The sequence below is a fragment of the Pseudonocardia ailaonensis genome, from assembly GCF_039531635.1.
In the GTDB taxonomy this organism is placed as follows: Bacteria; Actinomycetota; Actinomycetes; order Mycobacteriales; family Pseudonocardiaceae; genus Pseudonocardia; species Pseudonocardia ailaonensis.
In genome coordinates, this window is record NZ_BAAAQK010000004.1 from 241,359 (window position 1) to 354,484 (window position 113,126).

116 protein-coding genes (1 of these 116 only partly in view) are annotated in these 113,126 nt (G+C 73.7%); 74 read left to right on the forward strand and 42 right to left on the reverse strand.

Translation table 11 applies throughout. The annotated features are described in order from the left end of the window. Positions 1-64: 64 nt before the first annotated feature. The 8 genes from pgeF to ABD324_RS07600 all read left to right on the forward strand — a co-directional run bounded on the left by pgeF (position 65) and on the right by ABD324_RS07600 (position 10,092). Complete coding sequence (pgeF, locus tag ABD324_RS07565) at positions 65-805, forward strand: peptidoglycan editing factor PgeF (protein ID WP_425565752.1); 741 nt, start codon at positions 65-67, stop codon at positions 803-805. 345 nt (positions 806-1,150) lie between these two features. Next, complete coding sequence (locus ABD324_RS07570) at positions 1,151-1,876, forward strand: YggS family pyridoxal phosphate-dependent enzyme (protein WP_344413889.1); 726 nt, start codon at positions 1,151-1,153, stop codon at positions 1,874-1,876. A gap of 54 nt (positions 1,877-1,930) precedes the next feature. Then, positions 1,931-2,695, forward strand: a complete 765-nt coding sequence (locus ABD324_RS07575) for a cell division protein SepF (RefSeq protein WP_344413891.1) — start codon at positions 1,931-1,933, stop codon at positions 2,693-2,695. Positions 2,696-2,699: 4 nt separating this feature from the next. Then, positions 2,700-2,987 (forward strand): YggT family protein, encoded by a 288-nt coding sequence (locus tag ABD324_RS07580; protein ID WP_344413893.1) that lies wholly within the window; start codon positions 2,700-2,702, stop codon positions 2,985-2,987. Positions 2,988-3,034: 47 nt separating this feature from the next. Continuing rightward, complete coding sequence (wag31, locus tag ABD324_RS07585; RefSeq protein WP_344413895.1) at positions 3,035-3,904, forward strand: DivIVA-like cell division protein Wag31; 870 nt, start codon at positions 3,035-3,037, stop codon at positions 3,902-3,904. Between the two features lie 117 nt (positions 3,905-4,021). Continuing rightward, entirely contained in the window at positions 4,022-5,689 is a 1,668-nt protein-coding gene (locus ABD324_RS07590; protein WP_344413897.1) for a hypothetical protein, read from the forward strand. 322 nt (positions 5,690-6,011) lie between these two features. Then, positions 6,012-9,176 carry an isoleucine--tRNA ligase gene (gene ileS, locus ABD324_RS07595; RefSeq protein WP_344413899.1) on the forward strand — a complete coding sequence of 1,055 codons (3,165 nt, stop codon included), beginning with the start codon at positions 6,012-6,014 and terminating at the stop codon, positions 9,174-9,176. 157 nt (positions 9,177-9,333) lie between these two features. After that, entirely contained in the window at positions 9,334-10,092 is a 759-nt protein-coding gene (locus ABD324_RS07600; protein WP_344413901.1) for a class I SAM-dependent methyltransferase, read from the forward strand. A 56-nt stretch (positions 10,093-10,148) separates the two neighbouring features. On the opposite strand, the gene ABD324_RS07605 is transcribed toward ABD324_RS07600, so the two are convergent. From ABD324_RS07605 to ABD324_RS07620, 4 genes are all read right to left on the reverse strand, one after another. After that, entirely contained in the window at positions 10,149-10,919 is a 771-nt protein-coding gene (locus ABD324_RS07605) for a DUF4097 family beta strand repeat-containing protein (protein WP_344413903.1), read from the reverse strand. Beyond that, on the reverse strand, positions 10,916-11,575 hold the full coding sequence (locus tag ABD324_RS07610) for a response regulator (protein WP_344413905.1): 660 nt from the start codon (positions 11,573-11,575) through the stop codon (positions 10,916-10,918). Before ABD324_RS07610 ends, ABD324_RS07605 begins: the two co-directional genes overlap by 4 nt. A gap of 37 nt (positions 11,576-11,612) precedes the next feature. Then, positions 11,613-12,851, reverse strand: a complete 1,239-nt coding sequence (locus ABD324_RS07615; RefSeq protein ID WP_344413907.1) for a sensor histidine kinase — start codon at positions 12,849-12,851, stop codon at positions 11,613-11,615. A 162-nt stretch (positions 12,852-13,013) separates the two neighbouring features. Continuing rightward, a complete protein-coding gene (locus tag ABD324_RS07620) occupies positions 13,014-13,682 on the reverse strand; it encodes a CPBP family glutamic-type intramembrane protease (protein WP_344413909.1) in 669 nt (222 codons plus the stop codon). 83 nt (positions 13,683-13,765) lie between these two features. Here ABD324_RS07620 and ABD324_RS07625 point away from each other — a divergent pair, with 83 nt between their 5' ends. The 8 genes from ABD324_RS07625 (at position 13,766) to dnaE (ending at position 25,267) form a co-directional block, all read left to right on the forward strand. Next, positions 13,766-15,274: a potassium/proton antiporter gene (locus ABD324_RS07625; RefSeq protein ID WP_344413911.1), complete on the forward strand. Its 1,509-nt coding sequence runs from the start codon at positions 13,766-13,768 to the stop codon at positions 15,272-15,274. Between the two features lie 8 nt (positions 15,275-15,282). Then, positions 15,283-15,837: a signal peptidase II gene (lspA, locus tag ABD324_RS07630; protein WP_344413913.1), complete on the forward strand. Its 555-nt coding sequence runs from the start codon at positions 15,283-15,285 to the stop codon at positions 15,835-15,837. Next, positions 15,830-16,774, forward strand: a complete 945-nt coding sequence (locus ABD324_RS07635; protein WP_344413915.1) for an RluA family pseudouridine synthase — start codon at positions 15,830-15,832, stop codon at positions 16,772-16,774. The genes lspA and ABD324_RS07635 overlap by 8 nt, the downstream gene beginning before the upstream one ends. 33 nt (positions 16,775-16,807) lie before the next feature. Beyond that, on the forward strand, positions 16,808-17,506 hold the full coding sequence (locus tag ABD324_RS07640; protein WP_344413917.1) for a hypothetical protein: 699 nt from the start codon (positions 16,808-16,810) through the stop codon (positions 17,504-17,506). Positions 17,507-18,071: 565 nt separating this feature from the next. Beyond that, positions 18,072-18,905, forward strand: a complete 834-nt coding sequence (locus ABD324_RS07645) for a DUF998 domain-containing protein (RefSeq protein WP_344413918.1) — start codon at positions 18,072-18,074, stop codon at positions 18,903-18,905. Between the two features lie 332 nt (positions 18,906-19,237). After that, a complete protein-coding gene (locus ABD324_RS07650; protein WP_344413920.1) occupies positions 19,238-20,128 on the forward strand; it encodes a hypothetical protein in 891 nt (296 codons plus the stop codon). Then, complete coding sequence (locus tag ABD324_RS07655; RefSeq protein WP_344413922.1) at positions 20,125-21,279, forward strand: glycosyltransferase; 1,155 nt, start codon at positions 20,125-20,127, stop codon at positions 21,277-21,279. The genes ABD324_RS07650 and ABD324_RS07655 overlap by 4 nt, the downstream gene beginning before the upstream one ends. A gap of 433 nt (positions 21,280-21,712) precedes the next feature. Next, positions 21,713-25,267 carry a DNA polymerase III subunit alpha gene (dnaE, locus tag ABD324_RS07660; RefSeq protein WP_344413924.1) on the forward strand — a complete coding sequence of 1,185 codons (3,555 nt, stop codon included), beginning with the start codon at positions 21,713-21,715 and terminating at the stop codon, positions 25,265-25,267. A gap of 57 nt (positions 25,268-25,324) precedes the next feature. Here the strand turns inward: dnaE and ABD324_RS07665 are convergent, their stop codons facing one another. The 3 genes from ABD324_RS07665 to ABD324_RS07675 form a co-directional block, all read right to left on the reverse strand. Further along, positions 25,325-25,507, reverse strand: coding sequence for a DUF397 domain-containing protein (locus tag ABD324_RS07665; RefSeq protein WP_344413926.1), 183 nt, complete (start codon positions 25,505-25,507; stop codon positions 25,325-25,327). Positions 25,508-25,614: 107 nt separating this feature from the next. Further along, positions 25,615-25,848, reverse strand: coding sequence for a DUF397 domain-containing protein (locus tag ABD324_RS07670; RefSeq protein WP_344413928.1), 234 nt, complete (start codon positions 25,846-25,848; stop codon positions 25,615-25,617). A 12-nt stretch (positions 25,849-25,860) separates the two neighbouring features. Next, positions 25,861-26,733 (reverse strand): helix-turn-helix domain-containing protein, encoded by an 873-nt coding sequence (locus ABD324_RS07675; protein ID WP_344413930.1) that lies wholly within the window; start codon positions 26,731-26,733, stop codon positions 25,861-25,863. Positions 26,734-26,946: 213 nt separating this feature from the next. On the opposite strand from ABD324_RS07675, the gene ABD324_RS07680 reads away from it, so the two are divergent. Beyond that, a complete protein-coding gene (locus ABD324_RS07680) occupies positions 26,947-28,131 on the forward strand; it encodes an OmpA family protein (RefSeq protein WP_344413932.1) in 1,185 nt (394 codons plus the stop codon). After that, positions 28,128-29,462 carry a hypothetical protein gene (locus ABD324_RS07685; RefSeq protein WP_344413934.1) on the forward strand — a complete coding sequence of 445 codons (1,335 nt, stop codon included), beginning with the start codon at positions 28,128-28,130 and terminating at the stop codon, positions 29,460-29,462. Before ABD324_RS07680 ends, ABD324_RS07685 begins: the two co-directional genes overlap by 4 nt. A gap of 138 nt (positions 29,463-29,600) precedes the next feature. On the opposite strand, the gene ABD324_RS07690 is transcribed toward ABD324_RS07685, so the two are convergent. Further along, on the reverse strand, positions 29,601-30,503 hold the full coding sequence (locus ABD324_RS07690; protein WP_344413936.1) for a PaaX family transcriptional regulator: 903 nt from the start codon (positions 30,501-30,503) through the stop codon (positions 29,601-29,603). Between the two features lie 477 nt (positions 30,504-30,980). Here ABD324_RS07690 and ABD324_RS07695 point away from each other — a divergent pair, with 477 nt between their 5' ends. Further along, positions 30,981-32,786: a SulP family inorganic anion transporter gene (locus ABD324_RS07695; protein WP_344413938.1), complete on the forward strand. Its 1,806-nt coding sequence runs from the start codon at positions 30,981-30,983 to the stop codon at positions 32,784-32,786. Between the two features lie 7 nt (positions 32,787-32,793). After that, positions 32,794-33,168, forward strand: a complete 375-nt coding sequence (trxA, locus tag ABD324_RS07700) for a thioredoxin (protein WP_344413940.1) — start codon at positions 32,794-32,796, stop codon at positions 33,166-33,168. 39 nt (positions 33,169-33,207) lie between these two features. Here trxA and ABD324_RS07705 read toward each other — a convergent pair whose 3' ends face one another. Together ABD324_RS07705 and ABD324_RS07710 are read right to left on the reverse strand one after the other, a co-directional pair. Then, complete coding sequence (locus tag ABD324_RS07705; protein WP_344413942.1) at positions 33,208-34,098, reverse strand: RNA polymerase subunit sigma-70; 891 nt, start codon at positions 34,096-34,098, stop codon at positions 33,208-33,210. Next, the gene (locus ABD324_RS07710) at positions 34,098-34,517 is read right to left on the reverse strand and encodes a VOC family protein (protein WP_344413944.1); all 420 of its coding nucleotides are present in this window, start codon (positions 34,515-34,517) and stop codon (positions 34,098-34,100) included. The genes ABD324_RS07705 and ABD324_RS07710 overlap by 1 nt, the downstream gene beginning before the upstream one ends. 91 nt (positions 34,518-34,608) lie before the next feature. Here ABD324_RS07710 and ABD324_RS07715 point away from each other — a divergent pair, with 91 nt between their 5' ends. Beyond that, entirely contained in the window at positions 34,609-35,106 is a 498-nt protein-coding gene (locus ABD324_RS07715; protein ID WP_344413946.1) for a type II toxin-antitoxin system PemK/MazF family toxin, read from the forward strand. Between the two features lie 130 nt (positions 35,107-35,236). On the opposite strand, the gene ABD324_RS07720 is transcribed toward ABD324_RS07715, so the two are convergent. After that, positions 35,237-35,923, reverse strand: coding sequence for an LON peptidase substrate-binding domain-containing protein (locus tag ABD324_RS07720; protein WP_344413948.1), 687 nt, complete (start codon positions 35,921-35,923; stop codon positions 35,237-35,239). A gap of 4 nt (positions 35,924-35,927) precedes the next feature. Beyond that, positions 35,928-36,650 carry an NUDIX hydrolase gene (locus tag ABD324_RS07725; RefSeq protein ID WP_344413950.1) on the reverse strand — a complete coding sequence of 241 codons (723 nt, stop codon included), beginning with the start codon at positions 36,648-36,650 and terminating at the stop codon, positions 35,928-35,930. A 151-nt stretch (positions 36,651-36,801) separates the two neighbouring features. Between ABD324_RS07725 and nadA the strand changes: the two genes are divergently transcribed. From nadA to ABD324_RS07745, 4 genes are all read left to right on the forward strand, one after another. Continuing rightward, positions 36,802-37,803, forward strand: coding sequence for a quinolinate synthase NadA (nadA, locus tag ABD324_RS07730; protein WP_344413952.1), 1,002 nt, complete (start codon positions 36,802-36,804; stop codon positions 37,801-37,803). Between the two features lie 11 nt (positions 37,804-37,814). Beyond that, positions 37,815-39,449, forward strand: coding sequence for an L-aspartate oxidase (locus tag ABD324_RS07735; protein WP_344413954.1), 1,635 nt, complete (start codon positions 37,815-37,817; stop codon positions 39,447-39,449). A gap of 26 nt (positions 39,450-39,475) precedes the next feature. Beyond that, a complete protein-coding gene (gene nadC, locus ABD324_RS07740) occupies positions 39,476-40,354 on the forward strand; it encodes a carboxylating nicotinate-nucleotide diphosphorylase (RefSeq protein WP_425565763.1) in 879 nt (292 codons plus the stop codon). Positions 40,355-40,443: 89 nt separating this feature from the next. Then, on the forward strand, positions 40,444-41,574 hold the full coding sequence (locus tag ABD324_RS07745; protein WP_344413956.1) for a glycosyltransferase: 1,131 nt from the start codon (positions 40,444-40,446) through the stop codon (positions 41,572-41,574). Here the strand turns inward: ABD324_RS07745 and ABD324_RS07750 are convergent. The 3 genes from ABD324_RS07750 to ABD324_RS07760 are packed head-to-tail and all read right to left on the reverse strand — an operon-like array spanning position 41,530 to position 44,270. Beyond that, a complete protein-coding gene (locus tag ABD324_RS07750) occupies positions 41,530-41,928 on the reverse strand; it encodes a hypothetical protein (protein WP_344413958.1) in 399 nt (132 codons plus the stop codon). The two genes, ABD324_RS07745 and ABD324_RS07750, sit on opposite strands and share 45 nt — an antisense overlap. Beyond that, positions 41,925-43,073: a winged helix DNA-binding domain-containing protein gene (locus tag ABD324_RS07755; RefSeq protein WP_344413960.1), complete on the reverse strand. Its 1,149-nt coding sequence runs from the start codon at positions 43,071-43,073 to the stop codon at positions 41,925-41,927. The genes ABD324_RS07750 and ABD324_RS07755 overlap by 4 nt, the downstream gene beginning before the upstream one ends. Before the next feature lie 12 nt (positions 43,074-43,085). Continuing rightward, entirely contained in the window at positions 43,086-44,270 is a 1,185-nt protein-coding gene (locus tag ABD324_RS07760) for an MFS transporter (RefSeq protein WP_344413962.1), read from the reverse strand. 54 nt (positions 44,271-44,324) lie between these two features. Here ABD324_RS07760 and ABD324_RS07765 point away from each other — a divergent pair, with 54 nt between their 5' ends. The 11 genes from ABD324_RS07765 (at position 44,325) to hisI (ending at position 51,583) form a co-directional block, all read left to right on the forward strand. Further along, entirely contained in the window at positions 44,325-44,660 is a 336-nt protein-coding gene (locus tag ABD324_RS07765) for an ArsR/SmtB family transcription factor (RefSeq protein WP_344413964.1), read from the forward strand. A 60-nt stretch (positions 44,661-44,720) separates the two neighbouring features. Then, positions 44,721-46,037 (forward strand): histidinol dehydrogenase, encoded by a 1,317-nt coding sequence (gene hisD / locus ABD324_RS07770; RefSeq protein ID WP_344414257.1) that lies wholly within the window; start codon positions 44,721-44,723, stop codon positions 46,035-46,037. After that, positions 46,034-47,200: a histidinol-phosphate transaminase gene (locus ABD324_RS07775; protein ID WP_344413966.1), complete on the forward strand. Its 1,167-nt coding sequence runs from the start codon at positions 46,034-46,036 to the stop codon at positions 47,198-47,200. The genes hisD and ABD324_RS07775 overlap by 4 nt, the downstream gene beginning before the upstream one ends. Then, entirely contained in the window at positions 47,197-47,796 is a 600-nt protein-coding gene (gene hisB, locus ABD324_RS07780) for an imidazoleglycerol-phosphate dehydratase HisB (protein WP_344413968.1), read from the forward strand. Before ABD324_RS07775 ends, hisB begins: the two co-directional genes overlap by 4 nt. Positions 47,797-47,834: 38 nt before the next feature. Further along, positions 47,835-48,179: a hypothetical protein gene (locus tag ABD324_RS07785; protein WP_344413970.1), complete on the forward strand. Its 345-nt coding sequence runs from the start codon at positions 47,835-47,837 to the stop codon at positions 48,177-48,179. Between the two features lie 29 nt (positions 48,180-48,208). Further along, positions 48,209-48,844, forward strand: a complete 636-nt coding sequence (hisH, locus tag ABD324_RS07790; RefSeq protein WP_344413972.1) for an imidazole glycerol phosphate synthase subunit HisH — start codon at positions 48,209-48,211, stop codon at positions 48,842-48,844. Beyond that, on the forward strand, positions 48,841-49,218 hold the full coding sequence (locus ABD324_RS07795) for a hypothetical protein (protein ID WP_344413973.1): 378 nt from the start codon (positions 48,841-48,843) through the stop codon (positions 49,216-49,218). Before hisH ends, ABD324_RS07795 begins: the two co-directional genes overlap by 4 nt. A gap of 156 nt (positions 49,219-49,374) precedes the next feature. Then, a complete protein-coding gene (locus ABD324_RS07800) occupies positions 49,375-49,683 on the forward strand; it encodes a hypothetical protein (RefSeq protein ID WP_344413974.1) in 309 nt (102 codons plus the stop codon). 24 nt (positions 49,684-49,707) lie between these two features. Then, on the forward strand, positions 49,708-50,433 hold the full coding sequence (priA, locus tag ABD324_RS07805; RefSeq protein ID WP_344413976.1) for a bifunctional 1-(5-phosphoribosyl)-5-((5-phosphoribosylamino)methylideneamino)imidazole-4-carboxamide isomerase/phosphoribosylanthranilate isomerase PriA: 726 nt from the start codon (positions 49,708-49,710) through the stop codon (positions 50,431-50,433). Continuing rightward, the gene (hisF, locus tag ABD324_RS07810; RefSeq protein ID WP_344413978.1) at positions 50,433-51,203 is read left to right on the forward strand and encodes an imidazole glycerol phosphate synthase subunit HisF; all 771 of its coding nucleotides are present in this window, start codon (positions 50,433-50,435) and stop codon (positions 51,201-51,203) included. The genes priA and hisF overlap by 1 nt, the downstream gene beginning before the upstream one ends. A gap of 35 nt (positions 51,204-51,238) precedes the next feature. Beyond that, positions 51,239-51,583, forward strand: coding sequence for a phosphoribosyl-AMP cyclohydrolase (gene hisI, locus ABD324_RS07815; RefSeq protein WP_344414259.1), 345 nt, complete (start codon positions 51,239-51,241; stop codon positions 51,581-51,583). Positions 51,584-51,724: 141 nt separating this feature from the next. Here hisI and ABD324_RS07820 read toward each other — a convergent pair whose 3' ends face one another. Then, positions 51,725-52,612: an oxygenase MpaB family protein gene (locus tag ABD324_RS07820; protein WP_344413980.1), complete on the reverse strand. Its 888-nt coding sequence runs from the start codon at positions 52,610-52,612 to the stop codon at positions 51,725-51,727. Between the two features lie 116 nt (positions 52,613-52,728). After that, positions 52,729-53,583 carry a hypothetical protein gene (locus tag ABD324_RS07825; RefSeq protein ID WP_344413982.1) on the reverse strand — a complete coding sequence of 285 codons (855 nt, stop codon included), beginning with the start codon at positions 53,581-53,583 and terminating at the stop codon, positions 52,729-52,731. A gap of 108 nt (positions 53,584-53,691) precedes the next feature. On the opposite strand from ABD324_RS07825, the gene ABD324_RS07830 reads away from it, so the two are divergent. Both ABD324_RS07830 and ABD324_RS07835 read left to right on the forward strand, forming a co-directional pair. Then, positions 53,692-55,068, forward strand: a complete 1,377-nt coding sequence (locus ABD324_RS07830) for a sensor histidine kinase (RefSeq protein ID WP_344413983.1) — start codon at positions 53,692-53,694, stop codon at positions 55,066-55,068. Next, entirely contained in the window at positions 55,065-55,706 is a 642-nt protein-coding gene (locus ABD324_RS07835; RefSeq protein WP_344413984.1) for a response regulator transcription factor, read from the forward strand. Before ABD324_RS07830 ends, ABD324_RS07835 begins: the two co-directional genes overlap by 4 nt. Positions 55,707-55,742: 36 nt before the next feature. Here ABD324_RS07835 and ABD324_RS07840 read toward each other — a convergent pair whose 3' ends face one another. Then, positions 55,743-56,342 carry a TetR/AcrR family transcriptional regulator gene (locus tag ABD324_RS07840; protein ID WP_344413986.1) on the reverse strand — a complete coding sequence of 200 codons (600 nt, stop codon included), beginning with the start codon at positions 56,340-56,342 and terminating at the stop codon, positions 55,743-55,745. A gap of 46 nt (positions 56,343-56,388) precedes the next feature. Here ABD324_RS07840 and ABD324_RS07845 point away from each other — a divergent pair, with 46 nt between their 5' ends. The 11 genes from ABD324_RS07845 to ABD324_RS07895 all read left to right on the forward strand — a co-directional run bounded on the left by ABD324_RS07845 (position 56,389) and on the right by ABD324_RS07895 (position 67,694). Continuing rightward, positions 56,389-57,984, forward strand: coding sequence for an anthranilate synthase component I (locus tag ABD324_RS07845; RefSeq protein ID WP_344413988.1), 1,596 nt, complete (start codon positions 56,389-56,391; stop codon positions 57,982-57,984). Continuing rightward, positions 57,981-58,634 (forward strand): Trp biosynthesis-associated membrane protein, encoded by a 654-nt coding sequence (locus tag ABD324_RS07850; protein ID WP_344413990.1) that lies wholly within the window; start codon positions 57,981-57,983, stop codon positions 58,632-58,634. Before ABD324_RS07845 ends, ABD324_RS07850 begins: the two co-directional genes overlap by 4 nt. A gap of 144 nt (positions 58,635-58,778) precedes the next feature. Beyond that, positions 58,779-59,594, forward strand: coding sequence for an indole-3-glycerol phosphate synthase TrpC (gene trpC, locus ABD324_RS07855; protein WP_344414261.1), 816 nt, complete (start codon positions 58,779-58,781; stop codon positions 59,592-59,594). Continuing rightward, positions 59,591-60,964, forward strand: a complete 1,374-nt coding sequence (trpB, locus tag ABD324_RS07860) for a tryptophan synthase subunit beta (RefSeq protein WP_344413992.1) — start codon at positions 59,591-59,593, stop codon at positions 60,962-60,964. Before trpC ends, trpB begins: the two co-directional genes overlap by 4 nt. Next, a complete protein-coding gene (gene trpA, locus ABD324_RS07865) occupies positions 60,961-61,746 on the forward strand; it encodes a tryptophan synthase subunit alpha (protein WP_344413994.1) in 786 nt (261 codons plus the stop codon). The genes trpB and trpA overlap by 4 nt, the downstream gene beginning before the upstream one ends. 97 nt (positions 61,747-61,843) lie before the next feature. Beyond that, complete coding sequence (lgt, locus tag ABD324_RS07870) at positions 61,844-62,833, forward strand: prolipoprotein diacylglyceryl transferase (RefSeq protein WP_344413997.1); 990 nt, start codon at positions 61,844-61,846, stop codon at positions 62,831-62,833. Beyond that, entirely contained in the window at positions 62,830-63,468 is a 639-nt protein-coding gene (locus tag ABD324_RS07875) for a DUF2461 domain-containing protein (RefSeq protein ID WP_344413999.1), read from the forward strand. The genes lgt and ABD324_RS07875 overlap by 4 nt, the downstream gene beginning before the upstream one ends. A 51-nt stretch (positions 63,469-63,519) precedes the next feature. Beyond that, on the forward strand, positions 63,520-64,941 hold the full coding sequence (pyk, locus tag ABD324_RS07880; protein ID WP_344414001.1) for a pyruvate kinase: 1,422 nt from the start codon (positions 63,520-63,522) through the stop codon (positions 64,939-64,941). A gap of 56 nt (positions 64,942-64,997) precedes the next feature. Further along, entirely contained in the window at positions 64,998-65,822 is an 825-nt protein-coding gene (locus ABD324_RS07885) for an acyl-CoA thioesterase (protein ID WP_344414263.1), read from the forward strand. 82 nt (positions 65,823-65,904) lie between these two features. Then, entirely contained in the window at positions 65,905-67,188 is a 1,284-nt protein-coding gene (locus ABD324_RS07890; protein ID WP_344414003.1) for an O-acetylhomoserine aminocarboxypropyltransferase/cysteine synthase family protein, read from the forward strand. Next, positions 67,185-67,694, forward strand: coding sequence for a CoA-binding protein (locus ABD324_RS07895; RefSeq protein ID WP_344414005.1), 510 nt, complete (start codon positions 67,185-67,187; stop codon positions 67,692-67,694). Before ABD324_RS07890 ends, ABD324_RS07895 begins: the two co-directional genes overlap by 4 nt. A gap of 42 nt (positions 67,695-67,736) precedes the next feature. Here ABD324_RS07895 and ABD324_RS07900 read toward each other — a convergent pair whose 3' ends face one another. Next, a complete protein-coding gene (locus ABD324_RS07900; protein ID WP_344414007.1) occupies positions 67,737-68,729 on the reverse strand; it encodes an ABC transporter substrate-binding protein in 993 nt (330 codons plus the stop codon). A 3-nt stretch (positions 68,730-68,732) separates the two neighbouring features. Further along, positions 68,733-69,041, reverse strand: a complete 309-nt coding sequence (locus tag ABD324_RS07905) for a hypothetical protein (RefSeq protein WP_344414009.1) — start codon at positions 69,039-69,041, stop codon at positions 68,733-68,735. A gap of 93 nt (positions 69,042-69,134) precedes the next feature. Between ABD324_RS07905 and ABD324_RS07910 the strand changes: the two genes are divergently transcribed. Both ABD324_RS07910 and ABD324_RS07915 read left to right on the forward strand, forming a co-directional pair. Beyond that, entirely contained in the window at positions 69,135-70,118 is a 984-nt protein-coding gene (locus ABD324_RS07910) for a malate dehydrogenase (protein ID WP_344414011.1), read from the forward strand. Between the two features lie 267 nt (positions 70,119-70,385). After that, positions 70,386-70,985 (forward strand): CAP domain-containing protein, encoded by a 600-nt coding sequence (locus ABD324_RS07915; RefSeq protein ID WP_344414013.1) that lies wholly within the window; start codon positions 70,386-70,388, stop codon positions 70,983-70,985. A 66-nt stretch (positions 70,986-71,051) separates the two neighbouring features. Here the strand turns inward: ABD324_RS07915 and ABD324_RS07920 are convergent, their stop codons facing one another. Further along, positions 71,052-72,092 (reverse strand): sulfite exporter TauE/SafE family protein, encoded by a 1,041-nt coding sequence (locus ABD324_RS07920; RefSeq protein WP_344414015.1) that lies wholly within the window; start codon positions 72,090-72,092, stop codon positions 71,052-71,054. 82 nt (positions 72,093-72,174) lie between these two features. Here ABD324_RS07920 and ABD324_RS07925 point away from each other — a divergent pair, with 82 nt between their 5' ends. Next, positions 72,175-73,065: a LysR family transcriptional regulator gene (locus ABD324_RS07925; RefSeq protein ID WP_344414017.1), complete on the forward strand. Its 891-nt coding sequence runs from the start codon at positions 72,175-72,177 to the stop codon at positions 73,063-73,065. A 40-nt stretch (positions 73,066-73,105) separates the two neighbouring features. On the opposite strand, the gene treZ is transcribed toward ABD324_RS07925, so the two are convergent. After that, on the reverse strand, positions 73,106-74,848 hold the full coding sequence (gene treZ / locus ABD324_RS07930) for a malto-oligosyltrehalose trehalohydrolase (protein WP_344414019.1): 1,743 nt from the start codon (positions 74,846-74,848) through the stop codon (positions 73,106-73,108). A 287-nt stretch (positions 74,849-75,135) separates the two neighbouring features. Continuing rightward, the gene (locus ABD324_RS07935) at positions 75,136-75,618 is read right to left on the reverse strand and encodes a MarR family winged helix-turn-helix transcriptional regulator (RefSeq protein WP_344414021.1); all 483 of its coding nucleotides are present in this window, start codon (positions 75,616-75,618) and stop codon (positions 75,136-75,138) included. A 341-nt stretch (positions 75,619-75,959) separates the two neighbouring features. Between ABD324_RS07935 and ABD324_RS07940 the strand changes: the two genes are divergently transcribed. Next, positions 75,960-76,334: a hypothetical protein gene (locus tag ABD324_RS07940; protein ID WP_344414023.1), complete on the forward strand. Its 375-nt coding sequence runs from the start codon at positions 75,960-75,962 to the stop codon at positions 76,332-76,334. Between the two features lie 188 nt (positions 76,335-76,522). Here ABD324_RS07940 and ABD324_RS07945 read toward each other — a convergent pair whose 3' ends face one another. The 3 genes from ABD324_RS07945 to ABD324_RS07955 all read right to left on the reverse strand — a co-directional run bounded on the left by ABD324_RS07945 (position 76,523) and on the right by ABD324_RS07955 (position 81,702). Next, entirely contained in the window at positions 76,523-78,985 is a 2,463-nt protein-coding gene (locus ABD324_RS07945) for a malto-oligosyltrehalose synthase (protein ID WP_344414025.1), read from the reverse strand. Beyond that, the gene (gene glgX, locus ABD324_RS07950; protein ID WP_344414027.1) at positions 78,985-81,135 is read right to left on the reverse strand and encodes a glycogen debranching protein GlgX; all 2,151 of its coding nucleotides are present in this window, start codon (positions 81,133-81,135) and stop codon (positions 78,985-78,987) included. The genes ABD324_RS07945 and glgX overlap by 1 nt, the downstream gene beginning before the upstream one ends. An 81-nt stretch (positions 81,136-81,216) precedes the next feature. Beyond that, positions 81,217-81,702, reverse strand: a complete 486-nt coding sequence (locus ABD324_RS07955) for a PPOX class F420-dependent oxidoreductase (protein ID WP_344414029.1) — start codon at positions 81,700-81,702, stop codon at positions 81,217-81,219. A 47-nt stretch (positions 81,703-81,749) separates the two neighbouring features. On the opposite strand from ABD324_RS07955, the gene ABD324_RS07960 reads away from it, so the two are divergent. The 5 genes from ABD324_RS07960 to ABD324_RS07980 all read left to right on the forward strand — a co-directional run bounded on the left by ABD324_RS07960 (position 81,750) and on the right by ABD324_RS07980 (position 86,648). Beyond that, a complete protein-coding gene (locus ABD324_RS07960) occupies positions 81,750-82,175 on the forward strand; it encodes an HIT family protein (protein WP_344414031.1) in 426 nt (141 codons plus the stop codon). After that, entirely contained in the window at positions 82,172-82,774 is a 603-nt protein-coding gene (locus ABD324_RS07965; RefSeq protein ID WP_344414033.1) for a histidine phosphatase family protein, read from the forward strand. Before ABD324_RS07960 ends, ABD324_RS07965 begins: the two co-directional genes overlap by 4 nt. Positions 82,775-82,907: 133 nt before the next feature. After that, positions 82,908-84,842: a 1-deoxy-D-xylulose-5-phosphate synthase gene (dxs, locus tag ABD324_RS07970; protein ID WP_344414035.1), complete on the forward strand. Its 1,935-nt coding sequence runs from the start codon at positions 82,908-82,910 to the stop codon at positions 84,840-84,842. After that, positions 84,842-85,507 (forward strand): response regulator transcription factor, encoded by a 666-nt coding sequence (locus tag ABD324_RS07975; protein WP_344414037.1) that lies wholly within the window; start codon positions 84,842-84,844, stop codon positions 85,505-85,507. Before dxs ends, ABD324_RS07975 begins: the two co-directional genes overlap by 1 nt. Before the next feature lie 10 nt (positions 85,508-85,517). Next, positions 85,518-86,648 (forward strand): sensor histidine kinase, encoded by a 1,131-nt coding sequence (locus ABD324_RS07980; protein ID WP_344414039.1) that lies wholly within the window; start codon positions 85,518-85,520, stop codon positions 86,646-86,648. 67 nt (positions 86,649-86,715) lie between these two features. Here the strand turns inward: ABD324_RS07980 and ABD324_RS07985 are convergent, their stop codons facing one another. The 3 genes from ABD324_RS07985 to ABD324_RS07995 form a co-directional block, all read right to left on the reverse strand. Then, complete coding sequence (locus ABD324_RS07985) at positions 86,716-87,864, reverse strand: HRDC domain-containing protein (protein ID WP_425565754.1); 1,149 nt, start codon at positions 87,862-87,864, stop codon at positions 86,716-86,718. A 213-nt stretch (positions 87,865-88,077) separates the two neighbouring features. After that, entirely contained in the window at positions 88,078-88,731 is a 654-nt protein-coding gene (locus ABD324_RS07990) for a response regulator (RefSeq protein WP_344414041.1), read from the reverse strand. A 303-nt stretch (positions 88,732-89,034) separates the two neighbouring features. Then, entirely contained in the window at positions 89,035-89,652 is a 618-nt protein-coding gene (locus ABD324_RS07995) for a DUF3000 domain-containing protein (protein WP_344414043.1), read from the reverse strand. A 105-nt stretch (positions 89,653-89,757) separates the two neighbouring features. Between ABD324_RS07995 and hemE the strand changes: the two genes are divergently transcribed. The 5 genes from hemE to ABD324_RS08020 all read left to right on the forward strand — a co-directional run bounded on the left by hemE (position 89,758) and on the right by ABD324_RS08020 (position 93,755). Further along, the gene (hemE, locus tag ABD324_RS08000; protein ID WP_344414046.1) at positions 89,758-90,816 is read left to right on the forward strand and encodes a uroporphyrinogen decarboxylase; all 1,059 of its coding nucleotides are present in this window, start codon (positions 89,758-89,760) and stop codon (positions 90,814-90,816) included. Between the two features lie 6 nt (positions 90,817-90,822). Further along, positions 90,823-92,322 (forward strand): protoporphyrinogen oxidase, encoded by a 1,500-nt coding sequence (gene hemG, locus ABD324_RS08005; protein ID WP_344414048.1) that lies wholly within the window; start codon positions 90,823-90,825, stop codon positions 92,320-92,322. Positions 92,323-92,389: 67 nt separating this feature from the next. Further along, positions 92,390-93,085, forward strand: coding sequence for a hydrogen peroxide-dependent heme synthase (gene hemQ, locus ABD324_RS08010; RefSeq protein WP_344414050.1), 696 nt, complete (start codon positions 92,390-92,392; stop codon positions 93,083-93,085). A gap of 32 nt (positions 93,086-93,117) precedes the next feature. Next, positions 93,118-93,363 carry a FitA-like ribbon-helix-helix domain-containing protein gene (locus ABD324_RS08015; RefSeq protein WP_344414052.1) on the forward strand — a complete coding sequence of 82 codons (246 nt, stop codon included), beginning with the start codon at positions 93,118-93,120 and terminating at the stop codon, positions 93,361-93,363. Then, positions 93,360-93,755, forward strand: coding sequence for a type II toxin-antitoxin system VapC family toxin (locus tag ABD324_RS08020; RefSeq protein ID WP_344414054.1), 396 nt, complete (start codon positions 93,360-93,362; stop codon positions 93,753-93,755). Before ABD324_RS08015 ends, ABD324_RS08020 begins: the two co-directional genes overlap by 4 nt. A 3-nt stretch (positions 93,756-93,758) precedes the next feature. On the opposite strand, the gene msrB is transcribed toward ABD324_RS08020, so the two are convergent. Both msrB and ABD324_RS08030 read right to left on the reverse strand, forming a co-directional pair. Further along, positions 93,759-94,208: a peptide-methionine (R)-S-oxide reductase MsrB gene (gene msrB / locus ABD324_RS08025; protein WP_344414056.1), complete on the reverse strand. Its 450-nt coding sequence runs from the start codon at positions 94,206-94,208 to the stop codon at positions 93,759-93,761. Between the two features lie 77 nt (positions 94,209-94,285). Then, entirely contained in the window at positions 94,286-94,576 is a 291-nt protein-coding gene (locus ABD324_RS08030) for a hypothetical protein (protein WP_344414058.1), read from the reverse strand. 123 nt (positions 94,577-94,699) lie between these two features. On the opposite strand from ABD324_RS08030, the gene ABD324_RS08035 reads away from it, so the two are divergent. The 6 genes from ABD324_RS08035 (at position 94,700) to ABD324_RS08060 (ending at position 100,295) form a co-directional block, all read left to right on the forward strand. After that, complete coding sequence (locus ABD324_RS08035; protein ID WP_344414060.1) at positions 94,700-95,524, forward strand: alpha/beta fold hydrolase; 825 nt, start codon at positions 94,700-94,702, stop codon at positions 95,522-95,524. 10 nt (positions 95,525-95,534) lie between these two features. After that, positions 95,535-96,536, forward strand: coding sequence for a non-homologous end-joining DNA ligase (gene ligD / locus ABD324_RS08040; protein WP_344414062.1), 1,002 nt, complete (start codon positions 95,535-95,537; stop codon positions 96,534-96,536). A gap of 154 nt (positions 96,537-96,690) precedes the next feature. Then, positions 96,691-97,338: an ABC transporter permease gene (locus ABD324_RS08045; protein WP_344414064.1), complete on the forward strand. Its 648-nt coding sequence runs from the start codon at positions 96,691-96,693 to the stop codon at positions 97,336-97,338. Then, positions 97,331-98,521 (forward strand): ABC transporter ATP-binding protein, encoded by a 1,191-nt coding sequence (locus ABD324_RS08050; RefSeq protein ID WP_344414066.1) that lies wholly within the window; start codon positions 97,331-97,333, stop codon positions 98,519-98,521. The genes ABD324_RS08045 and ABD324_RS08050 overlap by 8 nt, the downstream gene beginning before the upstream one ends. Beyond that, positions 98,518-99,321 carry an ABC transporter permease gene (locus ABD324_RS08055; RefSeq protein ID WP_344414068.1) on the forward strand — a complete coding sequence of 268 codons (804 nt, stop codon included), beginning with the start codon at positions 98,518-98,520 and terminating at the stop codon, positions 99,319-99,321. Before ABD324_RS08050 ends, ABD324_RS08055 begins: the two co-directional genes overlap by 4 nt. Beyond that, on the forward strand, positions 99,318-100,295 hold the full coding sequence (locus ABD324_RS08060) for a glycine betaine ABC transporter substrate-binding protein (RefSeq protein WP_344414070.1): 978 nt from the start codon (positions 99,318-99,320) through the stop codon (positions 100,293-100,295). Before ABD324_RS08055 ends, ABD324_RS08060 begins: the two co-directional genes overlap by 4 nt. A 71-nt stretch (positions 100,296-100,366) precedes the next feature. Here the strand turns inward: ABD324_RS08060 and ABD324_RS08065 are convergent, their stop codons facing one another. The 8 genes from ABD324_RS08065 to ABD324_RS08100 form a co-directional block, all read right to left on the reverse strand. After that, complete coding sequence (locus ABD324_RS08065) at positions 100,367-102,028, reverse strand: alpha/beta fold hydrolase (protein ID WP_344414072.1); 1,662 nt, start codon at positions 102,026-102,028, stop codon at positions 100,367-100,369. 69 nt (positions 102,029-102,097) lie between these two features. Continuing rightward, positions 102,098-102,673 (reverse strand): alkaline shock response membrane anchor protein AmaP, encoded by a 576-nt coding sequence (locus ABD324_RS08070; protein WP_344414075.1) that lies wholly within the window; start codon positions 102,671-102,673, stop codon positions 102,098-102,100. A 206-nt stretch (positions 102,674-102,879) separates the two neighbouring features. Beyond that, positions 102,880-103,428 (reverse strand): DUF6286 domain-containing protein, encoded by a 549-nt coding sequence (locus ABD324_RS08075; protein ID WP_344414077.1) that lies wholly within the window; start codon positions 103,426-103,428, stop codon positions 102,880-102,882. Positions 103,429-103,438: 10 nt separating this feature from the next. Beyond that, on the reverse strand, positions 103,439-103,831 hold the full coding sequence (locus tag ABD324_RS08080) for an Asp23/Gls24 family envelope stress response protein (RefSeq protein WP_344414079.1): 393 nt from the start codon (positions 103,829-103,831) through the stop codon (positions 103,439-103,441). Continuing rightward, positions 103,828-104,007, reverse strand: coding sequence for a hypothetical protein (locus tag ABD324_RS08085; protein WP_344414081.1), 180 nt, complete (start codon positions 104,005-104,007; stop codon positions 103,828-103,830). Before ABD324_RS08085 ends, ABD324_RS08080 begins: the two co-directional genes overlap by 4 nt. A gap of 22 nt (positions 104,008-104,029) precedes the next feature. Next, positions 104,030-104,374, reverse strand: coding sequence for a hypothetical protein (locus ABD324_RS08090; protein WP_344414083.1), 345 nt, complete (start codon positions 104,372-104,374; stop codon positions 104,030-104,032). 10 nt (positions 104,375-104,384) lie between these two features. Beyond that, complete coding sequence (locus ABD324_RS08095) at positions 104,385-104,903, reverse strand: Asp23/Gls24 family envelope stress response protein (RefSeq protein WP_344414084.1); 519 nt, start codon at positions 104,901-104,903, stop codon at positions 104,385-104,387. Positions 104,904-105,011: 108 nt separating this feature from the next. After that, a complete protein-coding gene (locus ABD324_RS08100; protein ID WP_344414086.1) occupies positions 105,012-105,725 on the reverse strand; it encodes a pyrimidine reductase family protein in 714 nt (237 codons plus the stop codon). 238 nt (positions 105,726-105,963) lie between these two features. Between ABD324_RS08100 and ABD324_RS08105 the strand changes: the two genes are divergently transcribed. Genes ABD324_RS08105 through ABD324_RS08120 form a run of 4 tightly spaced genes read left to right on the forward strand, consistent with a single transcriptional unit; the run spans position 105,964 to position 109,818 of the window. Further along, positions 105,964-107,025, forward strand: coding sequence for a FecCD family ABC transporter permease (locus ABD324_RS08105; protein ID WP_425565755.1), 1,062 nt, complete (start codon positions 105,964-105,966; stop codon positions 107,023-107,025). Continuing rightward, on the forward strand, positions 107,022-108,104 hold the full coding sequence (locus tag ABD324_RS08110) for a FecCD family ABC transporter permease (protein WP_344414088.1): 1,083 nt from the start codon (positions 107,022-107,024) through the stop codon (positions 108,102-108,104). The genes ABD324_RS08105 and ABD324_RS08110 overlap by 4 nt, the downstream gene beginning before the upstream one ends. After that, the gene (locus ABD324_RS08115) at positions 108,101-108,940 is read left to right on the forward strand and encodes an ABC transporter ATP-binding protein (RefSeq protein WP_344414090.1); all 840 of its coding nucleotides are present in this window, start codon (positions 108,101-108,103) and stop codon (positions 108,938-108,940) included. The genes ABD324_RS08110 and ABD324_RS08115 overlap by 4 nt, the downstream gene beginning before the upstream one ends. A 32-nt stretch (positions 108,941-108,972) precedes the next feature. Next, on the forward strand, positions 108,973-109,818 hold the full coding sequence (locus ABD324_RS08120; protein WP_344414092.1) for a PPK2 family polyphosphate kinase: 846 nt from the start codon (positions 108,973-108,975) through the stop codon (positions 109,816-109,818). 10 nt (positions 109,819-109,828) lie between these two features. On the opposite strand, the gene ABD324_RS08125 is transcribed toward ABD324_RS08120, so the two are convergent. The 3 genes from ABD324_RS08125 to ABD324_RS08135 are packed head-to-tail and all read right to left on the reverse strand — an operon-like array spanning position 109,829 to position 112,654. Further along, positions 109,829-110,824, reverse strand: coding sequence for an inorganic phosphate transporter (locus ABD324_RS08125; RefSeq protein ID WP_344414094.1), 996 nt, complete (start codon positions 110,822-110,824; stop codon positions 109,829-109,831). Then, on the reverse strand, positions 110,821-111,459 hold the full coding sequence (locus ABD324_RS08130; RefSeq protein ID WP_344414096.1) for a DUF47 domain-containing protein: 639 nt from the start codon (positions 111,457-111,459) through the stop codon (positions 110,821-110,823). Before ABD324_RS08130 ends, ABD324_RS08125 begins: the two co-directional genes overlap by 4 nt. A 52-nt stretch (positions 111,460-111,511) precedes the next feature. Then, positions 111,512-112,654, reverse strand: a complete 1,143-nt coding sequence (locus ABD324_RS08135; protein WP_344414098.1) for an acyl-CoA dehydrogenase family protein — start codon at positions 112,652-112,654, stop codon at positions 111,512-111,514. Between the two features lie 94 nt (positions 112,655-112,748). Between ABD324_RS08135 and ABD324_RS08140 the strand changes: the two genes are divergently transcribed. Continuing rightward, on the forward strand, positions 112,749-113,126 hold the 5' end (the start) of the coding sequence (locus ABD324_RS08140) for an alpha/beta hydrolase (RefSeq protein WP_344414100.1). 780 nt of this gene lie beyond the right edge of the window; only the first 378 of its 1,158 coding nucleotides appear in the window; it begins with the start codon at positions 112,749-112,751; its stop codon lies off the right edge, out of view.

Here is a 113,126-nt window from a genome sequence, read left to right on the forward strand (position 1 = left end):
GTGCGAGCGACTCGCACCGGGGCGCCGTTCTCGTGTCGGGCGGCGGATCCCTCCGGTGGGCCCGATGGATAGGGTCGCCGACGTGGCAGGTCTCCGGGTGCGGCGCGTCCTCACCACCCGCGCGGGCGGACGCTCCTCCGCCCCGTTCGACTCCTTCAACCTCTCCCGAGGCGTCGGGGACGATCCGGCGAACGTCGATGCCAACCGCTACCGCCTCACGCGCGAGCTCGGGCTGCGCGGCACCGTCTTCCTCCACCAGGTGCACGGCACGCGGGTCGCGACCGTCGAGGAGCCGCCGAGACGCAGCGCGCCGGACATCGCGGAGACCGACGCCGTCGTCACCGCGAGCCCCGGCATCGGCCTGGCGGTCCTCGCCGCCGACTGCACTCCCGTGCTGCTCTCCGATTCCCGCGCCGGCGTGATCGGCGCGGCCCACGCGGGCCGGGTCGGGGCGGCGGACGGCGTCGTCCCGGCGACCGTCGCGGCGATGCAGGATCTCGGGGCGCAGCTCGCGGACATCGAGGTGCTGCTCGGGCCGGCCGTCTGCGGGCTCTGCTACGAGGTCCCCGCCGCCATGCGTGCCGAGGTCGACGCCCGGCTGCCCGGCAGCGCCGCCACCACCCGGTCCCGCACCCCGTCCCTGGACGTCCGTGCGGGCCTGTACCGGCAGCTCCGCGACCTCGGGGTGACGAAGGTGGGTGCGGACCCCCGCTGCACCTACGAGTCCCGGGAGCTGTTCAGCCACCGCCGGGACGGCCCCCGTACCGGACGCCTCGCCGGCGTGGTCTGGCTCGACGCGAGCTGAAGATCCTTCCGGTCGTCACTCCAGCGTCGCCCGCCCGCGCCCACGTCACGCTCGGATCGATCACGGTCGCGGTGATCGTTGTGGGGGTGACAGGAGCGCGATGCCACCCGTACCCCGGTCCCGCTCGCGGCGATCATGGGCGCGCTTCCGCGCGAGAGTGACCTCACCGCTGCGTGCGCGACCCCTGCGTCACGCTCGTGGGGATCATGAGCCCGGTGATCGGTGCGAGGGTCACGTGGGTGAGGACGCGGCAGCGCTGCTGTCGCACTCGGATCGATCACGGGTCGGACTACCGCCGCGCGGCGGGGCGGATGGTGCGCGGCCGCTTCCGTAGGGTCGGATCCCGTGAGTGCCACCCCCGAACGCCGTGCCGAGCTCGAGACGCGCCTCGCGCAGGTGCGGGAACGGCTCGCGGCGGCCTGCGCCGCGGCCGGCCGGGGGGCCGACGAGGTCGAGCTCATGGCCGTCACCAAGTACATGCCGGCGACGGACGTGGCGGCGCTCGCGGACCTCGGGGTACGGGCGTTCGGCGAGAGCCGGGCGCAGGAGGCGGCCGCCAAGGCCGAGGAGCTCGGGGACGCCCGGATCCGCTGGAACTTCATCGGCGGGCTGCAGCGGAACAAGGCGCGGCTGGTGGTCCCGTGGGTGACACGGGTCGAGAGCGTCGACTCGCCCCGGCTGGCCGCGGCGCTCGACAGGACGGTGCTCCAGGCGCTCGACGCGGGGGAGCGCACGGCGCCGCTGGACGTCCTGGTCCAGTACAGCGTCGACGGTGACCCGGCCCGCGGCGGCGTGCCGGCGGACGGCCTACTCGACCTCGCGTCGCAGGTCACGCAGGCGCGCGGGCTCGTCCTCCGGGGGTTGATGAGCGTGGCCCCTCTGGGTGCGGACGCCGAGAGGGCGTTTGCGGCGATCGAGGCGGCGGGTAATCGGCTGCGCGCCGAGCACCCCGACGCCGCGGTCCTGTCGGCCGGGATGAGCGGCGACCTGGAGGTGGCGATCCGTCACGGTTCGACGGTCGCGCGTGTCGGAACGGCCCTTGTGGGGGACCGGCGGTTAACCTCCCGGTGATCGGTCCTCCGCGGGGGCGGTGGGCCGGATCGATCGCGACGATTGGGGCGACGGATGAGCGCGATGTACCGGCTCAAGGCCTACTTCGGCATGGTGCCCGCCGAGGAGATGGACTACGCCGACGAGCCGGAGTCCTTCGCCGATCCGCGCCGCGCGCGCACCGTGGGGGCCGCCGTCCGCGAGCGGGACGACCGCTGGTCGGACCCGGACGACCGCTTCGACGACGGGTTGGCAACCCGTGACGACTACAGCGAGTACGAAAACGCCCGTGGATCGCGTCTCTCCGCGTCCGACGACCGTTCCGCCGCGGACTGGAATCGCCGGTCGCCGCGCGAAGGCGCCCGCCCGGCGCGGGTTCCGGCGGCCGCTCTGCGCACCTCGGGGGGCATGTCGGCCGGTCTCGGCGGCGGTTCCGGCATCTCGGCGCCGACCGTCCGCGGGGCCCTCGCGGTGAACCGGGACGAGCCGGTCCTGAGGCCCGCCCCGGAGCCGGTCGCGCCCGCCGCGCTGCCCGAGCAGCGCGACCGCGGGGCCATGGCGCTCTCGCGCATCACGACACTGCAGCCGAAGAGCTTCACCGAGGCCCGCACGATCGGCGAGCGCTTCCGCGACGGCATCCCGGTGATCATGAACCTGACCGAGCTCGACGAGGCCGCCGCACGGCGCCTGGTGGACTTCGCCGCAGGTCTGGCCTTCGCGTTGCGCGGCGACATCGACAAGGTGACCAGCCGGGTGTTCCTTCTCACCCCGGCTGACGTCGAGGTCTCGGCGGACGACGCGCGGAGGCTCGCAGAGCGGGGCCTCTTCCGTCAGGATTGAGCACGTGCCGATCGCCGTGCAGTTCGTGATCTATTACATCCTGTTCCTCTTCTGGCTCCTGCTCGTCGCGCGGATCGTGGTCGAGCTGGTGCACTCGTTCGCCCGCGAGTGGGTGCCGGGTGGGCGGCCGGCCGCGGCGCTCGAGATGGTGTTCAGCGTCACCGACCCGCCCGTGAAGTTGTTGCGGAGAGTGATCCCCGTCGTCCGCATCGGCGGCGTCGGACTGGACCTCTCGATTATGGTTCTCCTCCTGGTGGTGTTCATACTGATGAGCGTTGCCAGACCGGTGTGAGCCCCAGTCACCCGGTTTTGCCGCCGAGGAGTGCATGAGGTGATCCGATGCCGCTGACACCAGCCGACGTTCACAACGTCGCGTTCAGCAAGCCCCCGATCGGTAAGCGGGGTTACAACGAGGACGAGGTCGACGCGTTCCTCGACCTGGTCGAGGCCGAGCTGGCCCGACTGATCGAGGAGAACGACGACCTGCGCGAGCAGGTCTCGCAGCTCGAGCAGCGTCTCGGGAACGCCGAGGCGGACCTGGAGGAGGCGCGTTCGCGTCCCCAGCAGGCCGCCATGGCGCCGCCCCCGCCGCCGACGCAGCAGATGCGCCCGGTGGAGACCGCTCCGCCGCCCCGTCAGGTCGAGCCCCAGCGACCGATGGCCGCGATGAACGACGGCGGCGACATGGGCGGTGGGGACCACCACGTCCAGGCCGCCAAGGTCCTGGGCCTGGCCCAGGAGATGGCCGACCGGCTCACCGCCGAGGCCAAGAACGAGGCGGACTCGATGCTGGCGGACGCCCGCACCAAGTCCGAGCAGCTCCTGTCCGAGGCCCGGACCAAGTCCGACGGTCTCGTGAACGACGCCCGCGCCCGCGCCGAGACCATGCTCAACGACGCGCGGACCCGCGCCGAGACCCTCGAGCGGCAGAGCCGTGACAAGGCGTCGACGCTGGTCAGCGAGGCGGAGCGCAAGCAGACCGAGATCATCGGCACCATCACCCGCGACAAGTCGGTGCTGGAAAAGAAGATCGACGAGCTGCGGACCTTCGAGCGCGAGTACCGCACCCGGCTCAAGACCTATCTCGAGTCGCAGCTGCGTGACCTCGACGGGAGGGGCTCTGCGGCCCCGTCCGAGGCCCCCCGGGCGAACCCGAACGGCGGCTACGCGGCCACCGGGTACGGTCAGCGGGCCGACGCGGGCAGCTGACGCCCGCGTCCGAGAAGACCGGCGGGACTGAGCACCTCGGTGGCCGGGGCGCCCACACGGGCGCTCCGGAGCCGTACGGGCGACGCCCGCACCGCGACACCGCACACGGGGTGAATCGTGCTGCTGCTGGTACTCGTTCTCGTCCTGATCGCCTTCGGCCTGCTGGTGGTGGCGCTGCTGACCGGCAGCGTCCTCTGGGCCTGGGTGTCGGTCGCCGTCTCCGTGGCGGCTGCCGCGTCGCTGCTCGTCGACTGGCTGCAACGCCGGTCGGCGGTCAAGGCGGGCTCCGGCGCCGAGCCGCAGGCCCAGGCCTCGCCGCCACCGTCCGGGCCGCTCCCGACCGGTGGGGGCGCACCGGGTGCACCGCCTTACGGCGGCTACCGCGGCCTGGCTGACATCGAGCCGGTGACCGAGGTGCTCCCGGTCGTCGGGGGCGCCGCGGGTGCTCCCGCACCGGCGGTCCCGGCTGCTGCGGCGCCTGCTGCCGAGGAGGCCCCGTCGTCCGCGTCGGACGCCGAGGCGACCTCCGTCATGCCCCGGCTCGGACCGTCCGGCTCAGACGGGCAACCGCCCGGCGCTACGGAGAGCGACACTCGATCGAGCGAATCTTCGTCACACACAGTGACGAGTGACCATGATCATAACAACCTCGGCGGGCGGGTCGAGTCCTCCTCGCCGAAGGGTGCCGCGCTCTTCGCGGCCGGAGCCGGCGCAGTCGCGGCCGGAGCCGGTGCGGTGGCGGCCGGCGGGCAGCACGACCACGAGCACGACAGCGCACGGGACGCAGCGCCGGCGGAGGCGCCGGAGCGCCCGTCGGCGGACAAGAGCGACGCGAAGGCGGACGGCACCCCCGCGGGGGTCGCCACCGCCGCCGCGTCCGGCACCACCCCCGAGACGGCCGGTACCACCGGATCCGGCGGGGCGGGCGGCTCGGCGGCAGCCGGCCCGGCCGGGGACGGTGGTGCCGGCGACCTCGCCCTCGAGGCGAAGTCCGGTGCCCCTGCATCCGCAGGGTCCGCAGGGCCCGCGAGCTCCTCGGTCTCCGCAGCGGCCGAGGAGCCCGCGGGCTCACCCGCACAGCCCGGTGGAGACGCCGAGCGCACCACGGCGGTCGCCGCCGCGGTGTCCGGGCCGCGGGGATCCGACGCTTCCGGTTCCGAGGACGCGGCCGACCGGGCCGGCGGCAGGGGCACGGTCGGGGGCACGGGCGGGGGCACGGACGAGAGCGCCGACGAGAGCGAGGCCCACGCCGTCCCGGGCCGGGGCGACAACGGCAGGCCCGCCGCCGACGGGCAGTCCGGGAACGGGTCCGGCCCGGCGCAGGCCGAGCAGCCGGCCGCCACGGCCTCGGGAGTCCCGCAGGCCGGAGCCGCGTCGGCCCCCGGGTCCCTGGACGGCCCGACCGTCGCCACGACCGCGGCCGGCGCCGCGGCAGCCGGAGCGGCGAGTGCCGCGCAGCACCCCGACTCCGAGCGGGCCGACCAGCTGGGCCAGGCCTCGCAGGACCAGGGTCAGCCCGGCGGCTTCGCGCCCCCCGGCCCCCACGGCGAACCGCCGGAGGAGTCCCGGGACGCCGCCGCCGCGGCACTGGTCTCGGAGCTGGACGACGAGGTCGTCGTCGTCGACGAGCAGCCCCGCTACCACCTGGGCAGCTGCCGTTCGCTGCCCGGCCGCGCCGTGATCCCGCTCCCGGCCAAGGAGGCCGTCGAGCTGGGCTTCACCCCCTGCGGCTGGTGCACCCCGGACCGCACCCTGGCGAGCCGCCACCACAGCGCCGCCCGCTGACCCCACTCGCGTTATGGAGCCACAACTGTCGTTTCGAGGCCTCGAAACGACAGTTGTGGCTCCATAACGCGGAGATGGGGGCGGGAATATTCGGGCGCGGTCGCGCGCTACGCTTGCGCACACAGGCACCGATCCGGCCATCACCGGGGAGCCTCCGGAAGAAACCCCGTGCGAGCGGGGGAGTAGAGCCGGACGGGTGCGGCCCGTCAACGCCGCAGAACGAGAGGCCCGGGTGACCGGGCAAGCGGGGTGGTACCGCGGCTCGGCATGATCGAGTCGTCCCCGTGCAGGCACGAGCACACGCCGGCACGAGGAGCACACGATGAGCTACCCGCAGGTCCCCGCCCACCCGTCGTTCCCGAACCTGGAACGCGAGGTCCTCAAGACCTGGGAGGCCGACGACACGTTCGTCGCCTCCGTCGAGAACCGCCCGGCCGGCGAGAACGGCAGCAACGAGTTCGTCTTCTACGACGGCCCGCCCTTCGCCAACGGCCTCCCGCACTACGGCCACCTGCTCACGGGCTACGTCAAGGACGTCGTCCCGCGCTACCAGACCATGCGCGGCAAGCACGTCGAGCGCCGCTTCGGCTGGGACACCCACGGCCTGCCCGCCGAGGTCGAGGCCGAGCGCCAGCTCGGGATCACGCACAAGTCCGAGATCGTCGAGATGGGCATCGCGCAGTTCAACGAGGCCTGCAAGACCTCGGTGCTGCGCTACACCGGCGAGTGGCGGGACTACGTCACCCGCCAGGCCCGCTGGGTCGACTTCGACCACGACTACAAGACGCTCGACCTGGACTACATGGAATCCGTCATGTGGGCCTTCAAGACCTTGTGGGACAAGGGATTGGTCTACGCCGGGTTCCGCGTCATGTGGTACTGCTGGCGCTGCGAGACCCCGCTGTCGAACTCCGAGACCCGCCTCGACGACGTCTACCGCGAGCGCCAGGACCCGGCCGTCACGGTCGGTCTGCGGCTGCAGTCGGAGGACCCGGAGCTGAACGACGCGCTCGCCCTGATCTGGACGACGACGCCGTGGACGCTGCCGTCCAACCTCGCCATGGCCGTCAACGAGGGGGTCGAGTACTCCCTGCTGAGCGTCGAGGGGGAGAAGTACCTCCTCGCGTCCGCCCGCGTGGGCGCGTACGCCCGGGAGCTGGGCGAGGAGCCGCAGGTCCTGCGCACCTACGTCGGACGTGAGCTGCTCGGCACCCGCTACACCCCGCCGTTCGCCTTCTTCGAGGGCCGGGAGAACGCGCACCGGATCCTCGAGGCGGACTACGTCACCACCGAGGACGGCACCGGGATCGTCCACATCGCCCCCGCCTTCGGTGAGGAGGACAAGGTCGTCACGGACGCGGCGGGCATCGAGGCCGTCGTGCCCGTGGACTCGCGCGGCGAGTTCACCGTCGAGGTGCCGCCCTACGCCGGCCAGCAGGTGTTCGACGCGAACCCGGTGATCATCCGCGACATGAAGGCGGGCGCGGAGCACTTCCACGGCGTCCTGCTCCGCCACGAGACCTACGACCACCCGTACCCGCACTGCTGGCGCTGCGGCAACGCGCTCATCCAGCGCGCCGTCGACTCGTGGTTCGTCGCCGTGACGAGCTTCCGGGACCGGATGGTCGAGCTCAACCAGCAGATCAACTGGGTGCCCGGCAACATCAAGGACGGCCAGTTCGGCAAGTGGCTGGAGGGCGCCAAGGACTGGGGCATCTCCCGCAACCGCTTCTGGGGCAGCCCGATCCCGGTGTGGCAGAGCGACGACCCGCGCTACCCGCGCACGGACGTCTACGGCTCCCTCGACGAGCTCGAGCGCGACTTCGGCGTCCGGCTGACGGACCTGCACCGCCCGTACATCGACGAGCTCACGCGTCCCAACCCGGACGACCCCACGGGGCGTTCGACCATGCGCCGGGTCCCGGAGGTCCTGGACTGCTGGTTCGACAGCGGCTCGATGCCCTTCGCCCAGGTGCACTACCCCTTCGACCGTAACTCCTCGGGACACCCGAACCCGGGCCGAGACTGGTTCGAGCACCACTACCCGGGCGACTTCATCGTCGAGTACAACGGCCAGACCCGCGGCTGGTTCTACAACATGCACGTGCTGGCCACGGCGCTGTTCGACCGCCCGGCGTTCGAGAACTGCGTGGCGCACGGCATCGTGCTGGGCGACGACGGCGCGAAGATGTCGAAGTCCCTGCGCAACTACCCGGACGTCAACGAGGTCTTCGACCGCGACGGCTCCGACGCCATGCGGTGGTTCCTCATGGCGAGCCCGATCCTGCGCGGCGGGAACCTGATCGTCACCGAGCAGGGCATCCGCGAGGGCGTCCGGCAGGCGATCCTGCCGCTGTGGAACACCTGGTACTTCCTGTCGCTCTACGCCGGGGCGGCCGGGGTCACCGGGAAGACGTCGACGAGCAGCGCGAACGTCCTGGACCGGTACGTGCTGGCCAAGACGGCGGACCTGGTCGACGGCGTGACCACCGCGCTGGACACCTACGACATCGCCGGAGCCTGCGAGCAGATCCGCGACCACGCCGAGGTGCTCACCAACTGGTACGTCCGGCGCTCCCGGGACCGCTTCTGGGCGGGCGACCAGGAGGCGATCGACACCCTGCACACGGTGCTGGAGGTGACCGCCCGGGTCGCGGCGCCGCTGCTGCCGCTCACCATGGAGCAGCTGTGGCAGGGCCTCACGGGCGGCCGCTCGGTGCATCTGACCGACTGGCCGTCGGCCGAGGAGCTTCCCCACGACGCGGCACTGGTCAGCGCCATGGACCGGGTCCGCCAGGTGGCGAGCGCGGGCCTGTCCCTGCGCAAGGCGCGCAAGCTGCGCGTCCGGCTCCCGCTCGCGTCGATGACGGTCGCGGCCTCGGACGCGGACACCCTCGCGCCCTTCGCCGACGTGCTCCGGGACGAGGTGAACGTCAAGGAGGTCGTGCTGACCACGGACGTCTCGACCTACGGCGAGTTCGAGCTGACCGTCAACGCCCGCGCCTGCGGCCCGCGCCTGGGCAAGGAGACCCAGACCGCGATCAAGGCCGTCAAGGCGGGGGACTGGAAGGCCAACCCGGACGGCACCGTCACGGCGGGCGGGATCACGCTGGTCGAGGGCGAGTTCTCCGAGCGCCTGCAGGCGGCGGACCCGCAGTCCACCGGTGCCCTCCCCGGCAACTCGGGCCTGGTCGTCCTGGACACCGAGGTCACCCCGGAGCTCGGCGCCGAGGGCACCGCCCGCGACGTCGTCCGCGTGGTCCAGCAGGCCCGCCGCGACGCCGGCCTCGACGTGAGCGACCGCATCACCCTCACGATCTCGGCCCCGTCGGCGGTCGAGGCGGCCATCCGCACCCACGAGCAGTTCGTCGCCGCCGAGGTCCTCGCGACCACCGTGAACCACGGCGAGTCGTCGGGCGAGACGGGCTCCGTGATCGACCCCGACGGCAGGCCCGCCGAGGTCACCGTCACCATCACCAAGGCCTGAAACCCCGCGAGTCGGCACTTTCCGTAGGCCGAAACACACGCTGACGACGTGTCGGCAGCGTGTGTTTCAGGCTCCCGAAAGTGCCGACTCGCGGGTTCTCGTGCGCCCGGCGGCCGGTTCGCGGGCGCTCCCACCCGGCGGCGATAAGGTCGTCGCCGTGGGGAGTGCTGCCGAGCGGTGGGCCGGGTTGCAGTCGGGGCGGGGCATCCCGCCGGAGATCCTGGCGCAGGCGCCCCGCAGTCCCTGGGGACATGACCCGGCGGACTTCACCGCCCCCGACGTCCCCGCCGACACCCCCTCCCGCGACGCCGGCCTCGCCCTGCTGGGGGTCTCCGGCACCGTGATCGACGTCGGCTGCGGGGGTGGCGACGCCGCGTTCGCGCTGGTCGGGCCGCTGACCCACGCGACCGGGGTGGACGAGCAGGAGGACATGCTCGAGCTCTTCGAGACCGGTGCCGACATCCGCGGCCTGCCCGCCCGGACCGTCGCCGGCACCTGGCCGGAGGCCGCCGGGGAGGCCGGCGAGGCGGACGTCGTCGTCTCCCATCACGTGCTGCACAACGTGGTCGACCTGCCGCCGTTCCTCACCGCGCTCACCGAGGCGGCGAACCGGGGCGTCGTCGTCGAGATGCTGGCGGAGCACCCGATGGCCTGGCTCGACCCCCTGTGGGGCCGCTTCCACGACCTGCGCCGCCCCGAACCGGCCACTGTGGACGATGCCGTGGCCGTGCTCCGCGAGCTCGGCCTCGATCCCGAGGTGACGACCTGGGACCGGGAGCGCCGACACCCCCACGATCCGGTGTGGGTCACCCGCCGCCTCTGCCTGCCCGCCGAGCGGGAGCCCGAGGTCGCCGAGGCTCTGCGGGACGTCCCGCCCCGCACCGCACAGGCCGCCACCCTCGTCTGGAACCCCTGAAACCCCTTGTGCGCGTGGAACAATGCTCCAGCACTGTGCCACGCGCACGGAGGGCGTCAGAGGGGGCGGAGGGTGACGGTGCCGCCGCCCGTGACGGCGCGCAGGATCGACAGCGAGGCGGGGTCCTGCGGGACCGTGACCTTCCGGTCCCCGAAGCGGCCCGGCTCGGCGTCCACCCGGTAGGCCTGCGAGCCCGGGACCGCGAGGCTGACGTCGCCCACCGCCGTGACCGTCGCCGAGACCGAGTGGGGTGGGACGGTCAGCGTCAGGTCGACGTCACCGCTGATCGAGGCCACGGTGACCGATCCGCTCCGCAGACCGGCGCCCGTGATGTCGCCGTAGGTCGAGCGGGCCGTGACGTCGCCGCTCAGGCCGCTCAGCTCGACGTCGCCCAGGGCCTTGAGGGTGACCGGGCCGGTGAGGTCGCGGACCTTCAGCGAGCCGGCCCCCGCGTCGACGTCCACTGTGAACCCGGCCGGCACCGCGACGGTCCAGCCCACCCGGCAGCTCGCCGCCACCACACCGTCCCGGCAGCGCGAGGCCAGCCGCACGCCCGTGGCCGTCGACTCCCTGGTCAGGACGGGTTCGCGCAGCCCGTAGGCGGCGTCGGTGCGCACGTGGACGTCGCCGTCCGGGCTCGGGACGATCTCGACGTCGCCCTGGTCCGCGTCGAGCTCCAGCCGCGCGACCGCCGAGGTGAGGGTCCGGTCCTCGACGGAGCGGCCGTGGAAGGTCTCGGAGATCAGCTCCGAGACCCCGGCCGTCGCCACGGTGAGGACGAACAGCACGGCGAGGCCGATGAGCCAGGGACTACGGGTCCTCGTCACGACGCCTCCCCGATGCCCGACGACAGGTAGTGCAGCACCGCGAGCACGCGGCGATGGTCCGTGGTCCCAGCGGGCAGCGCGAGCTTGGCGAAAATGCTGGTCACGTGCTTCTCGACGGCACCCTCGCCCACGACGAGCGCCTCGGCGATCCCGGCGTTCGAGCGCCCCTCCGCCATCAGCGCGAGCACCTCGCGCTCCCGTGGCGTGAGCCCCGGATCGGGCCGCCGCGACCGCGCGAACAGCTGGGAGACGACCTCCGGGTCCAGCGCCGTGCCCCCTGCGGCGACGCGGTGGAGCGCCTCGACGAAGCTGTCGACGTCCGCCACCCGGTCCTTGAGCAGGTACCCGAGCCCGCGGGTGCGGCCGGCGAGCAGGTCGGTCGCGTACCGCTCCTCGACGTACTGCGACAGCACGAGCACCGCGACGGCGGGCCAGCGCTCGCGGATCACCAGCGCCGCCCGCAGTCCCTCGTCGGTGTGGGTCGGGGGCATCCGGACGTCGGCGACCACCACGTCCGGCGGGGCGTCCCCGACCGCGCGGAGCAGCTGCTCGCCGTCGGACACCGCGGCGACGACGTCGAACCCGGCCTCGGACAGGAGCCGCTCCAGACCGTGCCGGAGCAGCACCGAGTCCTCGGCGATCATCACGGTGCTCATCTCGCCTCCGCGGGAACGAGTGCGTCGGCGGGGCAGGTCATGCGGGGATCTCCACCGTCAGCACCGTCGGCCCCCCGACGGGGGAGTCCACCGACAGCTGACCGTCCACCCCGGACACCCGGTCCGCCAGTCCCCGCAGCCCGCTGCCGCCCGCCGGGTCGGCGCCGCCCCGCCCGTCGTCGCTCACCGTGATCCACACCGACCCCTCACCGCTGCGGACCCCGACGGCGGCGCGCGAGGCCTGCGCGTGCTTGGCCACGTTGGTCAGCGCCTCGGCCACCACGAAGTACCCGATGGCCTCGACGACGGCGGGCGGCCGGTGTTCCAGCTCGACCGTGAGGTCGACCGGGACGGGGCACCGCGCGGCCACCGCCGACAGCGCGGCGTCCAGGCCCCGGTCCGCGAGCACCGGCGGGGCCAGGCCGCGGATCATCTCCCGCAGGTCGGTGACGGCGTCCTTGGCCTGCTGGTGGGCGTCGTCGAGCAGCGGGCCGATCCCGGTCGGCTCGGTGCGGTACCGCGAGCGGGCTCGGCCGAGGGTCATCGCGAGGGAGACGAGCTGCTGCTGGGTGCCGTCGTGCAGGTCGCGTTCGATCCGGCGCCGCTCGGACTCCGCGGAGTCGACGACCCGGGCCCGGCTGCGCTCGAGCTCCCCGACCCTCGCGGTCAGCGAGCCGGGCACCGGCCCGAGCAGGGCCCGCGCCGCGGCGACGTCCGCGGCCACGAGCCCGCGCACCACCCACGGCACCGCCAGCAGCATCGCCGCCCCGATCGGCGCCATCGCCAGCCGCGCCCCGGCGCCGGAGATGTCGAGGCCGAGGATCGCGCCGTCCGAGGTCGGCAGCATCAGCCCGAGCAGCGGCATCAGCAGCAGCACCACGCCGAGCGTGATCACCCAGTAGACCAGCGACGACGTCACCAGCCCGATCGGGAAGGCCAGGAGCTGGTGCGCGATCCGCCGCCGCACCCCCGGATCGCGCAGCAGCGTGCCCGCGTACGGCAGGAGCCGCCCGCTGCGGGACGGCAGCGGCTCGCCGGCGATCTCCTCGCCGAGCAGCCACCGGTACCGGAGCCGCTCCATCCGGCCGAGCACCTCGGACAGGTGCGCCGCCCCCACCCAGACCGGCACGCCGATCAGGGCCAGCGGGAACAGCACGGCCGAGGCGAGCAGCCAGCAGCCGATCGCGAGGCACGTCGCGAACCCGAACGCGATGTCGAGCAGCAGGTGCGCGGCACCCAGCCAGGTCCGGGGCGCGACGAGCTCCCGAAAGAGCACGGGGCCGACGGGTGGTCGGCCGGTCGGCCCTGTCTGCGCTGTCGGCCCTGTCTGCCCTGGTGGCACCGTGGCGGCGGTCATGCCGGGAACACTAGGGACGTGGAGGTGCCCCGGACATCCGACAGGTCCCCGGGTCCGCCGGGGGGATAACCCCCGGTCGGCTCACAGGAGGGCCCAGGCCGCGACGACGCCGAGGCAGTTGGTCGCGAGATGGGCGAGGGCCGGGGCGGCGAGATGGTCCCCGCCGCGGCGGCGCAGCCAGCACAGGACGACGCCCACGCCGAAGGTGAACAGGACCGCCAGGGCGGCCCGGCCGGCGTCTCCCCAACTGCCGAGCACCGCGCCCACGGCGGCATTCGCGCTGTTCAGGCCCAGCGACGGGATCACGTGCCAGAGCCCGAACAGGGCCGAGGACACGAGCGTCCCGCGCCACCAGCCGCCCCCGGCGAGCGCCGGCAGCACCCCGCGGAACGCGACCTCCTCCAGCAGCACCGTGCCGAACGGGATCCGCAGCAGCGCCGCGTAGAGCAGCGCCCCGACCGAGCCCGCCGCCCGGGTGTCGACGAACGCGGCGCGCGTCGCGGGGAACGCCAGCGCGAGCCCGTACCCGGCGGCGACCACGAGCACGGCCACCCCGCCGACGGCCAGGCCGCGGCCGGGGTTCCCGCCGAGCCCGACATCGGCGAGGGACAGACCGGACAGACGGGCGATCAGGAGCAGAAGGGCCGTGACGAGGACGTTCCAGGGCACCACCCACGCCGGCCAGACGAGGGTGACCAGCAGGTTCGTCGCCACCAGGAGGGCGACGGCCGCGATCGCTCCCCGAGCCACGCACACATCCTTCCCGATGATCGTGCCCACCCCTTGACGGCCCCTCCGACCTGCGCCGATACCCTCATCCGGAGGGGGTGGCGATGAGTCTGGAGCTTCTGCTCGGCGGAGTCGCCGCGATCTTGCTGATCGGCGTGCTCGCGGTCCGGGTGTCGGTCCGCCTCGGCCTGCCCTCGCTGCTGCTCTATCTCGCCATCGGGATGCTGCTCGGCGAGGCCGTGCTCGGGTTCCAGTTCTCCGACGCCCGGCTCACCGAGAACCTGGGGCTCGCCGCGCTCGTCCTGATCCTGGTCGAGGGTGGGCTGACCACGCGCTGGCAGGCGGTCCGGCCGTCCCTCGGCATCGGGATCGGGTTGTCGACGATCGCGGTCGTCGTCAGCATCGCGGTCGCCGGCACCGGGCTGCACTTCCTGCTGGACCTGGAGTGGCGCACCGCGTTGCTGTGGGGCGCGGTCCTCTCCTCGACGGACGCCGCCGCCGTCTTCAGCGTGCTGCGCGGGGTCGGGGTCTCGCCGCGGCTGGCCGGGGCGCTCGAGCTCGAGTCCGGCATGAACGACGCCCCGGTCGTCCTCGCCGTCCTGCTCCTCGCGTCCACGGATCCGTTGACCTGGGTGACGCCGCTGCTGGTGGTCTACGAGCTGGTCGCGGGCGCGGTGATCGGACTGGCGCTCGGGTTCGGCGGCGCCTGGGCGCTCCGGCGCGCCGCGCTGCCGTCCACCGGCCTCTATCCGCTGGCCGCGCTGGCCGTGTGCGTGCTCGGGTTCGCCGGCGGGCAGTTCGCGCACGCGTCCGGGCTCCTGGCGACCTACGTCTGCGCGCTGGTGCTGGGCAACTCCAGGCTGCCGCACCGCGGGGGCGTGCTGTCGTTCGCCGAGGGCACGGGCTGGCTCGCCCAGATCGGGCTGTTCGTGCTGCTCGGGCTGTACGCGAGCCCCATGCGGCTGCTCGACGCGATCATCCCGGCCCTGATCGCCGCCGGCGTGCTGCTGGTGCTGGCCCGGCCCCTGTCGGTGATGGCCGCGGCCCTGCCGTTCCGGATGCCGTGGCGGGAACAGGCGTTCCTGTCCTGGTCCGGGCTGCGCGGGGCGGTGCCCATCGTGCTCGCGCTGATCGCCCTGGTGGAGGGCGCGCCCGGGGCGTCGCACCTGGTCGACGTCGTGTTCGTGCTCGTCGTGATCCTCACCCTGCTGCAGGGCACGACCCTGCCCTGGGTGGCCCGCAGGCTGGGGGTGGCGCGGCAGGCGGAGGCCAAGGAGGTCGAGGTCGACGCCGCGCCCCTCGACGAGCTCGGCGCGGACCTCCTGCAGGTCCGGATCCCCGAGGGCTCCCGGCTGCGCGGGGTCTACCTGCGCGAGCTTCGGCTGCCGATCGGCGCGACCGTCAGCCTCGTGGTGCGCGACGAGAAGGCCTTCACCCCCAACGGAGAGACCCGGCTGCGGGAGAACGACCAGCTGCTCGTCGTGGCCACCGCCGAGGCGCGGGACCGGGCGGAGGAACGGCTGCGGGCCGTCGACCGCGGGGGTGCGCTCGTGCGGTGGCGGGACGCGGACCCCGATCCCCGTTCGCGGCGTGGTGAGCCGGGGCCCGCATAATCAGACCTGTGACAGACGATCCCGCCGAGACACCACCGCCGCACTCCCGGACGTGGTGGGTGCTCGCGATCGTCGCCCCCGTCATCCTCGGGCTGGACATCCTGACCAAGGCGCTCGCCGTCGCGAACCTCGAGGACCAGCCGCCGGTCCGGCTGTTCGGCGGGCTCGTGAACCTCGTGCTGCTGCGCAACCCGGGCGCCGCGTGGTCCATGGCCACCGGCTACACGTGGATCATCTCGCTCATCGCGGTGGTGGTGGTCGTCGTCATCGTGCGGATCTCGGGCCGGCTCCGCTCGGTGGGCTGGGCGATCTCGCTCGGGCTGATCCTCGGCGGCGCGCTCGGGAACCTCACGGACCGCCTGTTCCGCGCTCCCGGGCCCCTCGAGGGGCACGTCGTGGACATGGTGTCGATCGTCCGCACGGACGGCTCGTTCTTCCCGGTCTTCAACCTCGCCGACTCGGCGATCAGCGTCGGGGGAGTGCTGCTGGTGCTGCTCGCGCTGTTCGGCCGCGAGCTCGACGGCACCCGCGCGAAGGACAAGAAGGTGGTCGCGGATGACTGACCCCACGACGTCCGATCTCCGCCAGCTCCCCGTGCCGGACGGCCTCGACGGCATGCGGGTCGACGCCGGCCTGTCCCGGCTGCTCGGCCTCTCCCGCACCGTGGTCGCCACCCTGGCCGAGGACGGCCGGATCGAGCTCGACGGCCGGGCCGCGGGCAAGTCCGACCGGCTCACCGCGGGCAGCTGGCTCGAGGTGTCGCTGCCCTCGCCGGAGGCGCCCGCGGTGATCACCGCCGCTCCCGAGCTGGTCGGCGGGATGACGATCATCCACGAGGACGACGACATCGTCGTCGTCGACAAGCCGGTCGGGGTCGCGGCGCACCCGTCCCCGGGCTGGACCGGGCCGACGGTCGTCGGCGGGCTCGCGGCGCTCGGCATCCGGGTCTCGACGTCCGGGGCGGCCGAGCGGAAGGGCATCGTGCACCGCCTCGACGTGGGCACGACCGGCGTGATGGTCGTCGCCAAGTCCGAGCACGCCTACACGGTGCTCAAGCGGGCGTTCAAGGAACGGACCGTGGACAAGCGGTACCACGCGGTCGTCCAGGGTCATCCGGACCCGTCGTCGGGCACGATCGACGCCCCCATCGACCGGCACCCGAAGCACGACTACCGCTTCGCGGTGGTGGCCGACGGCAAGCCGAGCGTCACGCACTACGACACGGTCGAGGCGTTCCGCTCGGCCTCCCTGCTCGACGTCCACCTGGAGACGGGCCGCACCCACCAGATCCGGGTGCACTTCTCCGCGCTGCGCCACCCCTGCGCCGGCGACATCACCTACGGCGCCGATCCCACGCTCGCGAAGCGCCTGCACCTCACACGCCAGTGGCTGCACGCGCGCAGCCTCGGGTTCGACCACCCGGCGGACGGGCGGTGGGTCGAGTTCGTGAGCGAGTATCCCGAGGACCTCGCCCGGGCGCTCGAGATCCTGCGTGACTGAGGCTCCCGGTACCGCCCGCGCCGAGGGGGAGGCGTGAGCGGGAGGGAGCAGGATCCCGCGCCGCTGCTCTCGCGGCGCGGCCGGTTGGTCCTGATCGGCGCGTGCGTGGTCGCGGTGCTGATCGCCGTCGCGTACGTCACGGCGCAGGCGTCCGCGCCCGGCGGTCCACCGGTCGCCCAGGGCCAGGTCCGGCTCGGGCCGGACCCCGGCGAGCCCGTCGCCGACTACCTCGCCCGGCTGCCGGCGTCGCTGCCGACGCCCGGGACCCGCGTGTCCGCGCTGGTCCAGCTCTCGGCGGAGATCACCACGGCGCAGGCCGCGACGCTGGCGCCCTCGGCCGTCGAGGCCGTCTTCCGGGTGCCGATCCCGCGGGTGCAGACCGCGCTGCGGTTCCAGCTCCTCACCGGTGGCGGCGAGCCCGCGCTGACGGTCGCGCAGGCCCAGGCCCTGCACGCCGCCGAGGCCGACGCACAGCGCCAGACGGGCCGCCCCGCCGCCGTCGCCGCCGCGGAGGCCGCCGCGTACCGGGGGCCGTCGTGCGCCTGCATCGTGGCGCTGGTGGTCCAGGCGGACCGGGCGGGCCTCGACGCCCTCGCCGCCACCCCGGGGGTCCGTGCGGTCCAGGCCGCCCCCGCCGGCATCACCGCCCGGGAGCTCGCCCTCTCCCCGCTCCTCCCGGACCAAGCCACCGCCGCCACCCCACCCCCCGACGACGGCCCCCTCCCGAGCTGATCCGCCGCGCGCTCCCTCTCGGCTGACCCGTCACCGGTGGCCGTGCGCCTGCGGCCGTGTGGCTGGGCGACCGTGTGGCCGGCCGGCGCCCTACTCGGCTGACCGCGCGCCGCGTCGCCTGGACACCCGCCCGGTTGATCGCCGCTCCGGTGCGCTCAGGCAGGGGACGACGTGCGTTCAGGCACCGAATCGCTGATCACCGCGAGGCGGCCCGGGCCGGGCGGCATGGCGCCGACGCCACCGACACCACCGTCCAGCCCGGGCTGGGCGGCATGGCGCCGACGCCACCGACACCACCGTCCCCACCGCCGCCGTGCGAGTGATCGCCGTTTCCGTGCTCCGACGCAGCTCTCGGCATGGTCGGCGGCACTCGGCTGCCGATCTTGGGACCGACTCGGCCGCCGGGATCGTCGGCCCGGTGCTCCGCCGTGGGCAGTGGCCGTGACGCTGCCGGTCACCGATCCGGGGACCGGGTGTCCCCGGGGTCGTACTCGGGGATACCCCCGGCCCGCTTGGGTGGATCACCGGATTCTGCCGGGGCGCTCCCGCTGCGAGCGTGGACCGCATGCTGCAGCGGGGGAAGGTCAAGGGGAGCGGGCTCGTCCCGGTGGTCGCGTCGGCGGTGGCCGTCGCGGTGTGGGGGATCGGGGTCCTGCACGTCGCGGGCCTCCTCCACGGCGCGCCGTTCGACCCGCTGCACCTGACCCTGAGCGACTACGTCGGCCTGCCCGGCGGCTATCTCGTGCTCGGCATCGCCGCGGGAGCCCTGGCGCTCGCGGCGACCGTGCTCGCGGTGGCCGCCGCGCGAGCCGGGGCGTCGCGGGTCGTCGTCGCGCTCCTGGCCAGCTGGGCGGTGGCGATGGTGGTCGCCGGGATCTTCCCGACGAACCCGCCCGGCACCCCGCCGGACGTCGTCGCCGCGGTCCATCGCTACGCCGGCGTCTGGCTCTTCACGGTCCTCCCGATCGCGGTGGTCCTGCTCGCCCGCAGCCCGGCCGTCGCGGCCGCCGCCCGCCGCTCGCTCACCCTGCAGTCGCTCGCCGCGGGGGTGGCCTCGGCCGGCTTCCTCGCCTGCCACGTGATCGGCACCGACCCTTCGGGCGCACCGACCTTCCCGCTGCTCGGCGGCGTGGAACGGCTCCTGTACCTGTCCCTCCTCGTCCTGTTGCTGACGACGGCGAGGGCGCTGGCGAGGTCCGCCGCCGCACCCGCCGTGGTGGTCGGGGGACCGGCGGTGCCGTCCGGACTTCCCGGCGCAGCGCTCACCGGCGCAGCGCTCACCGGCTCAGCGCTCACCGGCTCAGCGCTCACCGGTCCCGCGGCGCCGGCGCCGCTGCCTGTCCCGCCGCGCACCCCCCTCCCGCACCCCACGCCCGCCTTCACCGGGAGCCCCTCGTGACCGGCCTGACGATCACCGCCCTACTGCTCGCCGTCCTCGGCGCCGCGTGCTTCGCCGGCGCGGCCGTCCTGCAGCACAGTGCCATCGGGTCGCGTCCCGCGCGTGGTGCCGTCGGGTCGCGCCCCGCGGGTGGTGCTATCGGGTCTCGTCCCGCGGGTGGTGCTATCGGGGCGAGCCCCGCGGGTGGTGCTATCGGGTCGCGTCCCGCGGGTGGTGCTGTCGGGTCGCGTCCCGCGGGTGGTGCTGTCGGGTCGCGTCCCGCGGGTGGTGCCCTCGGGACGCGCCCCGCCCACGGAGAGACCCGGACGCACTCTGCGTCCGGCGCGACCGGGGTGGATCCGGCGCGGCAGGCGTCGAGGGCTCGCCCTGCGGACGGTGGGATCGGGCCGGGTGGAGGGGCCGAGGCGGGCGAGCCGCCCGCCCTGAACCTCGCCGGCTTCCGGGCCCTCGCCGCCCGCCCCCGCTGGCTCGCCGGCGTGGCGCTGGCCGGGGCGGGAGCCGGGATGCACGCCGTGGCCCTGGTGCTCGCGCCCGTCAGCATCGTGCAGCCCGTGGGTGTGCTCGCGGTGCCGATCGCCGTCGGGATCGCGCTGCGCGGCCGCTGGCCCGGGCGCGGTGTGGTCGCGGGGATCGCGTTGTGCGCCATCGGGATCGCCCTGGCCGTCCGCACCGCCGCGGCCGCCGCCCCGGACACGGTCGCCGACCCCGGCCGCTCGGTGCTGCTCGCCGGCACCGCCGCCGCGGCCCTCGTGCTCGGGCTGGCCGTCCTCGCCGCCCGCACCACCGGCCGGATCCGCTGCCTCGCCTGCGCGGCGGCCGGTGCGGTCGCGTTCGGTGTCGTCTCCACGATTCTCCGCGCGGTGTCGCTGCAGGTGGCGGCCGGTCTGGCCGGACCGCAAACGCTGCTCGGCGCGGCCGCCGGGGTCACGGTCGCCCTCGCCGTCGGTGGCTGGTTCGTCCAGCAGGCCTTCGCCTCCGGGCCGCCGGCCGTCGTGGTCGCCGTGCTCACCGTCGTCGACCCGCTCGTGGCCGTGGGCCTGAGTGGGGCGCTGCTCGGCGAGGTCGCCGGCCTCGGCGCCGCCGGGATCACCGTGCTCGTCGCCGCGGGGCTCGCCGCGGCCGCCGGCGTCGGCCTGCTGGCCCGCCACCACCCGGATGCCGCACGCGCGGCCGTCCCCGCCCCGGACAGCTTTGCCACCGACAAGGAAGAGGTACTGACGTGAGGATCCTGCTGGGCGCCGACACCTTCGCCCCCGACGTCAACGGCGCCGCCCGCTTCGCCGAGCGGCTCGCCACCGGGCTCGCCGGCCGCGGGCACGAGGTGCACGTCGCCGCCCCCTCGCCGGACGGGCCCTCGGGCACCGGGACCTTCGGTGGCGCGACGGTGCACCGGGTGAGATCGCGGCGCTACCCGCTGCACGAGAGCTTCCGGGTGTGCCTGCCGTGGGAGTCCGGCCCGCAGACGGCGGCGGTGCTCGACGCCGTGCGGCCCGACGTCGTGCACGTCCAGGCGCACTTCTCGGTCGGGCGCGGGCTGGCGGTGGCCGCGTCCGACCGCGGGACGCCCCTGGTCGCGACCAACCACTTCATGCCCGAGAACCTCTTCGCCCACGCCCGGATCCCCGGCTCGTTGCGCGGTGCGGCGGCCCGGTTCGCGTGGCGCGACGCGCGGAAGGTGTTCGCCCGGGCGAACGCCCTGACCGCCCCGACGCCGCGCGCGGTCGAGCTGCTGACCCGCGCGACCGGCCTGCCGGCCACGGCGATCTCCTGCGGCATCGACGCGGAGAGGTATGCCGGCGGGACCGAGACGGAGGGCACGATCCTGTTCGTCGGCCGCCTCGACCAGGAGAAGCGGGTCGACGAGCTGATCCGCGCCGCCGCCCGTCTCGACCGGCCGTACCGGCTGGAGATCGTCGGCGACGGGTCCGAGCGCGCGGCCTGGGAGAAGCTCGCCCGGGACCTCGGGGTGCCGGCGGTGTTCCACGGGTTCGTGTCCGAGGAGGAGCTGATCGCGGCCTACCGGCGCTGCTCGGTGTTCTGCATGCCGGGCGTCGCCGAGCTGCAGAGCCTGGTCACCCTCGAGGCGATGGCGGCCGGGAAGCCGGTCGTCGCGGCCGACGCGATGGCGCTGCCGCACCTGGTCCGCCCGGGCCGCAACGGCTGGCTCTTCCCGCCCGGCGACGTGGCCGTCCTGGCGAGCGTCCTCGGCGCCCTGCTGCAGGACCCGGAGACCCGCCGCCGGATGGGGGCGGCGAGCCGCGAGATCGTCGCGGGCCACGCCCTGGACACCACCCTCGACGCCTTCGAAGAGCTCTACACCGACGTCACCGCACGGACCCCCGGCCGCGTCCGCGTCCCGGCCCTCGCCGCCTGAGGGGTTCCGCCGCCACATCCGCCGAGATGAACCTCAGGCACATTCGATCATGGTCCGGAGGTGCCTCAGGTTCATCTCGGCACATGTGCACTGCGCACGGACCCGCGCCGCGCCCTCCCCGCGGACCCGCGCCGCGCAGCGCCCACGATCCGCACCGCGCAGTGGCCGCCGAGCCGCGCCCCTGGGGCCCGACACGCCCGGGATCCCCCGACACGGGGACGCCGCGACACGCCCCCCGCCCGGTGAGCTGCGGGTTCTCCGTCGCCCCGGCGACTGCCCGCAGAACTGTCGGTGGCCGGGGATAGTCTGGCCGCACCCCGAACCCGAGAACTCCTCCGGCCGGCGGCCCCTCCTCCGCGAGGCGCCCGCCCCGGCGGCGACCCGGGTCGCCGCACCCCGCGCCCCGCGCGCGAGAAGGGAGTCCAGCAGCCCCATGGCCCCGAGCAGCGGCACCAGCCGGGACGGCTTCGTCCACCTCCACACGCACACCGAGTTCTCGATGCTCGACGGTGCGGCGCGCCTCGACGACCTCTTCAAAGAGGCCGCGCGCATGGAGATGCCTGCGCTGGCGATGACCGACCACGGCAACGTCTACGGGGCCTACGAGTTCTGGAAGAAGGCCACGGCGGCCGGGGTCAAGCCGATCGTCGGCATGGAGGGCTACCTCGCGCCGGGCAGCCGCCACGAGCGCAAGCGCGTGTCCATCGGCACCAACGGGGCCGTCAGCGACAACCCCGACCTGATGTACACCCACATGACCATGCTGGCGGAGAACAACGAGGGGATGCACAACCTCTTCCGCCTCTCCAGCCTGGCCAGCCTCGAGGGCTACTACTACAAGCCGCGTATGGACCGCGAGCTGCTGGAGAAGTACGGCAAGGGCATCATCGCGACGACGGGGTGCCCGTCCGGCGAGGTCGCCCGCCTGCTCCAGCAGGACGACTTCGACGCCGCCTGCCAGGCCGCGTCGGACTACCGGGACATCTTCGGGAAGGACAACTTCTTCTGCGAGCTGATGGACCACGGGATCGAGATCGAGAAGCGGGTCCAGGAGGACCTCTTCGCGCTGAAGAAGAAGCTCGACCTGCCCGGCCTCGCGACGAACGACCTGCACTACACCTACCCGGACGACAACAAGCCCCACGAGGTGCTGCTGTGCGTCCAGACCGGCAAGACGCTCGCGGACCCGAACCGCTTCAAGTTCGACGCGCAGGACTTCTACCTCAAGCCGGCCAGCGAGATGCGCGCCCAGTGGGACCCGATCTTCCCCGAGGCGTGTGACAACACCCTCGAGATCGCCGACCGCGTCGGCATCTCCTTCGCCAGCCAGGACCTGATGCCGCGCGCGCCCGTCCCCGAGGGGGAGACGGAGGAGTCCTGGCTGATCAAGGAGGTCGAGCGGGGGCTGCGCAAGCGGTTCCCGGGCGGCGTCACCGAGCAGTACCGCCGCCAGGCGGAGTACGAGCTCGGCGTGATCATCCAGATGGGTTTCCCCGGCTACTTCATCGTGACGGCGGACCTCATCCAGCACGCCAAGTCCGTCGGCATCCGGTGCGGCCCCGGCCGTGGATCCGCGGCGGGCTCGCTCATCGCGTACGCGCTGGAGATCACCGACCTGGACCCGATCCGGCACAAGCTGATCTTCGAGCGGTTCCTCAACCCCGAGCGCATCTCCATGCCCGACATCGACATGGACTTCGACGAGCGCCGGCGCGGCGAGATGATCCGCTACACCACGGAGAAGTACGGCGAGGACCGGATCGCCCAGATCATCACGTACTCCACGATCAAGGCGAAGGCCGCGATCAAGGACTCGGCGCGCGTGCTGTTCGGCCAGCCCGGCTACTCGGTGGCGGACCGGATCACCAAGGCCATGCCCCCGGCCGTCATGGGCAAGGACATCCCGCTGTCCGGGATCTTCGACCCGAGCCACAAGCGGTATGCCGAGGCCACCGAGGTCCGGGCGCTCTACGAGGCGGACGCGCAGGTCCGCGAGATCATCGACACGGGCCGGGGCCTCGAGGGCCTCAAGCGGCAGTGGGGCGTGCACGCCGCGGGCGTGATCATGTCCAGCAAACCGCTGATGGACGTCATCCCGATCCAGCGCCGGGAGTCCGACGGCGCGATCATCACGCAGTTCGACATGGGCGTGTGCGAGACGCTCGGGCTGCTGAAGATGGACTTCCTCGGCCTGCGCAACCTCACGATCATCGACGACGCGCTCGAGAACATCGAGCTCAACGGCAAGCCGAAGCTGGTCATCGAGGAGGTCGAGCTCGACGACCAGCCGACCTACGACCTGCTCGCCCGCGGCGACACGCTCGGGGTGTTCCAGCTGGACGGCGGGCCGATGCGGGACCTGTTGCGCCGCATGGCCCCCACCGAGTTCGACGACATCTCGGCCGTCGGCGCGCTGTACCGCCCGGGCCCGATGGGCGCCAACGCGCACAACGACTACGCGGACCGCAAGAACAAGCGCCAAGAGGTCACGCCGATCCACCCGGAGCTGGCGGAGCCCCTCAAGGACGTCCTCGGCGAGACCTACGGCCTGATCGTCTACCAGGAACAGGTCATGGCGATCGCCCAGAAGCTGGCGGGCTACTCGCTCGGCAAGGCGGACCTGCTCCGCCGCGCGATGGGCAAGAAGAAGAAGGAGATCCTGGACAAGGAGTACGCCGGCTTCGCCCAGGGCATGAAGGACAACGGCTATTCCGAGGCCGCGGTCAAGACGCTGTGGGACATCCTGCTGCCCTTCTCCGACTACGCCTTCAACCGCGCGCACTCCGCCGCGTACGGCGTGGTGTCCTACTGGACGGCCTACCTCAAGGCGAACTACCAGGCCGAGTACATGGCCGCGGTGCTCACCTCGGTCCGGGACGACAAGGACAAGGCGGCCGTCTACCTCGGTGAGTGCCGCCGGCTCGGGATCAAGGTCCTGGCGCCGGACGTCAACGAGTCGGTGCGCAACTTCGCCCCGGTCGGGGCGGACATCCGCTTCGGCCTCGGCGCGATCCGCAACGTCGGCTTCAACGTCGTCGACGCGATCGTGGCCGCCCGCAGGGAGAAGGGCGCCTTCACCGACTTCTCGGACTTCCTGCGCAAGGTCGACGCGGTCGTCTGCAACAAGAAGGTCATCGAGTCGCTGATCAAGGCCGGCGCGTTCGACTCGCTCGGCCACTCGCGCAAGGGCCTGCTGCTCGTCCACGCCGACGCGATCGACGCGATCATGAGCAGCAAGAAGGCCGCGTCGATGGGCCAGTTCGACCTCTTCGGCTCCCTCGACGGCCCGAGCGACGACGGTGACGGCGGGCTGGGCGGGATCTTCGACGTCAAGGTCCCCGAGGACGAGTGGGACACCAAGCACAAGCTCGCCGTGGAGCGGGAGATGCTGGGCCTCTACGTCTCCGGCCACCCGCTCGACGGGATGGAGCAGGCCCTCGCCGCCAAGTCCGACACCCCGATCCCGGCCATCCTGGAGGGGACCGTCGGCGAGGGAGCGCAGGTCACCGTCGGCGGCATCCTCACCAACGTCAACCGCCGCGTGAACAAGAACGGCGAGCCCTGGGCGAGCGCCCAGATCGAGGACCTCGCCGGCGGCATCGAGGTGCTGTTCTTCCCGCGGGCCTACCAGGTGGTGGGCGTCGACGTGGCGGAGGACGCGATCGTGCTGGTCAAGGCACGGGTGAACAAGCGGGACGACCGCGTGTCCCTGATCGCCAACGACCTCGCCGTGCCGGAGCTGCAGGCGGCGGGGGAGGCGGGCCTGCCCGTGCGGGTCAGCATGCGCACCGAGCTCGTCACCCCGGAACGGGTCGCGCAGCTCAAGGAGGTGCTGGCACACCACCCCGGCACCTCCGAGGTGCACCTGCGCCTGCTCTACGGCACCAAGATCACCATGCTGCGCCTCGACGACAGGCTGAAGGTCACCAACACCTCGGCCCTCATGGGCGACCTCAAGGCCCTCCTGGGCCCGGGCTGCCTGGGCTGATCCCCGAGACCGGAGGGCAACGCCCGCACAGCGAGCGTTGTCCTCCGGTCGGGTCGATCAGGGGGTGAACTCGCCTGCCTCGGCGCCGCGGAGGAAGGCGATCCACTCGTCGGAGGTGAAGCGAAGAACGGGCCCGTCCGGGTCCTTCGAGTCGCGCACGAGAACCTGGTCGTCGCGGTGGGCGACCTCGACACAGGCACCGGACTGGCAGAACGAGCTGGGGGCGAAGTCCTCGTTCACGGGGGCGACCTCCTCCGGCGGGGGCGGCCCCGCACGTCGAGCAGAACGATCCTCCTACTCGACGTACGGCGCCCCGGAGAAGTTCCCGATGCCCGTGAACTCGCAGTTCAGGGGCGGTGCTGCGTCTCGGGGCCGCGGGCGGTGAGGTCGAACTCGCCCGCCTTCACACCCCGGACGAACGCCTCCCACTCGTCCGCGGTGAACACGTGCCGGGGCTTGAGCCGGTTCTTCGAGTCCCGCACCGCGATCCGTCCGCCGCCGAGCTCGGCGACCTCGACGCATTGCCCGGACGCGCAGAAGCTGCTGGTCCGGTACGCGGGGGAGAAGCGGTTCGGGCGCATTCGTGCTCTCTTTCAGGAAGTGGGAAGCGAGTCGTGGATCTCCTGGAGGAAGGCGCGGGTCTGCGCGCGGTCCAGCCAGTGGTCGGAGAGGTCGTCGAAGCGCCCGCGGAGGGTCGCGACGACGTCGGCGCCATCGGTGAACTCGAGAGTCCAGGCGCTGCTGAGGGCGACCATCGGCGCGTCGGGGGCCGCGTAGCCGAAGAGCGTGCACGAGGCGTCGAGCGCCCGGTACACGCCGGCCGAGTACGGAATGACGTGCAGGGCTAGCCGCTCGTCGGTCTCATCGAGCAGGGCGGTGATCTGCGCTCGCATGACGGCGTGGCTGCCCACCGTCCGGCGGAGGACCTCCTCCGGGAACGCGAAGACCAGCTGCGGTGGTGCGGACCGGGCATCCAGGTACTGCCGGCGGGCGCGCCGCAGCGCCACCTGGTGGGCGATCTCGCCCGGCTCGAGGTCGGGGAGGAGACCGCGCAGGACCGCCGTCGCGTAGTCCTCGGTCTGCAGCGGGCCGGGGATGAAGTTCGAGGAGTACTCCTCGATGATCGTCGCCGGTGACTCGTAGGCGAGGTACTGCTCGAGACGGGTCGGCATGTCGAAGCCGGCGACGACCCACCACGGCTTCTCCGTCGCCTCTGCCGCCCACCGCTCCAGATCTGCGCCGTGCGGGGTCCCGGTGAGTCCGAAGTAGACGAGAAGATCACGCAGGTCACGAGGCTGGGGCTCGGCAACCCCCGTCTCGATCCTCGACAGCTTGGAGGTCGAGAACATCAGCTTCTTCGCGGTGTCCTTGAGCTGTTCCCCGCGGGCCTCCCGCAACCGCCGGAACTCGGCGCCCAGGCGGCGTCGCGGGATGAGCGGTCCCGTGCTCCCCGGCATTCCTGCCATCGCCCCCACCCCCTCGGCTCCTTCCGATCGGAGCGAACCTAGACCCTCTGCGATACCGAGCTGAACTCCCACGCTGGGATCGCAGCCAGAAATTTACCTGTGGGATCCCACGCAGGGATTGCGCACGGGGATCCCGTCTGCGCATCCTAGGACAGCCGGTAGGCGCCGAGTCACGGGGGGTGACCCGGTTCCTGCCGGCCCTCGGGAGGCGCCATGTGTGCACTGCCTGTACTCGCACGGCCCGTACTGCGACAACGACCGGTTCTCGTCCTGGGTGCGGCTCTCCTCGCGGGCCTGAGCGCCTGTGGAGCACCGGTCACCGCGCCGTCGCCGGAGCGGATCCTGATCCTCGTCAACGCCTCGGCGAACGAGGACCGGCCGGGGCTCACCACCGGCATCGCGGGGCTCGTCCAGCGGGCCGTCGCCACCGACCGGGCCACGCTCGACGTCGTCGTGGACGGGCCCTCGGGGCCGGCGCCCGCGGCGTCCGTCGATCTGGTGCTGCGCCGCGGCACCCAGGTCGAGCACGCCGAGCAGCGCCGGACCGAGCTGGCCGGGCAGGTGCTCGACCGGGTCCGGGCGGCGGTGGCGCAGGCGTCCGGGGCCAGCGGGCAGGTCGACACCCTCGGTCAGCTCACCTACCTCGCGCGCCTGCCCGGCGAGCTCACCGGCGTCGTCATCGGGTCCGGATTGCAGACCGCCGGGCCGCTCGCTATCGACGCCCTGGGCTGGGACCAGGTCGGCTCGGCCTCGATCGTCGACCGGGCGAAGGCGGCCGGACTGCTCCCGGACCTGCGCGGCAAGACGGTCGTGTTCTCCGGCCTCGGGGACGTCACCGGTGCCCAGGCCGCGCTGCCCGAGAGCCTGCGGCAGCGGCTCGCGAGCCATTGGCTGAACCTCTGCACAGCCGCGGGCGGCCGCTGCAGCATCGACGACGAACCGCTCAGCGGCCCACCGCGCTCGGAGGTTGCCGCCCCGGTCACCGCGGTCCCCGCCGAGCCCGCCCTGGCTGTCCCGGCCCACGGTGAGCCCGCGGTTACGATCCTGCCGTCGGACCTGCTGTTCGGCCCGGACTCGGCGGCACTGCTGCCGCAGGCCCGCACCACGCTCGCGGGCATCGCGGCCCGGCTGCCGGCCGGTTCCCGGGTGGCCCTCGACGGCCGGACCGCGACCGCCGGTCCCGCCGACACCGCCCGCGCACTCAGCCTCACCAGGGCACAGGCCTGCCGGGACGTGCTGGTCGCCGCCGGCATCCCCGCCGACCGGATCACGGTGCGGGGCCTGGGATTCGACGCCCCGCTCGTCCCGGACACCGACGCGCAGGGCCGCCTGGTCCCGGCGGCCGCCCAGCGCAACCGCAGCGTCGTCCTCACCGTCACCCCCGGAGGTGCGCCATGACCCAGCCCCGCCAGACCGCAGCCGACCCGGCCCACCCCGGCCCGACGGGTCCGGGGGCCGGGCACCCCGGCCCGGCCGACTTCGGCCCGGCCGGTGTGCGAACAGCGCATCCGCTCCCGGACCGGCCGCCGGCCCCGCGCCGCCAGCTCCGCCGGTTCCGCCGCGGAGCGGGAGGGGCGCACGTCGAGCAGCTCCGGCAGGCCCATGCCCGCCGATCCGGCGACGCGCTGCGGGCCGACCAGCGCACCGACCTCGAGTGCGTGGTCGAGTGCCGCGGTGCCCGCCGGGCGAGCCGCACCCTGTCCCGCGCGGCCCGCTCCATGGAGCGGCACGTGAACCGGGGGACCGGCGCAGCTCTCGCTTCTCTGCGCGACGACCGGGCGGCGGCGGAGCTGGAGGCCCGGCCCGTGGTGGTCGACGGCCGGGCGGTGCCGCTCGCGGAGGCCCGCCGGATCGCCGCGGCCCCGCCCCAGCCGGGTGCGCGCCACCTCGACCGGGACGGCCACCTGGTCCGGCTGCTCGGGCACCTGCTGCTGCTCGTCGACACGGCCGCCCTGGTCGTGGTCTTCGGCTTCCTGCTCAACCTCGACTGGGCGGCCCCGCAGCCCGCCGATCTGGTGACGGTCGTGGCCCTCGCCGTGTTCGGCGCCGCCGTCCAGGCGCTGCTCGCGGTGCGGCTGGGCCGCCGGCTGTGGGCCTGGCGGCACGCCGATCCGGACGCCGACCCCGGCGAGGAGTTCCCGCCCCGCGCCGGGGTGGTGCTGCTCGCCGCCGGCCTGCTGACGGTCCTGGCCGCGCTCGCCGCCGTCGCCCTCTACGTCCGGGTCACGGTCGAGGCGACCCTTGCCGACGCCGGGCCGCTCGGCGTCACCCTCGGCGCCCTGCTCGCGGCCGCCGCACTGGCCGCCCCGTGGTGCGTGGTCGCGCAGGAGGCCTACCGGCACTCGCCCGAGCAGCGGGAGCGCCGCGCGGCCACCGCAGCCGTCGAGCGCGTGGAACGGCGACGCGGCAGGCTGCGGGCCCGGTCCGGGCGCCGACTCGACCGGGCGGAGCAGGCCCGGACCCGGGCCGAGTCCCTGTTCCAGACGGCCAGGCGGCGCTGCGTCGCCCACCACCTCGACGACCACGAGGTCATCCTGTGGGCGCGCGGGCTGGTGGACCCGGCCGTCGTCCACGAGCTCGGGACGCGCGGGGCACCGGGCGGATTCGCCCTCCCGCCCGCGGTGGCCGCCGATCTCGCCGGCCTCACCGCCGCCCTCGACCGGCTCGACACGGTGCTGGACCAGGCCCGCCGCGCCCCCGGCCGCCGGATCCTGGACCTCGCCGCCTGAGTTGCGGTGCAGGAGCCGCTCAGGAGCGGCTCCTGCACCGCAAACCGGTGCGGCACCTCGGACCGGGGCGGCACGACGCACCGGGCGCCACCGCGGACTGCGGCGGGGCGGCCCGGCGCCGCTGGGCCGGCACCCGGCCTACTCGGCCTTCTCCACCAACGACTTCCAGTGTGCCTGGGCCTGTCGGGCCCACCGGCGGTGGAGCGTGTCGAACAGTGCCGCGGCCCGGGCGCCCGCCCACTCCTCGGGCAGCAGCTCGGCAGGGAGCTTCGGGTCGAGGAAGGGGAAGCGGCGCCAGGCGTGCACCAGCAGGATCTGCTGGGCCAGGACGTCCGCCGCGCTCGCCGCGCCGGCGTCGGTGAACTCGGCGAGGAAGTCCTCGTACTCGCGCTCGATCGCGGGCAGGTCCCAGGCCTGCGCGACCACCGCGGCCTCCTCGCCGATCCGGCCGAAGGGGCCGACGAAGGAGCTGGTCACGGCGTCGAGCTCCAGATCGGCGACGACGTCCGCCACCTCCGCCTCCTTGCCCGGGTCCGGGGAGACCCAGACGCCGGGGGCGGGGGAGCCGAGGCCGGCCCAGGCGAGCCGGGTGCGCAGCCGGTGCCGCAGCTGGCGACGCGCCTCGGGCACGCTGACCAGCAGCACCAGCCACCGGCCGTCCCAGGCCGGGGCGGGGGTGCCGAAGCCGTAGATCCGCGCGGCGCCGTCGGACAGCAGCCGCCGTCCCGACGCGGTGAGTGCCCAGCGGACGCGGCGCCCGGCCCGGTCCGAGGTGACCAGGCCCTCGGCGGCGGTGCGGGCCAGGGCCTGGCGGGCGGACTTGTGCTCGACGTCGAGCGCCGCGAGCACGTCGATCAGCACCTGGGTCCAGACCGGCTCCTCGCGCGGGAGCACGAACTCGCCGAGCAGCGTCAGCAGCAGCGACCGGGCGCTGGTCTGTCCCAGCCCTCGACGCCGCGAAAGCGCCGGATGGCCGCCCTCGCCCGCCGCGCCTGCGGCGGCGAACGCGCTGCGCGTGGGGTCGGTGACGTCCGTGGACATGGTCCGCACAGCGTAGTTGCCCCAGGGCCGGGGAGCGTGGGCGACACCGGACACACCCCTCCGGCCGGTGAGCTACCCGTCGTGACGGCGGGCCACGCGGGACACGTCCGGGACGGTGTCGCCGGTCGGGCGGCCGCCCGCGGGTGACACGGTGTTCACGCGGCGACCACCCGGTCGAGCGATCCGCCGCAGAGCCGTCCATGATCCACACGATCGGGGCACGCCGTCGTCCCGGTGCCGCGCCACGGGGACCGTGGGTCGTGCCCCGCTCACCCGGATGGAGCGTCGCGCACGTCCCCCGATGATCGCGACGGCGGGGGTCCGCACCCGCGGTGATCGATCCGGACGAGTCGGGATCAACCGGACGCACCGCGGGGGAACCGGGCAAGGCGGTCGTCCGGTTTCCTGAGGGAACCGCACGGCCGCAGCGCCGCACTCGTGCGACCACCCCGTCCCGCGCCCGATCCGGAGGCCGCCGTGCCCGACAGCGTCCCGCCCCACCGTCGTCACACCCCCGCGAGCGAGCACGGACCACCCCGCCCCACCCGGGTCACCGCCGGCCGTGTCGAGGCCGTACGCCCCGGGGTCAGGGGAGCGGACGCCGCCCGCCCCGGCGCCGCCCGCCCCGACCTCCCTCGTGCCGACACCACCTGGTCCGACGGCGTCCGCCCCGACGGCGTCCGCCCCGACAGCGCGGGACTCGACGCCGCCCGACTCGAGGCCGCGCGACTCAACGCCGCCCACACCGCAGCCGAGAGCGCCGACATCACCACCGTCGACACTGCGTCCCACATCGGCGCCCACCGCGACACCCGATCCGGCGCTCCGCGACTCAGCGCGGCCCAGGTCCGCGCCGACCTCGGCGCCTCGCTCGTGGTCTTCCTCGTCGCCGTCCCGCTCTCCCTCGGCATCGCGCTCGCCTCCGGGGCGCCGATCATGGCCGGGCTCGTCGCCGGGGTGGTCGGAGGCGTCGTCGCCGGCCTGCTCGGCGGTTCCCCCTTGCAGGTCAGCGGGCCGGCCGCCGGGCTGACGGTGATCGTCGCCGGGCTCGTCGCGCAGTTCGGGTGGCAGCTCACCTGCCTGATCACGGTCGGCGCCGGGCTGCTGCAGATCGCCTTCGGCCTCACCCGGATCGCCCGCTTCGCGCAGGCCATCCCGCCCGCGGTCGTGCACGGCATGCTCGCCGGCATCGGGATCACCATCGCGCTCGCCCAGCTCCACGTGGTCCTCGGCGGCGCCCCGCAGAGCTCCGCCCTCGCCAACATCCTCGAGCTCCCCGCCCGGCTCGCCGGCCTGCACACCCGGGCCGTCGCCGTCGGCGTCACCGCGATCGTGATCATGGTGCTCTGGCCGCGCCTGCCCGGGCCGCAGAAGGCCGTGCCCGGGGCGCTGGTCGCGGTCGCCGCCGCCACGGCGCTGGCCGTCGCCTGGCCCGACGTGCCGCGGGTCGACCTCCCCGGCAACCTCCTGGAGTCCGTCGCGCTGCCCGTGCTGCCGGACTCCGGTCTCTGGCCCGCGGTGCTCGGCGGGATGCTGACCGTCGCGCTGGTCGCGAGCGTCGAGAGCCTGCTCTCCGCCGTGGCCGTGGACCGCCTGGCCGGCGGCCGGGCCCGGACGGACGCCGATCGCGAGCTGCTCGGCCAGGGCGCCGGCAACGCGGTGTCCGGCCTGCTCGGCGGACTGCCGATCACCGGCGTCATCGTCCGGAGCTCGGCGAACGTGCGCGCCGGCGCCCGCACCCGCGCGTCGACCGTGCTGCACGGCTGCTGGATCGCCCTGTTCGGGATCGTGCTGGTCGCCGCGATCGAGGTGATCCCGCTCGCGGCGCTGTCCGGGCTGCTCGTCGTCGTCGGGTTGCAGCTGGTCAAGGCGGTCGACATGCGCACCGCCCGCGCCCACGGCGATCTCGCGCCCTACGCCGTCACCGTCCTCGGCGTGGTGTTCCTGAACCTCCTGGAGGGCGTCGCGATCGGGCTCGTGCTCGCCGCGGCGCTGATGCTCCGGCGCGCCGCCCGCGCTCGCGTCCGCACCGAGGAGCCGACGAGCGGGGCGCCGCGCCGGATCGTCGTCGAGGGCACGTGCAGCTTCCTGTCCGTGCCCGCGCTGTCCCGGGCCCTGAGCTCGGTGAAGCCGGGGGAGGCCGTCCGCGTGCACCTCGCCGTCGACTACCTGGACCACACCGCCCACGACCATCTCGAGTCCTGGTCGCGGCGCCATCGGGCCACGGGTGCGCTCGTGGAGATGAGCGAGCCCACGGAACATCTCGCGGCCCGGGGGAGTTGAGCCCTGCATGGCAACGGTGGAACTGACCAAGGACAACTTCAACGAGGTCGTGGCCGGTGGCGGCACCGTGCTCGTGGACTTCTGGGCGTCCTGGTGCGGCCCCTGCCGGCAGTTCGGCCCGGTCTTCGAGGACGCCTCGGACACCCACGCCGACATCACCTTCGGCAAGGTCGACACCGAGGCGCAGCAGGAGCTCGCCGCCGCCTTCGGCATCCAGTCGATCCCGACGCTGATGGCCGTGCGCGAAGGCGTCGTCCTCTACGCCGAGCCGGGTGCGCTGCCCGCACCCGCGCTCGAGGAGCTCATCGGCAAGGTCCGCGAGGTCGACATGGAGAAGGTCCGCGCCGACGTGGCCGCCCAGCAGGACCAGCCCGCCGAGTGACCCGTGAGTGGCAATGGTCGCCATGGCGACTATTGCCACTCACAGGGTCGGTGGAAGTCCCAGGGCCGCGAACCAGGACCAGCCGAAGGTCGTGATCTCCGCGATCTCGGACCCCTCCACCCGCAGCACGTCGAGCTTGAACGGCCGGAACAGGGTGTCCCCGGGGCGGCGCAGGTAGCTCGCCGCCGCCGGCATCCGGTTGACGCCCGTGGGCAGCAGCCTCCAGTCGCCGTCGCGCTCCGGTCCGAACGCCCGCTCGAGCAGCGGGCGCAGCGCGTCCAGCCCGTCGAAGCACATCGGCTGCGGCGGCATCGTCACGCGGATGTCCTGTGCCGCGACGGCCAGCGCCGCCCGTGCGTCGCACGCCTCGTGGGCCGCGATGAACCGCTCCAGCAGCTCCTTCTCCTCCGGCGCCGGATCCCGCGCCGCCCAGTCGTCACGATGCGAGGGCAGGTGCCCCCGCAGGGTCTCCCGGGCCCGTTGCAGCGCGCTGTTGGCCGCCGCGACGGAGATCCCGATCATCTCGGCGGTCTCCTTGGCCGGCAGGCCCAGCACCTCGCGCGCGAGCAGGGCGGCCCGCTGCCGCGGCGGCAGCACCTGCAGCGCGACGAGGAACGCCAGCTCGATCGTCTCCCGCGCGACCGTGAGCGCGTCCGGCTCCTGGCCGGCGTCGAGCATCGGGTCCGGGTACGGCGTCAGCCACGAGACCTCGGTGCCGCGGCGGGCCCGCGCCCGGGAGACGTCGATGCACACCGTCGTCGCGATCCGGTAGAGCCAGGCGCGGAGGTGCTCGCCGTCGAACGACTCCCGTGCCCGCCAGGCCCGCAGGTAGGTCTCCTGCACGGCGTCCTCGGCGTCCGGCACCGACGCGAGCATGCGATAGCAGTGCACGTGCAGCTCGCGCCGGTGGCGGTCGAGGTCGAGGTCCATCAGCGTGCGTGCTTCGCGACCTCCTGGACGGCCCACGAGTTGCCGTCCGGGTCGGAGAAGTAGATGAACGAGCCGTAGGCGGCGCGCGCCGGGTCCGGCCCGGGCTGCATCGCGCCGTCGGCGAAGTGCTGCGGGCCCGTGTTCTCGACGCCGGCGGCGTCGAGGTCCGCGGCGGCCTTCTCGATGTCGGTGACGACGAGGTGGCAGCCCTGCAGGGACCCGGGCGCGGCGCTGCTGCCGAGCCCCTTGCCGAAGACGATCGAGCAGGCCGAGCCCGGCGGCGTGACCTGGACGGCCCGGAAGTGCTCGTGCGGGTGGAAGTCCGAGTCGATCGGGAAACCGAGCTTGTCGCGGTAGAACCCGATCGCCTTCTCGACGTCGGAGACGGGGACGATGACGACCTCGAGCGCGCAGTCCATGGGAGTGGATCCTTCCGTATTCGGTGGGTTCGGAACATGGAACGTGCGCGCCCGCGAGAACTCATCGGTGCCGCGATGAGATAGTGCGGCCATGGACTGGGGGAACCTGCTCAAGCAGGCCGTGGACGTCGGCATGAAGCTCCTGTCGCAGGCGGACGAGCAGCCCGCGCGACCGGCACCGGAGAACCACGGCGGCGTCCGCACCGCGCCGACGGCGGACCGCGCGCGGCGCATCGAGTACGCGCCCGAGCTGGACGGGTCCGCGGACCCGGGCGAGATCGTGTGGACCTGGGTGCCGTTCGAGGAGGACGCGAGCCAGGGCAAGGACCGGCCGCTGCTCGTCGTCGGGCGCGGGCAGGGCGACCTGCTCGGCCTGATGCTCTCCAGCCAGCACAAGCGCGACGGCGACCCGGACTGGGTGGCGATCGGTGCGGGGGAGTGGGACCGGGAGGGCCGCGAGTCCTTCATCCGCCTCGACCGGGTCCTCGAGGTGGGCGAGCACGACATCCGCCGCGAGGGCGCGGTGCTGGACAAGCCCCGCTTCGACAAGGTCGCCCACGAGCTGCGATCCCGCTTCGGCTGGCAGTAGCCCGGCCCCCGAACCCCCGCGAGTCGGCACTTTCGGGAGGCCGAATGTGACGTTCACGCGCGTCGTCAGCGTGTGATTCGGCCTCCGAGAAGTGCTGACTCGCGGGGGTGGGTCGGTCGAGGCGCGCCCCTCAGTTCGGGCTGGACGGCTGGGCGTAGGTGCTCATCGGGGTGGGGACGGCACGCAGCGTGCCGAGCAGTCCCGCCTCGCGGGCCAGGAACATCCGGATCATGCGCAGGCGCTCCAGGGGACTGGTCTGTTCCAGGAGGGCCTGGCGGTCCGCCAGCGGGAGCAGGCAGTCCGCGGCCAGGAGGTGCGGCAGCTCGGCCGGCGCGACGGTGAGGGCCGGCTCGGACCAGTCGTCCGTGCGCCAGGCCGCGGCGCAGTAGGCCTTGTGCGCGGCGCGGGCGGAGGCCGCGAGCATCCGGGTGAGGTCGTCGGCGGCCGGCGCCTCGCCCTCGTCCGGCAGGTACTCGACGGTCCCGCACAGGTAGGGGTGCGAGCCCTCGTCGAGCTCGGTGAGCCGGAACCGGCGGGCCCCGACGGTGACGACGTCGTAGCGCCCGTCGGGCAGCCGGCGCACGTCCTTGAGCAGCGCGGTGCAGCCGATCGGGGCGAGCGCGTCGATCCCCTCGCGGTCCGGGTCGAAGCCCTCCCGCACCGCGACGACGCCGAACTCCTTGCCCGGCACCGCACCCGTCACCAGGTCGACGGTCAGCTGCCGGTAGCGCGGCTCGAAGATGTGCAGCGGCAGCGGCGCGCCGGGCATGAGCACGGTCCCCAGCGGGAAGAGGGGGAGGGACTCGGTACCGGTCACGCGGTCACGGTACGGCCCCCACCCCGCCGTCGCCCGCCGAATCCGGCCGGGGCGACCCGGGTGGTCGCAACACCGCCGAGGCGTCCGTGACGCGCAGGCAGCGCTCGGTGAACCGGAAGACCGCGGCCGGGCGCCCGCCGGAGGGACCGGGCGGCGCGGTCTCGCCGGTGGCCGCCAGCACCCCGCGCCGGGTGAGGACCCGCTGCAGGTTGGTGGCGCTCAGCGGGTGTCCCAGGGCCGCGACGTACAGGTCGCGCAGGGCGGAGATCGTGAACTCGCGCGGGGTCAGCGCGAAGCCGAGGTTGGTGTAGGACAGCTTGGCGCGCAGGCGGTCCCGCGCGTCCCGGACGATCTCCGCGTGGTCGAACGCGGTGTCCGGCAGGGCCTCCACCGGATGCCAGGCGGTGTCCGCGGGCACCTCGGGATCGGCGTCGGAGGGGACCAGGCCGAGGAACGCCGTCGCCACCAGGCGGGAGCCGGGGACCCGGCCGGGCGCGCTGAACACGCCGAGCTGCTCGACGTGCGCGACCTCCTGGACGTCCACCTTCTCGGCGAGCTGGCGACGCACGGACTCCTCGACGTCCTCGTCGTCGCCCAGGGCCCCGCCGGGCAGCGCCCACCGGCCCCGGTCGGGCGCCATGGCGCGTTGCCACAGCAGGACCTGCAGGACTCCGTCGCGGACCTGGAGGACGGCCGCGAGCACCTCGTGACCGGTCGGCGCGGGCATGTCCCGAGATCGTAGTGGGGGACCGGATCGTGGCAGGGAGGTTACGGGCAGGTGAGTTCCGGGTCACCCGGACAGTGCCGTCGGGCGTTCCCCGATGCTACGATCACCCGTGTTTTCGACCAACAGGCGAAAACACCGCGAGGAGGACGCCATGACCGTGACGGCAGATCTGCAGCAGGGAACCGACGTTCCGTTCCCCGGCTGGGCCGACGAGGTGAAGGAGCTCGCGCGCAAGCGCGGCGCCGTGCTGCTGGCGCACAACTACCAGCTGCCCGCGATCCAGGACGTGGCGGACTTCGTGGGCGACTCCCTCGCGCTCTCCCGGATCGCGGCCGAGGTCGAGGCCGACACCATCGTCTTCTGCGGCGTCCACTTCATGGCCGAGACGGCGAAGATCCTCTCGCCGGAGAAGACGGTGCTGATCCCCGACGCGCGGGCCGGCTGCTCGCTCGCGGACTCGATCACGGTCGAGCAGCTGCGGGAGTGGAAGGCCGAGCACCCCGGCGCCGTCGTGGTCAGCTACGTCAACACCACCGCCGCGGTGAAGGCCGAGACCGACATCTGCTGCACCTCGTCGAACGCCGTCGAGGTGGTCGCCTCGATCCCGGAGGACAAGGAGGTGCTGTTCCTGCCGGACCAGTTCCTCGGCGCCCACGTCCGGCGCACCCTCGACCGCAAGAACATGCACGTCTGGGCCGGTGAGTGCCACGTGCACGCCGGCATCAACGGCGCCGAGCTCACGAAGCAGGCCGAGGCGCACCCGGACGCGGACCTGTTCGTCCACCCCGAGTGCGGCTGCGCGACGTCGGCGCTCTACCTGGCCGGCTCGGGTGCGGTCGCCGCCGACAAGGTCAAGATCCTCTCGACGGGCGGCATGATCGACGCCGCCCGCGCCACCAAGGCGAAGCAGGTCCTGGTCGCGACCGAGGTCGGCATGCTCCACCAGCTCCGCCGGGCCGCCCCGGAGATCGACTTCCAGGCGGTCAACGACCGCGCGAGATGCGGCTACATGAAGATGATCACGCCGGAGGCGCTGCTGCGGAGCGTCCGCAACGGCACCGACGAGGTGCACGTGGATCCCGAGCTCGCCGCGCGCGGGCGGGCCGCGGTGGAGCGGATGATCGCGATCGGGCAACCCGGGGGTGGGGAATGAGAGCGGCGCCGATGCCTCGTTCCGACACGCTCCTCTCGGTCTGGGAGGCGACCGCCGACCTGGTCGTCGTCGGCACCGGGGTCGCGGGCCTGACCGCCGCGCTCGACGCCGCCGAGGCGGGCCTGCGCGTGGTCGTCGTGACCAAGGACGAGGTGGCCGAGGGCAGCACCCGCTGGGCCCAGGGCGGCGTCGCCGTGGTCCTCGGCGACATCCCGGGCGACTCGGTCGAGGCACACATCGCGGACACCATCACCGCAGGTGGGGGCCTGAACGACGAGGCCGCCGTCCGCGAGATCGTCACCGCCGGGCCGGCCGCGGTGCAGCGGCTCCGCGATCGGGGGGCGGTGTTCGACGGAGACGGAGCTCGCGGAGTCGACCATGGGAACGGATTCCCACGGCTCGACCGCACCCGCGAGGGCGGCCACTCCGCCTTCCGCGTGGTCCACGCGGGCGGGGACGCGACCGGCGCCGAGATCGAGCGCGCGCTGGTGGCCGCCGCCAGCGGCCTGACCGTGCTGACCGGCCATGTGGCCGTCGACGTCGTCAAGGACGCGTCGGGCCGGGTCGCCGCCCTGCAGGTGCTCGACGACGCCGGCCGCGCCGGGCTCCTGACGACGCGTGCGGTCCTGCTGGCCACCGGCGGGTACGGGCAGCTCTACGCCAGCACCACCAACCCGCCGACCTCGACCGGGGACGGTGTGGCGCTGGCCCTGCGCGCCGGTGCCGCCGCCGCGGACCTCGAGTTCGTGCAGTTCCATCCGACCGTCCTCTACACCGGCCCCGCGGTGGGCCGGCGGCCGCTGGTCACCGAGGCCGTGCGCGGCGAGGGCGCGGTGCTCCGAGACCGCGCGGGCACCCGGTTCATGGTCGGGCAGCACCCGCTCGCGGACCTCGCGCCGCGGGACGTCGTGGCCGCCGCGATCACCCGCCGGATGGCCGAGACCGGCGCCGACTGCATGTACCTCGACGCCACGGCGCTCGACGGGTTCGCCCGGCGGTTCCCCACGGTGTTCGCGTCCTGCCGGGCCGCGGGTATCGACCCGACCCGCGACCCGATCCCGGTGACCCCGGCCGCGCACTACGCGTGCGGCGGCGTGGTCGCCGGGGTCGACGGCCGCACCGCCGTCCCCGGCCTCTACGCCGCGGGCGAGGTGGCCCGGACCGGGCTGCACGGGGCGAACCGGCTCGCGTCGAACTCGCTGCTGGAGGGCCTGGTGGTGGGGGAGCGGGCGGTCCGCTCGGTGCTCGAGGACCGCGCCCTCACCGGGTCCCGGTCGTCGGGATCGGGCGAGCTGATCGCCCCCGCCCCGGCGGTCGCGGTCGCGGACCGCGGCACGGTGCAGCGGGCGATGAGCGCGTTCGCCGCGATCGGGCGGGACGCGAGCGGGCTGGCCACGGCGTCGGACGTCGTGGAGCGGGCGCTCGCGCTCGGCACCCCGATCGACCGGGCGGGTGTGGAGGACGGGGCGCTGACCCTGCTGGCCCAGGCCGTGCTGGCCGCGGCCGGGACGCGTCGGGAGAGCCGGGGCTGCCACGTGCGCTCGGACTTCCCGGAGCGGGACGACGTGTACCAGAAGGAGTCGTTGATGATCACCCTCGATGCGGCCGGGCGCCCGGCCGTCGACGTGCGGGCGGTGGCGGCGTGAGCGAGCTCGCGAGCGAACCACCGGCCCTGACGGCGTTGGCGGCCGGAGTGGGCGGGGCGACCGAGATCGGCGTCCCGGACCACGAGGACCTGGCCCGCGTGGTGCGCACCGCACTCGACGAGGACCTCCGCTACGGCCCGGACGCGACGACCGCGGCGACCGTCCCCGAGGACGCGGTGGCGGTCGGCTCGTTCACCCCCCGCAAGGCGGGCGTGCTGTCCGGCATCCCGGTGGCCCGGGCCGTCCTCGACCTGGTCGTCCCCGGATACACGCTGGTCAGCGAGCTGCCCGACGGGTCGCGGCTGACGCCGGGCGAGCCCGCGCTCGTCGTCGAGGCTCCGGTCCGGGCTCTGCTCACGGCCGAGCGGACCGCGCTCAACCTGCTGTGTCACCTCTCCGGCGTCGCGACCGCGACGGCGGAGTGGGTCGACGCGGTCGCCGGCACCCCCGCCCGGATCCGCGACACCCGCAAGACCCTCCCCGGCCTGCGGTTGCTGGAGAAGTACGCGGTGCGCTGCGGCGGCGGTGTCAACCACCGCCTCGGCCTCGGCGACGCGATCCTGATCAAGGACAACCACGTCGCCGCCGCGGGCTCGGTCACCGCCGCCCTCGAGGCCGCGCGGAGGTTCGCCCCGGACCTGCCCTGCGAGGTCGAGGTCGACTCCCTGGAGCAGCTCGACGAGGTCCTCGCCCTGAACGCGGAGCTCGTCCTGCTGGACAACTTCTCCCCGGCCGAGACGGCCGAGGCGGTCCGGCGGCGGGGTTCGTCGAGCACCTTGTTGGAGTCGTCCGGCGGCCTGGTCCTGGCCAACGCGCGGGAGTACGCCGTCACCGGGGTCGACTTCCTCTCCGTGGGGGCGCTGACCCACTCGGTGACGGCGCTCGATCTCGGCCTGGACCTGTGAGCGGGGGCACGGCCGCTCACGACCCCTGCTGACCTGCGCGTATCACCCGTGACCGTCCGGACCTCTGCAGAGGGACGGAAGGGGACGAGATGCGCATCCTGGTGGCGTCCTGGCCGGGTTACGGGCACCTGCTGCCGATGGTGCCGCTGATCCGGGCGGCGCAGCGGCGGGGCGCCGAGGTCCTGGTGACGACCGGTGCGGACCTCGCACCGGTCGTCGAGCGGCTCGGGGTGCCGGCGCACCGGTCCGGGCTCACCCTGGCCGAGTCGTACGCCCGGCTGCCCGTGGTGGTGGGCGAGCTCCCGGCGGCCGAGCAGCCCGCCTTCGCGGCGCGGCACTTCTTCGGGGCCGGTGCGGTGGACCGGGCCCGTGACATCGCCGACCTCGTCGCCGGCTGGCGCCCGGACCTCGTCGTGCACGACACCCTGGAGCTCGGGAGCGCGACGGTCGCCGTCGGGGCCGGCATCCCGCACGTCACCCACGGGTACGGCCCGAGCGTCCCCGGGACGGACGCGTTCGCGCGGGTCCTGGGCGCGGCCGTCGCCGAGGCGGGGCTGCCGGACCCGGTCCCCGCGGTCCTCGCCGCGCCCTATCTCGAGCCCTGCCCGCCCGGCCTGCACGGCCCGGATCCGGAGCCGTGGCAGGACATCCGCCCGATCCGCCCGAACGCGGGGGAGCCGGGCGGGTACGTGCTCCCGCCGCGCGACCGGCCGATCGTCTACCTCACGCTCGGGACGGTCGTGAACCAGAATCCGGAGGCCTTCCGCGCGGTGCTCGAGGGCTGCCTCCGGCATCCGGTCGACATCGTGGCCACGACCGGGCCGGACGTCGATCCCGCCGTCCTGGGCGAGCTACCGCCGCAGGTCCTGGCCGCGCCCTACCTGCCGCAGGCCGACGTCCTGCCGCACTGCACCGCCGTCGTCTCCCACTGCGGGGCGGGGACGATGTTCGGGGCGCTCTGCCACGGCCTCCCGCACCTCGCCGTCCCGCTCGGCGCCGACCAGCCGGCCAACGCCGCGGCCCTCGCCGCCTCGGGCGCGGGGCTCGTGGTGACCCCGGACGGTGTGGCCGCCGGCCTCGGTCGCCTCTTGGCCGAGCCGTCCTTCCGGGCGGCGGCGGAACGGCTCGCGGCGGGCGCGGCGGCGATGCCGACCGCGGACGAGGTGCTCGACGGCCTAGTAGGGAGCGAGCTGCAGGACCGGGCGGCCGGCCTGCGCTGAGTCCCGCGCGAAGGCGGCGAGCTCGGAGAGGGTCTCGCCCAGCGCGTCCGGCTCGTCGTGGCCGATCGCCTCGGCCCACACGGCCATCACAGGGCGGACGGTGCGCGGCGTCATCTCCGCCAGCTTCTCGACGGCCTCGGCGGGCACCCGGGTGACAATCATGCCGGTGTCGGCCTCGACCGCCAGCAGCCCGGTGGGCGCCTTCGGGTCCTCCGCCGCGCCCTCGGTGAGCGCGGCGTAGAGGGCCGCGAGCTCGGTGCGTCGCAACGGGACCGAGAGGTGGGGCAGGTCGTCGAACTCGCCGGCGGCGATGCCGTCCGCATCCGACTCGGCGGCCAGGAACCAGTCGCTCACGCGAGCAACCTAGCTTGTACGGGCGCCGGGAACCGCACCGTGAACCGGGTGTCGCCCAGCAGTTTCTCGAGCTCGTGGGCGGCGTCGTCCACCTCCCCGCGCACGTCGGTGCCGACGTCGGTGAGCAGCTCGGTCGCGATCCGCCCGTCCTTGCGCTGCACCCAGCCGCCCACGATCTCCCCGTCCACCCAGATCGCCGGGCCGCCGTTCCCGTTGCGGTCGAACAGGTGCGGGACGAGTGCGGCGTCCAGATGGTGGGTCCGGTCCTTCCAGCCCATGGTCGACGGGTCGAGACCGGGCAACAGCGCCACGGAGTGCTGCGGCGCAACGGGATCCAGGTCGTCCGGCAACAGGTAGCCGGCCGTCGTCCCCACCGCCCCGAGGTCGGCGAGCGCGGCCGTCGTGGTCGCCACGGTCCAGCCGGCCCACCACCTCAGGTCGTCCCGGGTCGCGGGGCCGAAGGCGCGCAGGTAGGCGCGGGCGAGCCCGGCCGCGGCCTCCCGCTTCGACAGCGGCTCCCCGATCCCGCCGGGGAGCCAGGCGTCGGCGGCGGCCCAGCGGTACTGGCCGTTGATCCACGTCCCGGTGGGACGCGTGCGGACCAGGTCGCCGTGGAACCCCATGACGAGCAGCACCCGGGAGTGCAGCGACGGCGTCGCGTCCTGGACCGGAACCGGGGTCGTGAGCTCCGGGAGCCGGCGCCCGACCTCGCGGGCCGGCAGCGGCCCCTCGGCGCGCAGCAGGTCCAGGATCCGGGCCCGTGCGTCCTCGTAGGTCGCCTCCGGGTCGGTGACGCCGCCGGCGGCGAGCTGCGCCATCAGGTTGCGGCGCTGCACGGCGGCGACGTCGAGGGTGGCGGCGTGGTGCGCGAGGCGGGCGTGGGCGGGTCCCAGGACCCAGAGGGTGCGCCGCATGGCGTGGTGCCGGACGAGCGTGCGCTCCTCGTAGAGGGCCCGGTCGACGGCGCCGAGCTCCGGTGCGGCCATCCGCGCCGTCACCGACAGGTAGACCGACACCGGGTCGCTCGAGTGCAGGCAGACCAGATCGTCGACCAGGGCGGGGACGTCGTCGGTGCGGGTGGCGGCGCCGAGCCGGTGCCGCGCCACCAGCCGCGCCCGTCGCTGGGCGGCGTCGATCGTGAGCACGGCCCGATCGTCTCAGGCGGGGGTGGGGGAGGGCGCGGTCCGGTCCACCCGGCGGGTCAGCGCGACCGCGACGAGGGTGACGACGACGGCCCCCGCGGCCACCGGAGCGAGGGCGGCCGTCCCCGCCGTCGCGACGACCCCGCCGCCCAGGGCCGCCCCGAGCCCGCTGCCGACGTAGATCATGGACCCGTTGAGCCCCAGGGCGACCGTGGCGACCGGTCCACCGGCGGCGAACACCCGGTTCTGCTGCGGGATCACCTGGAAGGAGCCGACGAGCCCGAACAGGGCGAACGCCACGAGGGTGGCCGCCGGGGCCGGCCGCACCGCCCACAGGCCCAGCAGCGCCACCAGCGACACCGACAGCCCCACGACCTGCACCGGCACCGAGCCGAACCGGTCGACGAGGTGCCCCACCAGCCGGTTCCCGATCACGAACGCCACCCCGAACACCACGAGCGCGACGAGTACCCGCGACGCGCCCGGCCCGTCCGACCCCAGCAGCGGCGCCACGTAGGCGACCACCGCGAACTGCGGGATCACGAGCAGCGCGGTCAGCACGAGCAACGCCAGCATGCGCGGGTTGCCGAAGAGGGCCAGGCGCGTCCGCAGCGGGACGGCCGGCAGCACCACGCGGGGGAGGAGAACCGTGAGCGCCGCCGCGACCGCGGCCAGTGCGACGATCAGCCACAGCGCCGCCCGCCAGCCCAGCACCTGGCCCGCCAGCACCCCGAACGGCACCCCGGCCACCGTGGCCAGGGCGACGCCCGCCCCCACCACGGCGAGGGCACGGGCCCGCCGCTCCGGCGGGGCCAGCACCCCGGCGACGGCGAAGGCGTTGGCCTGGAAGGCCGCCGCACCCAGCCCGGCGACCACCCGGCCGGCCAGCACGGTCCCGAAGGTCGGGCCCACCGCCTGCGCGACCATCCCGACGAGGAACACCACCATCCCGACACCGAGCACCGTCCGGCGGTCCAGCCGCCCGGTCACGGTCGCGATGATCGGCGAGCCGATCGCGTAGGCCAGCGCGAACGCCGTGGTGAGCTGCCCCGCGGCCGGGATCCCGACGTGGAGGTCGGCGGCGACCGCGGGCAGCAGCCCGGCGAGGACGAACCCGTCGACGCCGAGCACGAACGTGCCGGCGGCGAGCAGGCAGAGCTGGAGGGTCAGCCGATTGTTCGACGGCTCTCGAAGTTCCACGGGTGGACCGTACGTCTATACTTCCATCGTCGTCAAACAATCTCGGGAGGTCTGATGGGACAGCGGCTGCCGGAGCCGTCCGTGGAGTCGATCGAGCTGACCGCCGTGCTCTCCGCGCTCGCCGACCCCAACCGGCGGGCGCTCATGGGTGAGCTCTACCGCTCCGGGGAGCCTCGGGACTGCGGCGCCCTGGACCGCTGCGTCGTCACGGGGCTCAGCGCGCCGACGCTGTCGCACCACTGGAAGGTCCTGCGCGAGTCCGGCCTCACCCGCACGGTCGCGGAGGGGCGCTCGCGGATCATCTCGGTGCGCCGCGAGGACATGGAGGCGCGGTTCCCGGGTCTGCTCGGCGCGGTTCTCGGCGCGCCTGTGGACAACTCGGCAGGCTGAGGCCGCCACGCTGCGGTCCCGGTCGGGGTGGCACGTACCCTGAGGGCCATGTCCAGCCCGATCCTCAGGCGACTCGACCTGCGTGCCGAACCCCTGCCCCGACCAGCCGTGTTGCGGGGGATGCTGCCGCGCGCGGCGATCGACGTCGATGCGGCGCTCGAGGTGGTCCGGCCGATCGTCGAGTCCGTGCGCGAGCGGGGCGTCGAGGCGGTCCTGGAGGTCACCGAGCGGTTCGACAGGGTGCGCCCGGCGTCGGTGCGCGTGCCGGCGGCCGAGATCGAGAAGGCCCTCGCGAACCTCGACCCGGCCGTGCGCCGGGCCCTGGAGACCTCGATCGAGCGGGCCCGCACGGTGCACGAGGAGCAGCGCCGGGCCGACGTGGTCACCCAGGTCGTGCCGGGCGGCACGGTCACCGAGCGGTTCGTGCCGGTCCGTCGCGTCGGGCTCTACGCGCCGGGCGGGCTCGCCGTCTACCCGTCGTCGGTGATCATGAACGTGGTCCCGGCCCAGGCCGCCGGTGTCGAGTCGCTGGTCGTGGCGTCGCCGCCGCAGGCCGAGTTCGACGGCCTCCCGCACCCGACGATCCTGGGCGCGGCCGCCCTGCTGGGCGTCGACGAGGTGTGGGCCGTGGGTGGCGCGCAGTGCGTCGCCCTGCTCGCCCACGGTGGCACCGACACCGACGGCGGCGAGCTCGAGCCGGTCGACATGGTCACCGGGCCGGGCAACATCTACCTCACGGCGGCGAAGCGGATGCTGCGCGGGCTGATCGGGATCGACGCCGAGGCCGGCACCACCGAGATCGCGATCCTCGCGGACGGCGGGGCGGACCCCGTGCACGTCGCCGCCGACCTGATCTCGCAGGCCGAGCACGATCCGAACGCGGCGTCCGTGCTGGTCACGGAGTCGGATGCGCTGGCGGACGCGGTCGACGTCGAGCTGGCCCGCCAGGTCGCCGCCACCAAGCACACCGAGCGGGTGCGCACCGCGCTGTCCGGTCCGCAGTCCGGCACGATCCTGGTCCGGGACGTCGGGGACGGCGTCGCGGTGGTCGACGCCTACGCCGCCGAGCACCTCGAGATCCAGACGGCCGACGCCCGCGCGGTGGCCGCCCGGGTGCGCAACGCCGGGGCGATCTTCATCGGCCCGTACGCCCCGGTCTCGCTCGGCGACTACTGCGCGGGCTCGAACCACGTGCTGCCCACGGGGGGCTGCGCGCGGCACTCCGGCGGGCTGTCCACCGCGACGTTCCTGCGCGGGGTGCACGTCGTGGAGTACACGGAGGAGGCGCTGCGCGAGGTGGCGGACCAGGTGGTCACCCTGGCGAACGCGGAGGACCTGCCGGCGCACGGGCAGGCCGTCACGGCGAGGTTCTCATGAGCGAGCTCGTGGGCGGATCATCGGCGCCGGTGACCGACGTCCGGCTCGATGATCTCCCGCTGCGGGAGTCGTTGCGCGGCAAGAGCCCCTACGGCGCGCCGCAGCTCGACGTGCCGGTCCGGCTCAACACCAACGAGAACCCGTACCCGCCGCCGCCCGAGCTGGTCGCGGACGTCGCGGCCGCCTGCGAGGAGGCCGCCCGCGAGCTGCACCGCTACCCGGACCGGGACGCGGTCGCGCTGCGGACCGACCTCGCCGCGTACCTGAGCCGGCAGACGGGCGTACCGCTCGGCGTCGGGAACCTCTGGGCCGCCAACGGGTCCAACGAGATCCTCCAGCAGGTCCTGCAGGCCTTCGGCGGTCCCGGCCGCACCGCGCTGGGCTTCGTGCCGAGCTACTCGATGCACCCGATCCTCAGCTCGGGCACGCAGACGGAGTGGCTGGAGATCCCGCGGCGCGAGGACTTCTCGGTCGACGTGGACGGCGCGCAGCTGCTGCTCAAGGAACGCGCCCCGGACGTCACGTTCCTCACCAGCCCGAACAACCCGACCGGGCAGTCGCTCGAGCCGGCCGAGCTGGCCCTGCTGATCGACGCCGCGCCGGGGATCGTGGTGGTCGACGAGGCGTACGCGGAGTTCTCCGCGCACCCCAGCGCCACCACGCTGCTGGCCACCCACGGGCACAAGCTGATCGTCTCCCGGACGATGAGCAAGGCGTTCGCGTTCGCGGGCGGGCGGCTCGGCTACCTCGCCGCCGTGCCCGCGATGGTCGACGCGCTGCAGCTCGTCCGGCTGCCGTACCACCTGTCGGTGCTCACCCAGGCGGCCGCGCGGGCGGCCCTGCGGCACGCCGGGGCCACGCTGGGCTCGGTCGCCCTGCTGGCCGCCGAGCGGGACCGGGTGGTGCCGGCCCTCGAAGCGCTGGGCCACCACTGCGTCACCAGCGACGCGAACTTCGTGCTCTACGGCCGCTTCGCGGACGCGCCGCGGGCCTGGAGGCGCTACCTGGAGCAGGGCGTGCTGATCCGGGACGTCGGGATCCCCGGGTACCTGCGGGTCACGATCGGCACACCCGAGGAGAACGACGCCTTTCTCGCCGCCGCGGCGGCAGTGGCGGAGGAGCTTGCGGAGCCGACCACGGGCACAGGAGGAGAACTCGCATGAGCCGGATCGGGCGCGTCGAGCGCGTCACCAAGGAGTCCAAGGTCCTCGTCGAGATCGATCTCGACGGCACGGGGCAGGTGTCGGTGTCGACCGGCGTCCCGTTCTTCGACCACATGCTCGACGCCTTCGGCAAGCACGGCGCGTTCGACCTCACCGTGCAGGCGGAGGGGGACGTGGAGCTCGACGCGCACCACACCGTCGAGGACACGTCGATCGTGCTCGGCCAGGCGCTGCGGCAGGCGCTGGGGGACAAGAAGGGCATCCGCCGGTTCGGCGACGCCTGGATCCCGATGGACGAGGCGCTGGCCCAGGCGGTCGTCGACGTGTCCGGCCGGCCGTACACCGTGCACACCGGCGAGCCCGAGGTGATGCAGGGCTTCGTCGTCGGCGGGCACTACCCGACCGTGCTGAACCGGCACGTGTTCGAGTCGCTGGCCTTCCACGGGCACCTCGCCCTGCACGTCCGGGTGCTCGACGGCCGGGACCCGCACCACATCACCGAGGCCGAGTTCAAGGCCGTGGCCCGCGCGCTGCGCGCCGCCACCGAGCCGGACACCCGGATCACCGGCATCCCCAGCACCAAGGGCTCGCTCTGACCGCCCGGGTCCTGGTGATCGGGCTGGACCCCACGAGGGTGCCCGGTCCCTGGGACCCCGCCCCGGTCGTCGAGCGGATCGCGGCCGGCATGGCGCGGTTCGCCGAGGCCGGGATCGGCGCCGAGACCTGCCTCGTCGGGCTGGACGGCAGCGACGGCGACCCGGATGTCGACGGCGGGGCGGGAATCGTCGCCGTCGTCACCGCGGCTCTGCAGCGGCAGCCCTGGGAGGTCGTCGTGGTCGGCGGCGGGATCCGCTCCACGGAGGGCCTGCTGTTCGAGCGGGTCCTCAACGCCGTCCACCGGTCCGCACCGCAGGCGGCCATCGCGTTCAACGACGCTCCCGACACCACGTTCGAGGCCGCCGCCCGCTGGCTGACCTGACCCCGGGGCACGGCCGGTACCCTGGGCGCGTGTCGCGGATCGTCGTGCTGGACTACGGGTCGGGGAACCTCCGTTCTGCCGAGCGCGCGCTGCGCCGGGTCGGGGCGGACGTCACCGTCACCCCGGACTTCGACGCGGCGTGCGAGGCGGACGGGCTGGTGGTGCCCGGCGTCGGCGCCTTCGCCCACTGCATGGAGGGCCTCAACGCCGTCCGCGGGCCCCAGATCATCGGCCGCCGGCTCGCCGGGGGCCGTCCGGTGCTGGGGATCTGCGTCGGGATGCAGGTGATGTTCGAGCGCGGCGTCGAGTTCGGCGTGGAGGCGGACGGCTGCGGGCAGTGGCCCGGCACCGTCGAGCGCATCAAGGCGGACGTGTTGCCGCACATGGGCTGGAACACCGTGCGCGCCCCCGCCGGGTCGAGCCTGTTCGCCGGGCTCGACGCGGACACCCGCTTCTACTTCGTGCACTCCTTCGGGGTGCGGCGCTGGGAGCTCGAGGAGTCGCACGTGATCCGCCCGCCGCTGGTCACCTGGGCGCACCACGGCGAGGACTTCGTCGCCGCCGTGGAGAACGGCCCGCTGTCGGCCACCCAGTTCCACCCGGAGAAGTCCGGCGACGCCGGTGCCCAGGTGCTGCAGAACTGGCTGCGGGACGTGGTGGGGTGAGCGAGCCGGTGAGCCAGCCCCAGCCGGCCGCGAGCCGGAGGCCCGCCCAGAAGAAGCCGGCGGCGAAGAAGACCACCTCGACGAGGCCCGCCGCGCGGAAGAAGGCGACCACCAGCCGCAAGCGCACGACCACCACCCGGCGCACCACCACCCGTCGCACCTCGACGGCCAGCTCGCTGGGCACGGTCGTCGGCGCCGCCATCGCCGGGGTGATCGCCTCGCTCGTCGGTGGGCTGCCCTGGTGGGGCTGGGTCGCGCTGATCGTGGTAGGGCTGCTCGTCGGGCTGGCGTTCGCGGCGGCGAAGGGGCGCAGGGCCCTGGCCACCGAGGCGCCGGCCGAGGCGCCGTCCACCGAGGAGCCCCCGGCCGGCTGATCGCCCCCGCGGTGCACCACGGCCGTCGGTGGCCGCGCTGCACCGCGCGCGCCGAACACCGGTCGGCGACGGGGGATTGCGCCGTCGCCGCGCGGGGCGGCAGGCTCGGCTCGCTGCAGGTCCACTGCGGACCGCGACCGCGACGAGGGAGTCGAGTTGAGCGAGCTGCTGGACCTGCCGACAGTGACCGTCCACGTGATCAACGCGAACACCGCCATCCGCACCGGCGGCAGCACCCGAGGGCCGGACAACAAGGTCGGCGAGCTGCAGCCCGGCCCCGTCGAGGCGATCCACCAGGCCACGGGTCAGGACATCACCCAGGCCAGCGGCAAGAACTTCTGGTGGGTCCGCGTCCGCATCCCGCAGTCCGACGGCACCGGCTGGGTCAGTGTGACCAATCTGCAGGAGGGCCCGGAGAACCAGCCGGTACCCGGGCTGCCGGAGGTCCCGACCACCTTCGCCTGAGCGGGCGGTGGGTAGGCTCGGTGCGTGAGTTTCACGCTGCTTCCTGCTGTGGACGTCGCCGACGGGCAGGCCGTGCGCCTGGTCCAGGGCGAGGCCGGCACCGAGACCTCCTACGGCGCGCCCCGCGAGGCCGCCCTGAAGTGGCAGTCCGACGGCGCCGAGTGGATCCATCTCGTCGACCTCGACGCCGCGTTCGGCAAGGGCTCCAACGCGGAGCTGCTCGCCGCCGTCGTCGGTGAGCTCGACGTCAAGGTGGAGCTCTCCGGCGGGATCCGGGACGACGAGTCGCTCGCCCGCGCCCTCGCCACCGGCTGCGCGCGCGTCAACCTCGGCACCGCCGCGCTCGAGAACCCGGAGTGGTGCGCGAAGGTGTGCGCCGAGCACGGCGAGAAGATCGCCGTCGGGCTGGACGTCAAGATCTCCGACGGGCAGCACCGGCTCGCCGCGCGCGGCTGGGTCAAGGACGGCGGCGACCTCTGGGAGACCCTGGCCCGCATGGACCGCGACGGCGTGTCCCGCTACATCGTCACGGACGTCGGCCGGGACGGCACGCTCACCGGCCCGAACGTCGAGCTGCTCACCCAGGTCGCGGCCAGGACCCCGTCGCCGGTCGTCGCGTCCGGCGGGATCTCCGAGATCAAGGACCTCGTCGCGCTCGCCGAGACCGGCGTGATCGAGGGCTCGATCGTCGGGAAGGCGCTGTACGCGGGCCGGTTCACCCTCCCCGAAGCCCTCGAAGCGGTGCGCTGATGGCCGTCGCGGTCCGTGTGATCCCCTGCCTGGACGTCGACGCCGGGCGGGTCGTCAAGGGCGTCAACTTCCAGGAGCTCCGCGACGCGGGGGACCCGGTCGAGATGGCCGGCGTCTACGACGCCGAGGGCGCGGACGAGCTCACGTTCCTCGACGTCACGGCCTCGTCGGGGGAGCGGGAGACGATGATCGACGTCGTCCGCCGCACCGCCGAGCAGGTGTTCATCCCGCTGACCGTCGGCGGCGGCATCCGCACCCCGGACGACGTGGACCGGATGCTGCGCGCCGGCGCCGACAAGGTCAGCATCAACACCGCCGCCATCGCCCGCCCGGAGCTGCTGGGCGAGATGGCGCGCCGCTTCGGCTCGCAGTGCATCGTGCTGTCCGTCGACGCGCGACGGGTCGTGGACGGCCCGCCCACGCCGTCGACGTTCGAGGTCACCACCCACGGCGGCCGCACGGGCACCGGGATCGACGCCGTCGAGTGGGCCGCCCGCGGCCAGGAGCTCGGCGTCGGGGAGATCCTGCTCAACTCGATGGACGCGGACGGCACCCGCGCCGGTTTCGACATCGAGCTGATCGAGAAGGTCCGCCGGGTGGTCGACGTGCCGGTGATCGCCTCGGGCGGAGCCGGTGCGCTGGAACACTTCCCGCCGGCGATCCGGGCGGGGGCCGACGCGGTGCTCGCCGCCAGCGTGTTCCACTTCGGACAGCTGCGGATCGGCGAGGTCAAGGACGTGCTGCGCGCGGACCACGTGGAGGTCAGGTGAGCGAGCTCGCGAGCGAGCCCTCGGCCCGGAACCGCGTGGAGACGTCCGCACTGGACCCCGCGATCGCGAAGCGGCTCAAGCGGAACGCCGACGGTCTGGTGTGCGCGGTCGTGCAGGACAACACCACGCACGACGTGCTGATGGTCGCCTGGATGGACGACGAGGCCCTGCACCGCACCCTGACCACCCGCAAGGGCACCTACTGGTCGCGCAGCCGCGAGGACTACTGGGTCAAGGGCGAGACGAGCGGCCACACCCAGAAGGTCCACGAGGTCCGACTGGACTGCGACGGCGACACGATCCTGCTGTTCGTCGACCAGGAGGGCGCCGCCTGCCACACCGGCGACCGCACCTGCTTCGACGCCGACCGCCTCCTCTGACCGCGCACCACGCGCGGACGAGGCCCCCAAAAGAGCGCGTCATGGTTCCACAACGCGCTGAGAGGGCGTCCAAAATCGCGTTATGGTTCCATAACGCGATCCCAGGGCCCGAAAAGGTGCGTTATGGAACCATAACGCGGGTCAGGTGGGGGAGGGGGCGGACATGATCCAGCGGATGCCGCTGGTGATCGTCTTGCCGCCCGCCTTCACGAGCGTCGCCTCGGCGAGCGGGAGGTACGGGAGCTGCAGGGGGCGGCGCGCCCAGCGGGGGAGCAGGCCCACCGCGGCGGCCGCGAGCAGCGCGTAGGGGGCCCGGGCGGGCAGGGCCAGGGGCGGGTCGAGCAGCAGGAACTTCGCCGCGGAGCGCGCCTCCGGGGTGCCCGCCAGCTCGGGGCGGAAGGCGTCGAGGCGCGCGTCCAGCTCGGCGACGGTCGTCGGCGGGGCCGTCACGCCGAGCTCGTGGGCGACGCGGGCGGTGTCGGCCACGTAGCCGTCGCACTCCGCGGGCGTGAGCGGGGCCCGGCCGTAGCGCTGGTGGGCGCGCAGGAAGCTGTCGATCTCGGCGATGTGCACCCATTCCAACAGGTGCGGATCGCCCGCCGAGTACTCCCGGCCGTCGGGTGCGGTGCCGCGCACCCGTGAGTGCACCGCCTTGATCCGGTCGATGGTCTCGTCGGCGAGATCGGCCGGGCCGAAGGTCGTCGCGGCGAGGAAGTAGCTGGTGCGGGCCAGCCGGCCCCAGGGGTCGCCGCGGTAGCCGGAGTGCCCCGCGACCCCCGCCATCGCCAGCGGGTGCAGCGACTGGAGCAGCAGGGCGCGCAGCCCGCCGACGAACATCGACGCGTCCCCGTGCACCCGGCGGATCGGCCGGTCCTCGGCGAACCACCGCGGCCCCGGGGCGGAGTGGATCCGGTCGCGCCGGCCCGGCCCCTCGTCGCCCGCCACCTTCTGGAAGACGTCCGCCCCCAACCGCGCCCGCAGCGCCGCCACCCGCTCGGAGACGGCGTCCGGCACGCCCAGGTCGACCATCACCCCATCATGCGACGCCCCGCCCACCCCGGCCACTCGCTCCCTGAGCCACCCCTGAGCGGCGAGCGCCCGCCCGTCTCGTGAGTGGCGATAGTCGCCCCGGCGACTATCGCCACTCACGGGGTCGGCGGGGTGAGGGCGAGGAGGCCGGCGGGGGCGAGGGCGAAGCCGGCGAGCAGGCCGGTGAGGGCGGCGAGGCCGCTGGCCGGGGTGGTGCCGGCGGCCATCACCGTGCCGCCCATCGTCAGGGCCGTGGTGTACAGGCCCCAGGAGAACATCGCGCCGGACCCGAGCCAGGCCGCCACCGCGGCCGCGCGGCCACCGCCCCGCAGCAGCGTGACGACGCCGACGGCACCGGCCACCGCGAGCGCCGCGTTCACCGTGCCGACCAGGATCTGCGCGCCCCCGCCCGAGATCCCGGAGCCGAGCTGCAGCACCGCGCTGACCAGCGCGAGCACCGTCCCACCCCCGGCGAGCGCCCGGGCGAGCGGGCCGAAGCCGGCGGGGACGGCCCCGCGCAGCTCCCACCGGTCCCGCACGTGCGTCCACAACGCGATCACCAGGAACACCGCCTGCCAGGCGAAACCGCCGTAGACCAGCGGCCGGACCCACCCGTCGAGCCCGCCGACGGGGCCACCGCCGAACGCGAGCCACAGCGCGGGCACGAACGAGATCCCCACCGGCAGCAGCAGCCCGGTGCCCACCCAGGCCGGCAGCAGCAGGGCGACCACGGGCAGCCGGCGTCCCCAGGGATGGGTGAGGGCGAGGGCGAGCGCGACGACGCAGGCGTCGAGCAGCACCGTGACCGCGTTGAGCACGGTCATCGAGGTGCCCTCGAGCATCCCCGGATCGGGGACGCCGATCGGGTGCCCGGTGAGCCACGCGCTCTTGATCGCGACGTACGGCAGGGTCCCGGCGGCGGCGAGCCGGCCGATCACCGGACGGACGGGGGTGGAGGCGAGGGTCGTCATGGCGTCCACGCTGGCCGGGACCGGCCCGGGAACCCTCCCGCCGCCGGGTGGACCGCCTCCCTCCCGCGGGGGAGGCCGCGCGCCCGCGCCTCTGCCACGATCGACGGCGTGGCCCTCCTGCACGCCCTGGTCGGCCCGCTGCGTGCGGGCGCGACCTACCGGCGCGCCGTCCACCTGCTGCTCGGAGCCGTGCTGCTGCTCCCGTACGCCGGGCTGGTGTGGCTGTTCGCGGCGTCGCTGCGGAGCGGGCTCGATCCGGTCGCGTTCGTGATCCTGCTGGTCCTGGCGGTGGGGGTCGGGACGGCGGTCGCGCTGGTGCCCGGCGTCCGGGAGCTGGAGACGGCGGCGGCGCGCGCCCTGCTCGACGCCGACCTCCCCGATCCCGCCCGCCCCGAGACCTGGTCCGGGCGGCGCCGCGCGATCGGCTGGCTGCTGCTGAACATGCTGCTCGGCGGACTGACCGCCCTGCTTCTGCTCTACGCCCTGCCCGCCGTCGCCGGATTCCTCGTCGCCCCCTGGACCGCGCTGCCCACCCTGCCGGCCGGTGCGGGCGCGTGGTGGCCGCCGCTGCTCGGTCTCGCGATGCTGCTGGTGACGGTCCACCTGGTCGCCCTCCTCGGGCGGCTGCTGGCCGCGCTGGCGCCGCGGATCCTGGGGCCCTCGCCCGAGGAGCGGCTGCGTACGGAGCTGGAGGGCGCCCGTCGCGACGCGGCCCGGCTGGCCGAGCGCACCCGCCTGGCCCGCGAGCTGCACGACTCGGTCGGCCACGCGCTGACCGTCACCACCCTGCAGGCCGGGGCCGCCGCGCAGGTGCTCGACACCGATCCCGAGTTCGCCCGCCGCGCCCTCGCGGCGATCGAGGAGACCGGCCGCACCGCGCTCGACGAGCTCGACCACGTGCTGGGCCTCCTGCGCGAGGAGACGACGGGGGAATCCGCGGCCCCCGATCTCGCCTCGCTGCCCGACCTGGTCGGGAGCGCCCGCTCGGCCGGCGTCCAGGTCAGCCTGGACACGGCCGGCGACCTCGGTGCGCTGCCGCCGCCGGTGTCCCGCGAGGCGTACCGGCTGGTCCAGGAGGCGGTGACGAACGCGCTGCGGCACGCGGGCCAGGTCCCCGTCCGGGTCTCGGTGCGGGTGGCGGACGCGCTGCGGATCGAGGTGGAGAACCCGCTCACCGGCAGGGGACGGCCGGGTGGCGGGCGGGGGCTCGACGGCATGGCCGAGCGGGCGGCCGACCTGGGCGGGCGGGTGGAAGCGGGTCCGATCGAGCCGGGGCCGGCGATGGCGGGGCCCGAGACAGCGGGGCCCGAGGCGGCGGGGCCGGTGACGGCCGCGCTCCGGACAGCGGGGCCGGCGACGGCGGGGCCCGAGTCGGCGGGGCTCGAGACAGCAGGCTCGGCGCCAACGGGGGAGCGGGGCCGCGAGGAGCCCCGGGTCACCGTCTGGCGGGTCTCCGCCGTCCTCCCCGTCGGGGACGCCCCGTGATCCGCGCCCTCCTGGTCGACGACGAGGAGCTCGTCCGCACCGGCCTGCGCGCCGTGCTCGACGCCCAGCCCGACATCGAGGTCGTCGCCGAGGCCGGGGACGGCGCGGACGTGCCCGGCCTGGTCGCCCGGCACCGCCCCGACGTCGTGCTCATGGACGTCCGGATGCCCGCGGTCGACGGCATCACCGCCACCCGCGCGCTGGTGCGGCGCCCGGACCCGCCCCGCGTCCTGGTGCTCACCACCTTCGGCAACGACGGCTACGTCTACGACGCCCTCGCCGCCGGCGCGACCGGGTTCCTGCTCAAGCGCGCCCGCCCCGCGGAGATCGTGCAGGCCGTCCGGACCGTCGCGGAGGGGGAGTCGCTGCTGTTCCCGGCCGCGGTCCGCGAGCTCGTCGCCGGGTTCGGGCGGACCCGGGCGGAGCTGACCGGGCTCACCGACCGCGAGGGCGAGGTGCTGCGGCTGATGGCCCGCGGGTTCTCGAACGCGGAGATCGCCGCGGAGCTGGTCGTCGGCGTCGAGACCGTGAAGACCCACGTCGGGAACGTGCTGGCCAAGACGGGTGCGCGGGACCGGACGCAGGCCGTGGTCCTGGCCTACGAGTCCGGTTTCGTCGACCCGCGCCGTCCGGTCTGAGCCTGCCGTCCGGTCCGAGCCGCCCGGCGGCGGGCCTCAGGGCAGCGGCTCGGTGAGGTAGCGCTGGATCGTCGGCCCCACCACCGCCACCAGCGCGGCGGGCTCCGCGGACGCCATCGGCTCCAGCTCGACGATGTACCGGATGAACCCCATCCCCACCAGCTGCGACGCCACCAGCGCGGCCCGCTCCTCCACCCGATCGGGGGCGACCTCGCCCACGAACGGGCCCAGGATCGTGCGGGCGATGAACTCGCGCATCATCCGCGCCACGCCCGGGTGTGACGCCACGCTGCGCAGCATCGAGGCCAGCGGGCCCCCCGCCGCGACGTCCCAGACCCCCAGGAACATCCCGACCATCCGCTCGCCGAGCTGCTCCGGATCCCCGGGGAGCACGTTCGCCACCAGCGCGGACGGGTCGATCGGCAGCTCCAGGGACGCGACGAACAGCTGCTCCTTGCCCCCGAACCAGTGGTTGACCATCGCCGGGTCGACGCCGGCGCGCTCGCCGATCCGCCGGACCGTCGCGCCGTCGAACCCCCGCTCGGCGAACTCGCCCCGGGCGGCGGCGAGCAGGGCGGCGCGGGTGTCCTCTCCCGAGGCCCGCCGGCCGCGGCGTCGGGGTTCATGGTTGGCCACGGGCCCATCTTCGCCGCCGCCCACCCGCCGCGCGAGAATGGCCCTCATGACCACCACCGCACCCGCCGGTTCGGCCGGTACCGCACTGGGCGCGGTCGCCCCGAGCCGCGAGGAGTTCCGCGCGCTCGCCGAGAACCACCGGGTCATCCCGGTGACGCGCCGGCTGCTGGCCGACGACGAGTCCCCGGTCGGGGTGTACCGCAAGCTCTGCACCGTCGAGGGGGCGCCCAGGCCGGGCACCTTCCTCTTCGAGTCCGCGGAGAACGGGCGGTCCTGGTCGCGATGGTCCTTCGTGGGCGCACGTTCGGCCGCGAGCCTCACCACGGTCGACGGGGAGATCCGCTGGACCGGCGAGGTCCCGGACAACCTGCCCACCGAGGGCGACGTGCTCGGCGCGGTCCGCGCGGTGGTCGAGGAGCTGCGCTCCGAGCAGCTGCCGGGCATGCCGCCGCTGACCGGCGGGCTCGTCGGGTACCTGGGCTACGACATCGTCCGGCGGATCGAGCGGATCGGCTCGGCCGACAACCCGCCCGTCGACGACCTGCGCATCCCCGAGCTGGTCCTGCTGCTGGCCACGGACCTCGCCGCGGTGGACCACCACGAGGGCACGATCACCCTGATCGCCAACGCGATCAACTGGGACGGCAGCGACGAGCGCGTCGACGAGGCCTACGACGACGCGGTGGCCCGCCTCGACCGGATGACCGCGGAGCTCGCGTCGCCCGCGGTGTCCACGGTCGCGGTGTTCAGCGCCGTCACCCCGGAGTTCGAGCGCTCGCGGACCCAGGCGCAGCACTTCGAGGCCGTCGAGATCGCGAAGGAGCAGATCCGGGCGGGGGAGTGCTTCCAGATCGTCGTCTCCCAGCGGTTCGAGATGGACTGCCCGGCCGATCCGGTCGACGTCTACCGCGTGCTGCGCGCGACCAACCCCAGCCCGTACATGTACCTGCTCAACCTCGAGGACGCGTCCGGCGGGACCCCCTTCACGATCGTCGGTTCCAGCCCCGAGGCCCTGGTCACGGTGGCCGACGGGCAGGCCACCACGCACCCGATCGCCGGGACGCGCTGGCGCGGCGCCACCGACGAGGAGGACGAGCTGCTGGAGAAGGACCTCCGGCACGACGAGAAGGAGCGCGCCGAGCACGTGATGCTCGTCGACCTCGGCCGCAACGACCTCGGCCGGGTCTGCGAGCCGGGCACGGTCAAGGTGCGCAACTTCTTCTCCGTCGAGCGCTACAGCCACGTCATGCACCTGGTCTCGACGGTCACGGGCACCCTGCGGGCGGACTGCAACGCGGTCGACGCCGTCCTGTCCTGCTTCCCGGCCGGAACCCTGTCCGGTGCCCCGAAGGTCCGGGCCATGCAGGTGATCGACGAGCTGGAGCCCACCCGCCGCGGCCTCTACGGCGGGATCGTCGGGTACCTGGACTTCGCGGGCAACGCGGACACCGCGATCGCCATCCGCACCGCCCTGGTGCGGGACGGACGGGCGTACGTGCAGGCCGGGGGCGGGATCGTCGCCGACTCCGATCCGCAGGCCGAGGACACGGAGTGCCTGAACAAGGCCCGCGCGGTGCTCTCGGCGGTGGCCACCGCGGGAACCCTGAGCTGGCCCGCCGGCGCGACCCCGCACACACCATGAGCCGCGGCAGGCTGTTCGGGTTCCTCGCCCTCACCCTGCTCCTCGGCGCGCTGGCGCTCTGGGGCTCGACGCGGCTGACCTGGGCGTCCACCGAGGTGGCGGTGACCGGGCACGGCACCACCGGCACCGTCCCGATCGACGCGGACGGCGCGCAGCTCGCGCCCGGGCTGATCGGGATCGCCGTCCTCGCGGTGGCCGCGGTGGCCGCGGCGATCGCCGTCTCCGGGATCGCGCGCCGCGTGCTCGGGGTGATCGTGGTGCTGGCCGGCGCGGCCGGGGTCTACCTCGCGCTCGCCGGGTGGCTCTCCCCGCCGACCGCCGCCGAGATCCCGCGGCTCACGGGCACCGCGGCGGCGGGCGCCGCCCCCATCCCCGGGGCCACCGTGGCGACCACGGCGGCCCCCTTGCTGGGCGTGCTCGGCGGGCTCCTGGTCCTCGGCGGCGGCGTGCTGCTTCTCCTGGCGGACAAGCGGTTGCCCCGGATGGGCGCCCGGTACGAGGCGCCCGGCACGGGGCGTCCGGTCGACGCCGAACGCAGCGCGTGGGAGGAGCTCGACGCCGGCGTCGACCCGACCACGGAGGGCACCTATGCGGGTGCCGAACGAGACGAGCGGGGACCTGGCGGCAGCCCCCGGACCGGCGCTGATTAGCATGACCGGAACGCCTGGTAGGCCTGAAAGCGGAGGGGAGCCGGCGGCCCCGACCATCGGCACGGAAGGGACGCTGGCGATCCCGGCCATGGGCACGGAAGGGGAGTGCGCCCCGTGGGCGAGCACGGTGAGGTGAGTGCGGGAGTGGGGAAGAGCGTCCTCGACTCCATCGTGGAGGGTGTCCGGGAGGACCTGGCGGCCCGTGAGGCCGCGGTCGACTTCGCGGAGATCAAGAAGCGCGCCGCGGCGGCGCCACCGTCCAAGGACGTGATGGCCGCGCTGAACGAGCCGGGCGTCGGCGTGATCGCCGAGGTCAAGCGGCGCAGCCCGTCGAAGGGCGCGCTGGCGACCATCCCGGACCCGGCCGTCCTGGCGAAGTCCTACGCCGAGAACGGCGCGCGGGTGATCAGCGTGCTCACCGAGCAGCGCCGCTTCGGCGGCACGCTCGAGGACCTGGCCGCGGTGCGCGCCGCCGTGGACGTCTGCGTGCTGCGCAAGGACTTCGTGGTCACGCCCTACCAGGTGCACGAGGCCCGGGCCCACGGCGCGGACCTGGTGCTGCTGATCGTCGCCGCGCTGGAGCAGCCCGTCCTCGAGTCGCTCCTCGACCGGGTGGAGTCCCTCGGGATGACCGCGCTCGTCGAGGTGCACCACGAGGAGGAGGCGGACCGCGCGCTGGAGGCCGGGGCCAAGGTCATCGGCGTCAACGCGCGGAACCTGCACACCCTCGAGGTCGATCGCAGCGTGTTCGGGCGGCTTGCCCCCGGCCTGCCCAACGACGTGCTGCGCATCGCGGAGTCCGGCGTGCGCGGCCCGGGGGACCTGCTCACCTACGCCGGCTGGGGCGCCGATGCGGTGCTCGTCGGCGAGGGGCTGGTGACCAGCGGGGATCCCGGTGCGGCGGTGCGGTCCCTGGTGGCTGCGGGCTTCCATCCGTCGTGCAGCAGAATGGTGCGGTGACTGTTCAGGCATCTCAGGGCATCGAGACCCCCTCGGGACATGAACCCGACGAGCGCGGCCACTTCGGCCGCTTCGGGGGTCGATGGGTGCCCGAGGCCCTGGTCGCCGCGCTCGACGAGCTGGAGATCGCGTACGAGAAGGCCCGCCGCGACCCGGAGTTCCTGAACGAGCTGGACCGCCTGCACCGGGACTACACCGGCCGGCCCTCCCCGCTCACGGATGTCCCGAAGCTCTCGCAGCACGCCGGCGGTGCGCGGATCCTGCTCAAGCGCGAGGACCTGAACCACACCGGCTCCCACAAGATCAACAACGTGCTGGGCCAGGCGCTGCTCACCAAGCGGATGGGCAAGAAGCGGGTCATCGCCGAGACCGGCGCGGGCCAGCACGGCGTCGCGACGGCCACGGCGTGCGCGCTGCTGGACCTCGAGTGCGTGGTCTACATGGGTGAGGTCGACACCCGTCGGCAGGCGCTGAACGTGGCCCGGATGCGGCTGCTCGGCGCCACCGTGATCCCGGTCAGGACGGGCTCGCGCACGCTCAAGGACGCGATCAACGAGGCGCTGCGCGACTGGGTCACCAACGTCTCCGACACCCACTACCTGCTGGGCACGGTCGCGGGCCCGCACCCGTTCCCGCAGCTCGTGCGGGACTTCCATCGGATCATCGGCCTCGAGGCGCGCGAGCAGATCCTGCAGCGCACGGGGCGGCTGCCCACCGCGATCGCCGCGTGCGTCGGCGGCGGCTCGAACGCGATCGGCATCTTCCATGCGTTCCTCGACGACGCCGGGGTCCGCCTGGTCGGCTTCGAACCGGGTGGGGACGGCGTGGAGACCGGCCGGCACGGCGCCACCCTGACCGAGGGGTCCCCGGGGGCGCTGCACGGCGCGTTCTCGTACCTGCTGCAGGACGAGGACGGGCAGACCGCCGAGTCGTACTCGATCTCCGCGGGCCTGGACTACCCGGGCGTCGGGCCGGAGCACGCGCTGCTCAAGGACATCGGCCGCGCGGAGTACCAGCCGGTGACCGACGCCGAGGCGATGGACGCGTTCTCGCTGCTCTGTCGCACCGAGGGCATCATCCCGGCCATCGAGTCCGCCCACGCCGTGGCCGGTGCGCTGCGGCTGGGCAAGGAGCTGGGCCCGGACGCGATCATCCTGGTGAATCTCTCGGGGCGTGGGGACAAGGACGTCGACACGGCGGCCAAGTGGTTCGGGATGATCGGCTCCGACGAGAGCGCGGAGGCGGCTGACGGGACGGCGATCGCGGAGGGGGAGCTGGCGACCCCGACCGTCGATGCCGAGGGGGAGCACGAGAGGCCCGCCGGGTCGTTCGCGGATGCCGGCAGCGAGACCGAGGGGATCCAGTCGTGAGCGTGGACGCGGTGTTCGAGAAGTGCCGCGCCGAGGGCCGCGCCGCGCTGGTGGGTTACCTCCCCGCCGGCTACCCGACCGTCGACGGGGGTGTCGCGCTGCTCACCGCGATGAGCGAGGGCGGCTGCGACCTGCTCGAGGTCGGTGTCCCGTACTCGGACCCGGTGATGGACGGCCCCACGATCCAGGCCGCCGCGGATCTCGCCCTGACGAACGGCTTCCGCCTGAGGGACGTGTTCACCACCGTCGAGCGGGTCACCGCGGCGGGTGGGAACTGCGTGGTCATGACGTACTTCAATCCGGTGCTGCGCTACGGGGTCGAGCGCTTCGCCGCGGACCTCGCGGCCGCCGGCGGGCTCGGGATGATCACACCGGACCTCATCCCGGACGAGGCGGACGAGTGGCTCGCCGCCTCGGAGGAGCACGGGCTGTCCCGCACGTTCCTGGTCGCGCCCAGCTCCACCGAGCAGCGCATCGCCTCCACGACGGCCGCGAGCTCCGGGTTCGTCTACGCCACCTCCGTGATGGGGGTGACGGGCGCGCGGGACACCGTGAACTCGGCCGCGGGGGAGATCGTCGCCCGCACCCGCCCGCACACGGGCCTCCCGATCGGCGTCGGCCTCGGGGTGCGCAACGGCGACCAGGCGGCCGAGATCGCCGGCTTCGCCGACGCGGTCATCGTGGGCTCCGCGTTCGTCACGGCCGCGGAGCAGGGCGGCCCCGAGGCCGTCCGCGCCCTCGCCCAGGACCTGGCCGCCGGCGTCCGCCGGGCCGTGCGCTGAGCCCTCCCGCGCCCCTTCCCGCGCCCCCTCCCACGCCGAGACGAACCTCGGCCACGTCGCGACCCCCGTCGGACGTGGCCGAGGTTCATCTCGGGCGATGTCGGGGCCGCGCTACGGTGGACCGGTGACGACCGCCCTGCTCGCCTACATCCCCAGTCCGGACCGCGGGGTCTGGTACGTGGGCCCGATCCCGATCAGGGCGTACGCGCTGTTCATCATCCTCGGGATCGTCGTGGCGATCTGGTGGGGCGAGAAGCGGTTCGTCGCGCGTGGCGGCCCTGCCGGAACCGTGGTCGACGTCGCGGTGTTCGCCGTGCCGTTCGGCCTCGTCGGTGGCCGGCTCTACCACCTTGCCACGGACTGGCGCACCTACTTCGGCCCCGGCGGGAACCCCGTCAACGCGCTGAAGATCTGGGAGGGCGGCCTCGGCATCTGGGGCGCCATCGCCCTGGGCGCGGTCGGGGCCTGGATCGGGTGCCGGCGCCGCAAGGTCCCGCTGCCCTTCTTCGCCGACGCGGTGGCCCCGGGCATCGTCGTCGCGCAGGCCATCGGCCGGCTGGGCAACTACTTCAACCAGGAGCTCTACGGCGCGCCCACCACGCTGCCGTGGGGCCTGGAGATCTACGAGCGGGTCGACCCGGCCACCGGCGCGTCGGACCCGCTGGGCGGTGTCGCCGTGGACACGGCGACCCCGATCGCGATCGTGCAGCCCACCTTCCTCTACGAGCTGCTGATCAACCTGGCCGTCGCCGGGCTGATTGTGCTGGCGGACCGGCGGTTCCGGCTCGGCCACGGGCGGGTGTTCGCGCTCTACGTCGCGGGGTACACGTTCGGGCGGTTCTGGATCGAGATCATGCGGACGGACCCGGCCACGCGCGTGTTCGGCGACATCCGGATCAACGTCGTCGTCGCGGCCGGGGTGTTCCTGCTGGCGGTGGTGTACCTCGTCGTGGCCCCGCGGGGGCGGGAGGAGCTGCCGGCCGAGGTGTTCGAACGGGCCGGGGTGGAGCCACCCGGAGCGGACGGGCCCGCGGAGGCGGACACCGCGGAGAACGCGGACGAGAAGGCCGGCGACCGCACGCCGTGAGCGGGTTCGCCGGCTTCGGGGACGGCGCCGTCGAGTTCTACGACGGCCTGCTCGTGGACAACAGCAAGGCCTACTGGACGGACCAGCGCGAGGTCTACGAGGCCCACGTCAAGGCGCCGATGGCCGCGCTGCTCGCCGAGCTGGAGCCCGAGTTCGGCGCCGGCAAGATCTTCCGCCCCTATCGTGACGTGCGGTTCGCCAAGGACAAGTCGCCGTACAAGACGCACTGCGGTGGGTTCGCGCCGCCGTTCTACGTGCAGGTCGGGCCGGAGGGGATGCTGGCGGCCGCCGGCTACTACGGCATGGCACCCGACCAGCTCACCCGCTTCCGCACCGCGGTCGACGACGAGCGCCGCGGCGCGGAGCTCGCACGGCTCCTCGCGGCCGCCGAGAAGGCCGGCCTCGAGGTCGGCGGCGAGCAGCTCAAGACCCGTCCGAAGGGCACCGATCCCGAGCACCCGCGGCTGGACCTGATGCGCCGCAAGGGTCTGATGGTCGCCCGCCGCTGGGCCCCGGACGACGTGCTCCACGAGCGTCGATGCCTCGACCGGGTGCGCCGGACCTGGCGTGCCGGCCGCCCGCTCGCGGAGTGGCTCGCGGACCACGTCGGCCCCTCCGAGCAGCCGCGCCGATAGTTGGCGGTCCTTCAACCTGATCGTTAAAGAGACCGCGCTACGCTGGTCCGCGTGACTCGTCGCACCAAGATCGTCTGCACCATCGGCCCCGCCACCGCGACGCCCGACCGCGTCCGGGAACTGGTCGCGGCCGGGATGGACGTCGCCCGCCTCAACTTCAGTCACGGCACGCGGGACGACCACAAGCGCGTCTACGAGATGGTGCGCCAGGCCGCGGACGCCGAGGGGCGCGCGGTCGGCATCCTGGCGGACCTGCAGGGCCCGAAGATCCGGCTCGGCACGTTCGCCGACGGTCCCACCGAATGGCAGACCGGTGAGGAGGTCCGGATCACGGTCGACGACTGTGCCGGCACCCACGACCGCGTCTCCACCACCTACAAGGGTCTGGCCGCGGACGCCCGCGCCGGGGACCGCCTGCTCATCGACGACGGCAAGGTCGGCCTGCGGGTCATCGAGGTCGAGGGCAACGACGTCGTCTGCAAGGTCACCGAGGGCGGCCCGGTCAGCAACAACAAGGGCCTGTCGCTGCCGGGGATGAACGTCTCGGTGCCGGCGCTGTCGGAGAAGGACCTCGCGGACCTGGAGTTCGCGCTGGGCCTGACCGTGGACGTCATCGCGCTGAGCTTCGTGCGCAGCCCCGCGGACATCGACGGCGTGCACCGGGTGATGGACAAGGTCGGCGTCAAGCTGCCGGTCGTCGCCAAGCTGGAGAAGCCCGAGGCCGTCGACAACCTCGAGGCCATCGTGCTGGCGTTCGACGGGGTCATGGTCGCCCGCGGCGACCTGGGCGTCGAGCTGCCGCTCGAGAACGTGCCGCTGGTGCAGAAGCGGGCGATCCAGATCGCCCGGGAGAACGCCAAGCCGGTCATCGTCGCCACCCAGATGCTCGACTCGATGATCACGAACTCGCGGCCGACCCGCGCCGAGGCGAGCGACGTGGCCAATGCGGTGCTCGACGGCGCGGACGCGCTGATGCTCTCCGGCGAGACCGGCGTGGGCAAGTACCCGATCAAGACGGTCCGGACGATGGCCACGATCATCGAGGCCGTCGAGGCGGGCCCGGCCGGCGTGCCGCCGCTGAACCACGTGCCCCGCACCAAGCGCGGCGTGCTCTCCTACGCGGCCCGCGACATCGGCGAGCGGCTCTCGGCGCGGGCGCTCGTCGCGTTCTCGCAGTCCGGCGACACGGTGCGCCGGCTCGCGCGGCTGCACACCCGGCTGCCGCTGCTGGCCTTCACCCCGGCCCCCGAGGTGCGCAGCCAGCTCGCGATGACCTGGGGCGTCGAGACCTTCCTGGTCGAGACGGTCGACTCGACGGACGCCATGGTCCGCCAGGTCGACCAGGCGATGCTGTCGATCGGCCGGTTCCAGCCGGGTGACCTGGTGGTGATCGTGGCGGGCTCGCCGCCCTCGACCGTCGGCTCGACGAACCTCATCCGGGTGCACCGGCTGGGCGAAGAGGATCACGCCTAGGGCAGGATTCCGGGGTGACCACCACTCCGGCGGGGCAGGCCGACCTCGACGTCCTCATGGACCTGCTCGATCTCGAGCAGCTCGAGATCGACCTGTACCGCGGCGCGAGCCCGCCCGAGTCGCCGCCGCGCGTGTTCGGCGGGCAGGTCGCGGGGCAGGCGCTCGTGGCCGCGGGCCGGACCGTCGAGGCGGACCGGCACGTGCACTCGCTGCACGCCTACTTCATCCGCGGGGGCGACCCGAGCCGCCCGATCGTCTACCGGACGGAGCGGGTCCGGGACGGGCAGTCGTTCTCCACCCGCCGCGTGCTCGCGATCCAGAACGGCAAGGCGATCTTCGCGCTGTCGGCGTCCTTCCAGCTCGCGCAGCAGGGCCTCGAGCACTCCGTCGGGCCGCGGGCGGCGGTCCCGGGCCCGGACGAGCTGCCCGTGCTGCACCAGCGTGTGGAGGCGACCGCGCGCTCCCAGTGGCTGAAGTGGATCAATCGGGCCGTCGACATGCGGCTGGTCGACGAGCACCCGTGGACCGAGGACCGGGTGGCCACGGACGAGCCGATCCGGGCGTGGATGAGGGCCGGCGGGAAGCTCCCCGACGATCCGCTGCGCCACGTCTGCCTGCTGACCTACCTGTCGGACCTGTCGCTGCTCAGCTCGGTGGTGGCCCGTCACGACCTGTCGACGACCTCGCTGCAGATGGCGAGTCTGGACCACGCCATGTGGTTCCACCAGCCCTTCCGCATGGACGACTGGCTGCTCTACGAGTGCTGGAGCCCCGCCGCCTCCGGAGGCCGGGGCCTGGCCCAGGGCCGCTTCTTCACCGAGGAGGGCACCCTGATCGCGACCACGATGCAGGAGGGCCTCGTCCGCCTCCCCCGCCCCTGACCCGCACTGTGGAGCCACAATGGACTGTTCGAGCGCTTCACGCGTGCGGTGCGGCTCCATGATGCGGACGTAGGGTGGGGGCGTGAGCGGGGATCGGGCTTTCGGGTTTCGGACGCGGGCGGTGCATGCGGGGGCGGTGCCGGACTCCGCGGTCGGGGCACGGGCGGTGCCGATCTACCAGTCCACGAGCTTCGTCTTCGAGGACACGCAGGACGCGGCGAGCCTGTTCGCGCTGCAGAAGTACGGGCTGATCTACAGCCGCATCGCGAACCCCACGGTCTCGGCCCTGGAGGAGCGGATCGCGAGCCTCGACGGGGGGATCGGCGCGGTGGCGACGGCGTCGGGGCAGGCCGCCGAGTTCCTCACCTTCGCCGCCCTGGCCGGGGCGGGGGACCACGCCGTCGCGGCGTCGGGGCTGTACGGCGGCACGATCACCCAGCTCGACGTCACGCTCCGCCGGTTCGGGGTCGACACGACCTTCGTCCCCGGCGGTGAACCCGCGGACTACGCCGCCGCGATCCGGGAGAACACCAGGTTCGTGTTCACCGAGGTCGTCTCCAATCCCGGGGGCGAGGTGGCGGACCTGGCCGGGCTCGCGGACGTCGCCCACGCTGCCGGCGTCCCGCTGATCGTCGACGCCACCCTCGCCACCCCGTATCTGTGCCGGCCGATCGAGCACGGTGCGGACATCGTGATCCACTCGGCCACGAAGTTCCTCGGCGGGCACGGCACCACCCTGGGCGGGGTGGTCGTCGAGTCCGGCCGGTTCGACTGGGGCAACGGCCGGTTCCCGACGATGACGGAACCCGTCCCGTCGTACGGCGGGCTGACCTGGTGGGGGAACTTCCAGGAGCTCGGCTTCCTCACGAAGCTGCGCGCCGAGCAGCTGCGCGACATCGGCCCCTCGCTGTCGCCACACAGCGCGTTCCTGCTGCTCCAGGGCGTGGAGACGCTGCCGTTGCGGATGCCGGCGCACGTGGCCAACGCGCAGCGGGTCGCCGAGTGGCTGGCTGCGGACCCGCGCGTGGAGTACGTGCGGTACGCGGGGCTGCCGGACCATCCGCACCACGCCCGGGCGCAGCGGTACCTGCCCGAGGGCCCGGGCGCGGTGTTCAGCTTCGGGGTCCGCGGCGGCCGGGAGGCGGGGGCGCGGTTCATCGAGAACGTGCAGCTCTGCAGCCACCTCGCCAACGTCGGCGACGCGCGCACCCTGGTGCTGCACCCGGGCTCGACGACCCATCAGCAGCTCACCGCGTCGCAGCTCGAGGAGGCCGGGGTGCCGGAGGACCTGATCCGGATCAGCGTGGGCCTGGAGGACGTCGACGACATCCTCTGGGACCTCGACCAGGCTCTGGGGGCGTCATGACCGGGGAGAGCGACGTGCGGAACGACCCGTCGAGCTGGGAGAACCCGTCCGCTTCCGAACGGCAGCGGATCCTGCGGGAGACCCGGACGGTCGCGATGGTGGGCGCCTCGCCCAACCCCGCCCGGGCGTCGAACTTCGTGGCGACCTACCTGCTCTCGTCCACGGACTACGAGGTCTGGTTCGTGAACCCGAACGCCACCGAGATCCTCGGCCGCCCGGTCTACCCGTCGCTGGCCGAGCTCCCGGGCGTCCCCGACCTCGTCGACGTCTTCCGTCGCCAGGAGGACCTCCCCGCCGTCCTCGACGAGACCCTCGCCCTGGACGGCGTGCAGACCTGGTGGCTGCAGTTCGGCCTCTGGGACGAGGCCCTCGCGGCACGCGCGGAGGAGGCCGGCCTGACGGTCGTCATGGACCGCTGCCTCAAGGTCGAACACGCCCGCTTCGCCGGCGGCCTGCACCTCGCGGGCTTCGACACCGGCGTGGTCAGCTCCCGCCGCCGCAGGTAGCCCCCCGTGAGTGGCGATAGTCGCCAGAGCGACTATCGCCACTCACGAGAGGACGCCGTAGCGGGTCAGGAAGGCGGTCGCGACCTGGCCGGGGTCGGCGCCGTCGAGCTGGACCTGCTTGTTCATGTCCTGCATCACCGCGGTCGTGAGCAGCGCGGACACGCAGTCCAGGGTCTGCGCGAACTCGGGCCCCTGCGCGTCCGCGACGGCCCGTGTCACCACCGGCGCCACGAACTGGTCGCGGAAGAGGCGCTGCGGGTCCGCCAACGCCGTGTAGGCGCCGCCCGCGAGCGCCCCGTCGGTCGAGAAGCCGTCCGCGGCGTTCGCCCGGCCCTCGTCGAGCGCCTCGTACACCTGGTCCGCGGCCACGGACACGAAGCGGAGCCCGCCGAGCCCGTAGGTGGTGCGCAGGCCGGGGAGCCCGGTGGGCCGGGTCGCGAACGGCGGCTGCCCGGCCAGCGCCACCCCGTCTCCCGCGGTCCCGATCCGCGCCAGGTCACCGATGCCGACCAGCCCGTACCGCCGCGCGAGGTCGGTCCGGACGACGATCACGTCCGTGTTCTCGAACGGCGTCTGTCTCCCGACGACGGCCTGCCGCTCCGTCTCCTCGAACCGTTGCGCAGCGGCGTAGGTCGCCTCGGGCCCGGCGCTCGGCGGGAGGTTCGCGACGCTGCTGGTGATCTCCCCGAGGTACTCGGCGTAGGCGTCGATCTGGCCGGTCGCGAAGGCGCGGTCGATCACCTCGGAGCCGCCGATGTTGGACTGCAGCGTCACGGAGTAGCCGCGGGCGCGCAGGGCCTGGGTGTAGAGCTCGCCGAGGATGTACTGCTCCGCGAAGTCCTTCGACCCGAACCTGACCGGCGGCCTCCCCTCGCCGGGTCGCCCCGCGGGACACGCCATGGCCTGCGCGGTGACCGGCAGGACCACGTCCCCGGGACCCGGCCGCGGCGGCGGTTGGGTGCGCGCCCCGGCACACCCCGCCAGGAGGGCCAGGCAGGCCAGCAGGCCTGCGACGATCCGGGGCGGCGGTCGCACGACCTACCGGAAGAGCAGGTTGTGGAGGATCAGGGTGATCGCGCGGAGCACCCAGAACGCGGGCGTGGCCAGCAGGAACAGCTTCCAGAGCTCCGGCCAGCCGCGCCGGCGCGCGGTGTACGAGGTGGGCCAGGCGGCGAGCACCACGGCGATGAGGATCCAGCCGACCTGGATCAGCAGCCCGGCGGCGCCGCCGTTGTCCCCGAACAGGACCTGGAGGGCGAACGCGATCACCCCCCAGCCGAGCGCGCCGAAGAGCGCCCGGACGTAGGTCACGGGGATCGCCTGGGTGGAGTCCTCCTGCTTCGGCACGCGCAGAGACTAGCCGCCTCGCCGGACGAGATGCCTGCCACCAGCGTGATCCCCGTCGCGGCGCGCGCGGGAGGAGAGGGATAGCCTCACCGCGTGTCCACTCCTGTCACCGTCACTGTCACCGGAGCCGCTGGCCAGATCGGTTATGCGCTGCTCTTCCGGATCGCCTCAGGGCAGCTGCTGGGGTCCGACACCCCGGTCAGGCTGAACCTGCTGGAGATCCCCCAGGCCGTCAAGGCCGCCGAGGGCACCGCGATGGAGCTGAGCGACGGCGCCTTCCCGCTGCTGGCCGGCGTCGAGATCTTCGACGACGCGACCAAGGCGTTCGACGGCACGAACGTCGCCCTGCTCGTCGGCGCCCGCCCCCGCACCAAGGGCATGGAGCGCGGCGACCTCCTCGAGGCCAACGGCGGCATCTTCGCCCCGCAGGGCAAGGCCATCAACGCCGGCGCGGCGGACGACATCAAGGTCCTCGTCGTCGGCAACCCGGCCAACACCAACGCCCTCATCGCGCAGTCCGCGGCGCCGGACGTCCCGGCCGAGCGCTTCACCGCGATGACCCGGCTCGACCACAACCGCGCGCTCGCGCAGCTCTCGCAGAAGCTGAACGTGCCGGTGACCGAGATCAAGAAGCTCACGATCTGGGGCAACCACTCCGCCACGCAGTACCCGGACCTCTACCACGCCGAGGTCAACGGCAAGATCGCCGCGGAGCAGGTCGAGGAGTCCTGGCTGAAGGACACCTTCATCCCGACCGTCGCCAAGCGCGGCGCCGCGATCATCGAGGCCCGGGGCGCGTCGTCGGCCGCGTCGGCCGCGTCGGCCGCGATCGACCACGTCTACACCTGGGTCAACGGCACCGCCGAGGGCGACTGGACCTCCATGGCCATCCCGTCCGACGGCAGCTACGGCGTGGCCGAGGGCATCATCTCCTCCTTCCCGGTCACCACGAAGGACGGCAAGTACGAGATCGTCCAGGGCCTGGAGATCGACGCCTTCTCCCGCGAGAAGATCGACGCCTCCGTCGCCGAGCTGGTCGAGGAGCGCGAGGCCGTGAAGGGCCTGGGTCTGATCTGACCGGCCTCATCTGATCCACCCCGGAAACGGCCCCTCCCGCACTCGGAGGGGCCGTTTTCGTGCCGAGATGAACCTCAGGGCGATTCCGTCCATGATCGAATCGCCCTGACGTTCATCTCGGCTGGGCGCCAGGGGGCCTGCCCCCGGTGATCACGGGGGTACGGGCGGGGGAGCACACCATCGGCGCAGCGCGGCGTTTACCGGATGCTTCTCCCATCGGCGGACGAACCGGACCGCCGCACCGAATCCCTCAAGGGAGACAACGAGATGCGTACCGCCGCCCTCCGCCGCACCGCCGTCCGACTCGCCGCCGCCACCGTCCTCAGTGTCGCGAGCGTCGGCGGGATCGCCGTCGTCGCCGCCCCCGCCGCGTCCGCCGCCCCCGCGGACTGCGCCTACAACCCCGGCGGCCGGGGTGGCTACGGCTCCTACGTCGACGGCCTCGCCCTGGACCACATGGACTGGGAGATCGACGTGGCGAACGCGATCAACTCCTACCGCGCCTCGAAGGGCCTGAAGGCGCTGACCTACTCCCGCACGCTGGCCCGCCCGGCGATGTGGGCGAGCCTCGACAGCGACGCCCGTGGCTTCTCCCCGTCGAACCACGTCGACACCCGCGGCATGGGCATCGCCCAGCGCGTCCAGTTCTGCTCCGGCTACACCGGCTTCGTCGGCGAGATCAACTACTGGGGCACCGGCAGCACGGCCTGGACGGGCCCGCAGGCCGCGGTGAACTGGTGGAAGGGCTCCGCGCCCCACAACGCCTGGCTGCTCAACCCCCAGGCCAAGACCTTCGCGGTCGGCCTCGCCTACGAGGGCAACGACCGCCACCGCGCCCACTACACCGTGGTCTTCGGCGACCACTAGGAGTGTGCTGAAGAGCTCCGGCCGTAGCGACGGCGCGCAGTCGGCCCGAGCTCTTCAGTGCGCTCCTCAGACCCAGTACAGGACGGTCATCGCCACCGCGGTGACCAGGACCGTCGCGCGGAGGGCCGGTGCCGGGAGGCGCCGGCCCACCTGCGCGCCCGCGATCCCGCCCGCGATGCCGCCACCGAGCATCGCGAGCATCGGCCACGGCTCCGCCAGGACGTCCCCGGCCAGGAGGAACAGCGCTGCCGCGGTCGCGTAGACCGCGGCGGTCTGCGTGACGCGGGTGGGGTTCCCCGCCGCGGGACCGACGCCGCGGGCGACGCCCCACATGGCCAGCATGAGGATCCCGACGGCGCCGCCGAAGTACCCGCCGTAGACGGCGACGAGGGCCTGGGCGGTGAGGAACCCGGAGGCCCGCCGCGGCGGACCGGCGCGACCCGCCGCCCCGTCCACGGCCCGGCGCCCACGCTCGCCGCCTGCCGTCCGGCGTTCGCCCTCGCCGCCCGGCGCCGTGGCGTCGCCGGGCCGACCGATCTCGCCGGGTGTGGGGTCGCGGGGCCGGCGGACGCCACCGGGCAGGGTGTTGCCGGGCAGGGTGTTGCCGGGCGCGGTGTCGCTGGGCAGGGTGTCGCTGGGCAGGGTGTCGCTGGGCGCGGTGTCGCCGGGCCGGCCCACGCCACCGGGCAGCCCGCTGCCACGCGGGCCGTGACCCGCCCTCCGGGATCGCCGGGTGATCATCGCGGACGCCCGCCGCCCGACCAGCAGTACCAGCGTGGCGAAGGCGAGCAGCCAGGGCACCGCGACGGCGAACGACCGGGACGGCAGGGCCAGCAGCAGGACCGCCCCGACCGTCCCGCCGAGCAGGCTCGCCCCCGTCACGGCCGTGAGCGGGACGTCTCCGACCGGCCCGATCTCCCGCCGGTACACCCACGCCCCGGCGATCGCCCCGGGCAGCAGCGCCACGGTGGCCGACGCGTTCGCGACCACCGGCGACAGCCCGGCCGCGACGAGCGCCGGCAGGGCCACGAAGGTGCCGCCCCCGCCGACCGCGTTGAGCGCGCCCGCGGCGATGCCCGCGAGGAGCGCCAGCAGGATCCCGTTCACGTCCCCACCGTCGGTGTCCCGGCGCCGGGGCACAATGCGGAAGTCCCGCGCCCCGGGTAAGGCCACGACATAGGCTGACGGCGTGCAGTACGACTTCACCGACCTGCGCCTGTTCGTCGAGGTGGTCACCGGGGGATCGATCACCGCGGGGGCCCGGCGGACCCACCTCAGCCTGCCCTCGGCGAGCGCGCGGGTGCGGGGCCTGGAGGCGCAGGCCGGCGTGGCGTTGCTGGTGCGGGAGCGGCGCGGGGTCCGGCCGACCCCCGCGGGCGTCGCCCTGGCCCGGCACGCCCGCGAGGTCCTCGCCCACGCCGCGCGGCTCGAGGGCGCCGTGGCCGGCTACGCGCGGGCGGGTGGCGCGCCGCTGGTGCTGCTCACCGGCAGCTCCGCGATGCACGGCCTGGTGCCCGCAGCCCTCGCGACCTTCCTCCTGGAGCACCCGGACGCCGACGTCAGGGTGGCGGAGCGGCCCAGCCCGGAGACGGCCCGCGCGCTCGCCGACGGTGCCGCCGACCTGGGCATCGTGCTCGCCGACGTCGCGCGGGACACCGAGCTGGAGGGCACACCGCTGGGGGACGACTCGCTCGTCGTGATCGGGGCGGCCGGCGGGGTGCTCGCCGGGCGCACCGAGATCGACCACCGCGAGGCGGCCGAGCACCCGATGATCGGGCTGGATCCCGCGACCCCGCTCGCCGTGATGATCGCGGGCCGGGCCGGGCCGCACGCCCCGGTGCTGCGGTACCGCACGCTCGCGGCGGGACTGGGCACCGTCGTCACGCTCGCGGCGGCCGGGGTCGGGCTCGCGATCGTCCCGCGCCGGGCGGTGCCCGCCGACCTCCGCCTGGAGGTGTGCGACCTGCGGGAGCCGTGGGCGCACCGGGAGCTGATGCTCTGCGCGGGCGCGACCGCGGACCAGGCGGCCCCCGCTTTCCGCGGGCTGGTCACCGCCCTCACAGCCTCTGCGGCGACCTGATGCTCGGACCAGGCGTCCGCCTGCGAGAGCCGGCCGCTCGCTAGTCCTCCAGGACGGCGATGGCGAAGGCCTCGCCCGGCAGCGTGATCGCGGCGCCCTCGCTCGTGGTGGGCTCGCTCGCCAGCAGGATCCGCGTGACGGTCGAGCCCAGGTCGAGGCCGACCTCCTCGGGCCCCAGGTTCACCAGCACCCGCAGCCGGCCGCGGTGGATCACCAGCGTGCGGGCCTCCGGATGGACGTCGACCCCCACCTCGTCGAGCCACGGGTCCGACAGCTCCGGCCACGCCTTGCGCAGCGCGATGAGCTCCCTGTACATCGCGAGCAGCGTGGCGTGCGGCTCGTCGTCCTGCTCCGTCCAGTCCAACGTGGAGTTGTGGAAGGTGCTCTCCGCGTTGGGGTCCGGCACCTCCACGTCTCCCCAGCCGTGCTCGGCGAACTCCGCGGTGCGGCCCTTGCGCACCGCCTCGCGCAGGCCGGGGTCCGGGAAGTAGGAGAAGAACTGCCAGGGCGTCCGCGCGCCCCACTCCTCGCCCATGAACAGCATCGGCGTGAACGGCGAGGTGAACAGCAGCGCGGCCCCGCAGGCCAGGATGCCGGGGGAGAGCAGCTGGGTGAGCCGGTCGCCCTCGGCCCGGTTGCCGATCTGGTCGTGGTTCTGCAGGTACGTCACGAACCGGTGGCCGGGGATGCGCGCGGTGTCCACCGGGGCGCCGTGGGTGCGCTTGCGGAAGCTCGACCAGCTGCCCTCGTGCAGGAAGCCCCGGCGCAGCACATGGGCGAGCCCGGCGAGGTCGGCGTCGGCGAAGTCCCCGTAGTAGCCCTGGCCCTCGCCGGTGAGGACGCAGTGCAGGCTGTGGTGGATGTCGTCGCCCCACTGGGCGGTCATCCCGAGCCCGCCGCCCTCGCGGCTGGTGATCATGCGGGGGTCGTTGAGGTCCGACTCCGCGATCAGCGACAGCGGCCGCCCGACGTGCGCCTCCAGCGACTGCACCTCCACCGCGAGCTGCTCGAGGACGTGCTGGGCGCGGGTGTCCCGCAGCGCGTGCACGGCGTCGATCCGCAGACCGTCGATGTGGAAGTCCCGCAGCCACATCAGCGCGTTGTCGATCGCGAAGCGGCGCACCTCGTCCGACCACGCGCCGTCCAGGTTGAGCGACGGGCCCCAGATGTTGCTGCCGGCGAAGTACGGGCCGAAGCGGTCGAGGTAGGCGCCGGAGGGGCCCAGGTGGTTGTAGACCACGTCGAGCACCACACCGAGCCCCCGCGCGTGCGCGGCGTCGACGAAGCGCTTCAGCCCGTCCGGGCCGCCGTAGTTCTCGGTGACCGCGTACCAGCCGACGCCGTCGTAGCCCCAGTTCCGCGGCCCGTCCACGGCGTTGACCGGCAGCAGCTCCACCAGGTCGATGCCGAGCGCGACGAGATGGTCGAGCTTCTCGATCGCGGCGTCGAACGTGCCGCCGTCGGTGAAGGTGCCGATGTGGCACTCGTAGAGGACGCTCCCGGCCAGCGTGCGGCCGGTCCAGGCCTGGTCGGTCCACCAGAAGGCGTCCTGGTCGTAGCGCCGCGAGGCCGAGTGGACGCCGTTGGGCTGCCAGAGCGAGCGGGGATCGGGGAGCGGCGTCGGATCGTCGCCGACCAGGAACGCGTAGGCCGAGCCGGGCCCGTTGTCCTCGACCTCGCCCCGCCACCAGCCGCCGGCGTCCCGGCGCAGCGCGTGCGTCTCGCCGTCCACCAGCACCCGGACCCTGTCCTGGGTCGGGGCCCACACCGCGTACTCAGCCACGCGCCGATCCTGCCCGTCCCCGCCGCGACGCGCCCGGCCGGGCCGCTGTGACCTCCTCGGAGCGCCGCCGGCCGCGGGAGGGAGGTCGGGACCGCCGGCCGGTCGGGGGGCACTCATCGACCGGCGGTCCCGGCAACGAGGTACCGGTGGGGTGGGGGGTTCCCCGGTTCCAGGCACGTTGCCGTACGCAATTCTAGGAAAGTGCAACCTCTCGGTAATCGGCTGAACAGCCGCATTTCCGTCCATAAAGTCGCGCAGCCGAGAAGTACGATTTCCGAAACATTCCGCTACGGAAACGTCGACCGGTCACCGCGGAGCTCCTCGAGCTCGGCCGCGAGCGCCGGCTCGTCGGCGGCCTTGTCCTCCAGGCGCCTCGTCAGATGGTCGAGCACCACGGCCATCTCCGCAACGGTGGCCGGATCGACGTCCGCCGTGCCGTCGTCGATCTCGGCGCTGTAGGCGGCGAACAGCCGGGAGCCCAATTCCCGGCCCCGGTCGGTCAGGTCCACGAGAATGCTCCGGCGGTCCCGCGGGTTCCCGCGCCGCACCACATTGCCTGCCAGTTCCAGGCGGTCGAGCTGTGCGGTCGCGCTCGCCGGCGAGACGCCGACGCGACGGGCCAGTGCGGACGGCGTCCGCGGGCCCTCGTGCAGCAGGTGCACCAGGATGGTGGCCTCGGGGACCCCGAGGCCGAGGAGGCGGGCGGCGGTCTGCCGGTAGGCATCCGTCGCCGCGACGACGTCCTTCAGTCGTACTGCGAGCTCACTCACCGAACTCCCCTCGGTCCGTGTTCCCGTGATCATGTTTCGATCGTCGAGATTTCAGTTGGTCAAACGTCCAAGACGGCGCCGGGGTTCCCTTCGTGATGCGCGTCATGCGCACCGTGTTGCGTCATCTGGTACTGACCCGCGGATGCGGCGGGGAGCGAGCCGGATCTCCGCGGAGTCGGACGTGAGTGCGCGCCTGCCGGCCTCGGCCCCGGGCCCGCGTGAGATCGGGGCCGGACCGGGGAGCTCGCGTCCTTCTCGTGAGAACCTTGTCGACGTCGTGGACATCGTTGCGCTAACGTCGTCTCGACAAGAGACGACGAACCTGCCGATACGGTGTCTCCATGATCGAGCGCTATGTCGGCGTCCTCGGCATCGCCGAGGCGATGGAGGTGACCCGGCATGCCGTGCACAAGTGGCGCTCGCGCTACCCCTCGGACTCCGAGCATCCGTTCCCCGCTCCCGACGTGGAGATCGACGGGACGCCCGGCTGGCGGCCCGAGCGGATGGGGGAGATCGTGAGCTGGCGGGAGGGGCTGCCCGGGCGGGGCAGCGGAGGGGGCCGGCCGACCGCGGCCCGCGCCGAGTACATGCGGGCCGCGCTCGCGCACGGTCTGGACCGCGACGAGGCGACCCGGGGACTCGCGAACTTCGTCGACGAGTTCCCGCACATGACCGAGGCCGAGGTCTGCGCCTGGCTCATCGAGAAGTGGGAGTGATCATCAGGGCCGGAGTGCTGTCGACCGGGGCGTGATCACTCCCCGCGGTGCACGACGGCCGCGGGCGGCCGTCCTGCACCGCCGCGGCTGACCACCGTCATGATCGCCAAGAGTGCGGAAAGTCGGCCACCGGTGGCCGAGGATCCGCATTCTTGGTGATCACGACGGGAGGTCCTGCTGATCACCCGTCAGACGGGGCGGACGAGCAGGGCGACGGGGTAGCGGGACAGGAGGGTGTCCAGGCGGGGGGCGTTGCCCTCGACCGGGGTGTCCGTGATCATGTCGTGCCAGTCCGCCGCGCCGTCCGGGAGCGGGAGCACCGTGTCCCCCCAGCCGCCCTTCGCGGCGAGGCCCACCGGCAGCCGGGTGACGACGGCGACGAGCTTGCCCGTCCGCTGGAAGGCGACCGCGTGCTCGGCCGCCGCACCCTGGGCGGGCACCGCGCGGTAGCCGTGGAACAGCTCCGGGCGGTACCGGCGCAGCCGCGCGGCCGTGGCGGTGACCAGCAGCTTCGCCGCGCCCTCCGGGTCCACGTCCGGGAGCCAGCCCTCGTCGAGACGGGCGAGCAGGGCGTGCCGTGCCGCGAAGTCGACGGGCCTGCGGTTGTCCGGGTCGACCAGGGAGTACTCGAACAGCTCCGTGCCCTGGTAGACGTCCGGCACCCCCGGACCGGCCAGCTGCAGCAGCTTCTGGCCCAGCGAGTTCGACCATCCCGGGCCGGAGATCCGGTCCACGAACGCCTGGATCTCCGCGACCAGCTCCGGGTCGGACAGGACCTGCTCCGGCCAGGCGGCGATCGCGGCGTCCACCTCGGGCACCGCGTCCACGTGGGACGTGACGAGCTTGGCCTCCTTCGAGGCCTTGCCGAGGTAGGCGACCAGGCGGGCCCGGAAGTCCGGCAGCTCCGGCGGGACCGGCCAGGCGCCGACGAGGCACTGCCAGGCCAGCAGCTCCAGCGACCGGTCCGGCAGCGGGTACCGCGCCGACCAGTCGCGCAGGAGGTCCGTCCACTCGCGCGGGATCTCCGCGAGCACCGCGAGGCGCGCCCGGACGTCCTCGGAGCGTTTGGTGTCGTGGGTCGACAGGGTGGTCATCGTGGCCGGCCGACCGGCCTCGCGCGCGGCGAAGGCGGTGTGGAAACCGGTGGGGGACAGGCCGAACCTGCTCGGGTCGCCGCCGACCTCGTTGAGCGCGACGAACCGGTTCCAGCGGTAGAACGCCGTGTCCTCGACGCCCTTCGCCATGATCATTCCCGAGGTCTGCTGCACCCGCGTGGCCAGCAGCCCGTGCGGGTCGGCGAGCAGTGCGGCGTGCAGCGCCCCGAGGACCGGCGCCAGGTCGGGCCGGTTCGCCCGCGCCACGGACACCGCCACGTCGAGGGACTCGCGGCCCTCGGGCAGGTAGGAGCGGTACACGGGGAAGCCGCACAGGAACTCCGCCACGGCCTCCCGCAGCCGCTCCGACGAGTCCGCGCCGGCGGCCTCGGAGACCTCGGAAGCCACGGGGGCGTCGGAGCTCTCGGCTCCCTCGACGGTCTCGGCTCCCTCGGCTCCCTCGGCAGCCCCGGAAGGCCCCGCCGACGCCTCGAGCGCCGCCCTGACGCCCGGCACCCCGAGGGCGACCCCCGCGATCCGCGCCACCTCGGCCGCCAGGATCGTGTCCGCCACCTCACGGCGCCCGCGGTGCTCCGCGGCGTGCGCGGACTCCCGGACCCCCGTGTGCTCGGCGGCGAACTGCGTGAGCAGGCCCGCGCCGGACGGGTCGACGAACACGCCCTGCACGTCCGCCAGGGCCTCGTAGCCGGAGGTGCCGTCGACCGGCCAGGACGCCGGCATCTCCTCGCCGAGGTGCAGGATCTTCTCGACCAGCAGCCACCGGTCCGGCCCGATCGCCTCCCGCAGCCGTCGGACGTAGGCGCCGGGGTCGGCCAGCCCGTCCGGATGGTCCACGCGGAGGCCGACGATCTCGGGGTGCTCGGAGAGCCAGCGCAGGACCTCGCGATGGGTGTCCTCGAAGACCTCCGGGATCTCGACGCGCACCGCGGCGAGGGTGGAGACGTCGAAGAAGCGCCGGTAGGTCAGCTCGGCCGCGCCGCGCTTCCAGGACACCAGGCGGTAGTGCTGGCGCTCGTGCACCTCCTGCGGCGAGCCGTCCCCGGTGCCGGGGGCGAGCGGGAAGGCGTGCTCGTAGTAGCGGAGTTCCCCGTTCTCGATCTTCAGCTGCTCCAGGGCCCCCGCCTCGTCCGCGTCGAGGATCGGGAGCAGCAGGGGGCCGGCGGCCCAGTCGATGTCGAAGTGCCCGGCCCACCGCGAGCCCTGCCCGTGCGCCAGGACGTCCCACCACCACGGGTTGGCCCGCGGGACCTCGACGCCCACGTGGTTGGGGACGATGTCGATCAGCATCGTCATGCCCGCCTCGCGAAGGACCCGGAGCAGCAGGTCGAGGCCCTCGATCCCGCCGCGTTCGACGGAGATCCAGGTGGGGTTGACGACGTCGTACCCGTGGTTGGACCCGGCCCCCGACTCGAGCAGCGGCGACGAGTAGAGCGTGCCGATGCCGAGCTGGTCCAGGTAGGCGACGAGCTCGGCGCCCCGCTGGAAGGTCTGGTCCTTCGAGAACTGCAGCCGGTAGGTGGTGCTGGGGCGCGCCATCACACGGTCCGCTGCAGCACGAGGAGGGAGCGGGCCGGGATGGTGTGCACCGCCTGCGCCCTGGTCATCAACGGTTCCGCCGCGACCACCCCGGGCACCGTGGCCAGCGTGACCACCTCACCCGCCGCGGTGTCGACGACGATGGCCCATTCCTTGCCGTACTCGGGCCCGGGCAGGGTCACGTCGATGTCCTCCCAGTGCGCGTTGAAGGCGATGAGGAACGAGTCGTCCGTGACCCGCTCGCCGCGGGGGTCGACGTCCGCGATGCCCTCGCCGTTGAGGAAGGCGATCACGCACTTGCCGAAGCCCGAGTCCCAGTCGCCCTCGGTCATCTCGGTGCCGTCCGGGGTGAACCAGGCGATGTCCGCCAGGGAGTCCCGCCGCCGCGGGGCGATCGGTTTGCCCTGGAAGAAGCGCCGCCGGCGGAACACCGGATGCGCGTGGCGCAGCGCCGCGACGCCCGAGGTGAACCCGACCAGCCCGGCGTTCTTGCCGGCGAGCGACCAGTCCACCCACGCCGTCTCGTTGTCCTGGCAGTAGACGTTGTTGTTGCCGCTCTGGGTGCGGCCCAGCTCGTCGCCGTGCAGGAGCATCGGGACGCCCTGGGACAGCATGATCGTGGTGAGGAAGTTGCGCTGCTGGCGTTCCCGCAGCGCCACGACCGCCTCGTCGTCCGTCGGGCCCTCGACGCCGCAGTTCCAGGAGCGGTTGTGGCTCTCGCCGTCGTTCCCGTCCTCGCCGTTGGCGTCGTTGTGCTTGTCGTTGTACGACACCAGGTCCGCCAGGGTGAACCCGTCGTGCGCGGTGGCGAAGTTGATCGACGCGTAGGGGCGCCGGCCGTCGTCCTGGTAGAGGTCGCTCGACCCCGTGAGCCGGGAGGCGAACTCGCCCAGCGTGCCGGGCTCGCCGCGCCAGAAGTCCCGCACGGTGTCCCGGTACTTGCCGTTCCACTCCGTCCACAGCGGCGGGAAGTTGCCGACCTGGTAGCCGCCCGGCCCGACGTCCCAGGGCTCGGCGATCAGCTTGACCTGCGAGATCACCGGGTCCTGCTGCACGAGGTCGAAGAACACGCTCAGCCGGTCGACGTCGTAGAACTCCCGCGCCAGCGTCGACGCGAGGTCGAAGCGGAAGCCGTCGACGTGCATCTCGGTGACCCAGTAGCGCAGCGAGTCCATGATCAGCTGCAGGGTGTGCGGGTTGCGGACGTTGAGCGAGTTCCCGGTGCCCGTGTAGTCCATGTAGTAGCGCGGGTCGTCCTCGACCAGGCGGTAGTACGCGTGGTTGTCGATGCCGCGCATGGACAGCGTCGGCCCCATGTCGGAGCCCTCGGCCGTGTGGTTGTAGACGACGTCGAGGATCACCTCGATGCCCGCCTCGTGCAGGTCCCGGACCATCGCCTTGAACTCGTGCACCTGGCTGCCGGGGCGGCTGCCGCGCGTGGAGTAGGAGTGGTGCGGGGCGAGGAACGCCAGGGTGTTGTAGCCCCAGTAGTTCGACAGCCCCTTCTCCTGCAGGTGGTGGTCGTTGAGGAACTCGTGCACGGGCATGAGCTCCACGGCCGTGACCCCGAGCCGGGTGAGGTGCTCGATCATGGCCGGGTGCGCCAGGCCGGCGTAGGTGCCGCGCAGCTCCGCCGGGATCTCGGGGTGCGCGATCGTGAGGCCCCGCACGTGGGCCTCGTAGATCACGGTCTCGTGGTACGGGATCTTCGGCGGCCGGTCGGAGCCCCAGTCGAAGTAGGGGTTGACGACGACCGACTTCGGCACGAACGGCGCCGAGTCCTTGTCGTTGCGCGACAACGGGTCCCCGAACTGGTACCCGAAGACGGCCTCGTCCCACTTCACCGGCCCGTCGAGCGCCTTGGCGTACGGGTCCACCAGCAGCTTCGCGGGGTTGCAGCGCAGGCCCTGCCCCGGGTCGTACGGGCCGTGGACGCGGTAGCCGTAGCGCTGGCCCGGCTCGACCGCCGGGAGGTAGGCGTGCCAGACGAAGCCGTCGACCTCCGTGAGCGGAACCCGGGTCTCCTTGCCGCGCTGCGAGAACAGGCAGAGGTCCACCTTCTCGGCCGCCTCGGAGAACACCGCGAAGTTCGTTCCCGCGCCGTCGTAGCTCGCACCCAACGGGTACGGGTTGCCCGGCCACGGCCGCATGCTGGTCCCTACTTCCCTGCTCGCTCGATCCGCCCCGGGCTGCCGGGGCGGGAGGTCGTCACGCTACCGGGCGCGACCCCGTCAGGACTCCGCGAGACGCGCGGGGAACCCACCCGTCGCCACCGGGCTCCACCGGGTGGGTGTGATGCGGATCAACGCCTTGCCCTGGTCGACCATGGCCTGCCGGTACTCCGCCCAGTCCGGGTGCTCGCCCGAGATGCTGCGGAAGTAGTCGACCAGCGCGTCCACCGCCGGATCGTCGGCCCCGTCCCCGCCCTGGGTGAGCAGCTCGGCATCCCCGTCGACGTGGACCCACGGGCCGTTGAACTCGTCGCTGAGCACGACGACGGACGCCGTGCCGGTGCGCGCGACGTTGTGGGACTTCGCCCGCTCGGGATAGGTGGCGATCACGATGCGGCCCTGCTCGTCCACCCCCGAGGTGACCGGCGAACCCACGGGCGAGCCGTCCCTGCGGAAGGTGACGAGCACGACCTTGTGGCGGGGGCGGAGGAACTCGGTCAGCTCGGCGCGGTCGACGTCCGTGTTCGTGGCGATCGTTCGGGGCATGGCACGAACTCTAGGAGAGGCCACCGACAGTTGTAGGGTCCACGGTGATGAGCACCCTGTTCACGAAGATCATCGCGGGCGAGCTGCCCGCCCGGTTCGTCTGGTCGGACGAGCGCTGCGTCGGGTTCCTCTCGATCAACCCGCTCGGACCGGGACACACCCTCGTCGTGCCGCGCGAGGAGGTCGACCACTGGGTCGACGCCTCCCCGGACCTCATGGCGCACCTGACCTCGGTGTCGCACGGCATCGCGAAGGTCGTGCAGGAGCTGTGGAGCCCGCCGCGCGTCGCGTTCCTGATCGCCGGGTTCGAGGTGCCCCACCTGCACCTGCACGTCTACCCGGCCTGGGACATGGCGGCCTTCGACTTCGCGAACGCGGCGAAGGAGGTCGACGCGGCGGAGCAGGACGCGGTCGCGGAGCGGCTCAAGGGAGCCCTGCGCGAGGCCGGTCACGCGGAGCACGTCCCCGCGTGAGGCTCGTCCTCGTCCGCCACGGGCTGCCCGAGCGGGCCGCGGGCAGCGCCGATCCCGTCCTCGCCGATCTCGGCCGTGAGCAGGCGGAGCGAGTGGTCGGCGCGCTCGCGGGCGAGCCGGTGGACGCGATCTACGCCAGCACCCTGGCCCGAGCGCGGCAGACCGCGGCGCCGCTGGCCCGGGAGCGCGGCCTCGAGGTCCGCGCGCTCGACGCCCTGCGCGAGTACGACGCGGACGATCCCGAGTACGTCCCGATCCACCAGATGGCCCAGGAGTTCCCCGAGGTCTGGCAGCGGATGGTCGACGGGCACCTGCCGGAGCACGTGGACGTGAGCGGGTTCACAGCCCGGGTGGTGGAGGCGATCGAGGGGATCGTCGAGGCGCACCCCGGCCGTGGCTCGGCGGTCGTGTTCGCCCACGCGGGCGTGATCAACGTCTACCTGGGACACCTGCTGGGCGTCGCGAAGCCGCTGCCCTTCCCGCTGGACTACGCGGGCGTGACCAGGGTCGTCGCCCGCCGGGACGGGGTGCGCAAGCCGCGGACGGTCAACGAGATCGCCCACGTCGCCGACCTGCTGGAACCCGTTGCCCGCGCGTGACGAGTGGGTGTCGCCGACACCGGCACCGCCGGCACGCTCGTAGAGTGGGGACCGTGAGCGAGCTCGCGAGCGAACAGTCGGCACGGTGCGGGCGCGGAGCGCCGGACCGAGCGAAGCGAGGGACGGTGTGAGCGTGCAGCCGACATCCGTCCTGTCCTCGATCCGGGGCCCGGCCGATCTCAAGCGGCTCGGACCCGACGCGCTGGCCGGGCTCGCGGTGGAGATCCGGGACTTCCTGGTCAGCTCCGTCGCCCGCACCGGCGGCCACCTGGGCCCCAACCTCGGCGTGATCGAGCTGACGATCGCGCTGCACCGGGTCTTCGACTCCCCGCGGGACACGCTGATCTGGGACACCGGGCACCAGGCGTACGTCCACAAGCTGCTCACCGGCCGTCAGGAGGGGTGGGACCAGCTCAAGAAGACGGGCGGGCTGTCCGGCTACCCCTCGCGGACCGAGAGCGTGCACGACCACGTCGAGTCCTCCCACGCGTCGAGCTCGCTGAGCTGGGCGGACGGGCTCGCACGGGCCTACTCGCTGACCGGCCAGCAGCGGCACGTGGTCGCGGTGATCGGCGACGGCGCGCTCACCGGCGGCATGGCCTGGGAGGCGCTGAACAACATCGCCGCGGCCAAGGACCGCAACGTGGTCGTGGTCGTGAACGACAACGGCCGCTCCTACGCGCCGACGATCGGCGGGCTGGCGGACCGGCTGGCCACCCTGCGGCTGCAGCCCGCCTACGAGCGGCTGCTCGAGGCGGGCAAGAACACCCTGCGGACGACCCCCGTGGTCGGGCCCGCGGTCTACGCCGGGCTGCACGCGCTCAAGGCCGGCATCAAGGACGCGATCAGCCCCCAGGAGCTGTTCGCGGACCTGGGGCTCAAGTACTTCGGGCCGGTCGACGGGCACGACGTCGCCGCCATGGAGTCCGCGCTGCGCCGCGCCCGCCACTTCGGCGGCCCCGTCGTCGTCCACGCGGTGACCCGCAAGGGCAACGGCTACGCCCCGGCCGAGAACGACGAGGCCGAGCAGATGCACAGCCCGGCCGCCTTCGACCCGGCCACCGGTCTGCCGACCGGCCCCAAGACCACCGGCTGGACCAGCGTCTTCTCCGACGAGCTGGTGCAGATCGCCGCCGAGCGCCCGGAGGTCGTGGCGATCACCGCGGCGATGCTCGGGCCGACCGGGCTCGCGAAGTTCCAGAAGGCGTTCCCGGAGCGCTGCGTGGACGTCGGGATCGCCGAGCAGCACGCGCTGACCTCGGCGGCCGGCCTGTCCCGCGGCGGCATGCACCCCGTCGTCGCCGTGTACTCGACCTTCCTCAACCGGGCCTTCGACCAGCTGATGATGGACGTCGCGCTGCACCGCGAGGCCGTCACGCTGGTCCTGGACCGGGCCGGCGTGACCGGCAGCGACGGGCCGTCGCACAACGGCATGTGGGACCTGTCGATCCTCGGCGTGGTGCCGGGCATCCGGGTCGCCGCGCCGCGGGACGCCGGCAGCCTGCGCGAGGAGCTGGGGGAGGCCCTGGCGATCGACGACGGGCCCACCGCGCTGCGCTTCCCGAAGGGGCCGGTCATCGAGTCCGTGCCCGCGGTCCGGCGCACCGGCTCGGTGGACGTGCTGCGCGAGGACCCCGACCCGACGGTGCTGATGGTGTGCGTCGGGTCGTTCGGCGAGCTGGGTGTGCAGGCGGCGGAGCGGCTGGCCCGCCAGGGCGTCCCGGTCACCGTGGTGGACCCGCGCTGGGTGCTGCCGGTGCCGCGGGAGCTGATCGGGCTCGCGAAGGCGCACCGGCTCGTCGTGACGGTGGCGGACGCGGGGCGCCACGGCGGCTTCGGCTCCGCGCTGGCGGACGTGCTGCGCTCGGCCGAATGCGATGTGCCGCAACGGGACATCGCGCTGCCGCAGGAGTTCCTGGAGCACGGCAGCCGCGGCGACGTGCTGGCCGCGGTGGGGCTGACCGCGCAGGACGTGGCGCGGCGGGTCACCGAGTGGGCGTCGGCGCTGCCGGGGTGTCTGGTCACGCTCGCCGCCGATCCCGCCACCAGCGAGGCGGACCAGGCCTGATGCGCGTCCTGGTGGTGGAGGACGAGGAGCCCCTCGCCGAGGCCGTGGCTCGCGGGCTGCGGCGCGAGGGGATGGCGGTCGACGTCGCGCTCGACGGCGACAGCGGGCACGAGAAGTCCTCGTTCACCCGCTACGACGTCGTCGTGCTCGACCGGGACCTGCCCGGCATGCACGGGGACGACCTGTGCGCCGCGATCGTCGCGTCGGGGGCCACCACGCGGGTGCTCATGCTCACCGCGAGCGGCGCCCTGGAGGACAAGGTCGACGGCCTGTCCCGCGGCGCGGACGACTACCTCGCCAAACCCTTCGACTTCCCCGAGCTGGTCGCCCGGGTCCGCGCGCTGGGCCGGCGGGCCTCGCCGGCCGTGCCGCCGCTACTGGTGGCCGGGGACGTGGCCCTCGATCCGGGGAAGCGGACGGTGCTGCGGGCGGACCAGCCGGTGGAGCTGACCCGCAAGGAGTTCGGGGTCCTCGAGGTGCTGCTCGGCGCGGGCGGGGCCGTGGTGTCGAGCGAGGAGCTCCTGGAACGGGTCTGGGACGAGAACGCGGACCCGTTCACCACGACAGTGCGCGTCACCGTGATGACCCTGCGCAAGAAGCTGGGGGAGCCCGGGGTGATCGAGACCGTGGTGGGCTCCGGGTACCGGGTGCCGGCCGCCGGTTAGTCTCCCGGCCGTGCGCCGCCTGACGCTGCGCTGGCAGCTGACCCTCCTGGGGACCGCCCTGGTCGCGCTGGTCAGCGCGCTGCTGCTGTGGCTGGGCTGGCTGCTGGTGGGCAGCGTCGCGGGCTCCGTGCCCACCCTGCCGCCGGGCACGCTGGTGCGGGTCGGGGACCTGGACGTCCCGGCCGAGGCGGTCACGGCGGCGGTCCGTGGCGCCGCCCGCGCCGAGCTGCTCCGGGCCGGGCTGATCGCGTTCCCGCTGGTCGTGATCGCGGCGGGACTGGTTTCCTGGGTGCTGGTGGGTCGGGTGCTCGCGCCCCTGCACGAGATCACGCGGACCGCGCAGCGGCTGTCCGCCGAGTCCCTCGACGAGCGGCTCGGACTGCCGGACGCGCGCGGCGAGCTGGCCGAGCTCGCCGCCACCTTCGACGGGATGCTCGCCCGGCTGCAGGCCGCGTTCGAGGCGCAGCAGCGGTTCGTCGCCAACGCCAGCCACGAGCTGCGCACCCCGCTCGCCGTGCTCCGCACCGAGGTCGACGTCACCCTCTCCGATCCCGCCGCCGACGTCGCGGAGCTGCGGCGGATGGGCGAGGTCGTGCGCGACGCCACCCGCCGGGCGGACGACCTGGTCTCCGGCCTGCTGCTGCTCGCGCGGACCGAGGCCCTCGGCGAGGTGGCCCGGCGGCCCGTGGACCTGCGCGAGGCCGGCCGCCACGCGGTCCGGGTGACCGCGGCCGAGGCCGGGCGGCGGGGCCTGCGGGTGACCTGCACGGGCCCGTCCGCGCCGACCGAGGGCGATCCGGCGCTCCTGGAACGGGTGGCGGGGAACCTCGTCGAGAACGCGGTGCGGCACAACGTCGACGGCGGCTGGGTGGAGGTCTCCACCACCGTCTGCAGCACCGCCACCGGCACGGAGGCCGAGCTACGCGTCGCGTCGAGCGGGGCGGAGATCGCTCCGGACCGGGTCGGCGAGCTCTTCGAGCCCTTCCGCCGGGGCCCGGTCGCCCGCACGGGCGCAGTCCCGGGCTCGGGCCTGGGCCTGTCCATCGTCCGGGCGGTCGTCGCCGCCCACGGCGGCACGGTCTCGGCCGAACCCGTCCCGGGTGGCGGCCTGACCGTGACGGTTCGCCTCCCCACCACATGAACAGCGTTATGGAGCCACAACTGTCGTTTCGGGCCCCGAGAACGACAGTTGTGGCTCCATAATGCAGCTAGGGGTGCGCCGCCAGGGACTGTTCGAGGCCCGGGGTCGTCAGGGTGATCTGCCATTCGCGGGCGCCGCCCCGGGCCAGGAAGCCGGGCACGTCGCCGTCCGCGGGCGGGGCCCAGCACAGGCGGCGCATCAGGTCCGGCTGCAGGAGGTTCTCGACCGGGATCGACCACTGCTCGCTCAGCGCGGCGACCGCGGCGCGGGCCGCGGGGAGCCGCGCGGGGGCCGCGGGCTCCCGGTCGGCCCAGCGGGACACCGGGGGCGGCCCGTCCGTGGGCGCCGCGGCCCGCGGGAGGTCGGAGTCCGCCAGCATCTGGGACGAGTGCAGAGCCCGGAACCAGTACGACGTCAGCTTGCGCTGCGCCCGCCCGCGGAAGACCGGGAGCTGGGCCAGTGCCTGCGGCGAGGTCGGGGAGACCACGGCCGCCTCGACGATCGCGGCGTCGGGCAGCACCCGGCCGGGCGCGACGTCCCGTTCGGCGGCGAGCGTGTCCCGGGCCTCCCACAGCGCGCGCACGGCCGCGAGCGCGCGCGGCTTGCGGACCTTGTGCATGCCCGAGGTGCGCCGCCACGGGTCCACCCGCGGCGGCGGCGGGCCGGCCGTGCGGACCGCCTCGAACTCCTCGTACGCCCAGTCGAGCTTGCCCTGCTCGGCGAGCAGGTCCGCCAGGACGTCCCGGAGCTCGACGAGCACCTCGACGTCGAGCGCGGCGTAGACCAGCCAGTCCTCGGGCAGCGGGCGGCGCGACCAGTCCGCGGCGCCGTGCCCCTTCTCCAGCGACAGCCCGAGCATCCGCTCCACCAGCGGGCCCAGGCCGACCCGCGGGATGCCCGCGAGCCGGCCGGCCAGCTCGGTGTCGAACAGGCTCGCCGGGCGCAGCCCCGCCTCGGCCAGGCACGGGAGGTCCTGGGACGCGGCGTGCAGCACCCATTCCGGCCCGTCCATCGCGGCCGCGAGGGCGGAGAGGTCCCCGCCCAGTGGCACCGGGTCCACCAGGGCGGACCCGGAGCCGGCGCGGCGCAGCTGGACCAGGTAGGCGCGCTGGGAGTACCGGAAGCCCGACGCCCGTTCGGCGTCGACGGCGATCGGGCCGCTGCCGGCCTTGAGCGCCTGGACGGTGCGGTCGACCCCGGCCGCGTCGAGGACCACCTCGGGGAGGCCGTCCGCGGGTCGCAGCAGGGGGGTGGGCGCCGGGCCTTCGTCCGCGGCGCCTGGTGCGGGCGCGACGGAGGGGCCGGTCCCCGGGCGATCACGTGGATCGTCGTCCGGAGCCGGCCCTCCCCCCGGGCCGTTCGGAGTCAACTCGCGACTCCGCGAACTCGTCGCGATGTCACCGCGCGACCCCGCGCGTTCGTGCGTGTGTCAGCGGATGACCCCGGCTCTCATGGCCAGCGCGACCATCTGCGCGCGGTCCCCGGTGCCCAGCTTGCGGCCGATCCGTGACAGGTGGCTCTTCACGGTGAGGGCGGAGAGGCTCAGCGCCTCGCCGATCTCCTTGTTCGACTGCCCGTCCGCGACGAGCTGCAGCACCTCGACCTCGCGCGCCGACAGCTCGCGCGGGGTGTTGTCGGTGCCCGGCACTCTGGTGCCCGTAGCCAGTAACGGCGCCACGGTCGGGTCCGCGTAGACCCCACCGTCGAGTACCCGCTTCACGCCGTCGGTCACCACCGCCGGCGACGCGGACTTCAGCAGGTATGCCTGAGCCCCCGCCTGGAAGGCCGACCGCACGGCGTACGGGTCGTCCGAGGACGCCAGCACCACCAGCCGGTTCCAGCCGAGCTGGCGCAGCTCGGTCACGAGATCGAGCCCGCTGCCGTCCGGCAGGCCGAGATCGAGGATCGCGAGATCGCACGGCCCGTAGGCCTGCGCCCTCGCCCGCGCTTCGGCGACCGACGCCGCCTCGTGCACGGTTCCCGCGCCCATCGAGCGCAGGCGCGCCGCGATGGCCTCACGCAGGAGCGGGTGGTCGTCGACCACCAGCACCGTGAACTGCTCTTCCCGCGGATGGGGAACCATCGCGGTATGCACAGCACCAGTGGTGCCGCGCATCGGTGTGCCCTGGCCTACTACGGCCACGTCACTACCTCCCTGGAGTCGGTCGTTGCCCCCCGACCAACACCGGGACCCCGGTGGGACGGAGAGTTGCCCCCGACCGCCCGAGGAGGTGTCGTGGAGGAACTGTAGCCCCCCAAGCGGTCTAACGTCGTGTATCCGATCGAACTTCTCAGGGTGAAAGTTACAGCGATGTCGCCGCTGATGCCCCCATCCGGGTGATCCACGGAGCGTGTCCGGCCCGTGACCAGCAAGTTCATCTTTAAATCAGCTCGTTCGCTGCGCAAGCGTTCGCACCCCCACCGGCGGCAGGCCCGCGGCGGTCGCCACGAGCTCACAGAAAGCGGCGCCGTGCGGGCCGAGGTCGCCGTCCTCCGCGACCGGGGTCCAGGAGGCCCGGAGCTCCACGTCGTCGTCCCGCTCGGCGGGGGCGATGTCGCCGAACCGGACCGAGCTCGTCTGCGTGACGGTGCCGCCGAGGGTGGCGTGCCGTGCGTCACGCTCCGCGAGCGCCTCCGTGAGCCAGGACCACGCGATCACGGGGAGCATCTCGTCGCCGAGCTGCTCGCGCTCCAGCCGCGCCTGCACGAAGCAGACGAGCCGGAAGGTGCCCTCCCACGCGTCCTGCCCGGCCGGGTCGTGCAGCAGGATCAGGCGGCCCGACGTGTCCGGCTCGTCGAGGTCGTCCGTGCCGTCGCCGCGGTGGCCGATGTCGGCCTCCACGCTCACGGCCCAGCTGTAGGGGGCGAGCCGGGGCGGCGCCTCCAGGGGGCGGACCACCAGCTCGGGGCGCGGGCGGACGGCCGCCAGCGACGCCACCGCGCGGTGGAACAGAGGAGGAACCGAGTCCGGTCTGGGCGCCGGTACCGCCGTCGAGTCGGGCACGAGCGGGGACACTAGGTGGGTCCGACGGCCCGCGGGGCCAGGCGCGCCGCGCTCCGATCGGGTCGATCTGCCCACCCCGCCGTGCAGATGGGACGATGCTGTGTGATGTCTCCCGTGAGCGCACCTTCCGCCGGGGTCCGGCGGTCCCTTCCCGGGTCGCCCTTCCTCGCCGCCGCCCGCGGCGAGCGGCCGACCCGCCTTCCCGTCTGGTTCATGCGTCAGGCCGGCCGGTCGCTGCCCGAGTACCGGGCGCTGCGGGTGGGCACCGGGATGCTCCAGTCCTGTTTCACGCCGGACCTCACCTGCGAGATCACCCTGCAGCCGATCCGCCGCCACGGTGTGGATGCGGCGATCCTGTTCTCCGACATCGTCGTGCCGCTCTACGCGGCCGGGATCGGCGTCGACATCGTGCCCGGCACCGGGCCGGTCGTCGCGAACCCGGTCCGGACCCTGGCGGACGTCGAGGCGTTGCCCGAGCTGGATCCATCGCAGGTCGCCCCGGTGGTCGAGGCGATCGGGCTGCTGCTGCGCGAGCTGGGGGAGACACCGCTCATCGGGTTCGCCGGCGCCCCGTTCACGCTGGCGTCGTACCTGGTGGAGGGCGGTCCGAGCCGCAACCACGAGAAGACGAAGGCGATGATGCGCGCCGCGCCCGAGGTGTGGCACGCGCTCATGGCGAAGCTGACCGGGATCACCACGACGTTCCTGCAGGCGCAGGTCGCGGCCGGGGTGGACGCCCTGCAGCTCTTCGACTCCTGGGCGGGCGCGCTCTCCGAGCGGGACTACCGCACCTACGTCCTGCCGCACTCCACGCGGGTGCTCGGCGCGTTCGCCGGGTCGGGCCTGCCGCGGATCCATTTCGGGGTGGGCACGGCCGAGCTGCTGGGCGCGATGACCGAGGCGGGGGCGGACGTCATCGGGGTCGACTGGCGCACGCCGCTGGACGTCGGCGCCGCGCGGGCCGGTGGCGGGGTGCCGGTGCAGGGCAACCTCGATCCCGCGGTGCTGTTCGCCGACCCGGCGTCGATCGAGGCGGAGGTCCGGCGGATCGCGGCCGAGGGCGCACGGGCGCCGGGGCACGTGTTCAACCTGGGGCACGGGGTGCTGCCGGACACGGACCCGGATGTGATCACCCGCACCGTCGAGCTGGTGCACTCGCTCTGAGCGCCGATGAGTGACCCCGGGAGCCCCGCTGCGCGCCACCGGATCGCGATCGTCGGGGCCGGGATCTCGGGGCTCGCCGCGGCGCACCGGCTGCGCGTGCTCGATCCGGCCGCGGAGATCGTCGTGCTGGAGCAGCGGTCGCGGATCGGTGGGGTGCTGCACACCGTCGACCTCGCGGGCCGGCCCTTCGACGTCGGCGCGGAGGCCTTCCTCGCCCGCCGCCCCGAGGTCCCGGCGCTGCTCGCGGAGCTCGGCCTGGCGGGCGAGATCGTGCACCCCACCGGCGCCCGCCCCACGATCCGGGCGGGCGGCCGGACGGTCGGGATGCCGGCGGGCACCTTCCTGGGCGTCCCGACGACCGGCGCGCAGCTCTCCGAGGTCCTCTCCCCGTCGGCCCTGGCCGAGGTGGCCGCCGAGCCGAGCCGCTCCTTCCGCTGGGCACCGGGTGCCGACGTGGCGCTGGGCGCGATCCTGCGGGAGCGGTTCGGCGACGAGGTGGCCCAACGCCTGGTGGAGCCGCTGCTGGGCGGGGTCTACGCGGGCCGCGTGGACGCGCTCGGCCTGCGCGCCACGGTCCCCGCCCTCGCCGCGGCCCTGGACGATGGCGCGACCTCCCTGACCGCCGCCGCCACCCGGGCCGCCACCCCACCCCCCGCGAGCCGGGGCGTGGCTCCGCGCGAGTCGGGGGGTGCCGGAGCCGGTGACTCCGGCAGCCGGGCCGTCGAGTCCGGCGGGCCGCGGGTGTCCGGCCAGCCCACCGGGCCCGTGTTCGGCGCGCTCCGCGGCGGCTACTCGACCCTGCTCGCGGCCCTGCTCGGCGCGGCGAAGGCCGATCTCCGGCTCGACACCACGGTCCGCGCCCTCGAACGCCGGGACCAGGGCTGGCGGCTCGTCCTCGGCCCCACCACCGCGCCGGAGGCTCTCGACGTCGACGCCGTGGTCCTGGCGGTCCCCGCCCCGGCCGCCCGCAGGCTCCTCGAGGGATCCGCCGCAGCCACCGCTCTCGCGGGGATCGAGCTGGCCTCCTCGGTCGTCGTGGGCCTGGCCTACGAGGAGGTCGCCGGCCCCGACACCTCCGGGGTGCTGGTCGCGGCCGACGAGCCGCTCGCGATCAAGGCGGCCACCCACTCGTCCGTCAAGTGGGCGCACGTCTCCCCGGACGGGCTGCTGCGGCTCCGGGTGTCGATGGGCCGCTTCGGTGAGGCCGCCGCCCTGCAGGTCGACGACGACGAGCTGGTCGCCCGTGCCCGCCGCGACCTCGCCACGCTGCACGGCATCACGGCCGCGCCGGTCGCGGTGCACGTCCAGCGCTGGGGCGGCGGCCTGCCGCAGTACGCCCCCGGCCACCTCGACCGGATCGCGGCCCTCGAGGCCGCGGTGGCGGAGCTGCCCGGCCTGGAGGTCGTGGGCGCGGCCCTGCACGGCGTCGGCGTCCCCGCCTGCATCGCCACCGCCCACGCCGCGGCCGGCCGCCTCACGAACCCCGCGAGTCGGCACTTCCGGTAGCCCGAAACACACATCTGCGATGCCGGGGCCCGCGGGAACGAGGGCCGGGCGCGGATAGCATGAACCCATGGCACGCCTCGACTACGCCGAGCTCAACGCGACGATCCGCTACACCATGTGGTCCGTGTTCCGGGTCGAGCCCGGCCGGCTCGGTGAGGACCGGACCGCGGCCGCGACCCAGGCCGCGGAGTTCGTCGAGGCGCTCGAGGGCAAGGGCGTGGTCGTGCGGGGCGTGTACGACCTCGCGGGCGTGCGGGCCGATGCCGACTTCATGATCTGGTGGCACGCGGACAACCTCGAGGCCCTGCAGGCCGCGTACGCCGACCTGCGCCGCACCACGAGCCTCGGCCGCGCCACCGTGCCGGTGTGGAGCCAGGTCGCGCTGCACCGCCCGGCCGAGTTCAACAAGAGCCACATCCCGGCGTTCCTCGCGGGCGAGGACCCCAAGAAGTACGTCTGCGTGTACCCGTTCGTCCGCAGCCTCGACTGGTACCTGCTGCCGGACGACGAGCGCCGCAAGATGCTCGCGGACCACGGTAAGGAAGGCCGGGACTACCCGGACGTCCGCGCCAACACGGTCCCGTCGTTCGCCCTGGGCGACTACGAGTGGATCCTCGCCTTCGAGGCGGACGAGCTGCACCGGATCGTCGACCTCATGCGCCACCTGCGGGGCACCGAGGCCCGCCGGCACGTCCGCGAGGAGATCCCCTTCTACACCGGCCCGCGGGTCGAGATCGGCGACCTGGTCACCGCGCTGCCGTAGGAGTAGCGCTGATTCAGCGCTACGCTGGTTCCGTGGCCACCATTCAGATCCGCGACATCCCGGACGAGGACTACGAGACCCTGTCGGCGAGAGCGAGAGCGGCCGGACAGTCGCTCCAGGTGTACATGCGGGACCTCGTCGTCTCGTCCGCGAGGTTCGAGAGGCGGGAGACCGCCTTGTTCGCGGAGCTCGATGCCGCGCTGGCCACGGACCGGGGGACCGGAGTCACCTCCGCGGACGTCGTGACCGACCTCCATGAGCTCCGCGAGGGCAGGTGACCGGCGACGAGGTGGTCCTCGACGCGTCGGTGGTCGTCCAGATCCTCACCGAGCCCCGCCCTTCGGACATGCGGACGCGGCTCCGCGGCCTTCGGCTTCATGCCCCGCATCTCGTCGACGCCGAGGTCGGGAGTGTCCTCCGCCGCCGGGTGGCGGCGGGCGCGATCGAGGCGGGCACGGCCGAAGTCGCACTGCGTGCCCTGGGCGGCACGATCCACCGCAGGCACGACCACCGCGCCCTGGCCGGCCGTGCCTGGGCACTGCGCCACAACCTCAGCTACTACGACGCGCTGTACGTCGCGCTTGCTGCAGCGCTGGACGTTCCCCTCGTCACCAAGGATGCCCGCCTCGCCGGCGCACCGGACCTCCCGTGCGCCGTCGAGGTCGTCTGAGAGCTACTCCGCCGGCTGCAGCGTCATCGAGATCGAGTTGATGCAGTAGCGCAGGTCGGTGGGCGTGCCGTAGCCCTCACCCTCGAAAACGTGCCCGAGGTGGCTCTTGCAGGCCGCGCACACGACCTCGACCCGGCGCATCCCGAGCGAGGTGTCCACCCGCTCGATCACGGCCGCGTCCTCGGGCGCGTAGAAGGACGGCCAGCCGCAGTGCGACGGGAACTTCGTCTCGCTGCGGAACAGCTCGGCTCCGCACGCCCGGCAGTTGTAGACACCCACGGTCGTGGTGTCGGTGTACTCGCCGACGAACGGCCGCTCGGTGCCCGCCTGGCGGAGCACCTGGTACTCGGCGGGGCTCAGCTGCTCGCGCCACTCCTCGTCCGACCTGACGACGGTGGCCGCCGGCTCGGTCTCCGACGGGGCGGAACCGGACTCGCGGTGGAACAGACCCATGCGTTCACGCTAACCCTTTCCGGCAGGCACTGCTGCCGTAGGGCTCAACGCCGGCCGGGGTCCGGTTGTTTCCGCCGCTACCCGGCACCGAGCACGATCATCAGCGCGCGCCCGACCACCCACACCACACCCACGAGCAGCAGCACGACGACCAGGACGGCGGCCCAGTACCGGGCCCCCTGCGCGCGGTTGGCGGAGTCCGCGAAGTCCCGGACGCCGTCGATGTAGCCCTCGACGGTGTACGCCGGCCGGTCCCGCTGCATGCGGTCCAGGTGCTGGGCGAACGCGCGGGCCTCGGGGTCCTCCGGATCCAGGCCGAGCAGCTCGTCGTCGAAGCGACGCGCCCACCCGTGATCCGATCCGGCCATACGGGGAGCGTAAACCCGGGCGGCACCGGTGTGCGGCGTGTCGGACGGTGGCGATCCTCGCCGCCGGGGGGATGTCAGCGGCCTGACAGCCCGCTGTCAGCTCCCCGGGCCAGCCTCGGCGACATGACCACCTCGCTGCAGCACGTCACGTCCGCCGACGGCACCCGCATCGCGGTCCGCCGCGTCGGCACGGGCCGGCCGCTGGTCGTCCTGCCCGGCGCGATGAACGGGATCGACTCCTGGTCGGCCGTGGCCGCCGAGCTCGACGGGTTCGAGGTCTGGCTCGTCGCCCGGCGCGGCTACCCGCCGAGCGACGAGGGACCGGGGGAGAAGTCCTTCGCCGCGGAGACCGCGGACGTGCGGGCGCTGGTCGAGGCGGCCGACCGGGGGGACGGTGTGCACCTCGCGGGCCACTCCTACGGCGCCCTGCTCGCCCTGCACACCGCTCTCGCCGACCCGTCCCGGCTGCGCTCGCTGCTCCTCTACGAGCCGCCGGTGCTCGCGATCGGCGACCACCTCCCGCAGGCGCTGGCCGATTACCGCGCTCGCCTCGCCGCCGGTTCTCCCGAGGGGGCGATCATGGGCTTCCTCACCGAGGTCGCGGGCGTGACGCCGCAGGTGATGGCGGCCCTCCAGGAGCAGGCCGGCGAGATCGACCCCGATGACGACCTGGAGCCCGGCGAGTTCGTCACCGGTGTGCTGCACGACCTGGAGGCCCTCGCCGGCGCCTGGCCCGGTGCCGCGCACTTCGCCGACGTCGGTGTGCCCACCCTCCTGATGGCCGGGGCGGACAGCTGGGACCCCCTCCCGGCCAGCGCCGACGCCCTGGAACGGGTGCTCCCGGACGTCCGCCGCGTCACCTGGCCCGGTCAGTCCCACTTCGCGAACATGGCCGACCCGGCGCTCGTCGCCCGCACGATCCGGGATTTCGTCGGTCCCGACCGGTAGGTTCTCGCCCATGGCGGCGAAGTCGGTCATCCTGGTCCCGGTCGGTGCGCGCGAGGTGCGTCTGACCAGCCCGGACAAGGTCGTCTTCCCCGATCTCGGGATCACCAAGCGCGAGGTCATGGAGTACTACGTGGCCGTCGCCGGCCCGATGCTCCGCGTCCTGCAGGACCGGCCGACCAACCTCAAGCGGTATCCGGACGGGGTCGAGGGCGAGCCCTTCTTCGCCAAGCGCCTGCCCAAGGGTGCGCCGGACTACATCGAGACGGCGAAGGTCACCTTCCCCAGCGGCCGCACGGCGGACACGTTCTGCCCCACCGAGGAGGCGGCCATCGCCTGGGCCGCCAACATGGGCACGCTCGACTTCCATCCGTGGCCGGTCCGCCGGTCGGACACCAACCGGCCGGACGAGCTGCGCATCGACCTGGATCCCCAGCCCGGCACCGACTTCGCCGACGCGGTGGTGGTCGCCGGCGTGCTGCGCGAGGTCCTCGCCGAGGCGGGCCTGACGGGGTGGCCCAAGACCTCCGGCGGCCGCGGCCTGCACGTCTTCGCCCCGATCCGCCCGGAGTGGGACTTCATCCAGGTCCGCCGGGCGGTCATCTCGATCGCCCGCCGGGTGGCCGCCCGCATCCCGGACAGGGCGACCGTGGAGTGGTGGAAGGAGGAGCGGGGCGAGCGCGTGTTCCTCGACTTCAACCAGGCCGCCCGGGATCGCACGATCGCGAGTGCCTGGTCGGTCCGCGGGCTGCCGCGCGCCACCGTCTCCATGCCCCTGACCTGGGACGATCTGACCTCCGCCGAACCGGACGACTTCACCCTGCGCACCGTGCCCGGCCTGCTGGCCGAGCGGGGGGACCCCCACGCGGAGATGGGGGAGCAGCGGGGCGGCTGCGAGACCGCGCTGCAGTGGTACGACGAGGACGGGCTCGGCGAGATGCCCTACCCGCCGGAGTACCCGAAGATGCCGGACGAGCCGATGCGGGTGCAGCCGAGCCGGGCCCGCAACCCCTGACGGCTCCCGGTCCCCGCCCGCCCGGTCAGGTCACGGCCCGGTTCCATCCCTCCCGGGGACCACCGTTCCACCCGGCGTCCACTCGCATTTGCCCGTAGGTTCCCCCCGGATGCGCGCTCTCCGTAGCGCGCCGCACCGGAAGGGGGATCCGAGTGTGAGCCTCTGGCAGTACGTCACCGAGCGGTGGGACCGACTGTCACTGCAGGCGTTGCTCCATGTGAGTGGCGTGGTGCAGTGCACGATCCTGGCCGCGATCATCGGCGTCGTGGTCGGGATCCTGGTCTACCGCAGCTCCGCGGGTTCCGCGATCGCGACCGCCCTGTCCAGCACCATCCTCACGATCCCGTCGTTCGCCCTGCTCGGGCTGCTGATCCCCATCGTCGGGCTGGGCGTCACGCCGAGCGTCATCGCGCTCACGCTCTACGGTCTGCTGCCGATCGTGCGCAACACGATCGTCGGTCTCGCCGGGGTGGATCCCTCGATCACGGATGCCGCGAAGGGGATCGGGCTGGGCCGCGTCGGCGTGCTCACCCGGGTGGAGCTGCGCCTGGCGTGGCCCGCGATCCTCACCGGCATGCGCGTCTCGGCCCAGATGCTCATGGGCATCGCCGTGATCGCGGCCTACGCCAAGGGCTTCGGCCTGGGCTCGGAGGTCTTCTCGGGCCTCACCCGCGCCGGCTCGGCCAACTCGCTGAACCAGGCGCTCGCCGGAACGCTCGGCGTCGTCATCCTCGCCCTGATCCTGGACGGGATCTTCGTCCTCATCTCCCGTCTGACCGTCCCGAGGGGGATCCGTGACTGACACCATCGAACAGCCCACCGAGCGAGGTGTCTCCGGTGCCGAGATCACCCTCGAGAAGGTCACCAAGCACTACCCGAACACCAAGGCCCCGGCGGTCGAGGCGTTCTCGATGACCATCCCGGCCGGGAAGATCGTCGTCTTCGTCGGCCCCTCCGGCTGCGGCAAGACGACGACCATGCGGATGATCAACCGGATGGTCGAGCCGACCTCCGGGGTCATCACCATCGGCGGCCAGGACGCGCTGAGCCTCGACGCGGACCAGCTCCGCCGCGGCATCGGCTACGCCATCCAGCAGGCCGGCCTGTTCCCGCACTACACGGTCGCGCAGAACATCGCGATCGTGCCGGGCCTGCTCAAGTGGGACAGGAAGAGGATCGACGCGCGGGTCGAGGAGATGATGGACCTCGTCGGTCTCGACCCGGGGACGTTCGCCGGCCGGCTGCCGCGCCAGCTCTCCGGCGGCCAGCAGCAGCGCGTCGGCGTGGCCCGGGCGCTCGCCGCGGACCCGCCCGTCCTGCTCATGGACGAGCCGTTCGGCGCGGTGGACCCGATCACCCGGGGCAACCTGCAGGACGAGCTGCTGCGCCTGCAGTCCGAGCTCGGCAAGACGATCGTGTTCGTCACCCACGACTTCGACGAGGCCGTGAAGCTCGGCGACAAGATCGCGGTGCTGGGCGACCGCTCCTCCATCCAGCAGTACGACACCCCGGACGCGATCCTCGCCAACCCGGCCAACGACACCGTGGCCGGCTTCGTCGGCGCGGGAGCCAGCCTCAAGCAGCTCACGTTGATGCGGGTGCGGGACGTCGAGTTCCACCGGGACGACGTGATGGCCATCGGCGACCACGAGCGGCCCGCCGCCGTGGCCGAGAGGATGGCCTCGGCGGGCCGGACCTACGCGCTGGTCCTCGACGAACGGCGCCGCCCGCAGCGGTGGGTGCACGTGCGGGAGCTCGCCGGGCGCCAGTCGCTCGACGGCGTGGGCAAGGTCGTCGGGGACTCCGTGTCGCCGGCCTCCACGCTGCAGGACGCCCTCGAGGCGATCCTCACCGAGGGCGGCCGCGCAGTGGTCACGGGCAACCGGGGCGAGCTGCTCGGCACGATCGACATCGACACCGTGACCAGCGTGATCGCGAACGTCCGCGAGGAGCACGCCTCGGACGGCACCGGGGTGACCGGATGACCGCCGTCGTCGACCTCCCCGGCGTCTCGAAGACGAGGTCCGTCGAACCCAGACCCTCGGTCGCCTCGCGCGCGGACCGGGTGCGGCTGTTCGTGCAGCCCGTCGCGGTCGTCGTCCTCGTCGGGGCGGTGGTGATCTGGGCCCTGTCCAGCAACCTCAACGCCAACGAGCGCGAGACCCTCAACCTGCCCACCATCCTCGAGCTGACCGGCCAGCACATCGTGATCACGTTCGTCGTCAGCGTGCTGGTGGTGGCCATCGCGGTGCCGCTGGGGGTGGCGCTGACCAGGCCGAAGCTCAAGTGGCTCAGCCCGGTGTTCCTGGCCATCGCGAACATCGGCCAGGCCGCGCCCGCGCTGGGCGTCATCGTGCTGTTCTTCCTCTGGACGGGCATCGAGGGCCTGTGGGCCGTCGCCGTCCCGCTGATCTTCTACACGCTGCTGCCGGTGCTGCGGAACACGATGGTCGGCATCCAGCAGGTGGACCGCTCGCTCATCGACGCCGGCCGCGGGATCGGCATGTCCGCCATGGGCGTGCTGTTCCGGGTGGAGCTGCCGCTGGCGGTGCCGCTGATCCTCGCCGGTCTGCGCACCGCCCTGGTGCTGGCGGTCGGGACCGCGACGCTGGCCTTCTTCGTCAACGGCGGCGGGCTCGGCGAGCTGATCGACACCGGCTACAAGCTTCAGCTCAACTCGGTGATGTACGTCGGCGCGGTGCTGGCGATCGGGCTGGCGCTGCTGGTCGACTGGCTGGGCGGCATGGCCGAGCGCTGGCTGGCTCCCAAGGGGGCCGAGCAGTGAGCCGACCATCGGCACGTCTCGCGGCGATCCTGGGTACGGCCCTGATCGTGCTCGCCGGCTGCGGCCTGTCCACCAACACCGCGGTGCCCTTCACCGTGACCCCGGGCTCGATCACGCCGGTACCGGGCCTGCGGGGCGTGAGCATGACGGTGGGCTCCAAGGACTTCACCGAGCAGATCCTCGTGGGCTACATGACCGAGCTCGCGCTCTCCGCGGCCGGCGCGGACGTCCACGACCTGACCAATATCCAGGGCTCCTCGAACGCCCGGCTCGCGCTCAAGACCGGCGACATCGACATCAGCTGGGAGTACACCGGCACGGGGTGGATCAACTACCTCGGCAACACCCAGCCGATCCCGGACGAGCAGGGCCAGTACGACGCCGTCCGCGATCAGGACCTCAAGGAGAACGGCATCGTCTGGCTGCCGTACTCGAAGCTCAACAACACCTACGCGTTCGGCACCACCCAGGCCTACGCCGACCAGCACAACCTCAAGACCAACACGGACATGGTCAACTTCCTGAAGCAGAACCCCGACCAGGGCGTCTTCTGCGTGGAGACGGAGTTCGCCAGCCGCCAGGACGGCCTGCCCGGCGCGGAGAAGACGTACGGGTTCGCGCCGAAGGAGGTCAAGACCTTCGGCACGGGTGCCATCTACGCCGGCATCGCCAACGGCACCTGCAACTTCGGCGAGATCTTCACGACGGACGGCCGCATCGCGGGCCTGAACCTCGCGGTGCTGGGGGACGACAAGAAGTTCTTCCCGCAGTACAACATCGCCCCGACGCTGCGCGAGGACACCTACAAGGCCCACCCGGAGATCGCCGGCGTCATGGCGCCGATCGCCAAGGCCCTGAGCAACGACGAGATGATCGAGCTGGGCAAGAAGGTCGACGTCGACGGCGACGACCCCGCCAACGTGGCAAGGGACTGGATGATCAAGCAGGGCTTCATAGGCCCCGACACCCGCTGACCCCCCCCGCATTATGGAGCCATAGTGGTTTCATGACGGCGTTATAAAACCATTATGGCTCCATAATGCGGTCAGGCGGGGCAGACGGTGCCGTCCCTCGGCATCTGGCCCTGGACGAGGACCTGGTCGGCCAGGGCGGTGATGCAGGCGTTCCTCGGGTAGGCGCCCTGGGCGGAACCCTCCCAGGTCGCGAACGACGCGTGGCCCAGGAGCTGGGCGACCTTCTTCGAGCCGTCCAGGGGGGCGCGGAGGTCGGCCGCGGTGCCCAGCACCAGGACCGGCGGGGTGGTTCCGGGCAGCGGGGTGACCGAGGGCGAGCCGCCGCTCACCGGCCACGGGCCGCAGGCCAGCAGGCCCTCCGCGGCAGCCGCCCCGAACAGCGGGTACTGCTGCCCCCAGCGCGTGGCGAGCTGGGCGACCTCAGGCGGCGCGAGCCGGCGCACCGAGTCGTTGCAGGTCACGGCCAGCGCCCCGTCGAAGGTGCCGCCGTCCCGCAGCACGGGGGAGAGGAAGCCGATCAGGCCGTTCGGGTCGCCGGAGCCGGCCCCGGCCAGCGCCGCGGCCAGCGCGGGCCAGCGAGCGGGCTCGCCCAACCCCGCGCGCATCGCCGCGATCGCGCCGCCCGCGGTGACCCGGTCCCCGTCGGCCGAGGCGAGCGGGCGGGCGTCCAGGCCCCGGACGATCTGGGTGACGGCGGCCCGCGGATCCGCGCCGAGAGGGCACCCGCCCCGGGCGAGGCAGGAGGAGGCGAACGCGTCGAACGCCGCCTCGGCGGCTCCCGCCCGGCGCTCGCTGCGCTCCGGCTCGTCCGTCGAGGGATCGAGCGGGGAGTCGATCACGATGCGCCCCACCGACTGCGGGTGCGCCGCCGCCCACGCCGCCGCGGCCGTACCGCCGTCGCCGAGCGCGACGATGTTGAGCCGGTCCACCCGCAGCTGGGTGCGCAACCGTTCGAGATCGGCGACGGTGGACGCCGTGCGGTACGTGGTGATCGTCTGGTCGAGCTGCAGGTAGCAGTCCTGGACCACGGACCGGGCCTGCTCCAGCAGCGCCGACAGGCCGGCGTCGCCGGTCACCGGGGCGGTGTCGGTGATCCCGGCGCGGGCGGCGGGCGGCGCGCAGTCCAGCAGGTCGCTGCCGGTGCCGCGGCGGTCCAGGCCGACGAGCTGGTACTGGCGCAGCACCGCGTCGGACACCAGGGTGGCGAGCCGCGCGGCCACCCGGGCCGAGCCGCCGCCCCCGCTGTCCCCGAGGACGACCAGGGCCGGCCGGTTCCGCGGGGCGTCCGGGGCGGAGACGCGCAGGACACCCAGCCGGGTGCTGCCGGCCGTGGGGCGCCCCGGGTCCGCCGGCACGGCCAGCTGGCCGCAGCTCGCGGTCAGGGCCCGCCCGGGCGGCAGCGGGTACCCCTCCGCCGCAACGGCTTCCACCGTGTCCGCGGTGCAGTCCGCGTAGTCCAGCACGGGGTTCTGCTGCTGCGGGAGGGGCAGCGAGTTGGGGTCCGCCGGGGCGGGGGCCGCGCTCGTGGGCGGTGGCCCGGTCATCCCGTCGCCGCGCACCGCGACGGGCGGGCGGCGCGACGGGCCCACCGAGCAGGACGCGAGCAGCAGCGCGACGACCGCGACGACCGCAGCCAGCGCAGCCACCGCGGCCCGCCGCGTCGACGCGTTCGCCGCGGCCCGCCGCGTCGGCGCAGTCAGCGCGGCCCGCCGCGTCCGAGGCGATACCCCCACGTACACAGTGTGACGGTTCGACGGTGAACGCGCCGTGAGCGGGACGGGTGATCGTCCCGCCCCCGCCCGTCAGGCGACCCGCGGCCCGCCACGGGCGGCGTCGAGCTCCAGCCGCACCGCGACGGGCAGGTGCTCCAGCCCCAGCGCGTCACGCGCCTCGGCCACGACGTCGGACTCCAGCAGCCGGCAGATCTCGGCGACGTCGGCGTCATCGGTGATCCACACCGTGACGCGCAGCGCCGGGGAGCCCGCCGACCCGACCATCCGGGCCCGGGCCCGGCCGACACCGGGCAGCAGCCCCGCCCGTGCCCCGACGGCCTCGGCCGCCGCACCCGCCGTGACCAGCAGCGTCGTGTCCGCGGAGGACTCCAGCAACAGATCGGGACGCCGTTCGGGACGCAGCGACCGCACGGCCCAGACGAGCCCGAGCACGACCAGGACGACCCCACCGACGATCGCGACCCACCGCCAGAGCAGCGGCTGGGCGCGCAGCGCGTCGACGATCACGGGATCGAGCAACGGCCGCGAACCCCGGGCGGAGCCGAAGATCCCGAACCCGAGCAGCGCCGCCCCGGCCCCGGCCACCAGTAGCACCAGGCCCAGGACGCCGAGCCACCACCGGTCCGCACCGGCCGACCGGGCCACCGCCTTGCGGGATCCACGGACGACCCGACGGGGCGGGGCGGCGACCTCGGACGTGCGCGGAACCGATGGTCCACCGGCAGGCACGCGTGGTGCCGATGGCCGACCGGCAGGCTCGCGCAGCAACGGTGATTCGCTCGCAGGCTCGCGTGGTGCCGATGATTCGGCAGCAGGCTCGCGCGGTACCGATGATTCGCTCGCTGGCTCGCTCACTGGGGCTCCCTCCGCCCGCGGGCGGTCACGGTGACGCGCGGTGTGGTGGCCAGCGGCAGCTCCCCGAGGAGCTCGTCGACCCGGCCGCGGACCGAGTCCCGCAGCCCGCCGATCCCGCTCTCGTCGTCCGGCCAGCCCTCGGCCCGCACCACCACCCGGCGGGCCGACGCGCTGACCGTGGCCGCAGCGACGTCGTCCGCCTCGCGGACGTGCCGGCCGACGAGCCGGGCCAGCACCCGCGGCGAGGTACCCACGGTCATGGCGGGGGCGGGCGCGGTCAGGGCCACGTCGTGGCGCCGTGCGAGCAGCGCGACCAGCACGAGCAGCAGCCCGAGCACGGCGACGCAGATCGCGACGATCCGCACCGTCGTGTCCGTCCAGGCGATCTCGCCGAGCCGCGCCTGCCAGTCCTGCCAGGGCACGACCAGCCCGCGGGTGGCGGCGGGCCGCAGCCACGCCGCCACCACCTCGAGCACGACGAGCACGCCCAGAGCGGCCAGCACCAGCCCGAGCAGCGGCGCGAGCGTACGCAGCAGTACGCGCATGACGGCCTCCCTACCGGATCCGCGCGGTCTCGGCGGGTGCGCCGCGCAGCCCGGACACGGTCACCGCGAGGGACCGCACCCGGTAGCCCGCCAGGCGGGCCAGGTCGTCCGCGATCCGGCTGCGGACGGCCGCCACCGTCTCCCGCACGGGAGCCGGGTAGAGCAGGGTCAGCTCGAGCCGCACGTCGACCGCGTCGGCGCCGGCGGCGACCCGGGCGCGCGGCCCGGCCTCGCCGACGTCCACGCCCGCGACCCGGCGCTCGCGGTGGAGCGTGCCCGGGACCTGGTCGGCCGCGTACTCGGCGATCTTGCGGAGCACGGTCGGCGCGATGTCGAGGACACCGCGCTCGTCGGCGTCGGGCGCCCAGCCGGGCAGCGCGACCTCCGCCGGGGCGAGAGTCACTTGTCCCGCGCCCGGCCGAGGATCCCGGACAGGTCCAGCTCCCCGTCGAGCACGCGGCCCACCAGCAGGCCGACCGCACCGAGCACGAGGACGATCAGGAAGGCGCCGAAGCCGCCGAAGGCGGCAGCGACACCGAGGATGAGACCCGTCAGCAGACCGGTCTGGGTGGCGTTCATCAACACGCTCCTGCTGTGCATGTCAGGGTCCGATCTCGACGGCCGCGGTGGCGGCCGGGCGGGCCCGTTGGGGTGGTGCGTCCACGTCGGCGACGGTGAGGTCCACCGGACGCGGGGTGAGGGTCGCGATCGCCGCCCGCAGCTCCCGGACGACCTCCGGGAGCGGGCGGTCCAGCCCGAGGACGACCGCGACCTCGACGGGTGCGGCGGGCTCGTCCGGTACCCGGACCCCGACGAGCCTGCGGCCCGGGATCCAGGTCGCGACGGCGTTCCAGGGCCCGGCGTCGAGCCGGGAGACGGCCGGGTGGGCCGACACCAGCTCGGCCAGCCGGCGGGCGAGCAGCTCCCCGGGTTCGGAGGTGGTCACTCGACTGCGGTCACTCGACCCGGGAGGGCGCCGGGGTGGCCGGGACGGCCGGGGCGTCGACGTCGTCGTCGTCGTCCGGCAGGTGGATGTCGTTGACCGCGATGTTGACCTCGATGACCTCGAGGCCCGTCATGCGCTCGACGGCCGTGATCACGTTGCGCCGCACGGCCCGCGCGAGGTCCACGATGGATGCCCCGTACTCCACGACGATGTCCAGGTCGACCGCGGCCTGCTTCTCGCCGACCTCGACCTGCACGCCCGCGATGTTCGACGCGCCGGCGCCGCCGCCGGGGATGCGCTCGCGGATCGCGCCGAAGGCGCGGGAGACGCCGCCGCCCATCGAGTGCACGCCGGAGATCTCGCGCGCCGCGATGCCGGCGATCTTCTGGACGACGGAGGCGGCGATCGTCGTGCGGCCCTGGGCGGTGTCCTCGGCGAGCCGGCCCGGGCTGCCGGCGACGCCGCCGGCCGCGGCCGTGGTCGCGGTGGAGGCGGCCGGGATGGTGGGGCTGGGGGTGCTGCTGGTCATGTGGTTCTCCTCTTCGGCGGGTTCGCCGTACACCGGTGAGACGTCCCTACCCCCTCCTGCCTCACGGGACATCACCCGAACGGCGGATCGACACCCAGGAGTACCGGTTCAGGGGGTGCGGGAGTAGCGGAGCAGCAGGGTGCCGTCCTCCTCCAGCGCCGACGCGAGCGCGAACCCCTCCGGCGGGGCCGCGGCCGGTCCGGACGCGATCCGGCCGGCATCCCCGGCGACGACCAGCGGCGCGAGCGTGAGGCACAGCTCGTCGACCGCGCCGGCCCGGACGAGGTCACCGTGCAGCCCGGGGCCGCCCTCGCAGAGCACCCGGCGCAGCCCGCGCCGCTCCAGCTCGCCCAGCAGCGACGCCGGCGTGAGATCCGGGAGCTCGACGACCTCGCCGCCCGCCTCCCGCAGCGCCGCCCGCCGGTCCGCGGGCGCGTCCGTGGTGGTGAGCACGAGCGTCGGGGTCGAGGTGTCGGTGAACAGGCCCGTCCCGGGATCGAGCGAGGCCGAGCCGGTGACGACGGCGATCGGCGGGGGAGCGTCGGTGCCGATCGTGGGCTTGCGGGCCCCGCGGTATCCCTCGGCCCGCGCGGTGCCCGCCCCGACCAGGATCACGTCCGCGAGCCGGCGCAGCGTGCCGAAGACCGCCTTGTCCGCCGCGGAGCCCAGCCCGCCGGAGACGCCGTCCACGGACACCGCGCCGTCGAGGCTGGACACGAAGTTGACCCGGACGACGGGCCGCCCGGGGGACGGCGGGTAGGCGTAGATCTCCGGCAGGTCGGCGGGATCGACGGGGCCCGTTCCGGGCAGCAGGCGGCGCACGCCGTCATCAGATCACCGGCGGCTTCGGCCCGCGAACCGGCTGCCGGTGCCCGCCCGGTGACCGACGGTTGCCGGTCGGACACCCGGCCGTACCGGAACCGGACACCGGTGTCGTTCCGTGATCGCCCCGGGCTTCCTGACCCGGCCGAGTGAGGTTAGCCTCCCTTCGTCACCACACAGGGCACCTGTCCTGTCGTGCCCGCGCACCCGCGCCGGACGACCACGGAGGAGGCGACGAGTGAGCACCACGGCCGAACCCGCACGGCCGGCCCCCGTCGTGGTCCCGCGCCCCGGCAGCGGCCTGCGCCGCCGCCGGCTGGCCGGGCTCGCGATCCTGTTCGCCCTCCTGGTGCTCGCGCTGTTCGCGAGCATCGCGTTCGGCACCAAGATCATCCCGTTCTCGCACGTGTGGAGCGCGATCGTCGCGCCCACCGGTACCGAGGACGACGTGGTGATCCGCTCGCTGCGGGTGCCGCGGACCCTGCTCGGGGTGCTGGTCGGGATCGCGCTCGGGCTGGCCGGCGCCCTGATCCAGGGGCACACCCGCAACCCGCTCGCCGATCCCGGCCTGCTCGGGGTCAACGCCGGCGCGGCCTTCTTCGTCGTGTGCGGGATCTACGTCTTCGGCGTGACCACGCTGCTCGGCTACGTCTGGTTCGCCTTCGCCGGCGCCATGGTGGCCAGCACCGCGGTGTTCCTGCTGGGCTCCGCGAGCGGTCGCGGCAGCCCCACCCCCGTGAGCCTCGCGCTCGCCGGCGCGGCGTTGTCCTTCCTGCTGGGCGGCCTGGTCTCGGCGATCATCCTCACCGACACGAACACCCTGGACGCCTACCGCTTCTGGAACGTCGGCTCGCTCGCGGGCCGGGACGCGGCGGTGTTCGGGCAGGTGGTGTGGTTCATCGTGGTCGGGGCGCTCATCGCCCTGGCCAGCGCGCCCGCGCTCAACGCGCTGTCCCTGGGTGACGACGTGGCCCGCTCGCTCGGCCAGTCCGTGCGGCGGACCCGGGTCATGGGCGTCATCGCGATCACGCTGCTGGCCGGCGGGGCGACCGCGGCGTGCGGCCCGATCGCGTTCGTCGGCCTGGTGGTGCCGCACCTGGCGCGCTCGCTCACCGGCCCGGACCATCGCTGGCTGCTGCCGGCGTCCGGGCTGATGGGGGCGGTGCTGCTGCTCGCCGCGGACGTCCTCGGGCGGGTCGTGGCCCGGCCCGGCGAGCTGCAGGTCGGCATCGTGCTGGCGATCGTCGGCGCCCCGTTCTTCATCGCCCTGGTCCGCCGCAGGAAGCTGGTGTCCCTGTGAGCGCGCCCGTGATCGCCCCGCCCGAGGTCCCCGGGCGCACGCCGTTCCGCCGCGGGCCCGTCTCGCTGGTGTGGCGGCCGCGCACCGTGGTCGTCGTGGTCGTGGGGCTCGCGCTGCTCCTGCTCGCGGTGGCCCTGAACGTCGGCCGCGGCGAGTACCCGATCAGCATCGGCGAGGTGCTGGCCACACTGTTCGGCGGCGGCGACCCCGGCCAGCAGTTCATCGTCCTGGAGCTGCGGCTGCCGCGCTCTCTCACCGGCCTGCTGGTCGGTGGCGCGCTCGGCGTGGCCGGTGCGATCATGCAGGCGATCGCCCGCAACCCCCTCGCGAGCCCGGACATCATCGGCATCACCTGGGGCGCCGGCGCCGCGGCGGTGAGCGTCGTGGTGCTCGGCGGGGCCGCGCTGGGCGGCAGCCTCGCCGCGGTCGGCCTCCCCGTCGCCGCGCTCGTCGGCGGCCTGGTGAGCGCGGTCGTCATCTACGGCCTGGCCTGGCGCAAGGGCATCCAGGGCTACCGGCTGGTACTCGTCGGCATCGGGATCAACGCCATCCTGGTGGCGCTGGTCAACTGGATGCTGATCGTCGCCCAGGTCTACGAGGCCGCCCGCGCCACGGTGTGGATCAACGGCAGCCTCAACGCCCGCGGCTGGGAACACGTCGTCCCCGTCGGGATCGCGCTGGTGGTCCTGGTGCCGGCGGCGATCGTCCTGTCCTTCGTGATGGGCGGCCTGCAGTTCGGTGACGACACGGCCAGCGGCCTGGGCATCCGGGTCAACCGGGCCCGCACCTGGCTGCTGCTGGTCGCCGTCGGCCTGGCCGCCGTCGCCACCGCGTCCGCCGGGCCGATCGCCTTCGTGGCGCTGGTGGCCCCGCAGATCGCGCAGCGGCTCGTCGGCTCGCCGCGACCGCCGATCGTCGCGTCCCTGGTCCTGGGCGCCGCGCTCACGGTGTTCTCGGACCTGGTCGCCCGCACCGCGTTCGGCGGCGCGGAACTGCCCGTCGGGGTGATCACCGCCGTCCTCGGCGCCCCCTACCTGCTGTACCTGCTCGTCCGTCAAGGCCGGGAGGCCCGCGCATGACCACCAGCCCCGCATCCCGGGCCGAGGTGCAGGACGACCGTTCGGGCCGGGTCCGGCTCCGGGCCGAGGGCGTCCGGCTCGGCTACGGCGAGCGGACCATCGTCGACAACCTGGATCTCGAGGTCGTGCAGGGCACCGTCACCTCGGTGATCGGGCCCAACGGGTGCGGCAAGTCCACGCTGCTGCGCGCGCTCGGACGGCTGCTGCGGCCCACCGCGGGCCGGGTACTGCTCGACGGCCGGCAGATCGACACCATGCCCACCAAGGAGGTCGCGACGATCCTGGGGCTCCTGCCGCAGGCACCGACCGCGCCCGAGGGCCTCACCGTCGGCGACCTGGTCGCCCGCGGCCGGCACCCGCACCAGACCTGGTACCGGCAGTGGTCGACCGACGACCAGGAGGCCGTGGCCGAGGCGCTGGAGTGGACCGGCATCTCGGACCTCGCCGAGCGGCCCGTCGACGAGCTGTCGGGCGGCCAGCGCCAGCGGGCCTGGATCTCGATGGCCCTGGCCCAGGGCACGGACCTGCTGCTGCTCGACGAGCCCACCACCTACCTCGACCTCGCCCACCAGGTCGAGGTGCTGGAGCTGGTGGAGCGGCTGAACTCCGAGCGCAACCGGACCGTGGTGATGGTGCTGCACGACCTCAACCTCGCCGCCCGGTACTCGAGCCGGCTCGTCGCCATGAAGGCGGGTGCGATCATGGCGCAGGGCGAGCCCGGGGACGTGATCACCGAGCCGCTGCTGTCCGAGGTGTTCGGGCTGGAGGCCCGGGTGATCCCCGATCCGGTGGCCGGCACCCCGATGGTCGTCCCGATCGGAACCCGCGCCTCGTAGAGACGAGCCGGGGTGATCGCTAGGGTGCGCGCATGAAGGCCACTGCGCGCGAGACCTTCCGGGTGCCGTCCGGTCCCGTGGACCTGTCGGCGATCGACACCGCCGGGCGGCCCATCGGCCCCAAGGACAAGACGGACGCGGCCCGGGCCATGGGCGAGCTCGACGCGCGGCTCGACGCCCGCCAGGAGGCCCTCTACGCCGAGGGCACGGCGGGCGGCACCCGCGCGGTGCTGCTCGTCCTGCAGGGCATGGACACCTCCGGCAAGGGCGGCGTGATCAGCCACGTCGTCGGCATGGTCAACCCGCAGGGCCTGCACATCGCCTCGTTCAAGCGGCCCACGCCCGAGGAGCTGTCCCACGACTTCCTGTGGCGGATCCGCAAGCAGGTCCCCACGCCCGGGCGGATCGGCGTGTTCGACCGCTCCCACTACGAGGACGTGCTGGTCGCGCGGGTGGACTCCCTCGTCGAGGAGTCCGTGTGGCAGGCCCGGTACGGCCAGATCACCGCCTTCGAGAAGGAGCTCTCGGAGCAGGGCGTCACGGTGCTGAAGTGCATGCTGCACATCTCGCCGCAGGAACAGGCCGAGCGCCTCGGAGCCCGCCTCGACGACCCGCAGAAGCGCTGGAAGTACAACCCCGGCGACATCGACTCCCGCGAGAAGTGGCCCGCCTACCAGGAGGCCTACGCGGCCGCCCTGGAGCGCTGCGACTCCGACGTCGCACCCTGGTTCGTGATCCCGAGCGACCGCAAGTGGTACCGGAACTGGGCCATCGCGGCGCTGCTCGCCGAGACCCTCGACGATCTCGCCCCGGTCTTCCCGGCCCCGGACTACGACGTCGAGGAGGAGCGCGCCCGCCTGAAGGCGAGCGTGGTCTAGACCGGGCCGATCAGACCACCAGCGGGTGCAGGACCCAGAACGCCACGGCGGCGCACAGCCCGGCGGCGGGCAGGGTCACCACCCAGGCCACGGCGATGTTGCCCGCGACGTTCCAGCGGACGGCGGAGAGCCGCTTGGTCGCCCCCACCCCGAGGATGGACGACGTGATCGTCTGGGTGGTCGAGATCGGTGCGGCGAACACGAACGCGGTGGTGTAGAGCACGGCCGAGGCCGTCAGCTCGGCCGCGAACCCGCGCGGCGGATCCAGGTCGATGATCCGCCGCCCGAGCGTGCGCATGATCCGCCAGCCACCCGCCGCGGTGCCCGCGGACAGGGCGCCGGCGGAGATCAGCACGACCCACCACGGCACGTCCGTGCCCTCGTGGAAGCCGCCGACCACCAGGGCCAGCACGATCACGCCCATCGTCTTCTGCGCGTCCTGCAGGCCGTGGCCCAGCGCCATCGCGGCGGCCGAGACGGTCTGCGCGATCCGGAAGCCGCGGCTCGTGCGGGCGGGACGGGAGTTCCGGAAGATCCACAGGATCGCGATCATCACGAGCCCGGCGCCCAGGAACCCGGCGACGGGCGAGAGGACCATCGGCAGCACGACCTTCTCGAGCACGCCGGCCCACTTGACCTCGCCCGCGGACGCGAGCCCGGCCCCGACCAGCCCGCCGATCAGGGCGTGCGACGACGAGCTCGGCAGACCGAGCCACCAGGTCACGAGGTTCCAGACGATGGCGCCGATCAGCGCCGCCAGGACCACCACGAGCCCCGCGATGCCCTGCGGGGCGCTGATGATCCCGCTCCCGACCGTGGACGCCACCTCCGTGCCCAGGAAGGCCCCGACGAGGTTCATCACGGCCGCCATGAGCAGTGCCACACGGGGGGAGAGCGCGCGGGTGGCCACGGACGTCGCGATGGCGTTCGCCGCGTCGTGGAAGCCGTTCGTGTAGTCGAAGGCCAGCGCCACCACGATGACCACGATGACCGCGGTGAGGATCATGCTTCCTTGACCGCGATGCTCTCGACCGTGTTGGCGACCGTCTCGAAGGCGTCCGCCGCCTCCTCCAGGGTGTCGACGACCTCCTTGAGCTTGATCACCTCGAGCACCGCCGCCGCGTCCGTGATCCGCTCGTCCGGGGAGAGCAGCCCGGCGAGCACGGCGTGGTAGGCCTCGTCCGCCTCGTCCTCGAGGGAGTTGACGTGGATCCAGTACTCCTGCAGCTCGGCCATCCGCTCGAGCTTCGGCATCGCCTCCGCGGTGGCCGCCGCGGCCCGGCGGAGCACGTCGACCTGCATGGTGATGCCTGCCGGCAGCCGGTCGAGCCGGTAGAGCACGATCCGGTCCGCCGCCTCCTCGATGGCGTCCACCACGTCGTCCAGCGAGGACGCGAGGCGGTAGATGTCCTCGCGGTCGAAGGGTGTGACGAAGACCGAGTTCAGCTTGACCATGATCTCGTGGGTGATCTCGTCGCCGGCGTTCTCGGCGTCCTTCACCCGCTTCGCCAGCGCCGGGCGGTCGGGGGGCTCGGCGGCGACGAGCGCAGCGAGCTCCCCCGCCGCCACCACGATGTTCTCGGCGGCACGGGTGAAGAGCGGGTAGAAGCCGCGCTCGTGCGGCGTCAACCGGAAAGCCATGAGCCGCTTTCTACCCGTTCACCGCGCGGCCACGTGCGCCGGGTGGTGTCCCTCAGCCGGTGAGCGTCCGTCCGATGATCTCCTTCATGATCTCGTTGGTGCCGCCGTAGATGGACTGCACCCGCGAGTCGACGAAGGCCCTGGCGATCGGGTACTCGAGCATGTACCCGTAGCCGCCGTGCAGCTGCACGCACCGGTCGACCACGCGTTTCTGCACGTCGGTGGCCCACCACTTGGCCTTGGCGGCGTCGGCGACGGACAGCTCTCCCGCGACGTGGGCGGCCAGACAGCGGTCCACGTAGGCCCGCGTCACGTCCACCTCGGTGTCCATCTCGGCGAGTTCGAAGCGGGTGTTCTGGAAGGCGGCGACCGGCCGGCCGAACGCCTTGCGCTCCTTGGTGTAGTCCAGCGTCATCCGCAGGGCGGCCGCCGCGCCCGCCGTCGCACCGAGGGCGATCGACAGCCGCTCCTGGGCCAGGTTCTGCATCAGGTAGATGAAGCCCTCGCCCACCTCGCCGAGCACGTTGGCCGCGGGCACCCGCACGTCGGTGAAGCTCAGCTCCGCGGTGTCCTGGGCCTTCATGCCCACCTTCTCCAGGCGGCGGCCGCGCTCGAAGCCGGGCATCCCGCGCTCCACGCAGAGCAGCGAGAAGCCGCGCGACCCGGCGTCCGGATCCGTCTTCGCCACGACGATCACGAGGTCCGAGAGGATCCCGTTGGTGATGAAGGTCTTGGCGCCGTTGAGCACCCAGTCGTCCCCGTCGCGGGTGGCGTGCGTCGCGATGCCCTGCAGGTCGGAACCGGTGCCGGGCTCCGTCATCCCGATCGCGGTGATCATCTCGCCGGAGCAGAAGCGGGGCAGCCAGCGCTGCTTCTGCTCGTCGGTGCACAGCCGCAGCAGGTAGGGGGCCACGACGTCGTTGTGCAGCGGGAAGCCGAGCCCGCTCGCGCCCGCCGCCGTGATCTCCTCCAGGGCCACGGCGTTGTAGCGGAAGTCGGGGGTGCCCCCGCCGCCGTACTCCTCGGGGACGTCCGTGCCGAGCAGGCCGGTGCGGCCCGCGGCGAGCCAGATCTCCCGGTCGACCTGCCCCTGCTTCTCCCACTCGGCGTGGTGGGGGAGGACCTCCTTCTCCAGGAAGGTCCGGACGAGGTCGCGGAACGCGTCGTGTTCGGCATCGAAGAGGTCGCGCTGCATGGCGGCGAGTGTCACATACTGGCCGGTAACCGCGCCGGTCACCGCGCGTGCCTCGCTCGGCCCGCCCGGGCCTCGGCGGCCGTATCCTGCCGCGATGGGGGCGCTGGGCAATCTCTGGGACAAGGTCGTCGCGGGCGGCGTGGCCGACCTGCGCCGGATGCCCCGCACCGAGATCGCCCGCGATCCCGGCGGGGTCCTGTACCGCTACGACGATCCGGAGACGAAGCTCGCGGAGTCGACCATCGGCACACAGACGGAGCTCGCGGAGTCGACCATCGGCACGCAGACGGAGCTCGCGGAGTCGACCATCGGCACGCAGACGGGGCTCGCGGAGTCGGCCATCGGTACCGCCACGGGCCCCGCCGTGCTGCTGGTCCCGCCCCTCGGCGCCCCGGACTTCGCCTACGACCTCCGCCGCGGCGGCTCCCTGGTCGAGCACCTGCTCGCCGCCGGCCGGACCGTCTACCTCGTG

Coding starts and splice junctions, on each gene's coding strand:
- pgeF (WP_425565752.1), top strand. CDS start 65: ATGGATAGGGTCGCCGACGTGGCAGGTCTCCGGGTGCGGCGCGTCCTC.
- ABD324_RS07575 (WP_344413891.1), top strand. CDS start 1,931: ATGAGCGCGATGTACCGGCTCAAGGCCTACTTCGGCATGGTGCCCGCC.
- wag31 (WP_344413895.1), top strand. CDS start 3,035: ATGCCGCTGACACCAGCCGACGTTCACAACGTCGCGTTCAGCAAGCCC.
- ileS (WP_344413899.1), top strand. CDS start 6,012: ATGAGCTACCCGCAGGTCCCCGCCCACCCGTCGTTCCCGAACCTGGAA.
- ABD324_RS07610 (WP_344413905.1), bottom strand. CDS start 11,575: ATGAGCACCGTGATGATCGCCGAGGACTCGGTGCTGCTCCGGCACGGT.
- ABD324_RS07625 (WP_344413911.1), top strand. CDS start 13,766: ATGAGTCTGGAGCTTCTGCTCGGCGGAGTCGCCGCGATCTTGCTGATC.
- ABD324_RS07635 (WP_344413915.1), top strand. CDS start 15,830: ATGACTGACCCCACGACGTCCGATCTCCGCCAGCTCCCCGTGCCGGAC.
- ABD324_RS07645 (WP_344413918.1), top strand. CDS start 18,072: ATGCTGCAGCGGGGGAAGGTCAAGGGGAGCGGGCTCGTCCCGGTGGTC.
- dnaE (WP_344413924.1), top strand. CDS start 21,713: ATGGCCCCGAGCAGCGGCACCAGCCGGGACGGCTTCGTCCACCTCCAC.
- ABD324_RS07670 (WP_344413928.1), bottom strand. CDS start 25,848: ATGCGCCCGAACCGCTTCTCCCCCGCGTACCGGACCAGCAGCTTCTGC.
- ABD324_RS07675 (WP_344413930.1), bottom strand. CDS start 26,733: ATGGCAGGAATGCCGGGGAGCACGGGACCGCTCATCCCGCGACGCCGC.
- ABD324_RS07680 (WP_344413932.1), top strand. CDS start 26,947: ATGTGTGCACTGCCTGTACTCGCACGGCCCGTACTGCGACAACGACCG.
- ABD324_RS07685 (WP_344413934.1), top strand. CDS start 28,128: ATGACCCAGCCCCGCCAGACCGCAGCCGACCCGGCCCACCCCGGCCCG.
- ABD324_RS07690 (WP_344413936.1), bottom strand. CDS start 30,503: ATGTCCACGGACGTCACCGACCCCACGCGCAGCGCGTTCGCCGCCGCA.
- trxA (WP_344413940.1), top strand. CDS start 32,794: ATGGCAACGGTGGAACTGACCAAGGACAACTTCAACGAGGTCGTGGCC.
- ABD324_RS07705 (WP_344413942.1), bottom strand. CDS start 34,098: ATGGACCTCGACCTCGACCGCCACCGGCGCGAGCTGCACGTGCACTGC.
- ABD324_RS07710 (WP_344413944.1), bottom strand. CDS start 34,517: ATGGACTGCGCGCTCGAGGTCGTCATCGTCCCCGTCTCCGACGTCGAG.
- ABD324_RS07715 (WP_344413946.1), top strand. CDS start 34,609: ATGGACTGGGGGAACCTGCTCAAGCAGGCCGTGGACGTCGGCATGAAG.
- ABD324_RS07725 (WP_344413950.1), bottom strand. CDS start 36,650: ATGCCCGCGCCGACCGGTCACGAGGTGCTCGCGGCCGTCCTCCAGGTC.
- nadA (WP_344413952.1), top strand. CDS start 36,802: ATGACCGTGACGGCAGATCTGCAGCAGGGAACCGACGTTCCGTTCCCC.
- ABD324_RS07735 (WP_344413954.1), top strand. CDS start 37,815: ATGCCTCGTTCCGACACGCTCCTCTCGGTCTGGGAGGCGACCGCCGAC.
- ABD324_RS07745 (WP_344413956.1), top strand. CDS start 40,444: ATGCGCATCCTGGTGGCGTCCTGGCCGGGTTACGGGCACCTGCTGCCG.
- ABD324_RS07765 (WP_344413964.1), top strand. CDS start 44,325: ATGGGACAGCGGCTGCCGGAGCCGTCCGTGGAGTCGATCGAGCTGACC.
- ABD324_RS07775 (WP_344413966.1), top strand. CDS start 46,034: ATGAGCGAGCTCGTGGGCGGATCATCGGCGCCGGTGACCGACGTCCGG.
- hisB (WP_344413968.1), top strand. CDS start 47,197: ATGAGCCGGATCGGGCGCGTCGAGCGCGTCACCAAGGAGTCCAAGGTC.
- hisF (WP_344413978.1), top strand. CDS start 50,433: ATGGCCGTCGCGGTCCGTGTGATCCCCTGCCTGGACGTCGACGCCGGG.
- ABD324_RS07820 (WP_344413980.1), bottom strand. CDS start 52,612: ATGGTCGACCTGGGCGTGCCGGACGCCGTCTCCGAGCGGGTGGCGGCG.
- ABD324_RS07825 (WP_344413982.1), bottom strand. CDS start 53,583: ATGACGACCCTCGCCTCCACCCCCGTCCGTCCGGTGATCGGCCGGCTC.
- ABD324_RS07845 (WP_344413988.1), top strand. CDS start 56,389: ATGACCACCACCGCACCCGCCGGTTCGGCCGGTACCGCACTGGGCGCG.
- ABD324_RS07850 (WP_344413990.1), top strand. CDS start 57,981: ATGAGCCGCGGCAGGCTGTTCGGGTTCCTCGCCCTCACCCTGCTCCTC.
- lgt (WP_344413997.1), top strand. CDS start 61,844: ATGTCGGGGCCGCGCTACGGTGGACCGGTGACGACCGCCCTGCTCGCC.
- ABD324_RS07885 (WP_344414263.1), top strand. CDS start 64,998: ATGGACCTGCTCGATCTCGAGCAGCTCGAGATCGACCTGTACCGCGGC.
- ABD324_RS07895 (WP_344414005.1), top strand. CDS start 67,185: ATGACCGGGGAGAGCGACGTGCGGAACGACCCGTCGAGCTGGGAGAAC.
- ABD324_RS07915 (WP_344414013.1), top strand. CDS start 70,386: ATGCGTACCGCCGCCCTCCGCCGCACCGCCGTCCGACTCGCCGCCGCC.
- ABD324_RS07940 (WP_344414023.1), top strand. CDS start 75,960: ATGATCGAGCGCTATGTCGGCGTCCTCGGCATCGCCGAGGCGATGGAG.
- ABD324_RS07945 (WP_344414025.1), bottom strand. CDS start 78,985: ATGGCGCGCCCCAGCACCACCTACCGGCTGCAGTTCTCGAAGGACCAG.
- glgX (WP_344414027.1), bottom strand. CDS start 81,135: ATGCGGCCGTGGCCGGGCAACCCGTACCCGTTGGGTGCGAGCTACGAC.
- ABD324_RS07955 (WP_344414029.1), bottom strand. CDS start 81,702: ATGCCCCGAACGATCGCCACGAACACGGACGTCGACCGCGCCGAGCTG.
- ABD324_RS07960 (WP_344414031.1), top strand. CDS start 81,750: ATGAGCACCCTGTTCACGAAGATCATCGCGGGCGAGCTGCCCGCCCGG.
- ABD324_RS07975 (WP_344414037.1), top strand. CDS start 84,842: ATGCGCGTCCTGGTGGTGGAGGACGAGGAGCCCCTCGCCGAGGCCGTG.
- ABD324_RS07990 (WP_344414041.1), bottom strand. CDS start 88,731: ATGGTTCCCCATCCGCGGGAAGAGCAGTTCACGGTGCTGGTGGTCGAC.
- hemE (WP_344414046.1), top strand. CDS start 89,758: ATGTCTCCCGTGAGCGCACCTTCCGCCGGGGTCCGGCGGTCCCTTCCC.
- hemG (WP_344414048.1), top strand. CDS start 90,823: ATGAGTGACCCCGGGAGCCCCGCTGCGCGCCACCGGATCGCGATCGTC.
- hemQ (WP_344414050.1), top strand. CDS start 92,390: ATGGCACGCCTCGACTACGCCGAGCTCAACGCGACGATCCGCTACACC.
- msrB (WP_344414056.1), bottom strand. CDS start 94,208: ATGGGTCTGTTCCACCGCGAGTCCGGTTCCGCCCCGTCGGAGACCGAG.
- ABD324_RS08030 (WP_344414058.1), bottom strand. CDS start 94,576: ATGGCCGGATCGGATCACGGGTGGGCGCGTCGCTTCGACGACGAGCTG.
- ABD324_RS08035 (WP_344414060.1), top strand. CDS start 94,700: ATGACCACCTCGCTGCAGCACGTCACGTCCGCCGACGGCACCCGCATC.
- ligD (WP_344414062.1), top strand. CDS start 95,535: ATGGCGGCGAAGTCGGTCATCCTGGTCCCGGTCGGTGCGCGCGAGGTG.
- ABD324_RS08055 (WP_344414068.1), top strand. CDS start 98,518: ATGACCGCCGTCGTCGACCTCCCCGGCGTCTCGAAGACGAGGTCCGTC.
- ABD324_RS08075 (WP_344414077.1), bottom strand. CDS start 103,428: ATGCGCGTACTGCTGCGTACGCTCGCGCCGCTGCTCGGGCTGGTGCTG.
- ABD324_RS08085 (WP_344414081.1), bottom strand. CDS start 104,007: ATGAACGCCACCCAGACCGGTCTGCTGACGGGTCTCATCCTCGGTGTC.
- ABD324_RS08095 (WP_344414084.1), bottom strand. CDS start 104,903: ATGACCAGCAGCACCCCCAGCCCCACCATCCCGGCCGCCTCCACCGCG.
- ABD324_RS08115 (WP_344414090.1), top strand. CDS start 108,101: ATGACCACCAGCCCCGCATCCCGGGCCGAGGTGCAGGACGACCGTTCG.
- ABD324_RS08120 (WP_344414092.1), top strand. CDS start 108,973: ATGAAGGCCACTGCGCGCGAGACCTTCCGGGTGCCGTCCGGTCCCGTG.
- ABD324_RS08125 (WP_344414094.1), bottom strand. CDS start 110,824: ATGATCCTCACCGCGGTCATCGTGGTCATCGTGGTGGCGCTGGCCTTC.
- ABD324_RS08130 (WP_344414096.1), bottom strand. CDS start 111,459: ATGGCTTTCCGGTTGACGCCGCACGAGCGCGGCTTCTACCCGCTCTTC.
- ABD324_RS08135 (WP_344414098.1), bottom strand. CDS start 112,654: ATGCAGCGCGACCTCTTCGATGCCGAACACGACGCGTTCCGCGACCTC.